This window comes from Colwellia sp. MB3u-45, from assembly GCF_014077005.1.
Classification (GTDB): Bacteria; Pseudomonadota; Gammaproteobacteria; order Enterobacterales; family Alteromonadaceae; genus Cognaticolwellia.
This window is the reverse complement of the sequence record NZ_JACGVC010000040.1, coordinates 1-101,957: the sequence shown is the minus strand read 5'-3', so window position 1 is coordinate 101,957 and position 101,957 is coordinate 1. Positions and strand designations below refer to the sequence as shown.

84 protein-coding genes, 3 tRNA genes and 1 other RNA gene are annotated in these 101,957 nt (G+C 39.1%); 41 read left to right on the top strand and 47 right to left on the bottom strand.

The genetic code is table 11. From position 1 onward, the window contains the following. Nucleotides 1-396: 396 nt before the first annotated feature. The 4 genes from H4J41_RS03850 to mutY all read right to left on the bottom strand — a co-directional run bounded on the left by H4J41_RS03850 (nucleotide 397) and on the right by mutY (nucleotide 2,553). A tRNA-Thr gene (locus H4J41_RS03850) sits at nucleotides 397-472 on the bottom strand. A 113-nt stretch (nucleotides 473-585) separates the two neighbouring features. Continuing rightward, a tRNA-Phe gene (locus tag H4J41_RS03845) sits at nucleotides 586-661 on the bottom strand. Nucleotides 662-1,151: 490 nt separating this feature from the next. Further along, the gene (locus H4J41_RS03840; protein WP_182136562.1) at nucleotides 1,152-1,424 is read right to left on the bottom strand and encodes an oxidative damage protection protein; all 273 of its coding nucleotides are present in this window, start codon (nucleotides 1,422-1,424) and stop codon (nucleotides 1,152-1,154) included. 46 nt (nucleotides 1,425-1,470) lie between these two features. Beyond that, nucleotides 1,471-2,553, bottom strand: coding sequence for an A/G-specific adenine glycosylase (gene mutY, locus H4J41_RS03835; protein ID WP_182136561.1), 1,083 nt, complete (start codon nucleotides 2,551-2,553; stop codon nucleotides 1,471-1,473). A 297-nt stretch (nucleotides 2,554-2,850) separates the two neighbouring features. On the opposite strand from mutY, the gene H4J41_RS03830 reads away from it, so the two are divergent. Both H4J41_RS03830 and trmB read left to right on the top strand, forming a co-directional pair. Then, a complete protein-coding gene (locus H4J41_RS03830; protein WP_182136560.1) occupies nucleotides 2,851-3,189 on the top strand; it encodes a YggL family protein in 339 nt (112 codons plus the stop codon). A 157-nt stretch (nucleotides 3,190-3,346) separates the two neighbouring features. Next, complete coding sequence (trmB, locus tag H4J41_RS03825) at nucleotides 3,347-4,072, top strand: tRNA (guanosine(46)-N7)-methyltransferase TrmB (protein WP_182136559.1); 726 nt, start codon at nucleotides 3,347-3,349, stop codon at nucleotides 4,070-4,072. A gap of 766 nt (nucleotides 4,073-4,838) precedes the next feature. Here trmB and H4J41_RS03820 read toward each other — a convergent pair. Further along, nucleotides 4,839-5,183, bottom strand: coding sequence for a hypothetical protein (locus H4J41_RS03820; protein WP_182136558.1), 345 nt, complete (start codon nucleotides 5,181-5,183; stop codon nucleotides 4,839-4,841). Nucleotides 5,184-5,451: 268 nt separating this feature from the next. After that, nucleotides 5,452-5,607, bottom strand: a complete 156-nt coding sequence (locus tag H4J41_RS03815; protein ID WP_182136557.1) for a hypothetical protein — start codon at nucleotides 5,605-5,607, stop codon at nucleotides 5,452-5,454. 101 nt (nucleotides 5,608-5,708) lie between these two features. On the opposite strand from H4J41_RS03815, the gene H4J41_RS03810 reads away from it, so the two are divergent. Next, nucleotides 5,709-6,365, top strand: a complete 657-nt coding sequence (locus H4J41_RS03810; protein WP_182136556.1) for a GNAT family N-acetyltransferase — start codon at nucleotides 5,709-5,711, stop codon at nucleotides 6,363-6,365. Between the two features lie 14 nt (nucleotides 6,366-6,379). On the opposite strand, the gene H4J41_RS03805 is transcribed toward H4J41_RS03810, so the two are convergent. The 6 genes from H4J41_RS03805 to H4J41_RS03780 form a co-directional block, all read right to left on the bottom strand. Then, nucleotides 6,380-6,856 carry a methylated-DNA--[protein]-cysteine S-methyltransferase gene (locus H4J41_RS03805; RefSeq protein ID WP_182136555.1) on the bottom strand — a complete coding sequence of 159 codons (477 nt, stop codon included), beginning with the start codon at nucleotides 6,854-6,856 and terminating at the stop codon, nucleotides 6,380-6,382. Nucleotides 6,857-7,252: 396 nt separating this feature from the next. Further along, entirely contained in the window at nucleotides 7,253-7,654 is a 402-nt protein-coding gene (locus tag H4J41_RS03800) for a CBS domain-containing protein (RefSeq protein ID WP_182136554.1), read from the bottom strand. Beyond that, nucleotides 7,651-8,001 (bottom strand): P-II family nitrogen regulator, encoded by a 351-nt coding sequence (locus tag H4J41_RS03795; RefSeq protein ID WP_182136553.1) that lies wholly within the window; start codon nucleotides 7,999-8,001, stop codon nucleotides 7,651-7,653. Before H4J41_RS03795 ends, H4J41_RS03800 begins: the two co-directional genes overlap by 4 nt. Then, entirely contained in the window at nucleotides 8,001-8,771 is a 771-nt protein-coding gene (locus tag H4J41_RS03790) for a DUF1538 domain-containing protein (protein WP_182136552.1), read from the bottom strand. The genes H4J41_RS03795 and H4J41_RS03790 overlap by 1 nt, the downstream gene beginning before the upstream one ends. Nucleotides 8,772-8,813: 42 nt before the next feature. After that, nucleotides 8,814-9,551: a DUF1538 domain-containing protein gene (locus H4J41_RS03785; protein WP_182136551.1), complete on the bottom strand. Its 738-nt coding sequence runs from the start codon at nucleotides 9,549-9,551 to the stop codon at nucleotides 8,814-8,816. A gap of 505 nt (nucleotides 9,552-10,056) precedes the next feature. Beyond that, nucleotides 10,057-11,787, bottom strand: coding sequence for a Na+/H+ antiporter NhaC family protein (locus tag H4J41_RS03780; RefSeq protein ID WP_182136550.1), 1,731 nt, complete (start codon nucleotides 11,785-11,787; stop codon nucleotides 10,057-10,059). A 326-nt stretch (nucleotides 11,788-12,113) separates the two neighbouring features. On the opposite strand from H4J41_RS03780, the gene H4J41_RS03775 reads away from it, so the two are divergent. The 6 genes from H4J41_RS03775 to H4J41_RS03750 all read left to right on the top strand — a co-directional run bounded on the left by H4J41_RS03775 (nucleotide 12,114) and on the right by H4J41_RS03750 (nucleotide 19,368). Continuing rightward, the gene (locus H4J41_RS03775; RefSeq protein WP_182136549.1) at nucleotides 12,114-12,785 is read left to right on the top strand and encodes a GntR family transcriptional regulator; all 672 of its coding nucleotides are present in this window, start codon (nucleotides 12,114-12,116) and stop codon (nucleotides 12,783-12,785) included. A gap of 288 nt (nucleotides 12,786-13,073) precedes the next feature. Then, nucleotides 13,074-14,630: a SulP family inorganic anion transporter gene (locus tag H4J41_RS03770; RefSeq protein ID WP_182136548.1), complete on the top strand. Its 1,557-nt coding sequence runs from the start codon at nucleotides 13,074-13,076 to the stop codon at nucleotides 14,628-14,630. Nucleotides 14,631-14,751: 121 nt separating this feature from the next. Continuing rightward, a complete protein-coding gene (locus H4J41_RS03765; RefSeq protein WP_182136547.1) occupies nucleotides 14,752-15,057 on the top strand; it encodes a DUF1289 domain-containing protein in 306 nt (101 codons plus the stop codon). Nucleotides 15,058-15,463: 406 nt separating this feature from the next. Beyond that, nucleotides 15,464-16,855, top strand: coding sequence for an amidohydrolase (locus H4J41_RS03760; RefSeq protein WP_182136546.1), 1,392 nt, complete (start codon nucleotides 15,464-15,466; stop codon nucleotides 16,853-16,855). A gap of 1 nt (nucleotide 16,856) precedes the next feature. Then, nucleotides 16,857-18,116: an amidohydrolase family protein gene (locus H4J41_RS03755; RefSeq protein ID WP_182136545.1), complete on the top strand. Its 1,260-nt coding sequence runs from the start codon at nucleotides 16,857-16,859 to the stop codon at nucleotides 18,114-18,116. Between the two features lie 361 nt (nucleotides 18,117-18,477). Next, the gene (locus H4J41_RS03750) at nucleotides 18,478-19,368 is read left to right on the top strand and encodes a D-hexose-6-phosphate mutarotase (protein WP_182136544.1); all 891 of its coding nucleotides are present in this window, start codon (nucleotides 18,478-18,480) and stop codon (nucleotides 19,366-19,368) included. Between the two features lie 152 nt (nucleotides 19,369-19,520). Here H4J41_RS03750 and H4J41_RS03745 read toward each other — a convergent pair whose 3' ends face one another. Together H4J41_RS03745 and mutH are read right to left on the bottom strand one after the other, a co-directional pair. Next, nucleotides 19,521-20,966, bottom strand: coding sequence for a sensor domain-containing diguanylate cyclase (locus H4J41_RS03745; RefSeq protein ID WP_182136543.1), 1,446 nt, complete (start codon nucleotides 20,964-20,966; stop codon nucleotides 19,521-19,523). Nucleotides 20,967-21,095: 129 nt separating this feature from the next. Continuing rightward, nucleotides 21,096-21,773, bottom strand: coding sequence for a DNA mismatch repair endonuclease MutH (gene mutH, locus H4J41_RS03740; protein ID WP_182136542.1), 678 nt, complete (start codon nucleotides 21,771-21,773; stop codon nucleotides 21,096-21,098). Between the two features lie 217 nt (nucleotides 21,774-21,990). Here mutH and rppH point away from each other — a divergent pair, with 217 nt between their 5' ends. The 4 genes from rppH (at nucleotide 21,991) to H4J41_RS03720 (ending at nucleotide 26,852) form a co-directional block, all read left to right on the top strand. Continuing rightward, nucleotides 21,991-22,497 carry an RNA pyrophosphohydrolase gene (gene rppH / locus H4J41_RS03735; protein ID WP_182136571.1) on the top strand — a complete coding sequence of 169 codons (507 nt, stop codon included), beginning with the start codon at nucleotides 21,991-21,993 and terminating at the stop codon, nucleotides 22,495-22,497. Nucleotides 22,498-22,706: 209 nt separating this feature from the next. After that, complete coding sequence (ptsP, locus tag H4J41_RS03730; protein ID WP_182136541.1) at nucleotides 22,707-24,983, top strand: phosphoenolpyruvate--protein phosphotransferase; 2,277 nt, start codon at nucleotides 22,707-22,709, stop codon at nucleotides 24,981-24,983. Nucleotides 24,984-25,030: 47 nt separating this feature from the next. Continuing rightward, a complete protein-coding gene (locus H4J41_RS03725) occupies nucleotides 25,031-25,825 on the top strand; it encodes a sulfite exporter TauE/SafE family protein (RefSeq protein WP_182136540.1) in 795 nt (264 codons plus the stop codon). A gap of 193 nt (nucleotides 25,826-26,018) precedes the next feature. Then, nucleotides 26,019-26,852 carry a thymidylate synthase gene (locus H4J41_RS03720; protein WP_182136539.1) on the top strand — a complete coding sequence of 278 codons (834 nt, stop codon included), beginning with the start codon at nucleotides 26,019-26,021 and terminating at the stop codon, nucleotides 26,850-26,852. 366 nt (nucleotides 26,853-27,218) lie between these two features. Here the strand turns inward: H4J41_RS03720 and H4J41_RS03715 are convergent, their stop codons facing one another. Together H4J41_RS03715 and H4J41_RS03710 are read right to left on the bottom strand one after the other, a co-directional pair. Then, a complete protein-coding gene (locus H4J41_RS03715; protein ID WP_182136538.1) occupies nucleotides 27,219-27,578 on the bottom strand; it encodes a hypothetical protein in 360 nt (119 codons plus the stop codon). 4 nt (nucleotides 27,579-27,582) lie between these two features. Next, on the bottom strand, nucleotides 27,583-28,215 hold the full coding sequence (locus H4J41_RS03710) for a hypothetical protein (protein ID WP_182136537.1): 633 nt from the start codon (nucleotides 28,213-28,215) through the stop codon (nucleotides 27,583-27,585). A gap of 416 nt (nucleotides 28,216-28,631) precedes the next feature. Between H4J41_RS03710 and H4J41_RS03705 the strand changes: the two genes are divergently transcribed. Beyond that, on the top strand, nucleotides 28,632-29,474 hold the full coding sequence (locus H4J41_RS03705; protein ID WP_182136536.1) for an HDOD domain-containing protein: 843 nt from the start codon (nucleotides 28,632-28,634) through the stop codon (nucleotides 29,472-29,474). 120 nt (nucleotides 29,475-29,594) lie between these two features. On the opposite strand, the gene rdgC is transcribed toward H4J41_RS03705, so the two are convergent. Together rdgC and H4J41_RS03695 are read right to left on the bottom strand one after the other, a co-directional pair. Further along, nucleotides 29,595-30,515, bottom strand: a complete 921-nt coding sequence (gene rdgC / locus H4J41_RS03700; RefSeq protein WP_182136535.1) for a recombination-associated protein RdgC — start codon at nucleotides 30,513-30,515, stop codon at nucleotides 29,595-29,597. Between the two features lie 178 nt (nucleotides 30,516-30,693). After that, complete coding sequence (locus H4J41_RS03695) at nucleotides 30,694-32,445, bottom strand: sensor histidine kinase (RefSeq protein WP_182136534.1); 1,752 nt, start codon at nucleotides 32,443-32,445, stop codon at nucleotides 30,694-30,696. A 344-nt stretch (nucleotides 32,446-32,789) separates the two neighbouring features. On the opposite strand from H4J41_RS03695, the gene H4J41_RS03690 reads away from it, so the two are divergent. The 4 genes from H4J41_RS03690 to H4J41_RS03675 all read left to right on the top strand — a co-directional run bounded on the left by H4J41_RS03690 (nucleotide 32,790) and on the right by H4J41_RS03675 (nucleotide 37,837). Then, nucleotides 32,790-33,716 (top strand): porin, encoded by a 927-nt coding sequence (locus tag H4J41_RS03690; protein WP_182136533.1) that lies wholly within the window; start codon nucleotides 32,790-32,792, stop codon nucleotides 33,714-33,716. Between the two features lie 222 nt (nucleotides 33,717-33,938). Further along, nucleotides 33,939-34,640 carry a phosphate regulon transcriptional regulator PhoB gene (gene phoB / locus H4J41_RS03685; RefSeq protein WP_182136532.1) on the top strand — a complete coding sequence of 234 codons (702 nt, stop codon included), beginning with the start codon at nucleotides 33,939-33,941 and terminating at the stop codon, nucleotides 34,638-34,640. A 10-nt stretch (nucleotides 34,641-34,650) separates the two neighbouring features. Then, complete coding sequence (gene phoR / locus H4J41_RS03680) at nucleotides 34,651-35,949, top strand: phosphate regulon sensor histidine kinase PhoR (protein ID WP_182136531.1); 1,299 nt, start codon at nucleotides 34,651-34,653, stop codon at nucleotides 35,947-35,949. Between the two features lie 928 nt (nucleotides 35,950-36,877). Further along, complete coding sequence (locus H4J41_RS03675) at nucleotides 36,878-37,837, top strand: PstS family phosphate ABC transporter substrate-binding protein (protein WP_182136530.1); 960 nt, start codon at nucleotides 36,878-36,880, stop codon at nucleotides 37,835-37,837. Between the two features lie 694 nt (nucleotides 37,838-38,531). Here H4J41_RS03675 and H4J41_RS03670 read toward each other — a convergent pair. The 5 genes from H4J41_RS03670 to H4J41_RS03650 form a co-directional block, all read right to left on the bottom strand. Beyond that, the gene (locus H4J41_RS03670) at nucleotides 38,532-39,029 is read right to left on the bottom strand and encodes a glycine cleavage system protein R (protein WP_182136529.1); all 498 of its coding nucleotides are present in this window, start codon (nucleotides 39,027-39,029) and stop codon (nucleotides 38,532-38,534) included. A 41-nt stretch (nucleotides 39,030-39,070) separates the two neighbouring features. Continuing rightward, nucleotides 39,071-39,430: a PilZ domain-containing protein gene (locus tag H4J41_RS03665; RefSeq protein ID WP_182136528.1), complete on the bottom strand. Its 360-nt coding sequence runs from the start codon at nucleotides 39,428-39,430 to the stop codon at nucleotides 39,071-39,073. Between the two features lie 124 nt (nucleotides 39,431-39,554). Next, entirely contained in the window at nucleotides 39,555-41,234 is a 1,680-nt protein-coding gene (gene ettA / locus H4J41_RS03660) for an energy-dependent translational throttle protein EttA (RefSeq protein ID WP_182136527.1), read from the bottom strand. 164 nt (nucleotides 41,235-41,398) lie between these two features. Then, on the bottom strand, nucleotides 41,399-42,688 hold the full coding sequence (locus tag H4J41_RS03655) for a diguanylate cyclase (protein WP_182136526.1): 1,290 nt from the start codon (nucleotides 42,686-42,688) through the stop codon (nucleotides 41,399-41,401). 670 nt (nucleotides 42,689-43,358) lie between these two features. Continuing rightward, a complete protein-coding gene (locus H4J41_RS03650; protein ID WP_182136525.1) occupies nucleotides 43,359-43,793 on the bottom strand; it encodes a CBS domain-containing protein in 435 nt (144 codons plus the stop codon). Nucleotides 43,794-44,123: 330 nt separating this feature from the next. On the opposite strand from H4J41_RS03650, the gene H4J41_RS03645 reads away from it, so the two are divergent. From H4J41_RS03645 to H4J41_RS03615, 7 genes are all read left to right on the top strand, one after another. Then, nucleotides 44,124-46,250 (top strand): ABC transporter permease subunit, encoded by a 2,127-nt coding sequence (locus H4J41_RS03645; protein WP_182136570.1) that lies wholly within the window; start codon nucleotides 44,124-44,126, stop codon nucleotides 46,248-46,250. Between the two features lie 15 nt (nucleotides 46,251-46,265). Continuing rightward, nucleotides 46,266-47,903, top strand: coding sequence for a phosphate ABC transporter permease PstA (gene pstA / locus H4J41_RS03640; protein WP_182136524.1), 1,638 nt, complete (start codon nucleotides 46,266-46,268; stop codon nucleotides 47,901-47,903). 89 nt (nucleotides 47,904-47,992) lie between these two features. After that, nucleotides 47,993-48,817 (top strand): phosphate ABC transporter ATP-binding protein PstB, encoded by an 825-nt coding sequence (pstB, locus tag H4J41_RS03635; protein WP_182136523.1) that lies wholly within the window; start codon nucleotides 47,993-47,995, stop codon nucleotides 48,815-48,817. A 31-nt stretch (nucleotides 48,818-48,848) separates the two neighbouring features. Beyond that, on the top strand, nucleotides 48,849-49,553 hold the full coding sequence (phoU, locus tag H4J41_RS03630; protein ID WP_182136522.1) for a phosphate signaling complex protein PhoU: 705 nt from the start codon (nucleotides 48,849-48,851) through the stop codon (nucleotides 49,551-49,553). A 206-nt stretch (nucleotides 49,554-49,759) separates the two neighbouring features. Beyond that, complete coding sequence (locus tag H4J41_RS03625) at nucleotides 49,760-50,440, top strand: TIGR00153 family protein (RefSeq protein ID WP_182136521.1); 681 nt, start codon at nucleotides 49,760-49,762, stop codon at nucleotides 50,438-50,440. A 9-nt stretch (nucleotides 50,441-50,449) separates the two neighbouring features. After that, nucleotides 50,450-51,745 carry an inorganic phosphate transporter gene (locus H4J41_RS03620; RefSeq protein WP_182136520.1) on the top strand — a complete coding sequence of 432 codons (1,296 nt, stop codon included), beginning with the start codon at nucleotides 50,450-50,452 and terminating at the stop codon, nucleotides 51,743-51,745. 472 nt (nucleotides 51,746-52,217) lie between these two features. Next, nucleotides 52,218-52,293 (top strand) — tRNA-Phe (locus tag H4J41_RS03615). Nucleotides 52,294-52,544: 251 nt separating this feature from the next. On the opposite strand, the gene H4J41_RS03610 is transcribed toward H4J41_RS03615, so the two are convergent. Next, nucleotides 52,545-53,519: a rhodanese-related sulfurtransferase gene (locus H4J41_RS03610; protein ID WP_182136519.1), complete on the bottom strand. Its 975-nt coding sequence runs from the start codon at nucleotides 53,517-53,519 to the stop codon at nucleotides 52,545-52,547. A gap of 343 nt (nucleotides 53,520-53,862) precedes the next feature. On the opposite strand from H4J41_RS03610, the gene fahA reads away from it, so the two are divergent. Together fahA and H4J41_RS03600 are read left to right on the top strand one after the other, a co-directional pair. After that, nucleotides 53,863-55,185: a fumarylacetoacetase gene (gene fahA, locus H4J41_RS03605; RefSeq protein WP_182136518.1), complete on the top strand. Its 1,323-nt coding sequence runs from the start codon at nucleotides 53,863-53,865 to the stop codon at nucleotides 55,183-55,185. A gap of 577 nt (nucleotides 55,186-55,762) precedes the next feature. Beyond that, a complete protein-coding gene (locus H4J41_RS03600) occupies nucleotides 55,763-58,348 on the top strand; it encodes a TonB-dependent siderophore receptor (RefSeq protein ID WP_182136517.1) in 2,586 nt (861 codons plus the stop codon). 217 nt (nucleotides 58,349-58,565) lie between these two features. Here H4J41_RS03600 and H4J41_RS03595 read toward each other — a convergent pair whose 3' ends face one another. Continuing rightward, nucleotides 58,566-59,846 carry a multifunctional CCA addition/repair protein gene (locus tag H4J41_RS03595; protein WP_182136516.1) on the bottom strand — a complete coding sequence of 427 codons (1,281 nt, stop codon included), beginning with the start codon at nucleotides 59,844-59,846 and terminating at the stop codon, nucleotides 58,566-58,568. A gap of 138 nt (nucleotides 59,847-59,984) precedes the next feature. Between H4J41_RS03595 and H4J41_RS03590 the strand changes: the two genes are divergently transcribed. Then, nucleotides 59,985-61,673 carry an AAA family ATPase gene (locus H4J41_RS03590; RefSeq protein ID WP_182136515.1) on the top strand — a complete coding sequence of 563 codons (1,689 nt, stop codon included), beginning with the start codon at nucleotides 59,985-59,987 and terminating at the stop codon, nucleotides 61,671-61,673. A gap of 80 nt (nucleotides 61,674-61,753) precedes the next feature. Here H4J41_RS03590 and leuD read toward each other — a convergent pair whose 3' ends face one another. From leuD to leuA, 4 genes are read right to left on the bottom strand one after another with little or no spacing between them, the layout of a single operon-like run. Then, on the bottom strand, nucleotides 61,754-62,350 hold the full coding sequence (gene leuD, locus H4J41_RS03585) for a 3-isopropylmalate dehydratase small subunit (protein WP_182136514.1): 597 nt from the start codon (nucleotides 62,348-62,350) through the stop codon (nucleotides 61,754-61,756). A gap of 1 nt (nucleotide 62,351) precedes the next feature. Further along, complete coding sequence (gene leuC / locus H4J41_RS03580; protein ID WP_182136513.1) at nucleotides 62,352-63,770, bottom strand: 3-isopropylmalate dehydratase large subunit; 1,419 nt, start codon at nucleotides 63,768-63,770, stop codon at nucleotides 62,352-62,354. A 1-nt stretch (nucleotide 63,771) separates the two neighbouring features. After that, the gene (leuB, locus tag H4J41_RS03575) at nucleotides 63,772-64,884 is read right to left on the bottom strand and encodes a 3-isopropylmalate dehydrogenase (protein ID WP_182136512.1); all 1,113 of its coding nucleotides are present in this window, start codon (nucleotides 64,882-64,884) and stop codon (nucleotides 63,772-63,774) included. A 49-nt stretch (nucleotides 64,885-64,933) separates the two neighbouring features. Then, nucleotides 64,934-66,529 (bottom strand): 2-isopropylmalate synthase, encoded by a 1,596-nt coding sequence (gene leuA, locus H4J41_RS03570; RefSeq protein ID WP_182136511.1) that lies wholly within the window; start codon nucleotides 66,527-66,529, stop codon nucleotides 64,934-64,936. 409 nt (nucleotides 66,530-66,938) lie between these two features. On the opposite strand from leuA, the gene H4J41_RS03565 reads away from it, so the two are divergent. Beyond that, nucleotides 66,939-67,982 carry a CDP-glycerol glycerophosphotransferase family protein gene (locus H4J41_RS03565; protein WP_182136510.1) on the top strand — a complete coding sequence of 348 codons (1,044 nt, stop codon included), beginning with the start codon at nucleotides 66,939-66,941 and terminating at the stop codon, nucleotides 67,980-67,982. Between the two features lie 42 nt (nucleotides 67,983-68,024). Here H4J41_RS03565 and H4J41_RS03560 read toward each other — a convergent pair whose 3' ends face one another. From H4J41_RS03560 to H4J41_RS03545, 4 genes are all read right to left on the bottom strand, one after another. Further along, entirely contained in the window at nucleotides 68,025-68,768 is a 744-nt protein-coding gene (locus H4J41_RS03560; protein ID WP_182136509.1) for a glycosyltransferase family 25 protein, read from the bottom strand. A 22-nt stretch (nucleotides 68,769-68,790) separates the two neighbouring features. Further along, nucleotides 68,791-69,813, bottom strand: a complete 1,023-nt coding sequence (locus H4J41_RS03555; protein ID WP_182136508.1) for a glycosyltransferase family 9 protein — start codon at nucleotides 69,811-69,813, stop codon at nucleotides 68,791-68,793. Nucleotides 69,814-69,841: 28 nt separating this feature from the next. After that, nucleotides 69,842-71,278: a capsule assembly Wzi family protein gene (locus tag H4J41_RS03550; protein WP_182136507.1), complete on the bottom strand. Its 1,437-nt coding sequence runs from the start codon at nucleotides 71,276-71,278 to the stop codon at nucleotides 69,842-69,844. A gap of 66 nt (nucleotides 71,279-71,344) precedes the next feature. Further along, nucleotides 71,345-71,944 (bottom strand): TIGR04211 family SH3 domain-containing protein, encoded by a 600-nt coding sequence (locus H4J41_RS03545; RefSeq protein ID WP_182136506.1) that lies wholly within the window; start codon nucleotides 71,942-71,944, stop codon nucleotides 71,345-71,347. Between the two features lie 208 nt (nucleotides 71,945-72,152). Here H4J41_RS03545 and H4J41_RS03540 point away from each other — a divergent pair, with 208 nt between their 5' ends. Next, the gene (locus H4J41_RS03540) at nucleotides 72,153-73,670 is read left to right on the top strand and encodes a CYTH and CHAD domain-containing protein (RefSeq protein ID WP_182136505.1); all 1,518 of its coding nucleotides are present in this window, start codon (nucleotides 72,153-72,155) and stop codon (nucleotides 73,668-73,670) included. 266 nt (nucleotides 73,671-73,936) lie between these two features. On the opposite strand, the gene H4J41_RS03535 is transcribed toward H4J41_RS03540, so the two are convergent. From H4J41_RS03535 to H4J41_RS03525, 3 genes are all read right to left on the bottom strand, one after another. Next, nucleotides 73,937-74,551: a PilZ domain-containing protein gene (locus H4J41_RS03535; protein WP_182136504.1), complete on the bottom strand. Its 615-nt coding sequence runs from the start codon at nucleotides 74,549-74,551 to the stop codon at nucleotides 73,937-73,939. Between the two features lie 200 nt (nucleotides 74,552-74,751). After that, nucleotides 74,752-75,363, bottom strand: coding sequence for a TetR/AcrR family transcriptional regulator (locus tag H4J41_RS03530; protein ID WP_182136503.1), 612 nt, complete (start codon nucleotides 75,361-75,363; stop codon nucleotides 74,752-74,754). Between the two features lie 31 nt (nucleotides 75,364-75,394). Next, complete coding sequence (locus H4J41_RS03525; RefSeq protein WP_182136502.1) at nucleotides 75,395-76,621, bottom strand: threonine/serine exporter ThrE family protein; 1,227 nt, start codon at nucleotides 76,619-76,621, stop codon at nucleotides 75,395-75,397. Between the two features lie 250 nt (nucleotides 76,622-76,871). Here H4J41_RS03525 and H4J41_RS03520 point away from each other — a divergent pair, with 250 nt between their 5' ends. Then, entirely contained in the window at nucleotides 76,872-77,045 is a 174-nt protein-coding gene (locus H4J41_RS03520; protein WP_182136501.1) for a hypothetical protein, read from the top strand. A gap of 109 nt (nucleotides 77,046-77,154) precedes the next feature. Here H4J41_RS03520 and H4J41_RS03515 read toward each other — a convergent pair whose 3' ends face one another. Beyond that, nucleotides 77,155-77,919 (bottom strand): NRDE family protein, encoded by a 765-nt coding sequence (locus tag H4J41_RS03515; protein ID WP_182136500.1) that lies wholly within the window; start codon nucleotides 77,917-77,919, stop codon nucleotides 77,155-77,157. Nucleotides 77,920-78,222: 303 nt separating this feature from the next. Here H4J41_RS03515 and H4J41_RS03510 point away from each other — a divergent pair, with 303 nt between their 5' ends. Continuing rightward, the gene (locus tag H4J41_RS03510; protein ID WP_182136499.1) at nucleotides 78,223-78,993 is read left to right on the top strand and encodes a class II aldolase/adducin family protein; all 771 of its coding nucleotides are present in this window, start codon (nucleotides 78,223-78,225) and stop codon (nucleotides 78,991-78,993) included. A gap of 63 nt (nucleotides 78,994-79,056) precedes the next feature. Continuing rightward, nucleotides 79,057-80,241 carry a mandelate racemase/muconate lactonizing enzyme family protein gene (locus H4J41_RS03505; RefSeq protein WP_182136498.1) on the top strand — a complete coding sequence of 395 codons (1,185 nt, stop codon included), beginning with the start codon at nucleotides 79,057-79,059 and terminating at the stop codon, nucleotides 80,239-80,241. A 124-nt stretch (nucleotides 80,242-80,365) separates the two neighbouring features. On the opposite strand, the gene H4J41_RS03500 is transcribed toward H4J41_RS03505, so the two are convergent. The 4 genes from H4J41_RS03500 to H4J41_RS03485 all read right to left on the bottom strand — a co-directional run bounded on the left by H4J41_RS03500 (nucleotide 80,366) and on the right by H4J41_RS03485 (nucleotide 84,409). Continuing rightward, nucleotides 80,366-80,824, bottom strand: coding sequence for an Lrp/AsnC family transcriptional regulator (locus H4J41_RS03500; RefSeq protein ID WP_182136497.1), 459 nt, complete (start codon nucleotides 80,822-80,824; stop codon nucleotides 80,366-80,368). 117 nt (nucleotides 80,825-80,941) lie between these two features. Continuing rightward, nucleotides 80,942-81,847, bottom strand: a complete 906-nt coding sequence (locus tag H4J41_RS03495; RefSeq protein WP_182136496.1) for an amidohydrolase — start codon at nucleotides 81,845-81,847, stop codon at nucleotides 80,942-80,944. 54 nt (nucleotides 81,848-81,901) lie between these two features. Continuing rightward, nucleotides 81,902-82,627, bottom strand: a complete 726-nt coding sequence (locus H4J41_RS03490) for an SDR family NAD(P)-dependent oxidoreductase (RefSeq protein WP_182136495.1) — start codon at nucleotides 82,625-82,627, stop codon at nucleotides 81,902-81,904. A gap of 252 nt (nucleotides 82,628-82,879) precedes the next feature. Next, on the bottom strand, nucleotides 82,880-84,409 hold the full coding sequence (locus H4J41_RS03485; protein WP_220460945.1) for a dipeptidase: 1,530 nt from the start codon (nucleotides 84,407-84,409) through the stop codon (nucleotides 82,880-82,882). A gap of 461 nt (nucleotides 84,410-84,870) precedes the next feature. Between H4J41_RS03485 and H4J41_RS03480 the strand changes: the two genes are divergently transcribed. The 3 genes from H4J41_RS03480 (at nucleotide 84,871) to H4J41_RS03470 (ending at nucleotide 89,743) form a co-directional block, all read left to right on the top strand. Further along, entirely contained in the window at nucleotides 84,871-85,962 is a 1,092-nt protein-coding gene (locus H4J41_RS03480) for an efflux RND transporter periplasmic adaptor subunit (RefSeq protein ID WP_182136494.1), read from the top strand. An 8-nt stretch (nucleotides 85,963-85,970) separates the two neighbouring features. Next, on the top strand, nucleotides 85,971-89,060 hold the full coding sequence (locus tag H4J41_RS03475; protein WP_220460946.1) for an efflux RND transporter permease subunit: 3,090 nt from the start codon (nucleotides 85,971-85,973) through the stop codon (nucleotides 89,058-89,060). Nucleotides 89,061-89,362: 302 nt separating this feature from the next. Then, entirely contained in the window at nucleotides 89,363-89,743 is a 381-nt protein-coding gene (locus H4J41_RS03470) for a VOC family protein (RefSeq protein ID WP_182136493.1), read from the top strand. A 148-nt stretch (nucleotides 89,744-89,891) separates the two neighbouring features. Here the strand turns inward: H4J41_RS03470 and H4J41_RS03465 are convergent, their stop codons facing one another. The 3 genes from H4J41_RS03465 to smpB all read right to left on the bottom strand — a co-directional run bounded on the left by H4J41_RS03465 (nucleotide 89,892) and on the right by smpB (nucleotide 91,808). Beyond that, nucleotides 89,892-90,590: a metal-dependent hydrolase gene (locus H4J41_RS03465; protein ID WP_182136492.1), complete on the bottom strand. Its 699-nt coding sequence runs from the start codon at nucleotides 90,588-90,590 to the stop codon at nucleotides 89,892-89,894. 273 nt (nucleotides 90,591-90,863) lie between these two features. Further along, nucleotides 90,864-91,213, bottom strand: a transfer-messenger RNA (tmRNA) gene (gene ssrA, locus H4J41_RS03460). Nucleotides 91,214-91,325: 112 nt separating this feature from the next. Then, nucleotides 91,326-91,808 (bottom strand): SsrA-binding protein SmpB, encoded by a 483-nt coding sequence (smpB, locus tag H4J41_RS03455; RefSeq protein WP_182136491.1) that lies wholly within the window; start codon nucleotides 91,806-91,808, stop codon nucleotides 91,326-91,328. A 151-nt stretch (nucleotides 91,809-91,959) separates the two neighbouring features. Here smpB and H4J41_RS03450 point away from each other — a divergent pair, with 151 nt between their 5' ends. Both H4J41_RS03450 and H4J41_RS03445 read left to right on the top strand, forming a co-directional pair. Continuing rightward, nucleotides 91,960-92,391 carry an SRPBCC family protein gene (locus H4J41_RS03450; protein WP_182136490.1) on the top strand — a complete coding sequence of 144 codons (432 nt, stop codon included), beginning with the start codon at nucleotides 91,960-91,962 and terminating at the stop codon, nucleotides 92,389-92,391. A 50-nt stretch (nucleotides 92,392-92,441) separates the two neighbouring features. After that, complete coding sequence (locus H4J41_RS03445) at nucleotides 92,442-92,783, top strand: RnfH family protein (RefSeq protein ID WP_182136489.1); 342 nt, start codon at nucleotides 92,442-92,444, stop codon at nucleotides 92,781-92,783. A gap of 281 nt (nucleotides 92,784-93,064) precedes the next feature. Here H4J41_RS03445 and H4J41_RS03440 read toward each other — a convergent pair whose 3' ends face one another. The 3 genes from H4J41_RS03440 to nadK all read right to left on the bottom strand — a co-directional run bounded on the left by H4J41_RS03440 (nucleotide 93,065) and on the right by nadK (nucleotide 96,238). Continuing rightward, nucleotides 93,065-93,412, bottom strand: a complete 348-nt coding sequence (locus H4J41_RS03440; protein WP_182136488.1) for an outer membrane protein assembly factor BamE — start codon at nucleotides 93,410-93,412, stop codon at nucleotides 93,065-93,067. A gap of 105 nt (nucleotides 93,413-93,517) precedes the next feature. Further along, nucleotides 93,518-95,182: a DNA repair protein RecN gene (gene recN / locus H4J41_RS03435; RefSeq protein WP_182136487.1), complete on the bottom strand. Its 1,665-nt coding sequence runs from the start codon at nucleotides 95,180-95,182 to the stop codon at nucleotides 93,518-93,520. A gap of 174 nt (nucleotides 95,183-95,356) precedes the next feature. Beyond that, the gene (nadK, locus tag H4J41_RS03430) at nucleotides 95,357-96,238 is read right to left on the bottom strand and encodes an NAD(+) kinase (protein WP_182136486.1); all 882 of its coding nucleotides are present in this window, start codon (nucleotides 96,236-96,238) and stop codon (nucleotides 95,357-95,359) included. 186 nt (nucleotides 96,239-96,424) lie between these two features. On the opposite strand from nadK, the gene grpE reads away from it, so the two are divergent. From grpE to dnaJ, 3 genes are all read left to right on the top strand, one after another. Further along, nucleotides 96,425-97,060, top strand: a complete 636-nt coding sequence (grpE, locus tag H4J41_RS03425; RefSeq protein WP_182136485.1) for a nucleotide exchange factor GrpE — start codon at nucleotides 96,425-96,427, stop codon at nucleotides 97,058-97,060. A 1,225-nt stretch (nucleotides 97,061-98,285) separates the two neighbouring features. Continuing rightward, a complete protein-coding gene (gene dnaK / locus H4J41_RS03420; RefSeq protein ID WP_182136484.1) occupies nucleotides 98,286-100,208 on the top strand; it encodes a molecular chaperone DnaK in 1,923 nt (640 codons plus the stop codon). A gap of 314 nt (nucleotides 100,209-100,522) precedes the next feature. Continuing rightward, nucleotides 100,523-101,665: a molecular chaperone DnaJ gene (gene dnaJ, locus H4J41_RS03415; protein ID WP_182136483.1), complete on the top strand. Its 1,143-nt coding sequence runs from the start codon at nucleotides 100,523-100,525 to the stop codon at nucleotides 101,663-101,665. Nucleotides 101,666-101,957 lie beyond the last annotated feature (292 nt).

The following is a 101,957-nucleotide window of genomic DNA, read 5'->3' as shown; positions in this document are numbered from 1 at the left end:
TGAAGATATTGTTAATGAATGTAGTCGAGCCTGGAATATTTTTGTTTCAGATGCATCTAGGGTGATAGATCTTTGCTCTAGAGATTGGATAAAAGTGGGAAGTTAATTAATCAAATTGGTATTAGACACTTTCTAACATCTTGCTACTGTAAGGGTTAATTCATGAATAGGACGAAGAATAGATGGGATAGGGGAGTTTATTGGTATTAATGAAACACCTGTAGCATTTGATTATGCTATAACGAAAAAAAAGCTCTAACCGAGCTTAGGGCCTGATGCTTACCGCGAAGGAATGGTGTCGTCTGCCTTGCTTATTTGAGCTACTGATTCAATCAGTGTCAGTTTATTTTAGGCAATAAAAAAGCCTCAACATTGCTGTTGAGGCTTCGTTATGAATGGTGCCGACTGCCGGAGTCGAACTGGCGACCTACTGATTACAAGTCAGTTGCTCTACCAACTGAGCTAAGTCGGCACACGAAGAACGTGTGCGATAATTATATTCTATGAACTAACTATCTTGGCACCGAATCAACATCGGAACTTGTTGATTCTACATTTAACTTAATAAAAAGCTAAAAGTGTAAATGGTGCCTCGACCCGGAATCGAACCAGGGACACGAGGATTTTCAATCCTCTGCTCTACCGACTGAGCTATCGAGGCACATTAACAATCATAATGATTGCTCTGTACATTGTCTTCTTGGCTGTGCCTTGAAGACGGGGCGTATTAAACTGTTTTTCGTTTACCCCGTCAACCCTTTTTTTTAAATAAATGTTTGTTTGCCGTTTTTTTCAACGTATTGTGCTTTTATGGAGCAGTTTAGGCTGAGTTTTGCTATTTCTAATCGGTAATATCGTCATTAATTTGTTTATGCAGTGTCATGAGTAATCAGGATAAATGCTGTAGAGGTGCGATAAAAAAGTTGTTTATTAATAATAGGCGGGTAAATAGGCTAGGGACTATTAAGCAGTAAAGCAAAAAAATATAAGAAATAAATGAAAAAAATACCTTAACAGTGGCGGTAACCATTAACTTTGTGGCGAAAGCTGACATTAAAAAATTTATCAGTCAGGTGTTAACTAAAAATGGCAGAAAAAAAAAGGGGATATATTTTAACTTATCCCCTTATTAGGTCATTATTTTTAGGTAATTATTTTTTTTCTGGTGTGAAGCCTTCGATTTCAGGCTCTTTACCTTCAAAGAGATAGGCGACCATGGCTGATTCTAAAAATGCGCGGTCATCAGGGTTCATCATATTCATTTTCTTTTCGTTTATCAGCATGGTTTGCTTTTTTTGCCAGTGACCCCATGCTTCTTTACAAATGTTATCAAAAATACGTTTGCCTATTTCGCCCGGATAAAGTTGAAAGCCAAGGCCTTCGGCTTCTTTTTGTAAATTTTGGCAAAAAACGGTACGGCTCATAATAAGGTCTCTTTTTGTCTAAGGGATGAATAAATGCATATAAAAATTAAACAGGAAGTTGTTCAAGCTGTTTAATTAATTTTTGTGTCGATGCGGCTAAACCAACTGATGCGACTGTGGCTAAATTGTACCATTGCAATGTGCTATTTTCGCTAATTTCTTTTGCCGGTAACATTTCACAATCTATCACTATGGCTTCTATGTCGAGATGAAAGTGGCTAAAGGTATGGCGAAACTTATCTAAGGCAAATGTTGCTGTTTGCTTTAGGTTTAACTCGGCTAATAAATGCGGTAGCTGGTCAAGGTCTGATAACTCTAAGAAGCACCATAAGCCGCCCCAAATTCCTGCTGGAGGGCGTTTTTCCATTAACACTTGCTGAGCAACACGTGGTATCACCATAATAGTGTGTTTTTCTGGTATGGTTTTTTTCGGTTTCTTTTGTGGATAATTTGCTTGTTCATCGCTAGCTTGAGCTAAACAACTGCTTTTTAGCGGACAAATGTCACACTTGGGCTTAGAGCGTGTGCAAACCATGGCGCCTAAATCCATCATGGCTTGGTTGAACTGCGCCACGCCGAGCTTTGGTGTTAATGCATCGGTAATCGGCCATAAAGTTTTTTCATAAATGGCTTGGCCAGTATGTCCTTGTACTTTATAGCAGCGGGCTAAAACCCGTTTTACATTGCCGTCTAAAATGGCGTGATGTTTGTTTAAGGCTAAGCTTAATACTGCGCCTGCAGTAGAGCGTCCGATACCAGGAAGCGCGATTACCTCGTCAATATTTTCAGGAAAATTACCTTGATAGTCGTCACGAATTTTTTTTGCTGTTTTGTGTAAGTTTCGTGCTCGTGCATAGTAGCCAAGCCCGGTCCAGTGATGTAGCACGCTATCTTCATCGGCATTGGCTAAATCAATAATGTTAGGAAAGCTTTCCATAAATCTTAAATAGTATGGGATCACGGTTGCTACTTGCGTTTGCTGCAGCATAATTTCTGAAATCCAAACTCGATAAGGGGTTTTGTCTTGCTGCCACGGCAAGTGTTTTCTGCCTTGCAACTGAAACCATGATAATACTTGGTCGCTAAATTGTTGCGCAGATTTGGCTGAGATAGTAGTTTTATTTGTCATATTGGCGACAGTGTAGCGAATAAAGCTGAAATTTTCATTGCAAAAATTTCTATTGCCTCTATCCTCTCGCAGTTAGTTAATATATACCCGCTCCACTTCAAGCTGTAGATTTCAGCAAATCGAGAAAGGGTTAGCTACCTGGTATGGATTTAAGAGAATAGTGGTTATATTGTCGAAACTCATATCGCCGAAGACTACCCTTTATCGGCTTGCGCGTAAGGAGCTTAGCTCTGAAACTGCACCTTAAAGTGAAACGGCTATCGTGTTTGCTTTAAACCTAACTGTAAGGAATGAAAGATGAAAATAGATGCAAAAAATCGTAGTGATCGTTTACGTAAAAAATTACGTGTTGATGAGTACCAAGAACTAGGTTTTGATATTGCTTGGCAACTAGATGAAGGCGCTGACAATGAAACAGTTGATGCATTTTTAACTAAATTTTTCGATGAAACCATAGATCCAAACGGCTTAGGTTTTGGCGGTGAAGGTGATACTTTGTGGCATGGTTTAATTTGTACTCAAAAACTGGGTAAATGTACAGAAGCACATCGCCAATTAGTAGAAAAGTGGTTAACAGATAATGGCGCAAGCTCAGTGACTGTTGGCCCATTATACGACGTTTGGTGGGCAGAGTAGTCCTTAACAAACGATATTAACCCGAACTAAGGTTAAATAACTTTACGGGCGTACAATTAGATCTTGATAGGCATTATGCGGTGATTGAATTTTAGTCATTAAACAAGGATAATGTGCGCCCCAATTTTGATGACGTAAGTAAATAATAGATAGCATTATGATAGACAGAAGCCATAAAACCGTTGAACAAGCAGAACAAGAAGGCAAGTACATTAGAAAAGTACGTAGCTTTGTTAAGCGCGAAGGCCGCCTTACTAATGGCCAAGCAAAAGCGTTAGAGCAGTTTTGGGATACGATGGGATTGAAACATCAAGACGGATTGATCGATCCTAAAGTTTTGTTTGGTAATGACAACCCTATTGTGCTCGAAATTGGTTTTGGCATGGGTAAATCTTTAGTTGAAATGGCTAAAAATTCCCCTGAGCTTAACTTTATTGGTGTTGAAGTTCACCGTCCAGGTGTTGGCGCTTGTATTGGCTTAGCCCAAGAAGAGGGTGTTAATAACCTAAAAGTTTACGAGCACGATGCTATCGAGGTTTTAGCCGATTGTATTCCTATTGAGTCGTTAACGACTGTACAATTATTCTTCCCTGATCCTTGGCATAAGAAAAAGCATCACAAACGCCGTATTGTGCAAGCCAGTTTTGTTGACGCTATTCGTCAAAAACTAAAAGTCGGTGGTGTGTTTCACATGGCAACTGACTGGGAAAATTACGCACAGTGCATGTTAGAAGATATGACATCTTCGCCGGGCTTTAAAAACTTATCAGTGAACAATGATTATGTACCACGTCCAGATTCTCGTCCGTTAACTAAGTTTGAAAACCGCGGTCAAGACCTGGGCCATGGTGTTTGGGATCTACAATTTACCAAACTTGATTAATTTTGATCAGTTGGTTACTACACTGAGTGAGTGATGACTTCGAGTTATTGATAACACTGTCAGTGAAAAAAAAGAGCGAATACGCTCTTTTTTTGTGGGTGATCTATAAAGTTCAGTTTGACTGATGTTTAAGGCTGATGGACTAAAGTCCACCCTACATAGGGCTTATGGGTAATCATATGATTTTGGGCAGTTTTGTAGGTCGGACTTTAGTCCGACAATCGCACAGCATACGCATAACGTGATGTTCACAAGATAAACAGACAGGTATTTCTTTGTATCTGAAAGCTATTTTTACTGATAACTACTGATAGCTGACGTTTAAGGCTGATGGACTAAAGTCCAACCTACATAGGGCTTACGGGTGATAATGTAGATTTAGGCGATTGTTATGTAGGTCGGACTTTAGTCCGACAACCGCACAGCACACACATAACGTGATGTTCACAAGATAAACAGACAGGTATTTCTTTGTATCTGAAAGCTGATAGCTATTTTCACTGACAACTACAGAAAGCTGAATTTTAAAAGTAGATGGACTAAAGTCCAACCTACATAGGGCTTACGGGGGGTAATGTAGATTTAGGCGATTGTTTTGTAGGTCGGACTTTAGTCCGACAACCGCACAGCGCGCACATAAGGTGATGTTCAAAAAGAGAAACAAACAGGTATTTCTTTTAACTGAAAGCTATTTTCACTGACAACTACTGATAGCTGAACTTTAAAAGCTGATGGACTAAAGTCCAACCTACAAGTGATTCAAGTTCTAGCGGTGTAGTTTATCTTGTTCAATATGAAATAAATGCTGACTGTTACGCAAATTACCGGTTTCTATTAACCATTGCTGGTTAATAATTTCTCGCATTAATGCCGCTTGTAATACTCTGCCGGCAGAAGCGCTCCAATAACTAATCGTTGCTGCTTGATGGGCTGTGGTATTGGGATGTAGCTCTGAACGTGTTTCGGCCATTTCCTCAATAATATTGGCAATAACTTTTGGTTTTAGCTCTTGTATTATTTGACGTTTAAATTTGGTGAAGTGCTTAGCCCGCCGAAGCTGCCAAATTAGCCAAGCTAAAAATAAAACCGCGATAAGTGCAATTATTTCCAAAACTATACTCTAGTATCTCTGTTAAATATCAGCGACATCATAACAGTAAATTGGCTCACGGTTAAATTTTTAATAGCGCTATTTCTTCCGCTGTTTATTTAACAAAAAGGCTATAAATTGCCCTGACGTTTTTAGCGTTTTCAATATGAAAAAATAAAAATAGCAAGCGATTAAACTTCCTATTTTTATCTACAGTATGTCGGCTATGTTGCGATCACATGGATGTGAATGAGCCAGAATTTGCTAACCGTTAGAGCTTTCTCTGATGCTATTGGTGCTCTGCTATAGCTTTAATCAAAGCATCAGCTGCCGTGTTTAATTGATTTACAGGGATAGATGTTTTATCTTCGGCTTTTACTATTTTACTCAGCGCTTTATCAGCCATAGTTTCAATTAACTCAACATCTTTTTTATTATCAGCCACTTTGGTTTCTTTGATAGTCTAGTCAAGCAAGTTGATTAGCAAAAATCACTTGAAATTATAATGATGATTGCTGGTTTAATTTTAATTAATAAGGAAGAAAAATGAAGGCCTTAATTAGCGCAAATATTGCGAATCTAGATAGTTTTTTGTTAACCATGCCTTATAGTATTGAGGGTGACTATGTTTGTCATACCCGTTGGCCTAATAAGTATTGGCAAGCTGGCTTTAGTGCTACTGCTGAGCTTACTCCTCATCAGCTAGGTAAAAAAGTATGGCTCAGTATAGATAATATTAAAACCGAGCAGTTTACTCGTTCTCACCTAACATTGATGAATTTAAAGCTAGATACTATGTTAACTGCTAGTTTATCGCCACGGGTAGCGCTTGAAACTGATTTTACTCGCTGGGCTTTTGCTTGTGGATTAGGTTTTAATTATGAGATTGATGCTAATGTGATCAAAACACTGGCTGAAAATGTAAATAATACCCTGCTGTCGCTAAAAATTGGCCAAGACATTGCCGTGACTGCCATTCTACATAAAACCGCTGATACCATGGGTTTGCACCAAATGACGACGCTACCTGCTTTTCGTGCTCAAGGTTTAGCTAAGGAGATGATGCAGCACTTAATTGCCTATGCTAAGCAAAGCGGTGCGCACTTTTTCAGCTTACAAGCTTCTCAGGCGGGTTTACCTTTATATGAAAAGTTAGGATTTGAAGCCGAGATCCCTTTGTATATGTATCGTAAAAAAGATTAAATCGTTAATCAGTATCAAACCCTAAATTGCGCCCCTTCATGCATCAACAGTTTTGCCTTTAATGCCAAACCACCGGCATAACCGGTCAATTTTCCGTTGCTACCAATAACACGATGACAGGGCACGATTAACGCTATGGGATTTGCGCCATTTGCGCTACCGACCGCGCGAACCGCTTTTTCATTATTAATACGCTTGGCAATCCAGCCATAACTTTTGGTTTCGCCACAAGGTATTTGCATTAAGGCTTGCCAAACTTGCTGTTGAAAATTGGTACCAGTAGGCGCTAGCGGTAGATCAAAGTGTTTTCTGTCACCGTCAAAGTATTCAGTTAATTGTTGGATGACTTGCTTGAACTTAGTTTTATCTTCAGTCAAACCGGCCAGTGTAATTGGTGACTTGCCGGTTTGAAAAGCCAGTGCGCTTAAGCCATTGTCGTTTGCTGTTAAGGCAATTTCACCTAAGGGTGATTGATAAGTACAGTAATACATTTGAAGCTTCCTCAGTTTTAGGGCTAATATTTAGTGATGACATTTAGTCATGTTATTGAATGATGAAATGGTGTCATTAGCTTTGAGCTGCCAGCGACTGCCATAAATATATTGCCGCATAAGCGTGCACTTTCACATACCTCAACACTTAACATATTTGTCCTATTACTCTGGTTACACTGGTGAGTGATATTTTTTGATAATACGCTAGCTAAGGTAAATCACTGGCGGTAATCGGACAAGGCCTAAAATATAAAGTAGCGATAAACTTGGGGGCTTATGTTAAAAAAGTTGGCAATAGGACAATTGCTTTAACGTTATTAGTTCACCTTAAAGCAACTCAAGCAACATAAATAGCTCAGGTTTAAGCTGCTTTGAATACCAAAGGCTAGCCCATTAGTCTTCACCTAATAAAGTAAGTACCATGTTGGTATAATTGACTAAGCCGAGTATTTGCTGGTCTTTAATGACAGGGGCGGTATTAATACCAAAATTTTCAAATAGGCGTGCACAATAACGCACGTCCATATCGGGTGAAACTGACAGTAATGGCTTAGCCATAATTTCGTATAAGTTTACCCGCTCAGGTGACCTATCTTTTGCGATAACTTGCTTAGCAATATCTGACAATAACACTAAGCCATATTCGTCATTCTCATGGCGTTTGTTAATAATTAACGCGGAAACATGATGTTTTTTTGCCAGTTTTATGCCTTCAGCTACTGTGACCATGCCATCGGTAAACTGATAACTGTCAGTGGTCATCGCGTCTTTTACTTGCACTAATTTAGAGTTCATAGTTCTTCCTCAATTTTACCTTTTAAACGCTCAACTTGGTGGGCAACCCCTACGGCATCTTCAATATCAATTTGTATGGCAATACCTTTACCGGGTTCTTCATCAAAACCTGCGATCTTAGCGATACGTTCTAAAATTTTTCGAGACAAATGCTCTTCAACAACAAATAATAATACATCGCGTTGTGACTCTAGTTGCAGGCCAAAAAATGTTCGTTGGCGGTTAATACCTTCTCCACGGGCATGATTAATTATTGTCGCACCCGTAGCACCAGCCATACGAGCTTCTTTCATTACCTTTTCGGTAACCTCATCTTCAATGAATGCAATGATCAATTTAAAGTGCATTACTTATTCTCACTTTCAGTTAGTTTTTTGGTTTGTAGTTGGCTAATTTGTGCATAGGCCATGACCGCAATGATTGGAAATAAGCTGGCAAAGGCAATCAAGCCAAAACCATCTATTAACGGGCTTCTGCCGGGTATGGTACTCGCTAAACCTAAGCCTAAAGCCGCGACTAGTGGCACAGTAACGGTTGATGTAGTGACGCCACCCGAGTCATATGCTAAGGGTACAATCATTTTTGGACAGAAGAATGTTTGAATAACCACCACGATATAACCCGATATAATGTAGTAATGTATGGGGTGCCCAACAACAATGCGATAGCTGCCTAAAGCGATACCAATGGCAACACCTATAGCTACCGCAATGCGTAAGCTGTTAGCCCGAATGCCGCCACCAGAGACTTCTTCTGCTTTTAATGCCACGGCAATCAGTGAGGGCTCGGCAATGGTGGTGCTAAAACCTATGGCAGCAGCAAAAATGTATACCCAAGTATAGTCAGTCCAACTGATGACAGCGCCCGCATTAATAAATTCGCTAGCGGTTAATTGCTCAGCCATTATTTTTCCTAGTGGAAACAAGGCTTTTTCTAAGCCTAATAAGAAAAACGCTAAGCCAATTAAGACGTAGAAAAAGCCAAAGCCAACTTGTTTTATGTTGGGAATAGGGCGGCGTATCACCAATAATTGAAAAATCACAATAATCGATAAAATAGGTAATACGTCAATGACGGTTGATTTTAATATGTCGAAGAACTCTATCAGCAAATTCAAGCTAGTGTGCTCCGAGCTTAAGCAATAAATTTATTGCGTTCATTAGCTTAATACCATGCCGTATAACATGACAAAAATCATTGGGGTAAGTGAGGCAAAGGCAATTAAACCAAAACCGTCTATCATAGGGTTTCTGCCTTTAATTGCTGACGCTAAGCCAACACCCAGTGCGGTGACTAAAGGAACGGTAATAGTTGAGGTTGTTACACCGCCTGAGTCATAGGCAATGCCGATGATCCAGGTGGGTGCAAATGACGTCATGATAACCACTAACACATAGCCACCTAAAATAAGGTACTGTATTGGCCAGCCACGAAGAATACGTAACACCCCAATAACAATCGCTAAACCAACAGCAAAGGCTACGGTATAACGCAAACCATTAGCGTACTCGTTTTGTGCAATGTCTGTTGCGCCAATAATACCGCCACTAGCAGCAACAGTGGCTGCTTCACTGGCAACCGCAATCAGGGCCGGCTCGGCAACTGTGGTGCCAAAGCCTAAACAAAAAGCAAATATTAGCAGCCAAGTTGTACTGCCTTTTTGCGCAAACGCTTTTGCCATAGACTCGCCAATAGGAAATAAGCCCATCTCTAAACCATAAATGAAAAAGGTTAAACCCAATATCACTAAAATCAAACCAACAAAAATATCACTGAGGTTTGGCATAGGTTGTTGTAACACGGCAAATTGAAAAAATGCGATAACTAGCACTATGGGCAGTAAGTCTTTACAGCTACCAAAAAGTGCTTTGAGGAAAATAATTAACTGTTGTTTCATATCGCTAGTGAAAAATACCAAGGTAAAACTTTATTATACTGAGCGTGATGAAACAAAGTTTGATCCAAAACAAGCTAGCAGCTCATTGTTAATCAACTGAGGTTTAAATCAGCAGTTTTGCACAACTGGATTGGTATGATATTGATTAAAATGTGATTTTAATAACGAAGAATTTAATGACGAAATTTTTATGGGTATGAAAGTATTGGTATTGGGTATGAAAGTGTTGGTATTAAGACAAGAGTAGCAAGTAATAATAAGTTATTACTTGCTACTAACAAGACTGATATCCACTAAGCAAGCGTTGTTAAATAACATAGCTTATTCGCAGTTCAGCTTAAATCAAAAGTGACCTAGCCGATTCAGCTTTTTTGCTAAGGCAAACTGCGTGACTATCACTTTTAGCAATAGTCAATAAACTGCAGCTATGAGCAATTATCTATGATTCATAACCTATGAATCATGAGCTATGTCATATGACCAATACCTATCTCTTAAAGATTAATCAGGCGAAAAAGTAAGCGGTTAGAGTCCATAGCACTCCTGCTAATGAGGCTGCCAGTGTTGCGGGGACTAATTGAGACTTCACATGGTCCATTAAATCACAGCCCGTGGTCATGGCACTGAGAATAGTGGTATCAGAAATTGGCGAGCATTGATCGCCAAAAACACTGCCATTGAGCACAGAGGCAAAACAGAGCATCATAAATAGCTCAGGATCAGCTACCCCTTGGCTTTGACAAATGGCCCAAGCTAATGGCATGGCTAAAGGAAATGCGATGGCATAAGTGCCCCAACTTGTGCCAGTAGAAAAAGCAATGATCATAGTCATCAGTTGCAAAATAACGGGTAAAATCCAAAAAGGTAGTTGCTCGCCAAGTAAAGACACCAAAAATAAGCCACCACCGGTTTCTTTACTGATACTGCCAATAATCACCGCCAACATTAAAATGACCGACGCGAACACTACGCCCTTTAATCCGTTACCAAAACCATCTACCACATGATTTAACGACATCCCTTTTATTAAGGCAATAACTGCAGAAAGTACTAAAGCGGCACCAAAAGCCCAATTAATTTTAGGTGAGCCCAGCATAACAAAACTGCCAATGGCAATTGTTGTTAAGGTGACTAAAGGTAAAATAAATTCAAGCACGTGAGGTTTATAACCGTCAGGTATATCGGTACTTTGTAATTCTTTGGCACTTAAAGGCTTGGCACCAGGAGCATCTAGTTGATGAGTTTTTTCAGCACGTAGCTTTGCTGCTCGTATACGTTTACCAGAAAAAGTGGTGATATTAAGACTTAAAAGCAAAGTCCCAGCAACCGCAAACATACTGTAGAAGCTAAAGGGAATGCTTTGAAAGAAAAAGCTGATCCGGTCTGCTTCTGTGGCTAAAAAAGAAACACCAGGAATAAATATCAAGGCTTGAACATAGGCAGGCCATGCATTGAAGGCTAATATGGAGGCAATAGGTGATGCGGTTGAATCGACAATGTAACTCATTTCTTCGTGACTAACATTTGCCTGGTCTGCTAAGGGCCTGACGGTAGTGCCAACTAGCACAGTACTCATAGTGCCACCTTGAAAAAATAATATGCCCAATAACCATGAAACCAGTTTTGCCGACTTTTTGCCTTTAACAAAATGTTTGGTCATAAAATTGGCAAAAGCTTGTGCTGCCCCCGTTTTAGACCAGATACCTAATAAACCACCCAACAGCCATAAATATAGTAATAGGAGTGCTGCCGTGCCTTCTTTAGCAAGATTAGGAATAATAACTTTGTCGGTTAAGTCGTAGCGCCCTAACATAATGGCACCAACGACCACACCGCCGAGTAATGCCGTTAGTGGCTCACGGGTTAATAAGCACAATGCAATGGTTATAAAGGCGGGTAGGAGTGACCAAAAACCAAAATGAAAGGCGGGTTTGAGTAGTTTTAATTGCTGTTTTTCATCTCGAACCCATTGTTGTTCAAGCGCGGGTGAATTTGCTGAATTACTCAGGTTGCTTAGGTTACTTTGGTTAAGTGGCGAACTTTGATAGTCAACAACCTGTTCAATAATAACTTTTTGACCCTTATAAATATAACTCGAAACAGCGTTATTGTTGGTACTGACATCATAAACATAACTTTGTTCTACCCATTGTGGCGCGATAAATTGTTTAACATAAATTGCGGATAAAATGGCAAAAATAAAGGCCACTAAGGCGATGCTATTGTGTTTTGGCATACAGGTACTCTTTTATTTTTATTGTTATTTGGTTGAAACTTTTTGTTTTTACTTACCTTAGCCAAAGGCAATAGCAAGTGAGCTCAAGGGTCATAAGTTCAAGTTTACGATAACAGAATTTTTAGGCTATAAAAGAAAATTAAGCGCAAAACTAACCGAGTAATGAATAAAAGCACTCATGCTATTTAGTTTATTGCCAATTTAATGCGCTACAAGCGCGTTTGAAGCAAACAAAAAAAGCATTTAGTAGACTAGATATTGCGCTATTATTTTGTGTTTAACCGGCGGAGCCCTATAATAGCGGTAATATTTTTAGGAAGCCCAATATGAGCATTGTATATAAAACTAGAACTCAATTAGTTGTTGAAACACTAAGAGAAAAAATATTAAGTGGCGAAATTAAAGCGGGTCAGCCTTTAAGACAAGCCGCGCTTGCCGCTGAGTTAAATGTGAGCCGAATTCCTGTCAGAGAAGCATTGCTGCAGCTAGAAGGTGAAGGCTTAGTGGATTTTGAACCTCATAAAGGTGCCACCGCAACTGAGCTCAATGCCGATCAAGTAGATGAGCTTTTTGAATTGCGAGCTATGTTAGAGGCTGATTTATTAGCTTATTCGCTACCACATATTAGCAATGAAAAGCTGGAAGAGGCGACACAGTTATTGCACAAACTCAATAAGGCCCTAGGTAAAGAAGACGCGGTTAATACTTGGAGTAAGCTCAACTCAGATTATCATCATTGCTTATACTCTGGAGCTGAACGCCCACAAACACAAGCTTTGGTCAGTACCCTGAACAAAAATGCTGACCGTTATATTCGTATGCACTTGCTGTGGGCCGGTGGTATTTCTAAAGCAGAATCTGAACATAATGAAATTTTAGCGCTCTGCAAAGCCCGTGATGTTGAAAAAGCGGTGGCATTATTAAAGCAACATATTCTCGGTTCTCGTGATGAGATCAAAGCTTTTTTAAATGAACGTGAAGCGATAATTAACCGTTAACTATCGCTGTTAAATCCTTACTAAAACAACGACTTTAAGTTTGATATCGACTCGTTAGCTTTGATGTATTTTTGAGCGAATATTGACTTTTCACTGATGTATCTATAGTATACCCGCGCCTTCAAACCCCAAAAAATAGCGATTTTCGTTTAGTTTTCGCTTGAATTGCCTACCATTAAGGTTTTTTGGGGAAACCAAAGTATTTAAATACAAGCTAATTTTAAAAACCAAGCTCGATTGTAAAATTACGCTTGTATTTTTGATGTTCTAATCAAAGTAGAGAAAATAATGTTTGAACTACACGCCAGTAAAGTGGCAAATTTAAAAAATGATGTTTTATCAGGCTTAACGGTATCTTTAGCGTTAGTACCTGAAGCCGTAGCATTTGCCTTTGTTGCCGGTGTTGGACCCCTCGTTGGTCTCTATGCCGCCTTTATAGTGGGTTTAATCACGGCTATATTCGGTGGTCGTCCAGGAATGATCTCGGGTGCTACCGGTGCAATGGCCGTTGTGATGGTAAGTTTAGTCGCTGTTCATGGTGTCGAATATTTATTTGCCACGGTAGTGTTAACCGGGGTCCTGCAAATACTCGCGGGCCTATTTAAGCTCGGTAAGTTTATTCGTTTAGTGCCGCATCCGGTTATGCTTGGCTTTGTTAATGGCTTAGCTATTGTGATTTTTCTGGCTCAGTTAGGGCAATTTAAGGTCACTAACGATGCCGGTGTTTTAGCCTGGATGCAAGGCAGCCAATTGCTCGTTATGTTTGGCCTAATCTTGTTAACTATGGCGATTATTCACTTTTTGCCTAAGTTGACTAAAGCCATACCGTCATCATTAGTTGCTATTGTTGTGGTAACACTTTTAGCGCAAAGCCTTGATTTAGATGCTCGTACAGTAGTCGATTTTGTTCGTGATATGACCAATGATCCTGCAGCTTCTATTGCCGGCGGTCTACCACAATTTAGTATTCCAAGCGTGCCATTTAGTTTTGAAACTTTCCAAATAATTTTACCTTTTTCCCTAATTTTAGCAGCTATTGGTTTAATCGAATCATTACTAACGTTAACGCTAATTGATGAATTAACCGGTACGCGTGGCCATGGTAATAAAGAATGTATTGCACAAGGCGCAGCAAATACCGTTACTGGCTTTTTCGGTGGTATGGGTGGTTGTGCGATGATAGGTCAATCGATGATCAACGTTAATTCAGGCGGTCGTGGTCGTATGTCGGGTGTTACAGCGGCACTTGCGCTACTGGGCTTTATCTTATTTGGCTCGAGTTTAATTGAACAAATTCCACTAGCAGCGCTTGTTGGTGTTATGTTTATTGTCGTCATTGGTACTTTTGAATGGTCGAGTATTCGTATTTTAGGCAAAGTGCCAAAAGCCGATGCTTTCATTATTATCTTAGTGTCTGGGGTGACTGTTGCCACTGATTTAGCGATAGCTGTTGTGGTGGGTGTTATTGTTTCTGCCTTGGTATTTGCTTGGGAACACGCTAAGCATGTCGTTGTTAATCGTTCAATAAATGACAATGGCTCAACGGTTTATGACGTTTCTGGGCCGTTATTTTTCGGTTCTGTTTCTGGCTTTTTAGAGCAATTTGACTTACAAGGTGATAGTGACGACGTTATTGTTGATTTTAAAGACTCACGTGTTGCTGACCATTCAGCCATTGAAGCCATTGATACTTTAGCCGATCGTTATATTAGTCACGGTAAGCAAATGCATTTAAGACATTTAAGTAAAGAATGTACGCAACTGTTAACTAAAGCCGGTAGCTTAGTAGAAATCAACGTGATTGAAGATCCTGAGTACTATATCGCGACTGACAAACTGGGTTAAATCAGCATTTAGGTTTACATTAAGTAGATACTTAATACTATCTACTTAATGGTATCTGCCCAATGACCAAATTTAATTTAATTTAATTTAATTTAATTGGTACAACACAAAGTATAATTAGATGCAGTTAGAATTTTTTGATGTTCCTAGCCCTTGTATTGGTGTTTGTCAGTCTGATGACAAAGGCCAATGTTTGGGCTGTTTTCGTAGGCGGGACGAACGCTTAAATTGGCTTTCATTAGATGCCAACCAGCGTCAAAAAGTCATAAAACGTTGCCAGCAGCGTAAAAATCGTAAAACCAAGCCAGTAAAAATTAAAGTAGCTGAAATGATTGTTGAAAATAAGCAACCCTCGCTATTTGAACCCCCCAGCCAGTCTAAGATCGATAACAGTCACGATGGTGACTTTGGCGATTTTGAACTTTAAATAGCCACTAGCGCCCATTTATCGCAGATAGTTGACAGTTCAACGCAATTGCTCAACTCCCCTATATGTCTGACTTGTTGTCGAAGACAATTCATCATATTGTAGTTATTAATATTGTGCTAACGCGCGGTAGTTATACCGATTTTATTAATTAGGTGGTCTACTTTATATGCAGGAAAAATGGCCAAATACAAGGCATTTATTTAATAACTAGTGGTTCTAATTATTAAATAAATAACGCAGTAGTTGGTTATTTTAACCAGTAAAAATGATCAGGTATTTAGTGAGATTGGTATTAACCTCATATTTACGTTAAATAACTTAGACCCAATTATAATAAGCTCATACAAACTCGGCTGAATAACATAATGTTTTTCTACTGTGTGGAGCAAAACAGGATACATTTATGCAAAAATTTCTACCATCGCTAGTGATGGCAGCACTTTCTGTTGCCTTGACCGGCTGTTTGCAAAGCGAACAGCAAGACGAAAAAGTTGTTATTAATAAAAACCCATACCCAAGCACCTATAAAGCATTACCGTTAGAAACTACGCTGATTAAAAACGCGACGGTATTAACGGGTACAGGTAGCCGTATGGAAAATGCCGATGTCTTAATGATAGACGGTAAAATTAATAAAATTGGTAACAACTTATCTGCCGAGGGCGCGGTTGAAATTGACGCTAATGGCAAATGGATAACCCCAGGTATTATCGATGTACATTCACACTTAGGGGTATATCCAAGCCCCTCAGTTGAGTCGCATTCTGACGGAAATGAAATGAGTTCGCCTAATACTTCTGAAGTATGGGCTGAGCACAGCGTTTGGCCACAAGACCCTGGCTTTCAAAAAGCGCGCGCTGGCGGCATTACCACCTTACAAATTTTACCAGGTTCAGCCAATTTATTTGGTGGTCGCGGTGTGACATTACGCAATGTACCTAGTGAGACCATGCAAGGTATGAAATTTCCAGCGGCACCTTATGGCTTAAAAATGGCCTGTGGTGAGAACCCTAAGCGGGTTTACGGTGCGCGTAAAGAATTGCCTTCTACGCGTATGGGCAATATGGCCGGTTACCGCATGGCCTGGGCAGAAGCAACCGAATACAAACGTGCATGGGAGAAATATGACGCTGATTATGCTGCCGGTAAAAACCCTGCCGCCCCTAAGCGTGATATTGAGTTAGATACCTTAAAAGGTGTACTCGATGGTGATATTTTAATTCATAACCATTGTTATAAAGCCGAAGAAATGGCGATGATGATAGATCTAGGTAAAGAGTTTAATTATCAGTCAGGTACTTTTCATCACGCTATTGAAGCTTATAAAATAGCGGATACGCTGGCTGAAAATGGCAACTGTGCAGCAATGTGGCCAGATTGGTGGGGTTTTAAAATGGAAGCCTATGATATGGTGCACGAAAATGCAGCTATTGTTGATGCTGTAAAAAATTCTTGCGCAATAATACATTCTGACTCGGCTAGTACCATTCAACGTTTGAACCAAGAAGCGGGTAAGGTTATGTATCGTGCCAACGAAAACGGTTTTGATATTGCGCCAGAATTGGCGATAACCTGGATCACGGCAAATGCAGCACAATCCTTGGGTTTAGCGGATAAAACCGGCAGCTTAGAAATGGGTAAAAATGCCGATGTAGTCATTTGGAATCAAAACCCATTTAGTGTTTATGCACAAGCCGAACAGGTATTTGTTGACGGTGCAAAAGTATATGACCGTTTTGATGAAAAATACCAAGCGAAAAGTGATTTCATGTTGGGTCAAAGAGAAGGTGAATAAAATGAAACAGTTAACATTATTTAAATCATCGCTAATTGCTTTGGCACTAGCGAGTTCAAGCGCAAGTTTTGCAGAAAGCTTTGCTATTACTCATGCCACAGTACACACAGTAACAGCGCAAGGTGTACTGGAGAACGCCACAGTAGTCGTTGAAAATGGCAAAGTAATTGCTATCAACCCTGAAACAATTAACGCTGATAGCATTATTGACGCGAAAGGAAAAATTTTAACACCAGGTTTAATTGGCTCAATGAACCAATTAGGCTTAGTGGAAGTTAGCGCGGTTTCACGTAGTCGTGATGCTAGCGATAAAAAAGCTAATATTACCTTTGATGCCAGTTTAGCTTTTAACCCACGTTCTACGGTTATTCCTTATAGCCGAAAAGGTGGCATTACCAGTAATGTTGTTGCGCCTCGCGGCGGTGACGATATGTTTAAAGGCCAAACTTTTGTTGCTGACCTGTCTGGAGAGTTTGATAGTGTTCGGATGAATAACAATAGTGTGGTGATTGATTTAGGCGCGAAAAGCAAAGGTTCGCGCGCACTAAGCTTACAAAATTTACAGTTTAAATTTGAAGATGCGGTTAAGGAATTAGCCAAAGCAAATAAGAAAACTAAAAACGCGAAAGATGAAAAAGAAGCAAAAGAGCCCAGTCGTGAAGCGCAAGTTATTAATGCCTTACTCGCAGGTGAAAAAGCTTTGGTCGCTTATGCTGACCGTGCCACAGATCTTTTGGCATTATTAAAAATGAAAGAGCAATTTTCACTAGATTTGGTGCTAGTGGGTGCCGCTGATGCCGTATTAATTGCGGATAAAATTGCTGATGCTAAAGTACCTGTTGTAATGACAGCGTTAGATAACTTACCGGGCAGTTTTGATGCTTTACATGTGTCACTTGAAAATGCGGCTAAGTTAACTCAAGCTGGTGTGAGTGTGGCCTTAACGGTAAATGGTGATACGCACAACCTTTATCAATTGCGCTTTCATGTCGGCAATGCTATTGCCAATGGCTTATCACGTGACACTGCACTAGCGTCGGTAACCGCCAATGTTGCCAAGGCTTTTAATCTTGACAGTGGTACCATTGCTGTTGGCAAAACAGCTGATTTAGTTTTATGGAGTGCTGATCCATTCGAACTAAGCACCAAGGTTAGTCAGATGTGGATTGATGGCAAAGAATATTCAACTCAAAGCCGCCAAGATGCGTTGCGCGCTCGCTACACAACGCCAAGCGATATGCCGAAAGCTTACATAAAGTAATTTGAGTATACAATGTGAACTATCAAAGCCACGTTAATACGTGGCTTTTTTTTGCGTGATTACGCTGAACTGCACTATTGAATTAAGCCATTGAAAGTCGATTGGAATACTTTAATGCTTTCCTCCATCTTCTTGATTGTCTAACATACTCATTATTTACATTGCGATAATAAATTTTGTGCTTATTACTGGTATCAGTCAGTTAGTGTCAAGATCTAATGCTCAGCTGTAGTTGGGTATTTATGCCGTAAGTTTTGGAGCAACTGACACTTCCCCTGTGTAAGTACTGCAGAAATATAGGCCATAGCCAAATAAATGGCGAACATGTAAACCACAGACATATAAATTTTAGAGATAAAAAATGCTAGAAGTATTGTTAGAAAATGAATTTGGTCATATTGAGTTGTATGAGTTGGCAAAAGGCCTACAAGCGCTGCGCTTTGTTCATCAAAAGGGTCAAGGCTCGGTAAGTTTGTATGGTGGCCAAGTGCTAAGTTGGCAACCCCAGGGCCAACAACCGGTGTTTTGGTTGAGTGAGACTAGTCACTATCGTTCAGGCAAAGCCATTCGTGGTGGTGTGCCATTATGCTGGCCATGGTTTGGTGGAGAGGTTAAATTACCTAATGGTGAGTTACATAAAGTCAGTAATCATGGCTTTGCTAGGCAAAGCCAATGGCAAGTCGCTGATATTAAACTGTTAGAGTCTGGCGTTGAAATAACATTATCACTGACCGGCGAGCAACTTTCACCCCATTGGCCGGGCGCTTTTGAATTAACACAAACACTGGTGTTTGATGAGTCGTTTGTGCAAACCTTAACCATGAAAAATTTATCTCAGCAAACGCTAGAATATACTGGTGCATTACATAGTTATTTTTGTGTTGGCAATGCACAGGAGACACAAATTCCAGCGTTAAATGATCTGGTATATGATGACAAACTAAGTGGCAGCAATGGCCAACAATCAGTGTTAAAAAATTGTCTCGGCCCAACTGACCGTATTTATCACAGTAACAATAGCATGGTTATTGTTGATCATAAGTGGCGACGAGAGATTGAAGTATCGAGCCAAGGTTGTCAGCAGTGGGTATTATGGAATCCGGGCGAAGAGGCTAAAACCATAGCTGATTTACATGCTGACGGTGAAAATGAATTTATTTGCCTAGAAGCCGCAAATACTCATTGGCAAGCAATAGCGAGTCAAACTAGTGTCAGCATCAGCCAAACCATTAAATTAAAGGCGATAGGATAACTTTTCCTCCACCTTTTTTTACACATTTTCCTGCACTATAGTATCGCGGTGTGATGCACTCAAGCTGATGTTTGGAACAGTGTTTTTGAAACCACAACACTTGATTTTTTATTAGGTAGCTATTGTTATTAAAGCATTTACCTAGCCTTAGCTTAAGTTGTGTGAGTAAAGATAACACTTTTATTTCTGCCATTACTTTTAGCTTGGTATAACGCTTTATCGGCACTTTCAATATAATCTTTGATGGTTTTATTTTTTACCGGTAATTCACAAATACCAAAGCTAATGGTGCTGGTAAATGAACTGCCAGTGGTTGATATAGGAAAAGAAATATCAGCGATATTTTTTCTAATGCGCTCAACAATAATATGTGCCTGTTTGGCGGTTGTTTCGGGTAACAACATCACAAACTCTTCGCCGCCCCAGCGGCCTACCACGTCAACTTTTCGTATGGTTTGGGATAATTGCTCAGCAATAATTCGCAATACCTCATCACCCACTAAATGTCCGTAGCTGTCATTAATATTTTTGAAGTTGTCAATATCAGCTAACACTAGGCAAAGGTTTTCATTGGTTTTAACAATATTATTAAAGCGCCAATGAATATGGCTGCGGTTTGGCAGTTGGGTTAGATGGTCAGTTTCTGCCTGCTTAATTAATCGTGATTTTAAATAATTTATACTATATAAAAGCATCATATAAAAAAGCATGGCGACTATGAAAAATAGCAGAAAGCGTCCGATAAATATTTCCCAATATTCGCTTTGCTGATCAGCCGGCGGCGAGACAATAAACATGCGCCAATTAAGCTCTTTTATCGGCATTTGAGAAATTAACAAACCTTCATCAGTGGTATAGATGAGTTCTGAGCTTAAGTTTATATCTGTGGCATTATGTTTAAGTAGCGATTGATGCCAAGGTAAATCATTTAATCGCGTCATTAAGTTTTGGCGATGATGGCTTTTTGATTCCAAAATTTTATTGGAAGATAAGGTAATAATATTATTACTATCAACAAAGAATAATTCAAAACCAAAGCGATCACTGTATTCTTGAAATTTACTGGAAAAATAATTTAGGTCAATGGCTACGCCGGTAAAGCCGATAAACTCACCGTCGCTATTGCGAATTTTATTATCAAAGTATAAATGTGGATCTTCAGAATTACCTATGTCAGTAAATTGCTCGCCTGGTAATTCTTTGAGGCGACTATACCATTCAGTTTCGTTACTGTTTAACATGGATTCTCGACCATTAGAGTCGAGCATCAAGTTATGTTTTTCCAAGGCAATAAATGCAACCATATTATAGGACTTGGCAATTTTTTCTAGATAAGAAGTAAGGTAGTCTTTTTCTATTTTTTCTTGATTGGCATAATCAATAATAAAATGATTATTCGCCATAAAGTTTGCCACATTTAAAGGGCGAAGTATTTCACTAGCGACTAATGAAAATAGTGGCGTTATAGCACTTTGCACTTGTTTATTGTGGTTATTAATAACATCTTTTAAGGTGAAATAAGAGGTTGAAATAGCGGTAGCGATTGTAACGAAAAATATTACAGCTATGTAGCGATCAAATTTATTATTGAACTTCATTGGGAGATAATAGAGCCAAGTGTCAATGTTTGACTGTTTATAACGTGGTTAGTTTATTTTAGCTACGAATTTTTACAATTAAATGAGTATTTCAATCGTGTTAGCGATGAGCTTATAGCTAATGAATAGCTAGTTAATACGTAAGTATTTATTTAATAGCGCCTGTGTAAAGCTCGTTTTTAAATAAAAGCCACGAGGTAAGGTCATAAAGGGTTGACCAAGGCGATTAAATGCTTGGGTTTTCGCCTGGCTATTTGCCGCTTTTGGCCGCAATTGCAAAACTTGCCCATGCTTACCATGAATGTTTTCCACATCCCCTAGCACTATCATATCAGTGAGTTCTTGCCAGTCGAGGGCGAGCAGGTGTTCTTCTTCTGGTGAAGGTGACCAAATAAAAGCTGTGCCAACAATACGATCTGCGATGGCGATGCTGCGTTCAGAAATAACAGGTATCCACAACACCCGCGCGATTTTATTACGAATATGACTTGTTTGCCATTGGGCGCCGACTAAACCTGTTAACGGGGCAACGCAGACAAAGGTAGTTTCTAAGGGCTTACCTTGATAATTAATCGGTAATGATTTTAGCTCAATGCCTAAATGTGGAAAGTCGGGCTCTGGTCGAGAACCGGCACTAGCGCCTAATACTTGCTCTAGCAATAAGCCTATCCAGCCTTTATCACGCTTTAGGTCCTTAGGTACAACAACGTTAATAAATTTTGCAATCTCTCCTAATGTCATACCAGCAAGGTTTTGTGCTCTTGTTAGTAACTCTGCTTCGTTTTTAGGACTTTTATTGCTATTCAAGGCTGGCTCTGTAATCAAGGTTGTTTAGCTTATTATCATTCAGTTTTAAGTCTTTGAGCAAGGCAATTATTTTTTGTTACATTTTAAACATTTTAAATGTTATGCACAAACAAGGGTTAATACCGGCATATTGTGCTGCTTTGTGTTAATAAGTGTTTGCCCAAAAGTGCAGAATGTGGAAGAATCAAAGTATTATTTAATGCTGTCAGGAGTTCCTTTGATAGATGCCGAAGGCTATCGAGCCAACGTTGGCATAGTAATAATCAATGACAGAGGACAAGTATTTTGGGCAAGGCGTTTTGGTCAGCATTCTTGGCAATATCCACAAGGTGGCGTTGATGAGGGTGAATCTGCAGAGCAAACTATGTACCGGGAATTAGACGAAGAAGTCGGTTTAAAACCTGAACATGTTAAAATTGTAGCGACCACTAAGAATTGGTTAAGATATAAATTACCAAAAAGATTAATTAGGCACGAAAGTTTACCCGTATGTATTGGTCAAAAGCAGAAGTGGTTTTTACTGCAATTGACCGCACCAGAATCAGCGGTTGATTTATTGCATTCAAATCATCCCGAGTTTGACGATTGGCGTTGGGTTTCATACTGGTATCCAGTTAGGCAAGTTGTGTCATTTAAACGCGAGGTTTATCGCAAGGTGATGAAAGAATTTGCTTTAGCGGCAATGCCTAGTTATCGTCAAGAGCGTCGCCGACGTCGTGCTTGATTATTGTTCAACCTAGATTATTATTATGTCTTGTAAAATAGCTCACTTCGGTGAGCTATTTTGTTTAAAATTATTGAATGAGTTATCAGCATGGATGACATAACAGATTTCATTAATAGCTACTAACTTAGCATAGGTCACTTCAATCATGCGGCTTGGTATCTCTGTAGCATTGAAGATGCCAAAACAACTTATCTAAAGGGATGGTAATGCTTACTATTTTACGTCGAATTGTTCTAGAGTTTAGTCAGGCTTCAGAGCTTGACCAAGCGTTATTACGTTTAGTTAGTCAGGTTAAAAACGCACTCTCTACCCAATGTTGCTCAGTATATTTAGCGGATCATGAAAAGCAGCATTTCATTTTAATGGCCTCTAATGGCCTAGCCGAAAATGCTTTTGGCCGAACTTGTATTGGCTTTACCGAAGGACTGGTGGGTTTAGTTGGGCAACGTGAAGAGCCGATTAATATTGCCAACGCTCATCAACATCCAGATTTTATTCATGCGCCAGAAGTCGAAGAAGAGCATTTTAAAGCTTTTTTAGGTACGCCAATTATTCATCAGCGCAAAGTCTTGGGCATATTAACCGTACAACAAGAACAGGCACGTTTTTTTAACGAAAATGAAGAAGCATTTTTGGTCACGCTATCGGCACAGCTTGCCACCGCATTAGCCAGTGTTGAAGCGCAAGGCATGATTGAATTAAGTTATAGCCAAAATATCGGTAAAAACCTTGCCGGTATAGGCGGTTCACCAGGAGTGGCTATTGGTGAAATGATCGTGATGCACCCTAAAGCTGATTTATCTAAAATAGCGCTTAACAAAGTCAGTGATAGTCAGCAGCAACTGATGATTTTTGATGATGCAGCAAGTCGCACATTCGCTGAATTTTCTCAAATGAGTGAAAAATTAAAAGCGATAATTTCAGATAACAGTCTCGATATTTTTGATGTTTATAAGCAGTTGCTTGAAAGTGATAATTTTAAAGCTGAAGTTATTGCTAAAATTAAACTGGCTTGGAATGCTCAAAGTGCTTTGAAACTGGTTGTTGATAGCTATGTTATGCAGTTTGAAAGCTTGGAAGATGAGTACTTGCGAGAGCGTGCCTACGATATTAAAGATTTAGGTAATCGCTTATTAAATAACATTCAAAACTTGGCAGAGCAAGATCAGCAATTACCTGAGCAATTTATACTTGTTGCAGAAGACGTTAGTGCAGCCATGCTCGCTGAATATCAACATCTTGGGCTGTTGGGTATTGTTTCAATCACAGGCTCAAATAATTCTCATACGGCTATTTTAGCGAAAGCGTTGAATATTCCAGCAATTATGGGCGTTGATTATCTTGCTATTCGTCAGCTGCATAAAAAACAGGCGATTTTAGACGGTTATGCTTGCCAGCTTTACGTTACTCCCGCAGATGCCCTAATTAATGAGTATCGACATATTGTCGCGGCAGAAAATAAATTATACGCGCAAGTAAAAGAGGCAGAACATTTACCGGCATTGACCCAAGATGGTCATCATGTCAGCTTATTGATTAATGCTGGTTTATCGGCAGGGTTTGAATACTCACAAAATGTTGGTGCCGATGGTGTCGGTTTATATCGTACTGAAATTCCCTTTATGAATCGTAGTTGTTTTCCGTCTGAGTCAGAACAAACCGTGTTATATCAGCAAGTTTTAGCGTCATTCCCAGACAAGCCTGTCACCATGCGAACTTTAGATGTTGGTGGTGATAAGTCGCTACCTTATTTCCCCATTATTGAAGCCAACCCTTTTTTAGGTTGGCGTGGTATTCGAATTACCTTAGATCACCCTGAAATATTTTTAGTGCAAGTACGAGCAATGATGAAGGCAAATTATGGCCTGGGTAACTTAGCTATTATGTTACCTATGATTTCTAGTATCACTGAAGTGGATGAAGCCAATAGGCTGATTAATCAAGCATATTATGAGCTTACCTCAGAATTATTTTGTAATGAAAATGACGCTTTAGAACGGCCAAAAGTGGGCGTGATGATTGAAGTGCCTGGCATTATTTTTCAGTTAGAAGATTTAGCGGATAAAGTTGATTTTTTCTCTGTTGGCAGTAATGACTTAACTCAATATTTATTGGCGGTTGATCGCAATAATAGCCGCGTAGCGAGTTTATATGATTTTTATCACCCTGCGGTTTTACGTGCATTGCACCATATAGCACAAAAAAGCCAACATCGAGATGTGCCATTAAGTATCTGTGGAGAATTAGCCAATGAGCCGACCGGTGCGCTTTTATTGATCGCCATGGGTTACCAAAATTTGAGCATGAGCGCTCATAGTCTTGCGAAAGTGAAATGGGTTATTCGCCATGTTGACTATCAGCAGTTAAAACAAATTTTAGTGCGAGTATTGAGCTTTACCAATACCAGTGATGTACATAGTTATATGCATGAGCAATTAGTTAAATTAGGTTTAGGGGACTTTGTGCATGCCAGATTACAATAAGCGTTGCTTAGTGCTGTTATTACGCCATGATAAAGTAAGTGATTGTGATGTTTATTAGTGTATTTTTAGCCTGTGCTTTGCTAGGTGCTGTAGTGGGTTTTTTTGCTGGTTTACTCGGTATTGGCGGTGGACTTATTATTGTGCCTGTGTTGGTGTATTTATTACCGTTATTGGGCATAAGCGCAGAGCTTGCCTTTCCTATGGCACTTGCCACGTCGCTGGCTTCGATCATATTCACCTCTACTTCTGCGGCTTTCGCCCATCATAAAAATGGTAATATTCCTTGGCCAATAGCTCAACGACTGGTCATAACAGTGGCTATTGGTGCTATGCTAGGTGCCCTTATTGCCGGCATGCTGTCGTTAAAAGCCTTAACGCTAATATTTGCCAGTGCAGTACTTATTTTAGCGGCTTATATGTTTTTATCGATTAAAGTTGAGCGCAGTGTAGCGCTACCTAGCAACTGGATATTACAATTTATTGGGCTGTTTACCGGTGTGTTAGCAAGTTTGATGGGGATTGCTGGTGGCGCTATATTGGTCCCCATTTTAATGTATTGCTCATTATCTATGCGCCAAGCAATTGGTGTGGCCACCGCCAGTGGTATTATTGTCGCGTTATTTGGTGCTTTAGGCTATGTTATTATTGGTCTTGGACAAAGCGACTTGCCACCCTGGAGTATCGGTTATATTTATTTACCCGCCTTATTAGGTATTGTCTTAACCTCATCATTATTTGCGCCATTGGGTGTAAAGGCAGGTGCTAAATTGTCTTTACCTTACCTGAAAAAAGGCTTTGCCATTTTCTTGATGTTAGTGGCAATTAAAATGATGTGGTATTAACGGCTGAGCTTCGCTCATTTTTGTAAAAATAATTGTCGATAATTAGGCTCTTCTTTACCAACAATTTCACGCAAAAAAAGCCAAATACTGATAAACTGACCCTGCTGAAATCAGTGGTTAAGTTTACCGCTTTAGCCTTACGGTATTTGGCATAAACTATTTGTTCTAATTAATAACGTTAAAGGAAAACCTAGTGAAAGCATATCTTGATTTAATGCGCCATGTTAGAGACGAAGGGGTTGAAAAATCTGATCGCACTGGTACCGGTACTAAAAGTATATTTGGTCATCAAATGCGTTTTGATCTTGCAAAAGGGTTTCCGTTAGTAACCACAAAAAAATGTCATCTTAAGTCGATAATCCATGAACTATTGTGGTTTATAAAGGGTGAGTCTAATATCGCTTATTTACAGCAAAATGGCGTGAAAATTTGGGATGCTTGGGCCACTGATGAAGGTGAACTTGGCCCAGTATACGGAGTGCAATGGCGTAACTGGCCGGCACAAAACGGCGAAACTATTGATCAATTAGCACAATTAATTGATGATTTAAAAAATAATCCTGATTCACGTCGTCATATCATTACCGCTTGGAACCCTGCGTTATTACCTGATACCTCGATAAGTCCAACCGCTAATGCGGCACTGGGCAAACAAGCTTTACCGCCATGCCATACGTTGTTTCAGTTTTATGTCTTAAATGGTAGGTTGAGCTGTCAGCTATACCAAAGAAGTGCAGATATTTTTCTGGGCGTGCCATTTAATATCGCTAGTTATGCCTTGTTTACTATGATGATCGCGCAAGTTTGTGATTTAGAACTGGGTGACTTTGTCCATACTTTTGGTGACGCGCATTTATACTTAAATCATCTTGAGCAAGTCGATGAGCAATTATCGCGTGAGCCTTTGCCATTACCCAATATGTGGATTAATCCTGAAGTAAAAAGTATCTTTGATTTTACTTTCGCAGACTTTGAGCTACAAAACTATCAAGCTCACCCACACATTAAAGCCGCTATTTCGGTATAATTGAGCCAACTTTATAGCAAAAGTGTTGTGCACTTTTGCTAAGCTTGATTTTCATTTTCTTGATATAATATTACTCTGCAGTTGTCTTCATATCTTATTGTATAAAATAACCGCACGAGTAACTGTACTAGTTACTATACTAGTTATGTTGCCAATATGAGCAAAAAAATGATACCTGATAATTAGATTCTGCTTGAGCATTATGGTTAGTTAGCTTGAATTTTGCTAAAGAAAGTTATCAAGGAAAATGAAGGGTTAATATTGATCAGCTAAACCCCTTGATAGTTGGCAATAAATATCATGTATTCTAAGATGTTACTCAGGTATAAAGTAGAGCCGCTAATTAATGCAGCGGGTATAAGTTAGCTAGAGGTTATTTGACACTATTTTTGTCTTAGCTTTATTGTCAGCCGCCTTTTTAGCTTTTTGTCCTTCTTTAGCTTTCTGCTCGTTATTAGTGGTATTATTTTCTGGTGAGTTAACTTCCGTCTTCGCTTTTTGCTGGTTATTAGCGGCATTGTTTATTGGCGTGTTAACTTCTTCTTTGGCTTTTTTCTCGTCATTAATTGTATTATTTTTCTGAGCGTTAACTTCTTTTTTTGCTTTTTTACCACTAGCATCAGTTTGCGCTATGCTAGAGATAAGCGCATGTTGAGTTTTGGCGAGTAAACTAGGTGAAAAACTCATTTTGAGGGTAATGACTATAACAAAAATTATGTATTTCATGTTATTAACAGTTACATGGTGCAGGTATTGATTTAACTACTTGTCCTGAGTAAGTGTTTATAGTTTCATCAAAACAGCCTCTACCTTGATATTGCACACGTCTTAGTAATAAATTTGGACCAATCCACTTTTGACACAATACCACTACACCATTGTTGGATGTAGATGAAGTTGTATTTATTTTACTCTGGCTAGCCATAGCTTGATTGAATAAATTAAAATGAATAGCGGCTGTTTTAATGCGCGATATTTTTTCTACGGCAACCCATTCAAAAAACTGTGCATTATTGGCAGTCCTTATTTTGATTAAAACATCACCAGATTTGCATATAGTTGCATCAACCTCAGTGTTTGTTGGGGTGACAAAAGGTTCATAGGGTAATGTTGTGCACTCGAAATTTTTTATCCACATTTTATTACTTAGTATCGCTTTATCTGAATCTCCTGCTTTAACTCCCTTGATATAAGCGCTGCCCATTTCATAATAGGTTGGCATGGCACCCATTAACGCTAAAAGTATCGTTGGATAAACGAGAAACCATTGCCACCATTTTTTTGGTTCAGTCTGATGTGAGGTACTGGATTGCGGGGCTAAGTTTTGCTCGTTTGATGAATGTGGATTTACATTATCTTTCATAATATTTACCTATGCTTGCTCAGAAAATAAAAACAGCAACACAACAAAACAAAACAATACATTCAAGTTAGGACGTATTAGAATTTATGATCAGATTATAATTAATAGTACAAATAATGAGCAATATCAAGTTACAGGTTAATCTGCCTATTCTCTACTTTTTCTGCTGAAATTATAATTTTTAGGTCTGTATTTCTGCAATCTTTGAATATAAAGAAAAAATTATAACTGTGCTTTCTATCACTGAAATTGACAGTATATAAATATTAAGCAAAGCAATTTGTTGTTTATGCTGATATTTTTTGCATGATGATTAACGTGATAGATGTAAAAACTTTTAATAAATGCGCTTTTATCTACTTTAATAATATTACTTTGTGTTAAATTTATGAATCTACAAATAGTAAGGAATGGTTATGGGCGCAGAAAGTGCACTTTATACGATACTTGTTGAGAAAATTAAACAGGATGCGTTAGTTTTACCTCTCTTGCCTAAAATCGCATTGAACGTGAGGCAAGCTGCAGACGATGCAGATATTAGTTTAGGCAAGATGAGTGATATTATTAGCCACGATGCTGCATTATCTTTAGGTATGCTTAAAGTGGCAAATAGTGTTGTGTTTGGGCGAGAAATCAAAGTTGAGTCGGTTGCTCAAGCCGTTACTCGTATTGGCCTAAGAAAAATTAAAAGTATTGCTACAGGGATTGCTATAGAGCAAATGTTTGTCTCTAATAACCCCGTAATTTCCAAATATATGCAAAAGTCATGGGGTGAAACTGTTGATGTGGCTTCAGTTGCTATCGCCTTAATGACGTTATATTTAACAAAGCATAAACGTGCACCATTCACCTTAGATACGCTAACGCTGGCAGCCCTTATTCATAATATTGGTACTTTACCCATATTAACAGAAGCTGAAAATCATCCTGAGGTGTTTGCAAAGCCAGTATTTTTACAACAAGCGATTGCAAGGCTTTCTAATGAAATTGGTGCTGAGATAACCAAAGCTTGGGGTTTTTCTGAAGAGCTTACCGAGTTAGTAATGTCATGGAATGATTTATCTATTTTGTTAAAAGAGGTTCACTACCTTGATTTTATTCGAGCTGGTGCGGTTTATCATGAAATATTTACTAGTGAATCAACACGAGATATTTTACTTGAAAGCTTGGTGACTAAAGACATTTTACCGGATGCCAAATTTATGGATTCGGAAGCGTTTAGTGAACTTTTGACACAAGTTCGCGCCATGTTTAATTAAGGCTAATCTGACTTATTATTTGCATCTAAGTCTTTATTTAATTGTTTATCAAGTTGTTAATGTAAAATGACAAAAAAGGCGCTAAGTAGCGCCTTTTTAACCCGCTATGTTAGCGATAAACTATGCTTCTAAATAATCACTGGCTTTAAGTGAAAACTCAGCTAACAAGTGATCTATAAAACGGTTTAACTCACCGGTCATTAAGGCAAAGTCGGCATCGAGTTTCGCGACAACATCATCGCTATCAATATCGTCGTTTTGCTCTTGAATAACGTCATAGAATTTAAGACGTTTAACGGCTAAATCGTCACATAATATAAATGACAAGGACTCGTCCCACTCTAGCGCTACTTTGACAACATATTTATCAGCATCTAAGTGTGCTTTAATTTCTTCACTGGTAAGATCTTGGTTTTTAACCCGAACCACTGCGCCGTCATCACCTAAGGCATTGAATTCAGCTTCCATGCCTAATTGAAAGTTAGCACCTAAGTTACTTTCGACTAACCATTCGGTCATAACTTCATCAGGGGCTTTTTCTGGTGACGGAGTGGTTACGGGCAATGTACCAAGTGATTTACGTAAAAGTGCTAAAAAGTCTTCGGCTTTACCACGACTACTGGTATCGATAACAATAATGTTATGCACAGCATTAATATAAGCACGAGTATCACTAAAGCGAGAAAATGCTCGTGGTAGTAATTCAAAAATAATATCTTCTTTAAACTGCTCTTTCTCTTTTTTAGTGGCGCCGCGTGATTGCTCTACTTCTAATTGCGCTACTTTTTGTTCGATCATGTCTTTAACAACAGGAGCGGGGAGAATTTTTTCTTCTTTGCGTGCACACAATAAATAATTACCGTTTACCGCGTGAACAGTTGAGTCGCCATGCTTGCCTAATGCATTAACCCAACCAAAATGCGATTGTTCAGTTGAAGCACAGGGGGTAAATAAATGCTCAGATAATTGTTTCTCTAAATCTTCTTCAGAACAATCAAAAGGGCGGGTAAAGGCAAAAAAGTATAGGTTTTTAAACCACATTAAGATAATCCTAGGCCCGATAAAAGTGGGCGAATAATTGAAAAACGAGGGCACTATACCCGTTCTACTTCAAGCTAAAATATCTATCTTAAAGTTGATCGGGTATGTTGAGCGGGTATATTACCGTACTTGTTTGCATCACGCACGCCTTAGATTAATCTCATTAGGCAAGGAGCAGTTAGTGCATATTATCAAACTTGATATCATAACTTAGCCCTTGTTCAAGAGCTGAACTTGCACTAACGCTACCATTTAAGGTGTCATTTACTAGGTTATTAACGATATAAGTGCCTAAGCCTGTGCCGCCTCTATTTCCAGCGGTAGTATAAAATGGATCAAAGAGGTGTGTTAATTGTTCGTCAGATAAGCCGTGGCCATTGTCCTTATATGTTATATGTACATGTTCACCGTTGAGTTTTACCAATATGGTAATTACACCGCGTTCCATATCTTTAAAGCCATGCATGATTGAGTTGATGATGAGGTTGGTAAATATTTGAGAAATAGCGCCGGCATGGCAATAAACTTCAGCATCTTGCGGGCAATCTACTTCAATCTTGTGTTGGGTGTTTTTAAATTTAGGGTGCAATGAACGGATGATTTCATCAATATATTTGCCCAGATTGACTTGACGAATTTTTTCGCTTATTTGGTCAACCGCCACTTGTTTATAACTCGTGACCAATTCAGAGGCACGTTCGAGGTTGTTTAACACTAAATTAAGACCTTGCTCTGAATTCTTGGTAAAGTCATTAAGCACACGTTTTGAGAGTTTATTGTCTTTTATGTCAGCTTTAAGCGCAGTGAGTAAATCTGCCAGATAAGATGTGGAGGTTATACTGACGCCTATTGGGGTATTAATTTCATGGGTCACTTCGGCTGACATACTACCCAGTACCGCCATTTTCTCTGCGTCAAGTAAGCGCTCTTGCGCTTTGTTTAATTGAATAATAGAATTTTTCAATTCGTGATTTGTTTCGAGCAAAGTTTTTTCTGTGGTGCTTCTGCGAGCATTTTCAGTTTGTAGATTTTTTTGCTGAGTTAATAATTCACGTTGCTGCATTTCCATTTTTAACATCGAGGTACTTAATGATGAGGTTTTACGTGCTACCTCTTGTTCAAGTATCAGGTTTTGTTCATCAAGCTTGTTGTTAGCGGATATAATGTTGCTTTGGGCTAGGGCGAGTTTGTCTTTATAGGCCACCAGTTCATCAATTAAATTATTATAGGCGTTTTGCAGAATGTTTAATTCGTTATTTTCATAGTTAGTTACGTGTAATTTAGAGGCTTCAGGGTCATCGATATCAAATTGATTAATTTGTTCGGTTAGTGCGTTAAGTGGGTTGGTCAAAAGGCTTGAAAAAGCTAAGGAAAATAACAATACCAGTGCGGCGGTTTTCACCATGGCATTACCAATAAGAAAATAAATACCGACCTGTATTCGGTTAAAAATAACCTCATTGCTGGATAATAAGGTCACTGAGCCAACTTTAGTGGTGCGACCTGAAAATTCAAAAATCAACGGAAAACCATGACCAAATAGTCCTTCGCTTTGGGAACTAACATTAAAATACTCAGGGTTGTTAACGTCATCGCCAACTAACTCAATATAAAGCGTTTCTGCATCAGCTGTTAAGCCTAATTGGGCGATAATGAGATTGTTTTCATCGGTAACCGTGATGCCTTTAATCATTGGAATAGCAACTAAGCCTTCTGCAATAGATATCGCTTGTTGGGTATTTAGTTCCCATACCGCTCGGGTTAAACTGCCACTAAAGGTTTTCTCTAGGGTGAGTAATTCATTGGCAATGTGATTTTTGGTATTGATGTATTCGGCACCAATTTGCACACAAGTAACAATAAATGTCAGAACAAAATATAATGACAATACTCGTGTAAGTAACTTTCGTGACAGGCTAGTTGATTTCATTAAAGTTTTCTTTTGTTAGTGTTGCTTTATTTTGCTGTTTTAAAGTAGCTTAAGGTGATTATAAATTTAGCGACTTTAAGTAATAATTTGAGTTGTAAATAAACACTATGCTTTATTTATTTTTAATTTATTTTCAGCATAATTCATTCCACATAAAGGGAACACCATTAATTTACCGCAAAAGCACTATAAAAGCTTGATGTAGTGGTGATTAAAATTTAATACAAATTGTATTTTTTGGCATAATGGTGAAAAATTATTTCTTGATGTCACAATAATGTCATAAAGATTAGGCAAACTAAGCTCAATTATTTTTAGCCATACTAATTCTTAAAGGTATCAACATGAAACATACTTACAACAAAATCGCTGTCGTTTTATTGTCTTCTTTATCATTGTCGGCATTTGCAGCTGATGTTGAAGTTTACGGCAAAGCAAATCTTTCACTGCAATCTTCTGATGAAGGTGAAGGGTCATTTACAGAAGTAAAAAGTAATGCGTCACGTATTGGACTTAAAGGTACACATGATCTGGGTGAAGGCTTATCTGTTATCTATAAAGCAGAGTTTCAGGTTGACTTAGATGGTGATAGTGCAAAAGGCGATAGCATTACTGATCGTAACCAGTATGTTGGCTTAGCCGGCGGTTTTGGTGAGGTTTTATTGGGTAAAAATGACACTATGCTTAAGCAATCACAAGGCAAAGTTGATTTGTTTAGCGATTTAAATGGTGATATAAAAAGTTTATGGAAAGGTGAAAACCGCATGGCGGATACACTTTCTTATAAATCACCTAAATTTAGTGATTTTCAATTAGGTGTTACTTATATCGCTGAAGATGCGGTTGACGCAGAAGATGGTGTTTCTGTTGCCATATTTTACGGTGATGCAAAATTGAAAAAGTCAGCTATTTTTGCTTCTGTTGCTGTCGATTCTGACGTTAATGGTTACGATATTACTCGTGCGACTGTGCAGGGTAAAGTCTCTGGTGTTGTGTTAGGCGCCATAGTGCAAAGCCAAGAAAAAATAGATGGTAGCGGTGAAATGGATGGTTTCATGGTATCGGCTAAATATAAAATGGATAAAATAACCTTTAAAGGCCAATATCAAGCGGCTGACTTTAAAGACGGTGATGATAAATCTGGTATTACTCTCGGTGCAGATTATTCACTAGCTAAAAGCACTAAGCTATACACTTTTTACACCACTTTTGATATGGACAGTGGCGAAGACCAAGATTACTTAGCCGCGGGTATCGAATATAAGTTTTAACCATTGTAGTTGTTGATACATTAATGATTAAAAGCCGCTTTGTGCGGCTTTTTTCTTGCCTAATGGTTTGGTATCGATGATCATAACAACAATAACAAACAGATTAATGTTGCTTAGGGCTTAATAAATCAACCCAAGGATAATAATTCTATCGTTGTCATGAAACTGTCACAATAATTTATCACAATGTTTGCTATACGATTAGGCGATTAGGAAGGATACATGAGTAGACAGATTTTGGTTGTTGAAGACGAAGCCGCAATAAGAGAAATGATCATCTTTGTTTTGGAGCAAAATGGTTTTAATGCCATCGAGGCTGAAACGATAGAGCAAGCACAAGCTCAAATTAAAGAACCTTATCCTGACTTAATTTTACTGGATTGGATGTTACCAGGTGGCACAGGGGTAAAGTTAGCAAAATCATTAAAACAAAATGAGTATACCCGTACCATTCCAATTATTATGCTAACCGCTAGAGCAGACGAAGACGATAAAGTTAAAGGCTTTGAAGCCGGCATTGATGACTACGTAACTAAACCTTTCTCACCGAAAGAATTAATTGCTCGCATTAAAGCGGTTATTCGCCGCGTTGCGCCGACAGCGTTAGAAGAGACCATTGATTTTCACGGCATTACCTTAGATCCAGTCGCGCATCGAGTGTCAATAAATAATAAAAATTTAGACCTTGGCCCAACAGAATTTCGTTTGTTACATTTTTTTCTAACCCATACTGAACGGGTTTATAGCCGAGAGCAATTACTAGACAATGTATGGGGCACAAATGTTTATGTTGAAGATAGAACGGTTGATGTCCATATTCGACGTTTACGTAAAGCTATTTCTGGTGACGGCCATGAAGATTTTATTCAGACGGTACGAGGTTCAGGTTATCGCTTTTCGGGCAAAATTCAACCCTCAGGTTAATAACTAATTTATGTTTTTTCGCATTTCAGCTAGAACGCTTTTTACCCGTATTTTTGGCGTAATTATTGTCAGTGGTTTTGTTGGCTATTTGTTTGGCCAAACATTTCTTGCTGTCAGTATTGTCTCACTATGCCTGCTTGCTTGGCATTATAATCATTTGTTTAAATTGATTCAGTGGCTGTGGCAAGGAAAATCAATAGCACCACCACAAGCTAATGGCATTTGGGGCAGAATATACGATGGTCTTTATCGCCGTATTCGCAAGCAGCGCTTAAAACAGAAGCAACTTAATGAACGTATTCGAAAGTTTCGTGATGGCGCTGAAGCCTTGCCTGATGCAGCGTTAGTGCTATCAAATGAACTGATCATTTTATGGGGTAATAAAAAAGCTTCAAAGTTTTTAGGGGTGCGTTGGCCCGAGGATATTGGTTTACGTATTGACAACTTGATTCGATTTCCAGAGTTTTCTAAATACCTAGATGATGGCGATTATAATAGCCCTTGTTTAATTATTTCACCGATAAATAATGAGTTACAGCTTGAGCTGCGGATGATGGCTTACGGTAGTGATCAAATTTTATTATTAGCGCGTGATATCAGTAAAATACAACGGTTAGAGGAAATGCGCCGTGATTTTGTTGCTAATGTATCCCATGAGCTAAAAACGCCTCTAACAGTGGTACGTGGTTATGTTGAAATGGTGCAAGCCAGTGAAACTGCGCTGGACCCACATTGGAAAAAAGCCTTTACCACGATAGAATCACAAGTGTCACGAATGGATAGGCTAGTTGAACAACTTTTAGTGCTATCACGAATCGAGCATAATGTTGACGCAGACAATCATCAAGAAGTTAATTTATCGCGCTTAGTCTTAACGATAATTGAAGAGGTGCAGTGGTTAAATCAAGATAAAAATCATATTATTAACAATGACATTGCGCCAAATATAAGTATTAATGGCAATGAACACGAATTAAAAAGCGCCTGCTTGAATTTAATTTCAAATGCTATTGCCTATACTCCGCCTAATGGCATTATTGATATAAGACTTGGTAATGACGGTAATAAAATACGCTTTAGTGTGAAAGATAATGGCCCCGGTATTAAACCTGAGCATGTTAATCGTTTAACTGAACGATTTTTCCGTGTTGATAAGTCTCGCTCACGTAATACGGGCGGCTCTGGCCTCGGTTTGGCGATAGTTAAACATGTATTGAATCACCACCACGGTGAGCTTTCAATTGAAAGTGAGTGGCATCAAGGCAGCGAATTTATTATCTATTTCAGTCCTGAAATAGCGAATAAATAAGCTTGTTAATATGTCAGCCCGTATGACTAAATCTCATTGTTGGTTATTTTTCTATCTTAAGATTCAAATAACTTATCTAAGCTTAATAAAAGTCATTTGTAATTAATTTTACCTTCATTGTTTGTATAGTTTTGGCTAGCAAATCTATCACTTAGCATTTATCACTTAGCAAGGCTAAAACGTTATATATTTTGTGCCGATACACTTGCTCAGCAAGTCAGTTTTAAACATAAAGCTCACTAAGGTTTTGGTATTTTGACGGTAAAATAAAATGTTTAACCTGGTAATCAAAAGCCCAGTCTTCTGCAAATAAACTTAAAACTTACAGCGATTTTTAAAAACTGATGGACTAAAGTCCACCCTACAAAGGGCTTGCAGGTGATAATTTAGCCTGGGTGATTGTTTTGCTGTTAACTGAAAGCTATTCTTTAAAACCTGATGGACTAAAGTCCACCCTACAAAGGGCTTGCAGGTGATAATGTAGCTTGGGTGATTTTTTGACTTTTAATTGAAAGTTATTTTTAAAACCTGATGGACTAAAGTCCACCCTACAAAGGGCTTGCAGGTAATAATCTAGCCTTGGGTGATTGTTTTGCCTTTAACTGAAAGCTATTCTTTAAAACTTGGTGGACTAAAGTCCACCCTACAAAAGATTTGCCGGTGATAATCTAGCCTGGGTGATTGTTTTGCTGTTAACTGACAGCTATTTTAAAATCTGATGGACTAAAGTCCACCCTACAAAGGGCTTGCCGGTGATAATCTATCCTTGGGTTATTGTTTTGCTTTTAACTGAAAGCTGACAGCTATTGCTTTTCAACTGACCGCTTTTTTAGGCTTGTCATACAAGTGTCACAAACTTTACTTATTATTGTCATATTCACTTTCTATAGTGTTGTTAAATTAATTATAGTTCTCATCGGAGAGTAACATGAGTTTAAAAAGTACATTAGGCGTTATTGGTTTATCAAGTCTTATCAGTTTTTCTGCATTTGCAGTTGAGAATGAGTTACCAATCTATAAAAAAGTCAGTGGTGTTTCAGGCAATGTTTCGTCTGTTGGATCAGATACCTTAGCTAATATGATGACATTTTGGGCGGAAGAGTTTAAACGCATATATCCTAATGTTAATGTGCAAATACAAGCGGCAGGTTCATCTACAGCGCCACCGGCATTAACGGAAGCAACATCTAATCTTGGCCCAATGAGCCGTAAGATGAAGTCAAGTGAAATTGAAGCGTTTCAAAAGCGTTATGGTTACAAGCCAACGGCTGTTAGAGTCGCTATTGATGCTTTAGCTGTGTTTGTTCACAAAGACAACCCGATAAAGGGTCTGCGTATAGATCAAGTTGATGCTATTTTTTCAAATAACCGTAAATGTGGTGCTTTCAAAGATGTTGAACGCTGGGGAGACTTAGGGCTAACAGGTGATTGGAGCGCTAAAGATATACAATTGTACGGTCGTAACTCAGTGTCAGGTACTTACGGTTACTTTAAAAAAGAAGCACTATGTAAAGGAGACTTTAAAAATAGTGTTAACGAACAGCCGGGCTCAGCATCGGTTGTACAATCGGTTTCTGCCTCATTAAACGGTATTGGTTATTCAGGTATTGGCTATAAAACCTCAGGCGTTCGCGCATTGCCATTGTCTAGAAAAGGCGAAAACTTTATTGAAGCTAATATGGAAAATGCAATTTCTAAAGAGTATCCATTATCACGCTTTTTATATGTTTACGTTAATAAGCACCCGATCAAACCTTTAGCACCTATGGAAGCTGAATTTTTGAAAATGGTACTGTCAAAATCAGGCCAAGACATTGTAGAAAAAGATGGTTATATTCCATTACCTGCTTCAGTTGCTGCAAAAGAATTTAAAAAGTTAGGCTTATAAAAAACTAGCCTATAGCAGTTTAGCGCCTAGAAACTTAGCGCCTAGAAGCTTAGCAAATAAAAAAGTCCGCAATCAGCAATGATTGCGGACTTTTTATGTTCAGGACGAACAGTATGCTGCGATCACATGGATGTGAAAGAGCAGTGATATTCAGGACGAAGGGTATGCTGCGATCACATGGATGTGAAAGAGCAGCGATATTCAGGACGAACAGTATGCTGCGATCACATGGATGTGAAAGAGCAGCGATATTCAGGACGAAGGGTATGCTGCGATCACATGGATGTGAAAGAGCAGCGATGTTCAGGACGAAGGGTATGCTGTGATTACATGGATGTAAAAGAGCAGCTATGTTTAGGATGCAGGATATATCGCGGGTGCATGGATGCACAGCAGGGTGTATGTTCAGGACGAACGATCATTTTTTCCCAGACAAAAACTAAGCACCAACCTCCATGTTGGCAATACTGTCATCACATTGCCATTCTTTACCATCTTGGTCATTGCGCTATGTAATATGCTACGAACTTACCTTTAGATAAGAACATAGCACCAGGGTATTAATAGAAGCTTTAAGTCGATATGAAAGAGTAATAATATTTTTATAAAATAATATAAAAACATATAAAAACATATAAAACAGTATGAAAAACAAGCTAAGGCATTGCTAGCGTCTTGGGCAATAGTTAGTTTTTTAGCGAGAAATATCTACCATCAAGTCATCGGCGAGGTTTTCAAGCGCATCAATCATAGAGTCGATAGCTTTTGTATTAGTCGAAATAGTAACTTTTGCTTTGAATAATTCATGGCCGGCATGTGGTGCGCTTTCTTGTGTACTCACCAGTTTAAGTAAATTACCACCATGATGATGAATAGTAGAAGATATTTCTTGAATTATGCCCGCTCTATCGTTTGCCGTTAGTTCTAAAACAAGCAAGGTTTCAGGTACTGAGTCATTAGGTTGTACATGTTCTATTTGCATTTTAAAGCCGGTTAAGGCCGCGAGTTCACTCGATAATGCTGCTGAGTTTTCAGGGGCAACGGCAATGTCGATCACGCCAGCAAAAACGCCTGATATCTGATGTAAACTAGACTCTTGCCAATTGGCTTTATGCTGACTGATAAGGTCAGATAATACTTTGACTATGCCAGGGCGATCTGCGGTGATGAAAGATATAATAAGATGATTCATAATAAATCCTTTGAAAATTTAGTTGAAGTTGCGCGTATTAATTAAGGTCGAGTTAGCTGTGACAGTTCTTTATGAAATTGCTTATCGTCTGCAAGGTTCAGTTCAATTAAGCGCCGTAATAAACTCACACTGTCAATATCAATACCATTGCATTGCAGTCCAATTTTATTGCTTTCTTGATGAGCAACGGTGACTTTCATTATGATTTTAGCGCCAAAGTCATCTAATTTAAGTGATAGTAAACCCAATTTTTTTTCAAGGAATAGGCCTTTAGTATCAGCAAAAAGTAAAACGCCTTTTAATGATATATCATGAATATTGACATTAAATACTTGCTGCTCTATTGCTAATTCTGCCGGTATAGAAAAAAGAATTCGTGTAAATTGGCGTCTATTTTGCATTGATTTTCATTATCAAAATGAGTTTAATTATCAAAAAGTGATTTACTCAGCATAGCCCGATTTTAATAAAAAGGCACCTTAATTAATTTATTAAGGTGCCTTTTACTTGTTGTTAACTAGTTAGTTAACCTATTTTTTTATATTTTATTCTATGTGGTTCAGCTGCTGCTGGACCATAAGTTTTCTTCAACCATTCTTCGTATTCTGTATAATTTCCTTCATAGAAGTTGATGTTGCCTTCATCACGGTAATCTAAAATATGGGTGGCGATGCGGTCAAGGAACCAACGGTCATGGGAAATAACCATGGCACAGCCTGGAAATTCTAACAGTGCTTCTTCAAGTGCACGCAAGGTTTCAACGTCTAGATCGTTGGTGGGTTCATCGAGCAGTAATACGTTACCACCTGTTTGCACTAATTTGGCTAAATGAACACGGTTACGCTCACCACCAGATAAGTCACCAATGATCTTTTGTTGATCATTACCTTTAAAGTTAAAGCGGCTAACGTAAGCACGACTTGGAATTTCAAAACTACCAATTTGTAAAATTTCATGGCCTTGAGATATTTCTTGGTATACGGTTTTACTGTTGTCCATGTCATCGCGAAACTGATCAACACTAGCAAGCTTAACTGTATCACCGAGTTCTACATGTCCAGAGTCTGGCTGTTCAGCACCTGACATTATTTTAAATAAGGTTGATTTACCAGCACCGTTTGGTCCGATAATACCGACAATAGCCCCCTTAGGTACGCTAAAGCTTAAGTTATCAATCAGTACTCTATCCCCAAAAGATTTGGTTAAGTTATTAACATCTAATACTTTATCACCTAAACGAGGTCCTGGTGGTATGTACAGCTCGTTTGTTTCATTACGCTTTTGATGATCTTGGCTATTAAGCTCTTCAAAGCGTGCCATACGGGCTTTGCTTTTTGACTGACGCGCTTTTGGATTTGAGCGTACCCATTCAAGTTCTTGTTTAATGGTTCTTTGCAAGGCACTTTCAGTTTTACTTTCTTGTTCTAAACGGGTGTTTTTCTGCTCTAACCATGAAGAATAGTTGCCTTCATAAGGAATACCATATCCTCTATCAAGCTCTAGGATCCAACCAGCGACATTATCTAAGAAATATCTATCATGCGTAATAGCAACGACGGTACCAGGATAGTCATGTAAAAATCGCTCTAACCAGGCAACAGATTCAGCATCTAAATGGTTGGTGGGCTCATCAAGTAGCAACATATCAGGTTTTTGTAATAACAAACGACAAAGTGCAACACGACGACGTTCACCACCACTAAGTACACCAATTTTTTGTTCCCACTCAGGTAAACGTAAAGCATCAGCGGCGCGCTCTAAGACGTTGTCAATATTGTGGCCGTCTTGGCTATTGATAATATCTTCTAATTGCCCTTGCTCCTTCGCTAAAGCGTCAAAGTCGGCATCGGGCTCTGCGTAGTCTGAATAGACTTGGTCTAATCGTGCTATAGCATTTTTTACTTCAGAAACGGCTTCTTCAACAATTTCACGGACGGTTTTTTCTTCGTCTAATATTGGCTCTTGTGGCAAATAACCTATGTTAGTACCTGGAAGTGCTTTTGATTCACCTTCAAATTCGGTATCAAGACCGGCCATAATACGCAGTAAGGTAGATTTACCTGAGCCATTGAGACCTAGCACACCAATTTTTGCACCAGGAAAGAAAGAAAGTGAGATGTCTTTTAAAATTGTGCGTTTAGGTGGAACTACCTTGGAAACGCGGTTCATCGACATGATGAATTTATCGGGTAATGGTTGTGCCATGAAAAACCTTTTTTAGACAGTGTGAGTAATGTCGCTATTCTAGGTTAATAGTGACCTTGTTGGCAATGAGGTTTTATGGGCTTGATGTCGTTAAGCTAAAAGCTATCTGTGTTTGGCATCGCAAATTTATCGCTTGGGTTTGAATGCGCTTAAGGCTTTGATGATTAGTCGATTAAATATACGTGATTCCTCCCCTGAGACTTAGCTTGATATAAAGCACTGTCAGAGCGGGCATAGAGATCTTGAAAGCAATTGTCGCTGGCTTTTAGCACCGAAACCCCCAAACTGATTTTTATTGATAGCATAATGTTTTTGTTAATAAGTATTGGTTTTTTATCTAATAAGTCGCGTAATCTTTCTGCGGCTTGCAAGCTTTGAGACAGGCTAATGTTGGGTAGTAATATTGAAAACTCTTCTCCGCCTATTCGGGCAAAAATATCTTCGGCTCTGATAGTGGGAGTAATGAGTTGCGCAATTTTGATTAACACTTGATCGCCAACAGGGTGGCCATATTGATCGTTAACAGTCTTAAAGTGGTCAACATCTAACGAGATAACAGCCAGTGCTTGTTGGTGTCTTTTCGCCCGGTTGAACTCTCGATTAGCATTATCAAAAAAATAACGACGGTTGTAGATACTGGTCAATACATCGGTATTAGCCAGTTGTTCAAATTTTTCTTTCAGTTGATATAGTTCAGTGACATTGGTGGAAAAGGCTATCATAGTTCTCATATCACCTCTTAATTGGAAAGGTACTTTGGTGCTGAGGTAATGTTGCGTTTTCTTGTCAGGTGACTCTAATGTTTCGTTGATCACTACTTTTTCGTTGCCCTCAAATGCGAGTTTGTCAGTTTGCCAAAAGTGATCGGCATAGCTCGGCGAAACAACATCGGTATCAAGTTTACCAATAATTTCTTCTGCAGGCAGACCAATCAGTTCTGCTACGCGCCTATTAACATATCGGTAGCGGCGTTTAGCGTCTTTCATGTAAATGTAGGCATCAATATTATTTAAAATAACGTCGAATAAATGCTTTTGATCCTGATTATCCTCTTCTAGTAATTTTTGCATGGTAATATCTGTCGATATCCCTGAAAGACCAATAATTTCGCCCATCTCATTGAATATAGGATTTTTAATGGTTTTATAGGTGTGCACTTTGCCGGTAGATTTAATCAGATTACTTTCTTCAAAAGCTAACGAAACTTTACCAAAAATAACCTTACGATCGTTTTTAAGCAATTCATCAAGCACATTTAAATCAAAAAAGTAGCTATCATCTTTACCTATAATATCTTGAACAGAGGTTTGAAATAACGCGGCAACATCGGCATTAACATAGGTGTATTTACCGGCTAAATTTTTGCAATAAACATAGGAGCCAATATTATCGAGCACACTAGTCATTTCATGCACTTGTTGCAATAAAGCAGCTATATTTTTTTTATAGGCCATACGTACATCCCATCTCATCCCTGTTATTTGGCTTAATACCAGAATATCTCTCTGAGACTTAACCTAGCAGTTTTTATAACAATCAGTAACATTTTTATGAAAAGATATTTACAAGTAAGCACTCAACATAGGCATTTAATATCTGCTTTAGGGCGTTAGATTAAACATCTTCAGCTGTATAGTATTGAAATATAGATTGAAATATAGATTAAATTTCACTCGTTCATACACTGTGATGGTTTTTTATGTATTTTTTTAGTCTGTATTTAAGCGACTAAATTAAAACGGCTAACTCATTTTATTAATAACGTCTTATTAAAGGTAATTTATTAAGCGCCATTTATTAAGCATGATTTGCTAAAAACTATTTGCTACACACGATTGAATGCAACTAACGCTAAATAGATATTAGGTAAGTATTTAGCGCAGCAAACCATTGAGTTGGCAGAGCAGAAAAGTGATATTTTCTGCAGCAATGATTTTCTGCACTAATGAGAAGGAGTGTTATCTAAGCGCTATGATGAGCAGCCAGCATTTGAGAGCTTTGCTGAAAAACCTCCGGCATAAGCTAAACACAAAGCGGGCTGTTCGATGTTATCTGTTAGCTGTTAAGTCTCTATCGCGGTTTTACTGTTTATTACACTAGAGCGATTAATAAAGTTGGGTATTATTACTTACCGTTGTCTTGATTTTTGCGACGATATTGCACCGCAATGACCTTGATGATATCGCGCCAAGTAATAACACCAATAGCACATTTATTTTCATCAACAATAGGCAGGCAAGATATTTTATGATCATGAAATAGCAATACTGCTTCAGATAAGCTGACATCTTCTGTTGCGGTGATCAGTTCACGAGCCATGATTAAATGCACTTTTTTATTCAATATAAAACTATCTTGCGGGGTTTGTTTACGCGTACCTATAGTGGGGCTTAAGTTTTTCCATAAATCACGGTCGGTAATAATGCCTGTTAAGGTGGTTTTATCTTTGATCAAAATATGATGAATATTATGTTGATCAAACAAGTTTTTAGCACTCTCTAAGCTGTCATCTAACTCTAACGTTATTAAATTACGTTGCATTATTTTATTAATATTCATGTTGTTATTTTTCCTTCTGCCCAATGCGCGGTTATTTTAATAGGTTTGGTTATTTCATTGATAACATTTAATAAGTCATAACATAACTAAAAACTAGCAAGTTGTCGCTGTTATTTTTAATGGCGGTGTGAGATAAAAAACACCTTGTCACAAAACTGTCATGTTGCTGTCTTACAATAGCCGCAGTTAAAAAATTATCATAGTTGAAGGTGTTTTTAAGTGGCCATTGCTTCTAAATCAGCAAACTATCGCAAAGTGAAAAATTCATTAGCAAAATGGATAATTACCTTAGGCGGTATCAGTGTTTTATTTACGCTAGTATTAATATTCATGTATTTACTCTACGTAATTAAACCTATCTTTGAATCTGCAAAAGTTGATGTAACCGCAAAATTTGTTATCAACGAAGAATATAAAGTGCTAGCAACAGGCGTTGATGAATTAAAAGAAGTTGCCTATAGCATTACTGAACAAGGCAAGATTAACTTTTATCAATTAGTTGATGGTGACGGGCATAAAGCCGGTGACAAAATACTTTCTCAACCATTGGTTGCTGATGGCGAAAGCCTAGCGCAGCTGATTAATGTGGGGCAAAAGCAAAAGCTATTAATTGACAGTGCTGGCAATGTTCAGCTTATTGTCCCCAGTTTTACAGCTAATTTTACCAGTGGTAAAAGGGTCATTATTCCTAGTATTCGTTATCCGTTAGGTAAAGAATATTTACCCATTGATGAAAATAATGCAGCAATTACCAAGCTGTCATTTGCTATGGATGATGAAAAAGCAATTTTCGTTGCTTTTACCCAAGATAATCGCCTGATTAAAACTACTTTGTTAGCTGAAGATGACTTTAATTACGACACGGCGTATGACGTGCAATATCAAGAAATTGATTATGAGGCAAAGCAGGTTAATGATATTTTGGTATCGTCAGGTTTGTCTATGGCGTTTGTTCGCCAAAATGATCAAGTCGCTGTGTTTTCATTAGATTATGAACCCGAGCTAAAAGCGACCATTATTCCGCAACTGGCACAAAATAAATCAACACCTAATCATATTACCAGTATGGCGTTATTGTCAGGTGGTAGCTCAATTTTATTAGGTGATGACAATGGTTCAGTCAGTCAATGGTTCGAAGTTGCCACAGATGAAGGGCGTGAATTTAAAGAAATTCGTCGTTTCAAAGTGAGTGACAATGAACCGATAACCGCCATATATACCGAGCAATATCGTAAAAGTTTTTATACCGAAACACCGTCAGGTGAAATGGGCATGTTTTATACCACCAGCGAAGCAGATTTATGGCGTGGTAATTTACACCAAGGTAATGCTCAAGCGCTTTCTATTGCGCCTCGTGCCGATGGTTTAGTGGTGTTTTCGAACAACGAATTGGCTATTTTCTCTGTCAAAAATGAGCACCCAGAAGTTACTTGGCAAGCACTTTGGCAAGAAGTTTGGTATGAAAGTTATCCTGAACCTGAGTTTATTTGGCAATCTACGTCTGGCTCTGATGATTTTGAAGCAAAATTTTCTTTGGTGCCCATTTCGTTTGGTACCATTAAAGCCGCATCATACGCTATGATGTTTGCCGTACCTATTGCCTTAACTGCCGCCATTTATACGGCTTACTTTATGACGCCTGGTATGCGCAGAAAAGTTAAACCGACCATTGAGATGATGGAAGCCTTGCCAACCGTTATTTTAGGTTTCTTGGCTGGACTTTGGTTAGCCCCTATTATTGAAATTTACTTACCGGCTATCTGCTTATTGCTGGTTTTTATTCCATCCTCAGTGTTTATTACCGCTTTCTCATGGCACAAATTACCTCGAAAATACAAAACACTTATTCCTGAAACATGGGCACCTATTATTTTAATACCGGCTATTTTACTGGCGTCTTATGCGGCATTCGCCTTATCTCCTGTGCTTGAATTACACTTGTTTGGTGGTGATGTTCGACAATATATTACTAATGATTTAGGCATTAGTTTTGACCAACGAAATGCTTTAGTTGTGGGTATTGCCATGGGATTTGCGGTTATTCCTACGATATTCTCTATGGCTGAAGATGCTATTTTTAGTGTCCCTAGGCATTTAACCAGTGGTTCTTTGGCATTAGGCGCCACTCAATGGCAAACCTTAATTAAAGTGGTGTTACTGACCGCCAGCCCAGGCATATTTTCTGCCGTTATGATGGGACTTGGCCGTGCGGTGGGAGAAACCATGATTGTGTTAATGGCAACCGGTAATACCCCGATTCTTGATTGGAGTATTTTCCAAGGCATGAGAACACTTGCAGCAAATATTGCGGTTGAAATGCCAGAATCGGAAGTGGGTAGTTCTCATTATCGTATTCTGTTCTTGGCCGCATTTGTTTTATTTGTATTTACCTTTGTAGTCAATACGCTAGCTGAATTTGTACGTCAGCGTTTGCGTGAAAAATATAGCTCATTGTAAGGAAGGCGACATAGCATGAATAATTGGTTTAAGTCTGGCTCTCCTTGGGTGTGGTTGTCAGCAGGTGGTGTTAGCATCAGCCTGATATCGGTTTTAGGTTTACTGGGGTTAATCGCCTGGCGCGGTTTAAGTTATTTTTGGCCAGCAGATATTTATCAGTTTGAAATGACTGATGAGCAAGGTAAAAATTTAACGGTTATTGGTGAAATTTACGAAAGAGAAAGTATACCTGCATCACAGTTGGTACATCTAAATCTCAATATTGACGAGTCAGCTGAAACTATTGAGCGACTATTAATTAAAACCGGTAATCGTGAATTAGTCAGTTTAGACTTTCGCTGGATTTTAGTACCGCAAATTAATAACACCTCTTTACCTGAAGAGTTAGTGGTTATTGAGCGTCGCACTAATGGTAATTTTTATGGCTTTATCGAGGAAGTTATTCTAGATGGTCAGGTGGTAGAGCAAAATGAAATGTTACAGCTCGTTGAGCGAGTTAGTGACTTTCAAGCTGAAATGGAAGACTTACAAAAGTCTGATATTGGCGCCATTAACTATCAAATAGAACGCACGCGCTTAGAAGAGCGCAAGCATATACTTGATGACACGCTTACTCCGCAATTGCAGCAAGAGTTTAAAGATAAAGTTGCAGGCTTAAAGGCTGATTATAGTGTGCTAGAAGAGCAGTTGATGGCTTTACGTGAGAAAATCTCCCGTGACCAAGTTGTTGTGCGCGCTATGGATGGACAAAAAGTTACCATTAATTTTGAAGATGTATTACAGGTTACCTTTAATAATAAACTCAACGTGTTTGAAAAGCTGAAAATGTTTTTTAGTCAAATTGGGGCCTTTGTTAGCGAAGATCCGCGTGAAGCGAACACAGAAGGTGGTGTATTTCCTGCAATATTCGGTACGGTATTAATGGTGCTGTTAATGACAGTGATTGTTTCGCCATTGGGTGTTGTTGCCGCCATTTATTTGCATGAATACGCCGGTAATAATGCGCTCACAAAACTACTACGCATTGCCGTCATTAACCTAGCAGGTGTACCCTCTATTGTTTATGGGGTATTTGGTTTAGGTTTCTTTGTCTATATGGTGGGGGGTAGCTTAGACGATTTGTTTTATGCTGAAACACTACCTAGCCCGACCTTTGGTACGCCAGGCGTGATGTGGTCAGCGCTTACCTTGGCTATTTTAACCTTACCTGTAGTTATCGTTTCAACTGAGGAAGGCTTATCGCGTATTCCTTCTGCTATGCGACACGGTAGCTTAGCTTTAGGCGCCACTAAAGCTGAAACCTTATGGCGTATTATTTTACCTATTGCGAGTCCGGCGATTATGACCGGCATTATTTTAGCCATAGCACGTGCGGCAGGTGAAGTTGCGCCACTGATGTTAGTTGGTGTGGTGAAAATGGCGCCAAACCTACCCCTGGATGGTAACTTCCCGTTTTTACATTTAGACCGTAAATTTATGCACTTAGGTTTTCACATTTATGATGTTGGCTTTCAAAGCCCCAATGTTGAAGCGGCCAGACCTTTGGTTTATGCCACGGCATTATTATTGGTGAGTATTATTGTTGCTTTGAATATAACCGCGGTCTCGATTCGTAATCGCTTGCGGGAAAAATATCGTATGTTAGATCAATAAGCTCAGACGATAAAACCAAGCAATTTAAAAAATTAAAAGATGCACGGGAAGTAATTCCTATCTATTGAACAAGATTTAAAGAGAATACTATGATTTCTGTTACCCCAAAAAAATTATCAGAACACAGGGTTAAGCTAGATCTTAATAACCTGTCGCCAGAGCAAGTAGCGTTAGAAATTAAGAACCTAGACTTATATTATGGTAACAAGCAGGCATTGCAAAATATTTCAATGTCGATTCCTAAGGGGCAAGTCACTGCTTTTATCGGACCCAGTGGTTGTGGCAAGTCAACCTTGTTGCGTTGCATCAACCGGATGAATGATTTAGTCGATATTTGTAAAATAACAGGTGAAATAAACCTTAATGGTGAGAATATTTACGATCGCCATACCGATGTGGCGGCTTTGCGTCGTAAAGTAGGTATGGTATTTCAACGGCCAAACCCTTTCCCTAAATCTATCTATGAAAATGTTGTTTATGGTTTGCGTATCACCGGGGTCAACAATCGCCGTGTGCTAGACGAAGCGGTAGAAAAAGCCTTGCGTAGTGCGGCGTTGTGGAATGAGGTTAAAGACAGGTTACATGAGAGTGCTTTGGGGCTTTCGGGTGGTCAGCAACAACGTCTAGTGATTGCGCGCGCTATTGCTATTGAACCTGAAGTGTTATTATTAGATGAACCAACATCAGCTTTGGATCCTATTTCAACTTTAACCATTGAAGAATTGATCAATGATTTAAAGAAACAGTTTACTGTGGTAATTGTTACCCATAATATGCAACAAGCGGCGCGTGTGTCAGATCAAACTGCCTTTATGTATATGGGTGATCTTATTGAGTATAGTGACACCAATACCTTGTTTACGACGCCAGCAAAGAAGAAAACAGAAGATTATATTACTGGCCGTTACGGTTAAATAAAATTGACGATAAACAGAGGGTTATACCGTGGATAATTTAAATATTGGTCGTCATATTTCTGGCCAGTTTAACGAAGACTTAGAACGTATTATGAATCATGTTATGCACATGGGTGGCTTGGTTGAAAAACAGCTAGCTGATGCACTAACATCGGTTTGTGATGCGGATGAAGCGCTAGCGAAAAAAGTGCTCAACAACGACTATTTGATTAATAACGCCGAAGTGACTATTGATGATGAGTGTACGCGTATCATTGCCAAGCGTCAGCCAGCAGCAGGTGACTTACGTCTAGTGATGGCGATTGTAAAAACCATTACTGATTTAGAGCGTATTGGCGATGAAGCAGGTAAAATTGCTAATGTCACCTTAGAAAGCTTATCAGGTAAGCATAAAGACCTATTATCGAATTTGGATAATTTGGGTCGTCATGTATTAACCTTTTTACAAGCCACTTTGGATGCGTTTACTCGCATGGATGTTGAAGCAGCGATTAAAGTACATAAAAACGATGATAAAATTGATCGTGAATATGAAGCCTTAATGCGCCAACTTATGACTTATATGATGGAAGACCCACGTTCAATTCCACAAGTGATGAGTGTTATTTGGTCAGCCCGAGCGTTAGAGCGTATTGGTGATCGTTGTCAAAATATTTGTGAATACATTATTTATTTTGTCAAAGGTAAATCGGTGCGTCATACCACACCTGAAGACTTCGAGTCTTTATCTTAAATCATTAACTTAAATTAATGTATTTAGTTATAGACATTATTGGCTATTGTATGGCTAATAATGTCTATACTTTTAATGGCACAGATAATCAACAATCATGCTATAAACAGCCACTGTCTTGTGATAAAACCTTTGAATTCACTTTCAAATGCTTTAATATCCGCGTCGAATAAAAAACAAAGAGCTTAAGCTCCTGGAAATTAATTATGGCCAGAAACTCAATAATTGGCATATTTGCAAAGTCGCCAATTAAACCCTTAGAAAAACATATTCGAATAGTACATAAGTGTTGTAGTCAGCTTGTGCCTTTTTTCGCGGCAGTGACCGAAGAAGATTGGAGCAGTGCAGGAAAAATTCGTAAGAAAATTTCTAAATTGGAATGTGATGCTGACGATTTAAAACGTCAAATTCGCTTAGAACTTCCAGGCGGTTTATTTATGCCCGTCGATCGTGCTGATTTACTAGAGTTATTATCTCAACAAGACAAAATTGCCAATCGCGCAAAGGATATTGCCGGACGTATCTTTGGCCGAAAATTAACCATTCCTACCGAATTACAAGCGCAGTTTATTGCTTATGTAGCGCGTAGTATCGACGCAGCTGAAAAAGCCGCAGATGCAATAAATGAACTGGATGACTTATTAGAAACTGGATTTCGTGGTCGCGAAGTTGATTTGGTCACTAAAATGATCAGTCAACTTGATGAAATTGAAGATGAAACAGATGGTATGCAAATTAAATTACGTAAAGATTTACTAAATATTGAAAAAGATTTAAATTGCATAGATGTGATGTTTTTATATCAAATCATTGATTGGGTTGGCGACTTAGCTGATCTTGCCGAACGTGTTGGCGCACGTTTAGAAATTCTTTTAGCTAGAAAATAAGGCTGACTTATGGAAATTTTACTCACTCATGGCTCTACGTTAGTCATGATCGCCGCTGCTGTCGGCTTTTTTATGGCATGGGGCATAGGTGCAAACGATGTTGCTAATGCTATGGGAACATCAGTTGGTTCAAAAGCATTAACGATTAAGCAAGCTATTATTATTGCAATGATTTTCGAATTTGCTGGTGCATATTTAGCCGGTGGTGAAGTTACATCAACCATACGTAAGGGCATTATTGACCCAGCGTTATTTGTCGATATTCCTGAATTATTAGTCTTTGGTATGATTTCTGCCTTATTAGCCGCCGCAACTTGGTTGTTAGTAGCGTCTGTTTTAGGTTGGCCGGTATCTACTACTCACTCAATTGTTGGCGCTATTATCGGCTTTGCTGCCATCGGCATAAGCCCTGATACAGTCGCTTGGGGTAAAGTAGGCGGTATTGTGGGTAGTTGGGTTGTTACACCGTTAATCTCGGGTGTTATTGCTTTTATTATTTTTAATAGTGCACAAAAACTGATTTTTGATACCGACAAACCATTAGAACAAGCAAAACGTTATGTGCCGTTTTACATGTTCTTAGCGGGTTTTGTTTTATCGTTAGTGACCATTAAAAAAGGTTTAAAGCATATAGGTTTAGAGAATATAAACTTAGGTTTTTATAACTTTGAAATTGCCGGCGCTGGTGGCTATTACCTAGCGATTATTGTCGCTGTCATTGTTGCTATTATTGGTAAGTATTTTATCACTCGTCTTAAATTTGATGAAAAAGCAGATAAAACTACACATTACGCTAATGTTGAAAAAGTATTTGCTGTCTTGATGATAGTAACCGCCTGTTGTATGGCGTTTGCTCATGGTTCAAATGATGTTGCCAATGCCATTGGGCCATTAGCGGCTGTCGTTAGTATTGTCGATAACGGTGGTGAAATTGCCAAGAAAGCTTCACTAGTTTGGTGGATTTTACCACTGGGTGGTTTAGGTATTGTTGCCGGTCTTGCATTGTTTGGTCATCGTGTTATGGCCACTATTGGTACTGGGATTACTCACTTAACACCGAGTCGAGGTTTTGCTGCTGAGTTAGCCGCTGCATGTACGGTCGTTATTGCTTCAGGTGCAGGCCTACCTATTTCAACCACACAAACATTAGTGGGTGCGGTGCTAGGGGTAGGAATGGCGCGTGGTATTGCTGCTATTAATTTAGGTGTAGTGCGTAATATTGTTATCTCTTGGGTGATTACATTACCTATAGGTGCAGGTCTTTCCATTATCTTCTTCTGGATAATGAAAGGTATATTTAGCTAATAGGCTAAGTATGAAAACGTAAATCAAGCCAGCAAATATGCTGGCTTTTTTATCTTCAGCCCTTTCCTAGCCATCCCTAGCTCCACGGCATCAGTGCTTAGATGCACGTCGATGTGAAAGCATGATAATGTTTAGGCCTTTCCGGTATGCACTTTTTCGTGGCATTTTTTGTGGCATTTTTCGTAGGATTTTTCGTAGGATTAGTACGGCTCGGTAATTGCTCAGGTATTACTGCATTGACTTAGCTGCTTGTAATAACCTGTTCGTCAATGTGCAAGAGTGATGAGGTGGGTGAGGTAATAGGATTGCTATGAGTTGAGATAATGGCATGACTGCTGTTTTTTTATGCTATATCAAGTAATTATCAATACAAGTCAATAAAATGGCTTGCGAGCGAGTTTAATTCCCGATACTATGTCGCCTCTTTCAAAGTGAATACTATGTTTATCTGGTTTATTCATTTAAAGACAGTGCCTTGATAGCTCAGTCGGTAGAGCAGAGGATTGAAAATCCTCGTGTCCCTGGTTCGATTCCGGGTCAAGGCACCATATTATATTCTAGTAAAAAGCATTCTAGTAAAAAATATTTTAGTAAAAAATATTTTAGTAAAAATCTAAAACCTTAACATTTATATGTTGAGGTTTTTTTTTGGCTGAAATTTATCTTTGCTCTCTCTTGACGATTTTTTTGATGTTGTTGATGATGTTATTGTGCCGGTAAGTATTTTTTATCTGACATAAAAAATGCCCGCTAATCAGCAGGCACTTTATTTAGTTCGTTTGCTCTGTTGGCAAAAAACCTATTTTTTCTGAGCCTGTTTACTGGCACTTTTAGTGGCTCGACGCTCGGCTATTACTTGTTTTATGTCGCCGCCAATATGTTCTTCACCACGCGCTTTAGCAAGGTTGATTTGTTTTTCACGTTCCTGAAAGCCACTTTTTTGCTCGTCAGTGTATTTATCATAACAACGTGGGCAACTTACGCCTTGAATATAATGCTCGCTGGTTTTTTCTGCTGCTGTAATTGGATAACGACAGGCATAGCATTGGTCATATTGACCACGCTCTAAATTATGGTTAACGGCAACTCGGCTGTCAAATACAAAACATTCGCCTTGCCACATAGTGTCTTGTTCAGGGACTTCTTCAAGGTATTTTAATACGCCCCCTTCTAGATGGTAAACTTCTTCAAAGCCTTGCTCTTTTAGATAGGCGGTGGACTTTTCACAACGTATACCGCCGGTGCAGAACATAGCGACTTTTTTGTGTTTAGTTTTATCTAAATTTTTCGCGACATATTCAGGAAATTCACGGAAGCTTTCGGTATTTGGGTTGATAGCATTCTTAAAACTGCCAATTTCTACTTCGTAATCATTGCGGGTATCTATCAAGAGCATTTCGGGATCAGAAATAAGGGCATTCCAATCTTTGGGTTTAACATAAGTGCCAACGGTAAGTGTTGGATCTATACCTTCGACACCCATGGTGACAATTTCTTTTTTTAATTTAACTTTCGTGCGAGCAAAAGGGTTGTCTTGATGAAACGAGCATTTAGCTGACACACCAGATAAACGACTGTCACTGTTAATAAAGGCGAGTACGGCGTCTATGCCAATTTGTGATCCAGCGATAGTGCCGTTGATACCTTCAAGCGCTAAAAGTAAGGTGCCTTTAACTGCATTGTCTTCCATCACTTGTAGCAAAGGTGGCTTAATAGCGTCGAAGTTCTCTAAGCGAACAAATTTATATAAGGCGCAAACGGTAATGTTATTCATATTTTATTGACCCATTGAGCGAGCCTGATAGTAAGTCAGGAGCTATAGATTGAATGTTAACCTACCGCTAAGGCAGGCGTGCTAATTTTACCATATATTGATAAATCGGCAGCATTCTAGCAAATGTCGATTCTGGCGAATAGTGTTTAGATCATTTTTGTTAAAGGCAAGTCAAGTGTGGCTGTAAACTTGGCCCTGCCACATATTGTTGACAGCTGTTTATTAAGTATATTTTCTTGGCATAGCCTTTATGAGAACGCTTGTTATAATACGGCGCATTGCTATTTAATAACGTGTATTGTAAACACGTATTTTACCTATTTTTTCTGGAGTTGTTTAGCCCATGTCTAACACCAATTTACTTAATGAAACGCACAACCCGGCTTTAACTAGCTGGGTAGAGTCTGCCAATGTAGAAAATTGTGACTTTCCAATACAAAACCTACCTTTTGCTAGTTTTAAGCGAAAAGACAGTAAAGAAGACTGTCGAGCAGGTGTAGCCATTGGTGATCAGGTTATTGATTTAAAAGCGCTATTCGCCTTGGATATTTTTGCTGGCGACACACAATTAGCCCTGGAGCAATGCTGTCACATTCAGTTAAATGCTTTTATGGCGATGGGTAACCGTTTTTGGAGCGCTTTACGCCAAGCGTTATCACAAGCATTAACCCAAGGGTCAGCATTACAAACGAAAGTAGCATCATGTTTAATCGCACAAACCGATGTTGAATTTGCTTTGCCATGTCAAATTGGTGATTACACTGATTTTTACACTTCGATTCATCATGCTACATCGGTTGGCAGCAAGTTCCGTCCTGATAACCCGTTGTTACCCAATTATAAATGGGTTCCTATCGGTTACCATGGTCGTTCTTCTTCGATTGAGATCTCTGGTAGTAACTTTAAGCGCCCTAAAGGACAAACTAAGGCACCAACAGCAACAGAGCCTTCTTTTGGTCCATGTAAGCGTTTAGATTATGAAATGGAAGTGGGTATATTTATTGGTAAGGGTAATGCTTTGGGTGAGCCTATTAGCATCGAAAATGCCGAAGATCATGTTTTTGGTATGTGTTTATTTAATGATTGGTCAGCACGAGATATTCAAGGTTGGGAATATCAACCTTTAGGGCCATTCTTGTCAAAAAGCTTTGCATCAACAGTTTCTCCGTGGATTGTAACGTCAGAAGCCTTAGCACCTTATCGGTCAACATGGACACGTGACGCAGCGGATCCTCAGCCTATGCCTTACTTAGAGTCAGAGCACAATCGAGATTTTGGTTCTTTAGATTTAAGCTTACAGGTATTAATTGAAACTGAGACCATGCGTAATGCCAAGCAAGCACCGGTACAATTGTCGCAATCAAATTTTAAAGATTCATATTGGACCGTAGCGCAGATGGTAGCGCACCATACGGTTAATGGTTGTAACCTGCGCTCAGGTGATATGTTTGGTAGCGGTACACAGTCGGGCCCTAAACCAGAAGAAGCCGGTTCAATGCTTGAATTATCGAATGCTGGCTCAGAGCCTATTCACTTGCCTAATGGTGAAACTCGTACTTTCTTAGAAGATGGCGATTGTGTCATTATGAAAGGTTGGTGTGAAAAAATCGGGGCTGCACGCATAGGTTTTGGTGCAGTAAGCGCTACTGTTTTAGCCGCTGATTAAACTGTCGTATTATTGAATTAATAAAGCTCCTAAATTGGAGCTTTTTTTATGTTTGGTTCACTATATCACTAGCTATTGAGCAAATTACTGACTGCCCCTAAAGACCAAAACAAACAAAAAATTAATATTGATAACTTAACTTTAACTAGGCTTTTTGCCTCAGTAAATGCTGACTTTAGAAAAAGTTCATTTTTTTTATGTTTTTTTTTATTGATTAAATATGCAGATAATATTTAATTTAATACGAAAATCTTCGCACATGTTTCGCTGGTATATTTCATTCTAACGCATAAGCGATGTAGGCTGCAGTGTAATTGACTATGCTGATGTGTTTTGCATAAATTTTGACTATATTTGCATATTAATTCTTTTTATAGATTCAATGTTAAAGGTCAGTGAAAAAGACTACTTGTAAAGTATTTCTAGCTGTTTTATAAAGCAGCAAGCTGTTTTGATTGTTTACAACAATATAAATTTTTGTGATAAGCGAAATGGGTAAAAATAAAATTATAAAATAGATAATTATTAAATAAATAATTATTAAAAACATATTCAAATATATTAGGAAGAAAACAACATGTCTACAACATTTCGTACTGGTACTTTAGCTCTTGCCATTGGCTTAGCGCTAGGAACAGCACCTAGTTTTGCCGCAGGTTTTGCCGAAGAAGCCGCAAAAAAAGAAAGCATTGAACGTATCGCTGTCGTTGGTTCACGTTCAGCTCCGCGTTCAGTAGCTGAGTCTCCAGTACCAATTGATATCATTGGTGGTGATGAGCTAGGTAAAAACGCTTCAAGTGATATGCTTGATATGTTAGTAGGCGCAATTCCTTCTTTAAATGCCCGTGCACAACCTATTAGTGATGCTGCATCATTAATTCGTCCAGTAAATTTACGTGGTTTACCTTCTGATTCAACATTAGTGCTTTTAAATGGTAAACGTCGTCACCGTGCCTCTGTTATTGCTTTCCAAGGTGGTGGCATCAATGATGGCGCACAAGGTCCTGATATTTCAGTTATCCCAAGTGTCGCTATTAAGCAAGTTGAAGTACTTCGCGATGGTGCTGCTGCACAATACGGCTCTGATGCAATTGCTGGTGTAATGAACTTTGTACTTAAAGATGACGCAGATGGCGGTTCAATGTCTGTGAAGCAAGGTTCTTATTACGAAGGTGATGGTGATCAAACGATTATAGACGGTAATGTTGGTTTACCATTTACTAAAGATGGTTTTGTTAACTTAAGCTTTCAATTAAAAAATGCTGATGCAACAAGCCGAAGTGTACAACGTCCTGATGCAGCAAACATTGCAAGTCAAGGCAATACTTCTATTCAAAGCCCAGCTCAAATTTGGGGTAATCCAGAAGTTAAAGACGATATTACGTTTTTTGGTAATGTTGGCTTAGATCTTGGTAATGATAAAGAATTTTACATGTTTGGTAACTATTCTGAGCGTGATGTAACCGGTGGTTTTTATTACCGTAACCCACATAACCGTGGCAATGTTTTCTCGGTTGATGGTGGTGAAACTTTACTTGTAGGTGATGTTGGCGAATCAGAAGGTGCAGCGCGTACTTGTGCTGTCGTTAATATTCCAAAAAATAGTGATGGCTCTGACGGTAATGTTTTAGATAGCCTTGACTATCAAGCAATGGTAGCTGATCCAAATTGTTTCTCAATGAACCAAATTATGCCAGGTGGTTATACTCCACAATTTGGTGGCAACATCACAGATACCTCATTAACTGTTGGTACTAAAGGCGAAATTAACGAAGGTTTCTTAAAAGATTGGTTTTTTGATGTTAGTGGCTCAGTAGGTCGCAGTGAATCTAAATTTAATTTAAAGAATACTTTAAACCCATCACTTGGTTTAGATACACCGTTAGATTTTGATACCGGTAGTTATATCCAAATGGAAAAAACTTTTAACTTTGATTTAGTTAAAGGTTTTGATATGGGTCTTGAAGAGCCAGTTAACGTTGCTATGGGTCTTGAATGGCGTGAAGAAAGCTTTGAAATAGTTTCAGGCGGAAAAGCTTCATGGGAAGCCGGTGCTTATGCAGACCAAGGTTTTAACATTGGCTCACACGGTTTTAAAGGCTTTGGTCCTGAAACTCAAGGTCGTAACGACCGTCGCAATGTTGCCGCTTATATTGATGTTGAAGCCCAAGTAACAGAAGACCTTTTAGTTGGCGCAGCTGTTCGTCACGAAAGCTTTAATACTTTTGGTAGCACAACTAATTACAAGCTAACTGCACAATTAAGACTTAACGATGAGATTTCACTACGTGGCTCTCATAGTACTGGTTTTAGAGCACCAACAGTGGGTCAAGCCAATGTTGTTAATACACAAACTTCATTAGTTGCTGGTGAGTTAATTCAAACTTTCCTTGCGCCGCCAACTAACCCATTGTCAGAATTTTACGGTGGTAAAGAGTTAACGCCAGAAGAGTCAAAAAGTTTTGCTTTTGGTGGTGTTTATCAATATGACGACTTCTTCTTTACCCTTGATTACTACAACATTGAAGTAACTGACCGTTTAGCACAGTCAAGTCAAATCAATGTATTAGCAGCTGACTACACAGCGCTTGAAGCATTAGGTGTTGTTAACCCTGAGCTAATTTCAGCGGTTTCGTATTTTTCTAATGATTTTGACACTACCACACAAGGTGTTGATGTTGTTGCAAACTATACAATGGCATTAATGGGCGGCGATACGTTGTTATCATTAGCGTATAACTGGAATGAAACAACGGTTGATCAGTTTAATCCAGAGACCACTAATGAAGGCAAAGTTCATCGTTTAGAAGAAGGTATGCCTGATCATCGCGCTACCTTTACTGTTTCTCAATCTTGGGAAGATGTATCAACTTTTGTTCGTGTAAACTACTTTGGTGAGTATTTTGCAACGCATGCTGATGATGCTTGTGCTGTAGGTTGTTGGAACGAGATTGCTGATTCAGCGGTTACTGTTGATGCAGAAGTAAGCTACTTCTTAAATGATAGTATTACCTTGTCAGTTGGTGCTAATAACATCTTTGATCAAGAAGCACAAAAGTTACCTGCTGAATCATACGGTCAGTTAGGTGCTGAATACTACGAAAGTGGACCATTTGATTACAACGGTGGTTTCTACTACGTAAAAGCAACTTATAACTTTTAATGTAAAAGTTAATTAAGTCTAAAAAGCCATATCATTTGATATGGCTTTTTTATGTTCAGGCCTCGCTGATACCTTTTGTATTTCTCAACATTAATGCTGCTCTAGAAATTCTCCCGCATGATGCTGTTGACTTACCGCCATGTTCGTCACTAACAATCACTTAGTGGTTAAAACAAGCAGAAATCGAGTGCGGTGGCTTACTCACCCAGTTTAGCGGTTAGTTACTGGCATTAGATAAGATGTTGTGTTGTTTTATATAACTTTGTTGGTATTTATTTAATTCGGCAAGTCTTTGCTCTGCTATTGCCGCTTTAATTTCAAGCCCTTTTAAACCCTGTTCAACAAAAGGCTTGGCTGTTACTCGGTTGAGCATTTTAAAACCAGTGTAGAGAAATTCTTTTTGTCGGTATTCAGCTACTTCCAAGCCATAGCGCACAGTAAAGTCAGCTTGGCAACAAAGTAAAAAATCATCAAACTCTTCTGGTTTACGCCAAACATCTAATTGATTATATAGCTTTAAAATAGTACTAGCTTTTAATTGAAATACTTTATGTGCATGTAGGTGAAACTGACAAACCTTTAGCGCCAAATTTTTGTGTGCTGTTGGCACCCTTAAACGCTTACAAACCGCCTCTATTAAAGTCACTCCTGGTATTTCATGATCAGCATCAGCAGGTAAGCTGTCTTGTTGGGTTAACGACTGACCTAGGTTATAGCAAACACTGGCAAACCTAACGGTCGTTTTTTCAGAGAGTAAAACCGCTTGTTTGAGTACCATCATAGTCTGCGATCTGGAGCAAATTTTTGCCTGCGACTTTTCTAGGTCTGAAGTGTCCCATAAATCATGTAAATCAGGCCAAAGCGATTTTAGGGCTTGGCATTGATATAACACTTGAAAAAACACTTCAGGGTGAGTATCGGCTAAGCTGCGCTCCATTTCTTGCCATATTCGTTCAGCAGAAAGACTGGATAATTCACCACTTTTACTGAGTTTGGTCATTAAGGCTAATGTTTCTGGCGCTATGGTAAAACCATAATCGTGATACCTAGCAGCAAAACGAGCAACACGTAAAACCCGTAGTGGGTCTTCAATAAAAGCTGGGGAAACATGGCGTAATACGCGATTATCTAGGTCTATTTGGCCGTTGTAAGGATCAATTATTTTACCACTTTCATCCATCGCCATAGCATTAATACTGAGATCTCTGCGCAGTAAGTCTTCTTCAAGCGTAACGCTGGCTGATGCATCGCAATTAAAGCCGGTATAGCCTTGGCCCGCTTTTTTTTCGGTGCGAGCTAAGGCGTATTCTTGTCTACTTTGTGGATGGATAAATACTGGAAAGTCTTTGCCTACTTGTAAAAAGCCAAGGCTGAGCATTTCCTGAACGCTAGAGCCGACCACGACATAGTCATTATCAACAACAGGGCGTTTCAGGAGAGCATCGCGTACGGCGCCACCGACTAAAAAAGTGTTTAGTTGCTGTGTTATATTTGCCATTGAGCGCTATAAACCTCTGAAAATGAGTAATGTATAGGAAATTATATTGCTTAACTTTAACATAATAGCGACTGACTTTTGACATATGATTGCGTTCAGGTTAATTTTGCAGGGTCGATTCATCAGTTAAGATTTCCTATGTATACTAGTTATTTTGGTTTAGAAGAAAAGCCATTTTCAATTGCCCCAAACCCTGATTATTTGTTTATGAGTGATCGTCACCGCGAAGCCCTTAATCACTTAACTTATGGCTTAGGTGATACCGGTGGCTTTGTCTTACTTACCGGTGAAGTAGGCACGGGGAAAACCACACTGAGTCGGCATTTAATGGCAAACTTGCCAGAAAATACCCAAGCCGCTTTTATTCTGAATCCCACTTTATCTAGTCAAGAGTTGTTAGCGACCCTTTGTGATGAATTAAACATTCGTTATCGCAAAACCGGCGCAACCTTAAAAACCCTCACCGATAAAATACAACAAAAGTTACTCAAAAATCATAGTGATGATCTTAATACCTTGTTGATTATTGATGAAGCGCAACATTTGCAACCTGAAGTGTTAGAGCAACTCAGACTATTAACCAACTTAGAAACTAATACCAAAAAACTTTTACAAGTGATTTTGATTGGTCAACCTGAATTACAGCAGTTATTGCAGCGTCGAGATTTACGGCAATTAGCGCAAAGAATTACGGCGCGCTATCATTTATTACCCCTGAATAGGCAAGAAGTTGAGCAATATCTTAAACATCGCCTGTCTGTAGCAAAATGTTTTCGTAATATTTTTGATAAAAGTGCCGTTAGCGCCATCCATAAAATTTGTAACGGTATTCCGCGTTTAATGAACTTGTTAGCCGAACGATCTTTGATAAATGCTTATAACAGTAACAATGCTGTGGTTAACCGTAAAATTGTACTTCAAGCGGCTCATGATGCCTTAGGTGATGAATTTCAGGTAAGACCTTGGTGGCAACATTCGTCGGTAAAAGCGGGTGGCCTAGTGACTGCATTAGGCTTAGTTTTAGCGCTAGGCGTTTGGTGGGGAGCATATCAAGCTCAGGGGATTGTTTTAGAGACTAAGGTAACTCGTGCGGTTATAAATAAGGCAAATCCTATTACTGAGCAGGAGCCGTTAGTTGATCGAGAAGCGCCAGCTGTCGTTACTACAGCATTAGCTCAAGCAGATGCTGGTACGAGTAATGATATTAACAGCGGTACTAATAATGGTACTAATCTGCTTGCCTTGGCTGTCGATCAAACGACTCAGGCCAAAGCAAGTAACACGAAGCTTGAAAATGATCTTGCGGTAGCCACGAGTAAAACGGTTAGTCGTCAGGCAGGGTTAACTGATGAACAAGGCGATACTGAACAATATATAGCGAGTGAAAGTAGCTTAGCCGACGCGCAAATTGATCTGCCAACAAGCGCACAAAAATCAGCGCTAAAGCCTAAGAAAGTGACGGGTGAAAACTTTGTCGTTAAAGCTGAAGCTGGGGTGTCTGACGAGTTATTGGCAAGTTTTCAATCGGCTATCGAGCACACCAAACAAAGTGACCCTGCTAGAGAAGATGTAGTAGCAGGCAGTAGCGAACTGATACCGCTGGCACAGATGCCAACTTGGGTGCAAGATGGTGTACCTTCGCTAGCGTTTGAAATGCATCTTTATGCTAGTGACGGGCAAGGCTGGGTAAGGGTGAATGGCCGCGATCGTTATGAAGGCGATTATATTAGTCGCGAATTACTGCTTAATGAAATACTTCCACAACGGGTAGTACTGAGTTTTCGAGGGGAAAAATTCACTATGTCTGCGTTATCTACTTGGAATTAGCGTAAAAAATTAGCCGTAGTTTTCTCAATAATAACTCAGGTTAACCATCAGCCTTCACAGCTGATGGTTGATCTTTTTACCTACTGCCAAGCTGGCATTTGGGCTTCGTAATTTTCTATCTTAGCAATTTTATTTAACGTCCAACCCACACTGTCAACACCGTTTTCCAAACAGTATTTATGGAAAGGCGCAATAGTAAAATCATATTGTGCACTGGCTGTTTTAACCGTACTGGCGACTAAGTCAACGGTAAGGTGTTGTAAACCCTCTTTCGACTGTTGAAATAGCGTCGCTATAGCTGCTTCCGGTAATATCACAGGTAAAATGCCAATATTGATACAGTTAGCATAGAAAATATCAGCAAAACTAGACGCGATAATCACTTGAAAACCATACTCTTGCAGCGCCCAAGGTGCATGCTCGCGACTTGAGCCACAACCAAAGTTTTCACCAGCGAGTAAAATACTTGCTCCTTGATATTGTGGCTTGTTAAGGACAAACTCAGGATTGTTTTCGTTACCCAAGTTGTCTAAATAGCGACGGTCATGAAATAAGTGTTGGCCAAAACCTGTGCGAGTGGTTTTTTGTAAAAATTGTTTTGGAATGATTTGATCTGTATCAACATTCGCCGTGTCCAATGGCACAACTAAGCCATGATGTTGGTTAAATTTTTCCATGTTATGCTCCTTGAACTTGTGAGTTAATTGAGGTTAAGTCGACAAAGTGACCTGCAATGGCAGAAGCTGCCGCTAATTCAGGGCTGACTAAGTGGGTACGACTGCCGCGGCCTTGTCGGCCTTCAAAGTTTCGGTTGCTGGTAGAAGCGCAGCGATCACCGTGCGTTAACACATCATCATTCATGCCTAAACACATTGAGCAACCCGGTAAGCGCCATTCAAAGCCGGCATCAATAAACGTTTGTGCTAAGCCTTCAGCTTCGGCTTGTTCTTTAACTCGATAAGAGCCGGGAACAACGATAGCGTTAACCGTAGCTGAAACTTTTTTACCTTTGGCCACTGCAGCGGCGGCGCGTAAATCTTCAATTCTAGAATTAGTGCATGAGCCAATAAATACTTTATTAATCGCAATGTCGGTAATTTTAGTGCCGGCCGTTAAGCCCATATATTTTAATGCCGCAATGCATGATTCACGCTCAACGGGGTCAGTAAAATCATCAGGGGAAGGTACGACACTATCAACTTGTGTCACTTGCCCTGGTGTTGTTCCCCAAGTGACTTGGGTTTTAATCTCTTTGGCTTCCAGCGTTAAGTAACTATCGAACTTTGCTTTGCTGTCTGATTTTAGCTGCTGCCAATCTTCAACGGCTTGCTGCCATACCTCGCCTTTTGGCGCGTAATCTTTGCCTTTTAAGTAGTCAAAGGTTTTGGTATCGGGTGCGATAAGCCCAGCTTTGGCGCCAAATTCTACACTCATATTACACACTGTCATGCGCTCTTCCATGGTTAAGCGCTCAATGGCTTCACCACAATATTCAACTACATAACCGGTTGCGCCCGCACTACCTGTTTTACCAATAATGGCTAAAATAATGTCTTTAGCACTTATGCCTGGGGCAACTTGACCTTTAACTTCAATTCTCATGGTTTTAGCTTTGGTTTGGCGTAAGGTTTGGGTGGCAAATACGTGCTCAACCTCAGAGGTACCAATGCCAAATGCTAAAGCGCCAAAAGCACCGTGTGTTGAGGTATGCGAATCGCCACAAACAATAACTGTGCCTGGTAAAGTTAAGCCTAATTCTGGCCCAATAACATGCACAACACCTTGGTTTTTATGGCCCATGCCGAACAATTCAATGCCAAATTCTTTACAGTTTTTTTCTAGTGTTCTCAGTTGATTTGCCGCGCCTTCACCGGCAGCGTTAATTTCAATAGAGCGCGTTGAAATATTATGATCCATAGTCGCAATTGTGCGCTCAGGATGGCGCAGTACACGATTATGAAATTTTAAATTAGCAAAAGCTTGTGGCGAGGTAACTTCGTGGATCAAATGGCGGTCAACAAAGATCAAGGGTGTTTCATCCGCTTTTTCTTCAATGATATGACTTTGCCATAATTTTTCGTATAAAGTGGTGGCCATGCTACTTTGCTCCTGAAGTTTTTTGGTTGTTGACGATATATTGACAGATAATATCGCCCATTTCGTTAGTCGATTTAGCGTTATGGCGTTGCTCGGCACTTAATAAATCACCGGTAAAGTTACCGGAATTTAGTGCCTCTGCCACGGCAGTTTCAATCGCGGTAGCGGCTTCTGCCTGATTTAAGCTATGACGCAACATTAATGCCGCTGAAAGAATTTGCGCAATAGGGTTAGCAATGCCTTTGCCAGCGATATCTGGCGCTGTGCCACCAGCGGGCTCATACATACCAAAGCCTTGTTCGTTTAAGCTCGCTGAAGGTAATAGTCCCATCGAGCCGGTGATCATGGCGCAAATGTCAGATAAAATATCGCCAAATAAGTTAGAACATAACATGACGTCAAACTGCGCAGGGTTACGTACCAATTGCATGGCAGCGTTATCAACATACATGTGTTCAACTGCGACACTAGGATAGTCTTTCGCCACTTCAATAACGACTTCTCGCCACAATTGAGATGAGGCTAGTACATTGGCTTTATCGATAGATATAACCTTGTTACGACGCTTCTGAGCCGCTTGAAAAGCAAGGTGTGCGATGCGGCTGATTTCTTTTCGAGAATAAATCATAGTATCAAAGGCGGCTTCATCTTCTTGGCCTTGGTTTTTACGCCCTTTAGGTTCGCCAAAATAGATACCACCGGTTAATTCTCGTATCACTAAAATATCAAAACCCGCTTGTGAAATATCAGCGCGTAAAGGGGAAAGGTGTGACATAGCGCTTTGCAGTTGTGCAGGGCGCATGTTACAAAACAGCCCGAAATGACCTCGTAAACCCAGCAAAGATGCTCTTTCTGGTTGTTCAGTGGGGGGTAAGTCACTCCACTTAGGACCGCCAACTGAGCCAAATAAAATGGCATCAGCTTGTTCACAGCCCTTAACCGTACTCTCTGGTAGTGCTTGGCCATGATTGTCGATAGCGCAGCCACCGACATCATAATGCTCAGTGGTTATTTCAAAATTATACTGTTGGGCAACTGTTGCTAAAACTTTTTCTGCTTGGGCCATCACTTCTGGGCCAATACCGTCACCGGCTAATATTGCAATCTTCGACATAGTGTTTTTAAACCTATAAATATACTTAATAAATGAATATAATTTTCAACTAAACTTGGCGTTGGCCATCAATAGCAGCTTCTTTTTTGAACTCAGATTTTAGCTCAGTTTTCAGCTCGGCAACTGTGATAGCACGATGAATACCATTAAGTGCATTGACCAATGCATAACCAGATGCTTTGATAATATCGGTATCTAAGCCGTAGCCATGGAAGTTTCTCCCTTGCCACGACACCACAATGTCAGCCTTACCTAAACCGTCTTCACCTTCACCTTTATTCGAAATTTTGTAGTCGCTGACTTCAAAGTCAATATCAATAGCTTTTTTAATGGCACGATACAGCGCATCAACAGGTCCATTACCCGTTGCGGAAACAATTTTATCTTCATCACCTAAAGCTAATTTAATGCTTGAGGTAGAAAAATCACTACCGCCACTTTGTACATTTAAGGTCTGTAAACGATAAAAGTCTTGTTGGTCTTGTTGTTGAATATTAAAAAGTAAAGCTTCTAAGTCATCATCAAATACTTGGCCTTTTTTGTCGGCTAAGGCTAGAAAGTCAGCGTAAAGCGTTTCTATGTCATAATCAGACTCTTGATAACCTAAGCTTTCCATACGATGCTTAATCACGTGTCGGCCGCTACGCGAGGTTAAGTTCAACTTGGTTTTGCTGATACCGACACTTTCTGGTGTCATAATTTCATAGGTGTTGCTGGCTTTTAACATGCCGTCTTGGTGGATACCTGATGAATGGCTAAAAGCATTGCCGCCAACAATCGCCTTATTTAGTTGTACCGGCATATTACAAAGCTGGCTGACTAACTTAGAGGTGCGAGCAATTTCTTGATGATTAATACGGGTATGCACGCCTAATAATTCTTGGCGGGTTTTCATGATCATCGCGACTTCTTCAAGTGAGCAATTACCTGCACGTTCACCAATGCCGTTAATGGTACATTCAATTTGTCTTGCACCCGCTTGCACGGCTGACATTGAGTTAGCTACGGCTAAGCCTAAATCATTATGACAATGCACAGAGATAACCGCTTGATCAATATTAGGTACACGATTAAATAATGTTTCTATGATGCCGCCAAATTCGTTAGGTAAAGTGTAACCTACGGTATCAGGAATGTTGACTGTGGTAGCGCCGGCTATAATGGCTTGTTCAACCATACGGCATAAGTTGTCAATCGGGGTTCTACCCGCATCTTCACAAGAGAACTCGACATCATCGGTAAATCTACGTGCATATTTGATGGCGTGTATCGCCATCGCTTGGACATCAGCAAAGCTTTTTTTCAATTTCTGTTGCACATGAACATCAGAAGTAGAAATGAAGGTATGAATACGAAATTGATCAGCCGGCTTTAAGGCTTCGGCACAAGCTTTAATATCTGCTTCTACCGCACGTGCTAGGGCACATACTCGAGAGTTTTTTACGCTGCGCGCTATCTCTTGCACTGACTTAAAATCACCCGGTGACGATACCGGAAAACCCACTTCCATAATGTCGACACCTAAGCGCTCAATCGCATGTGCTATTTGTAATTTTTCATGTACTGATAAACTCGCGTTTAAAGCCTGTTCGCCATCACGTAATGTGGTGTCAAAAATAATAACGTTATCGTTAGAGATGCCCATGTATGTTCCTGATTTTTTTTGTGAAAATTTACGCTAAATAACGAGCATAAAAAAACCCGCGCTTATTAGCGCGGGTTTAGTGTTTTATTATGTTATCTACTTATTATTTTAAGCAATAAAACCTAGCCGCGCATGGATAATGCGAGGAGGAGGCTAATTCGAATCATGTTAGTAAAGTTTTTCATCGATGCTTTTGCTTAGTATTTTTATTTAACAAATAGTTTATAGCTTATTAATAGCGCATTTTATACTGCTATGTCAATTGTGATTTTGTTATATATTAGAAGTTATTAGCTTTTTGTCTTTATGTATAACCCCATTATGTCTATTGAATTATCTGCTGCTGATTTTTAACTGATAACTTGCTAATATCTGCTGGTCTATATTTTCACTACTTTATGAGTCCAAAATGCCAGCAAAAAGGTTTGTTTTAAACATTTCTCAAAACTATAGTTTTGCTATTTTAAGACCGCTACAAAAAGCACTGCTTAATAGCAACAGAGATGTTTGTTGGTTTGTGCAAGGTAATTCGGTCAATTTAGATTATTTCACTGATAATGAAAAGATATTAAAGACGGTAGATGATGTGGTGAAATATGATCCTAATGCGGTTATTTACCCCGCAAATATAGCTCCAACATTTTTTCCAGGGATTAATGTAGCTGTTTTTCATGGCTTCGATGCTGGCAAAGTAGACAAAAAAGGGCTGAATGATCACTATAAAGTACGTAATTGTTTTGATTTATACTGCACACAGGGGCCAGACTCGACGGCTGAATTTGAACGTTTAGCCAAAAAACATCAAACGTTTAGAGTGATTGAAACTGGCTGGTGTGCATTAGACCCATTATTTTCAAAGAATATCCTTGATAAAAAAGTAGAAAAACCAACAATATTGATGTGCTCAACATTTTCTAAAAAATTAACCTGCGCACCTGAGTTATTTGAGACAGTAAAGCGTTTAAGTGCGACAGGGAAATGGCATTGGTTAATTCAGTTTCATCCCAAAATGGATAAGGGCATTGTTGAACAATATAAATCAATTCAAAATGAACACTTAACTTTTGTTGAAACTGATGATGTTATTCCACTGCTTAAGCAGGCTGATGTGATGGTTTGTGATACGTCTTCTGTACTTATTATGTTTTTGTTGCAAGGTAAACCCGTTGTTACTTTTAATAATATATCACCCCAAAACTATTTGATTAATATTGATTCACCAGAAAAGTTAGAGGCGTCAGTAGCGTATGCGCTACAAAGACCTAAGTGCTTAATGGATAACATTCAGCACTACATTAATTGTACACACCCTCATGTGGACGGGAAATCTTCTTATAGATTATTGGCTGCAATTGATAAAGCGATTGCTGAAAAAACCAGCCTTAAAGCTAAACCGCTTGATGTGTTCAGACAATTTAAAATGCGAAAAGAATTGAATTACTGGAAGTTCTAGCAATATTTACGAAAATAACTTAGGGAATTAAGTGTTACGCTATTATAACTCACCTGATACGTACATTTTTCTTAAGTACCATAGGTGTAATCTGTATTTAGCATTCCTAATAAAGCTAGTACTTTTATTACCATGAAATCCACCATTTAATGACGTAATATCACTGGTGAAGCTTTTATTTTCATTGATGGGGTAAGGGCGCAAACCATATACAGACAAGCCAAGCTCTTGGCAAAATTGCATATCAATATCGACAGGGCGATAAAATAGCTCTCTTGACAATAGTTTTTTCGCGCCAGCCAAGCTAATGGTATAGCCAGTTGCGCAGTTGGGTATTTTTGTGAAATTAATTAATTCAAACGGTTGCTCTAATTTACTTGTTTTTTTGGCTTGGTGATTTCTATTATCGGCTAACTTAATTAAGTCGTATTTCTTTAAGGTCTCGGCAAGTGAAAAAAGCTTGATGAAGTTCTTTTCAATAATCATGTCGTCTTCAAGTATGACCGCGAATTCTATATTTTCAGCGACCATTTTTCGCCAAACATTTTTGTGGCTAATGTAGCAGCCAATTTCACCTAAGCTTAAATCTGCTCTAAAATGTTTTTTATTAAGTGCTGCTGAATACTCAATGTTGATTTCAGTCTCAGTTAAGCTGTTACCTTTTATTGCGGGAATTCTTTCGTAGTTAACATCTATCGCTGAAAGCTGCTGATCCATACTCAACATTCGATCCTTTGCACAGTCTAGATTGATGACATATACGGGACATTTTTTTATTATTGACATCTTAGGTACCTTTAATTTATTACTAGGTCGTTGAAAAGCTATTTTTATTTTTTATTAATTCAATGGCAGTTTTAGCAATAAGCTTTGGTGATATATCTAATATTTGGTCATCATCATTAATATAGTTGCCAGCATTATTTATCACGGTAACTTGCTTACCTTTAGGGCACACGTTGCTAAATGGACTTGTGCCTTTACTTTGTAATGCAATGGTTGTGGTTTTTGTTGCTGCCGCGACGTGTAGCGGGCCTGAATCCACAGTAATAAGAAGATCCAAATCAGCAATAGTATCAATAAGTTGAGCTATGGTCGTTTTTCCTGCCAAAGAATGGATGTTCACTGCACCTTTTTCTTGGCACAAGCTTACTACCTGCTCAGCTTCAACTGTTTCATCTGGTGCACCTAACATATAAAACGATGTTGGCTTTTGGAGCTGCTGATTCAATAAATTGATCACTTCAGCAGCGTGTCTTACGGGATAATGTCGGCTTAACTTGGCTTTATTTACTATACAAAAACCAATTTTCGTTTTATTAATATCGGCTAAAACACTTTGCGTTGTATCGTAAAATAAACCCACTTCAGGTAGATTTTTATGACTATTTTCACACAGTGCATTGGCAATATAAGCATAGCGATTAATATAATGGCGACGTATGTCTAGATGCAAAGCCTTTGTTAGTAATGGCTTACGCATCTCCTTATTGTATCCAATTAGGTTATTCACGCCACTTATTCTAGCGAGCACAGCATCAATTAACGTATTAGTCATTAATATGCCAGCATCAAAGCTTTCATTTTTTAAAGACTTAATAAGGTTAATGATCCCTTGAACTTTATTTTTAGGCCTTTCATCAATGATCAGTTGAAATTTTTCATCTCTATTAAAAGCTTGAGCTGGAATTGACCTGATAACGAGTGTTATTTTTGCCTTTGGATAGCTGGTTTCAAGAAGTTTAAGTGCAGGTGTACAGTTGATACAATCACCTAAAAATCTAGGCATAAAAACAACAATATGGCTGAAGGGCTTAATAATATTTTTCATATCACTTTCTTCTGAAATTAATTACAAATTACCAACGAACTTTGAAACTAGTACGTAAAAATTGACCGCCTATTGCATCTTCACCTAAGGTTAATTTAGCTTCTAAAAAATTACTTTTCATGGCTTTTGCTATTGATAGTTCAACTTCGTGAGAGCGTTGATATTGATAAGTAGTTGATGAGTCAAACTCTGCTGAACGATATAACATTGAAAGCTGGTAGCCGCCAACATTCTGCCAATCGAATCTCATACTCATTGCACTACCAGCAGCACCATCGTCCGGTGCTTTCAAACTACCCCACCAATGGCCCATTTTAACGTTGTCGTTTGAGTAACCCTCGCCATATATATGATGCACATACCATAAACTATGAAATTTGGTATATTCAAAATTTATTGAGGTATTAGTGGTTAAATATGGGACAAATACACCAAAATTTTGTGCGATATTACCCAGTTGGTAATTTTTATGGCCTTTGGTATCTTCACCCGCATACTCCCAGGTTAAACTTAAAGGAAAGTTAAACGGCGCTATATCGAACTTGTTGCTAATAGAAGCTTGTTGGTTACCAAATTCTTTAGAGCAATCTTGCAACTCGGTGCCGCTGCCACCGCAATTATCACTATTTACCGGATCAGTTATGCCATTCCAGACGTCTTTTATAGATATGTCGCCATCGTCGCCGGCAAACATCAAGGTTCTATTAAAACCTATGGTCCACCAATCAAGTGGTTGAAAACTAAAGTGTAAAGACATCAGTGCTGGTTTACCTGACACGGGTGCTTTTTTGGCATCAAACTGTATGCCGTTTTGTCTTTCTAATACACCTACAGACATCTCATATTTAATATTCCAATCTGTTAATAGTTCAGGGTTACTAATGGTCACATTAAGCGCTGGCTTAGCTTGAGTCGATAATAGTAAGGCACCTTCCTGCGTCGGCGATAACCAGTGTTCTCGATAGCCAATATCAACTTGCAAAACATCCCAGCCAAAGGAAATGTAGCTATTGTTTGGGATTATTTCATCGTTATATAATGTGCCACCCGCATTTAAAATAAGGTGCTCATTGACTTGCCAAAAGCTGCTTGTTGATATTTTAAAAGAATCGTCAACATCAAGGCCTCGCTGATTGGCCATTAAAAAATCATCTTTAAATGAGTGACTAATCTGTGCTGAAAAATGAGTGACAGCTTTGGTTTTTTTATAACGTTTTATATAAGCATTTAGCCTTTGATATAAAGTAGGATGGCTACTTTTAATTTTGGCTAAGTATTTATAGATTGTTGCCGCATGATATGGGCGTGTTAAAATCGGTAATTTGGTTATGGTTGCGAGTTTTTCAAGCTCTAATTCAAGTAGAGGATCGGTTTTTAAGGGCAAATAGGGGGAAACGCCATTTGCCTGAGTGGACAATGATATCAGGCAAATATTGATGAGAAATATATAAAGCAAAGTTTTCAAAAATGTTATTCCAGTGTTCTTTAATTTTATTGGTTTTTCACGCAAACTATAATGAAATGGGCTTAGTTAGCCCCAGTTTTCCATGCCTGATTTACGCTTTGAAAATAAACGCGGTAAGATCAAACCAAATAATAAACCAATACTTAATACGATTGCGCCATTAAAAAACCATTGTTTTTTAATGCTAGTATCTTGATTTTTTAATTGTGATTTAGTTTCTGTTAAATCCATATTGAGTGCTGAAATACTGTTTTGTAGGTCACTACGCTCAGACTTTAACGCGTCAATTTCACTTATTGCTTCGTTGAGTTGCTCAGTAACATCACTTTTACCTGATTGAAAACTCGCTAATTTTTCATTGAGATCAGCAATAACATAACGCATGCCTGGTTTTGTTGAGACAAGTTTGCTTTCAATCCAACCAGTACGGTCATTATCGCTAATGATCTCGCTGTAATCATTCGCCGACTCACCGGTTAATTGTATTTTTTCACCCGCGTTTACCGTACCTTGTATACGGTAATTTTTACCCGCGCCTGAGTGCATATAAACAATTAGATCTTCAGAAATATAACCGGTAGTGGTTGAATTAGTAGACTCTTCAGCAAAAGAGAATAAGGAAGTAAAAAATAATAGTGCAACGAATTTTTGTTTTATGTTTATCATGAAATAACCAATAGCGCCATTTAAACAGAGAATGGCAAAGATAGTAGGACGTTGTAGGAATGATAGCAAGTGGAGTCGCTTAGATTCCTAAGATTTTTGATATAAATTTTTAATCATGTAAGATTGACAGCTACTATTAGCTGTAATTGTACAAAAAATATCGCTGCTGCAGTTAATAGGCTTGATTTATAACTAATATTGGAAAAGTATGACAACCGAAATAGAGCTTAAATATTTAGTTTTAGGCAATGACACCGTAGAAAAAATCACCCAAACACTTAATCGTGAAAATATTCACTTTAGCTATCAAGAAAAGCAACTCGCTAATTGCTACTTTGATACCCCAGAGCTGAATTTGCGACAACATGATATGGGCTTGAGAGTTCGTCGAAGCAATAGTCATATTGAGCAAACAATTAAAACCGCTGGGCAGGTGGTCGGTGGTTTACATAGCCGCCCTGAATATAATGTTGATATTGAAGGTGAACTGCCGATTTTAAGGCTTTTTCCAGATGAAATTTGGCAACCGAGCCAATCGATTGAAAATATTCAGCATGACTTAGTTGCCTTATTCAATACTGACTTTAAACGTTGTACCTGGTTAATCACCGATGCCAGTGGCAATAGGGTTGAGCTGGCTTATGATCAAGGAGAAGTGGCCAGTGCTGAGAAAAAAGAGCACATTCATGAGCTTGAATTTGAGTTGGTTCAGGGGGATAAATCTGCACTATTTACTTTAGCATCATTGCTTTTTAAAGAGCTAGCACTTCGCCCAGGCTTGAAAAGTAAAGCGGCACGAGGTTATGCGATTTGGCGAACCGAGCCAGTAGCAGCAGTTACCCCACAACAAAGTTTTATTTGCCACAAAGGCAGTGATTCAATTGCTAACGCCTTTACCAATGGACTCAGTCATGGGCTTACCTGCCTGCAAAATAGTATTGAGATTTATTTAGCAACGCCAACTTTACATGAATTAGTGGCAGTAAAAGCAAACTTAGCGCTTATTCGTCATGGCTTTTGGTTGTTCGCAGATTATTTATCGCCGGATGAATTACTGATCAGAGATGAATTAAGTCACTTTGTGCACTTACTTGCTTGGGTTGATAACGCGATACATTTGCAAGAACTGACCAATAAAACCGGTAATTACCGCAAAAAACTTGATTTTAGCAAGCTACTAATCGAACAACTTCAAATAGAAAAACGTCGTTTTCCTGATAGTGATGATATTAGCCAACTGTTACATAGTAGCCGTTTTAATCAACTGCAACTGTCAATATTACAAGGTTATTTAGCGCGTAGTGAGCATACCGCTATGGCGAGTAAAATCGGTGATGATACGCTGATGACATTTGCTCAAGATAAAATTCAATTGAGCCTAAGTGAAATTAGTGCCCAGATGAAGAATATGGCGAGTTCAGACTGTCAGCAATATATTGCACAAAGCAAACTATTGTATCGCAGCTCATTAACCGGTACTTGGCTTGGCGGACTATTTGATAATGATTTACGGGATAAATTTCGCCGGCCATGGCTAGACTTACAACAAGGTATCAGCGAGTTACAGTCACTGTGGATTATTCAGCTACAATTAGAAAAACTCTCTGAACCGCCAAAGAAACTAGTACAGTGGCAGCAGAGTAAAGTACAAGGCTTGTTATTGGCATTAGATAATACTAAAGCTATTGCTATTGCGATGGAGCCGTATTGGCTTGAGAAGGACTAAGCGCCCGCATTTATCATTAAGTGTTTGATGCTGATGAATAGCGCAGCAACAACTGAGATATAAACAATAACTGAGTGATAAACTCAATAATAGCCAAACAATAGCTTAGTCATCCACTAGGCTATTTTTTTAATATTAACATCAGTAGTTTAGGCAGCGTTATTTTTATTAACAGACCTTTTACGCCAGCCTATGGTCATATTTTAAGCCCCCACTGAGCTTAGCCTTGTAAGTTCAATGAGCCGTAAGCTCAAGGGTTAAGACATTTACGCTGAAGTATTTTTAGCTTGGTTACGTTGTTGTGCTAGTGCTTGTAGCTGTTTTGATTGTTGATGCAAACTATGTCGCACTAATGTTTCTTGATCATCTGCACGAATATGATGAAAAATCACCTTGTATTGGCTTTCGCTGTCAACTATTTCACAACTGACAATTTCGCCAACACAATAAAACGCGGTGTTTTCATCAGCAAAAAATAACTTTAAGTCAAGAAAGTCACCCGTGTTAAAGGTGTTAGGTGTCGTGGTTTTAAAAATAATGCCACCGCCACCAAACTTAATGGCTTGAAATCTGGTGCTTGCATCGTTTTGTTGACTAAGAATGTAACCTACCAGTAGGTCCATTTTTTTCGCTTGATGATTAAGGTAATCCATTAAATGACTAGCAACCCCAGTCACTGCTTGTAGCGCACGTAGGGCATTTTTATCGACGGTATTGACTTCTGCCGCTATTTTAAAAGGTGCTGGCATGTTTTCAATAAACTGCTGATAGTTTGGCAATTGCGCTAAGTCGATAACACTAGCGTTGATGTTAAAAGCATAGTTTATGGAAAAAAACTCATCAAATTGAGCAAGTTTTGTCTGATGGTCAGCGGTTGTCATAAATTAATCACCTTATAATTTGCTTAAGTGGTCTTATTCATTATCTCAATGGCTAGCTATATCTATTGAGATAAATAATCGATTATTCTAAAGTGGATCCAATATCTGCGTTAGTTTTAATCCCAATAACCAATTAATACTCAATCAAGCGCCTTGCTCTTGAATATCTAGTCTCACTTCTAATTGCTCACTTACTTAATTCAATGGCTATTGTGCGTACTAGCAAGAAACACGTTAACGGCACATTCACACATTTCATCAATCTGGCTTTCTTGTGCATATATACCGTCAATAACCAAACGCGCGATACCGTGCAAAGTAGCCCAAGTCACTTGCGCCAACCTTAAGCTATTTTCCTCTTTGATAATAATACCTTGTTCTTGCCATAATTTGGTCATTTCAACTTGGTAGTTAAAAGTTGCATAGGCAATTTTCTTTAACGCTTCAGTGCTATTATTTTCTTTCCAAATAACCCGGCCAAACATCAGTTCGTATAACGATGGGTTACTGGTAGCAAAGCCGATATAAGCATGAACAAAATGACGATACTTCTCTTCATTAGACAGATTTTCTTCAGAAAAAATTTCACCGACACGCTGATGCCATTGTGCAAAACCTTGCTCAGCAATCGCACATAACAAATCATTTTTATCGGTAAAGTGATGATAGGCCGCGGTGCGCGAAACACCAATGCGCTCGGCGAGTTTACGTAACGACAAACCTTCAGTGCCGGCCTCTGTCACCATTTCTGTTGCGGTAATGACTAACGACTTACGCAAATCTCCATGGTGATATTTTGTTTTGGTCGCCATTAGTTAAGCCGCTTAGTGTTATTATTTATGATCAAAGGACTTTTCTCGATGGAAATGCCACATTAGCAAATATTAATCCGGCTACTAATGACATGAAAATTAGAAAGGTTTGTGAGCCGATGTCAGTGGCATTTAGCATAGTTTGCCCTGATACTGCGTTGCTTAAACCAATATACACTTTACTTCCTGGTACCAATACCACCAAGCCCATTAATTTAACAATACTTGAGGGAAGATTCATAATGCGTGAAAAAATACTACTGTATATGCCTAAGGCAAAGGCACCAACAAAGGCACCAAGAGCAACGCCTAAATATTCAGCGCCAATGATACTGGCACCAAAAGAAATATAACCTGAAATAATGCCCCAAGGTGCATCTTTTTTACGACACTTAAATAAAATAACTAAGCTAATTGATAAGGTGGTCACTGCCGCCCATGAGGTCCAATTAGGTGTGCTGGGTGGCTGAATAAAAGCAACTTCACCCCACATCATTTTTCCCAGAGCTATACCTAAAACACCACCAAAGTAAATCTTAAATAAGATCATTAAGGCATCCATTAGCCTGGCGGTTCCCGAAATCAAATTTCGCGAGGCAAGCTCAGATAAAGCCAAGGTTAACGACAAGCCTGGAATGAAGGCGATAATACTCGACAACACCACCAAAGGGATATTAATGCTGGGATCTATTAAGGCAATAGCCGTGGCTAAAATAGCGGTTGTCATCGCGGCAATGGGTTCTAACATATCTGTGACACGGCGCGAGTGCTCTGCCCCAAAGGCAAATAAGCAAACCACAAAACCCAACAAGGTGGACCAAAAAACGTCATTCCAACTGGTGTGCATTAGCATGGCAAAAGCGCCACTTGAAGCGCCAAAAGCCAAAAAGGTTAAAAATCGACCATAAGGGTTAGGTTTGTTGGCAATTTCGTCTAAGCGTTCAATGGCTTCTGATAGTGTTCGTTGACCCGAGGTAAGTTCGTCAACCAATTCGTCGGCACGTGCCAATGAACCTAAATCAAGTTCGCCCGGGGCAACACGTAAAATATGATTGTAGTCTTGGTTTTCGTCATCTTCAGATAAAATAAAGGTTAACGATGTTGGGCTAATCACAAAAGAGCCAAAAACATTTAAGCTTTTTGATACATCGGCTAAATGTGCCTCCAATCGATAAGCGGGAGTACCGAATTTATGTAAAGCTTTGCCTAAACGAATTATAAATCGACGCTTATCGATAAAGCTATCAGTGTTTGCCATGGGAATTTCGTTAATATTGAAAATAATTTTCTATGGTAAATGATTAATTTTAAAATGAAAGCACAGATGTCAGATCTTAATAAATTTGTTATCTAAAAGAACATATACATTGTTTAGGAAAGTTTGCAGATAGGTTTAGGAAAGTTTGCAGATAGTGCAAATCTCGGTATGATACTTGAGCTAGCGCGGTAGTTTTTTCTTGAAAATTCAACTGCGCTAGTAAAATTTTGCTATTAGGGTAACAAGTGATATGACTTTATTGATTATTTTATTTTGTGTGTTTTCGGCGGTTGCCTTGATGGTGATTTTAGGACAACGTTTTGGCAAACCAATGGCAGTAGAGCAGCAGCAAAAATACGCTAAAATACTCTGGGTAGTGGTATTTATTGCCATTATTGCTGCTATTATTCGTCAGATGTTGTAAGACTGCACTTTTTGCAGCGTTATTTGCAGCGTTTTTTTGCACAGTACTGACATTTTTATCAATACTATTTATCAACAGGATTAAAAGTACTATCTAGTAAAAGTACCATTTAGCTTTTCTTACTTGACTCGATATCGAACTTGTTTTCATTTACTACCTCGCCAGCGCTATTATAGTTACGTTCGTAAACTTCAATGTCACCTGTTTTTGCTTGTAAAATTATGGCTGTCGAACGCGTGCCATAGTCAGGCGATATGATAAAGATACTGCTCAGTAGCGACTCCAACTCTTCACTTATGCCAGTAACCGGTAAATGTTGTTCTTGCGCAAGTTCTTGGTTCATCATCACAGAGAATAATGCGGCAATATTTACCTTATCAGCGGTAATTAAACCTTCCAAGGTATTTAGGCCTAAGGCCATTTTTGGCCAAATATCATCTAATGCGCCATTACAGACGCTATGAAAGCCAGGTTTAAGGCTGACAAAGTTTTTATTAACACTATCAAATGCCTGCAAATTATTTAACGGACCAAACACGAGATTAAAGTCGTTGTATTTATCTGACACTTGCGATAAATGTTGCTGGGTTTTAAGGTCTCCGTTTTGCAATGCTTGCACCACTAAATCACCGCGAGAGCGTTTTTTCGCATCAAAACTTGCCGGTCGACGAAAGTTAGTTAAGGCTGAGAAGTCGCCTTCAGGGCTTAAGCCAAGCCAAGTGCCTTGTGCTTGTAAATCTTTACCCGCTAATATCTTTTGCTCCGGCCACCAGTGCATATTTTGTGTTGGGCGTTGATGGAACTCATCGCGATTAGCACAGATAATAATCGGGTAGTCAGGGTGTTGGTCAATGGCGATAAATAAAATACACATAAAAAGGTTTTTCCAAAAGAGGGTATATAAATGGTTGTCATACCAATTTCATTAATTAGGTGGTCTACTTTATACGCAAGGAAAATGGCCAAATATAAGGCATTTATTTTAATAACTAGTTGTTCTAATTATTAAATAAATAACGCAGTAGTGGGTTATTTTAACCAGTAAAAATGATCAGATAATGAGTGAAATTGGTATAACTAATAATATCTGGAGCTTTCACTCTATGCCATCATAGGATAAGGTTTATAACAAATATACCATCGATATTATTTTTCAAGCAAAAGGTAGTAAAGGCTGATGTTAGCAGTTCCCGTAATTGATTTAAAAGATAAAGTATCAGCACAAGAATGGCTACTCAGAGTAGATTTAGCCGCATGTTATCGACTGATTGCCTTGCATGGCTGGGATGACTTAATTTACACCCATGTTTCGGTGCGTATTCCGGGTACAGAGCATGTATTGATTAATGCTTTTGGTTTACGGTTTGATGAAATTACCGCGTCGAATTTAGTTAAAGTAGACATGGCGGGCAAAATAGTTGATGCCGACTGCCCGTTTGAATTTAACCCCGCAGGTTTTACCATTCATAGTGCTATTCACGCCGTTCGTCATGACGATATTTGTGCCTTGCATGTGCACAGTAATGAAGCGATAGCGGTGGCGAGTTTAGAAGCAGGTTTATTGCCTATTAGCCAATATTCAATGTTCGCACTTGCCTCACTCAGTTATCACGATTATGAAGGTTTGGCGGTCAACGACGATGAAAAGTTGCGTATACAGCAAGACCTAGGTGATAAAAATTTCATGTTATTGCGTAATCATGGCGCCTTAACCATGGGCAAAACCATAGGTGATGCTTTTATGCATATGTATGATTTAATACGAGCTTGTCAAATTCAAGTACAAGTAATGTCGATGGGTATGAAGCCACTATTGGTTGACCAAAGTATTGTTGATGGTATTAAAGCACAGGCAAACATAGTGCATACCGGACAAACGGGTGGGCAAAAAGCTTGGCCAGCGATGTTACGTAGAGTCTATAAAGAAGATCCAAATTTCGCGCTATAACCCTGAGTATCATGGCTGTAGTGATTTTAGCAGCGCATTTAAAAAACATGTAAAGAGAGCATAATGAAAGTAACTCATGTAGAAATTTTTGATATTGAATGTCCAAAACGTCCAGGTTGGAACCCAGTATTTATTCGTGTACATACCGATGAAGGTATTTCAGGTGTCGGTGAAGCAGGTCTGGCTTACGACTGGGGTCACAGTGCTGCTGCGGCAATGTTAAAAGAGATTAGTGAAGCGATACTGATAGGCTTTAATCCCTTTAATACCGAATTATTGTGGTCTAGAATGCTACGAGAAAGCTTTTGGGGTTTAGGTGGCGGCCCAGTGCTTTACTCGGCCATGAGTGCGATAGATACCGCTTTGTGGGATATAAAAGGTAAAGCACTCGGCTTACCGGTTTATCAATTATTAGGTGGTAAAACTAATGAAAAGTTGCGCACCTATGCAAGCCAATTGCAGTTTGATTGGGATGAGAAAATTACTAAGCTTATTGAACCTGCACAATATGCAGAAGCCGCATTAAAGGCCGTTGCACAAGGCTATGACGCGGTAAAAGTTGATCCGATTGTTTATAACCATGATGGCAGTTCTTCATTTGATCGCACTAAATTATTCACCCCAAAACAAATGCGCTTATTTGGTAATCGCCTGCGCGCCATTCGTGATGCCGTGGGGGAAGACGTTGACATTATTTTTGAATCGCATTCATTAATGGGCGCGGCTTCAGCGATTCAAATGGGACGAATTGTTGAAGAAGTTGGCTGCATGTTCTACGAAGAGCCAGTGAACTATCTGAACTCGGCCGTACATAAAAAAGTGGCTAACAATGTTAACGTGCCCATTGCGGGTGGCGAGCGCTTGTATCACCGTTGGGATGTAAGACCTTATTTTGAAGACCAAAGTATTGACGTGTTACAGCCTGATATTGGCTTATGTGGTGGCTTTACCGAAGCTAAAAAAGTGTGTGATTATGCCGACGTTTACGACATTCGTATTCAGGCCCATGTCTGTGGAGGGCCAGTGGCTACAGCGGCGTCTTTGCATCTTGAAACCGCGATTCCAAACTTTTTAATTCATGAGCATCATACTTATGCGATTAAAGACTGGAACCGTGAGCTATGTTTACAAGACCCACAACCGGTGAATGGTTTTTTTGAAGTCTCTGAAACCCCAGGCATTGGTATTGAGCTTAATGACGAAATAGTTAAACGCTCACCTAATGTGACAGTCAATGCTTTGAAATAATGGGTTAAAAAGATTAGCTGTCAGTTGTAAGCTGTCAGCTTTCAGTTAAAAAGAAAGGGCTGTTTGTTTGATTTTACTGACAGCTCAGTACTTCAAACTGATAGCTAATTTAACCTCTTTGGTCTTAGATATAGTCAATGGGTAGGGCGGTGGTGTATTTAATTTCTTCCATGGCAAAGCTAGAGCTAATGTCAGCAAAACTTGCCCGTGTGATCAAGCGTTGGTAAAAGCTGTCATAAGCTTTCATGTGGGGCACTACCACACGCAGTAAATAATCTACCTCGCCACTCATGCGATAAAACTCTAAAATTTCCGGAAAATCTATCGCTACCTTTCTAAACTCACTAAGCCATTTCGGGTTGTGCTGATTGGTTTTAATGGTAACAAATACCGTTAAGCCGACATTAAGTTGCTCTGGATCAGCAAGTGCTACGCGACCTTTAATAATGCCAGACTTTTCCATCGCTTGAATACGTCGCCAGCATGGGGTTGTTGACAGACCCACTTGGCTGGCAACATCACTCACCGACGCGGTACAGTCATGTTGTAATATGTTCAGTATTTTTTTATCGAATGCATCCATAAGTGTTTAAAACGAAATGTTTTTACCTAGATAGAGATGAATGAGAAATTATTTTGCGGCAAATAAGTCATTATTGCGAGTTATATTTTGTATAAGCGCTTACTGCTTGTTTAGCCGTTATAGAAATTTGTAAAAACGCTGTGCATTACTAAAGCATAATTGCTGTAACTGTTCGGTGTTAAGGGCAAATTCAGACTCTTTTTTTAAAAGCTCTGTTTTTGTAAGCTCAGTACTTATACCTTGAGTATTAGCAAGCCAAGTTTCTTGATAGCTAGCATGCCACAAGCATAGCGGAAAATTACTGGCGAGCATCACGCGTTCAACACCAAAAATGTCGATGCATTGTCGGATGATTTTATATGACCAACTTAGTGAGTAAGCTCGGTCGGTTATTTCAAAACCAGAACATTTGATGAAAATATTGTCAAAGCTAGCCAAGCGTTTAAGGTTGTTTAACCAATGCGCCTGTTGCACCTTATCTTGTGTTGGCCAACCCGCGTGGTTAATACAAAGCTGTAAATCCGGTGTTAGTGATAATATGTTAAGTAAACTATCGACGGCCTGATGGTTTGCTAGTGGCATTTGAAGCTCAAAAATGAGTTTATTTTCGGCTAAGCTTGCTAGGTTATCTTGGCTGTTTTTATCGCTAAGAATGGCTAAAGCGTCATCATCTAAAATATAACGAACGCCGACCACACTTTGATAGCGCATTAGCTTGTCGACTTGCTGTAAAAATTTCAATTTTGGCAGGGTAATATCGAGCATTGCTATGCTGCGAAAGGGCATGTTACAGGTATTTTCTAACCAAGCAATTTCGTGCCAAGGTTGCTGATTATCAAAACCCGCTTCAATGTGCACAAAACCAGCTAATATTAACGGTGAGGTTAATGTTAGGTCATGCTCAGAAAAGTTTTTAGCTATTAGGTGCTTATCTGACCAAAAAGGTGGGTTCTCTGCTCTTAACCATTGATAGTTACCTTCATTAAGAGCAAATAAATGCAGATGTGGATCGATTATTTTCATGGGTATGTATTGTATTTATCGTATTGATTTAGTTGGATTCAGTTGAATTTAGTGCTATTGCGCTGTATAGCCGCCGTCGATCACTTGCAAACTACCTGTGATAAATTTTGCTTTGTCTGAGCCAAGAAAATACACCAATTCGGCTACTTCTTCTGCCTGTCCTAGTCTGCCTAAAGGTTGCAATGCCGCTTCTTCTGCGTGCACGTCAGCTTTGTTCGCCCCTGACCTTGCACAATAATTATTAATGGCTTGATGGTAAAGCGGGGTTTCAATAGTGCCTGGGCAAACAGCATTGGCGCGAATATTATATTGTGCGTAATCAAGTGCAGTGGTTTTTGCCATTGAGGCTAGTGCGGCTTTACTGAGGTTATAAGCAAACGAGTTATGTTTGGCAATCAGTGCTTGATCTGATGACATCAAAATTATTGCGCCGTTTTGTTGTGTTTTCATGACAGGTAAAACCGCTTTAATAGCCGCATAAGCACCTTTTACGTTGATATTAAAAACCCGCTCAAAATCTGCTTCACTGGTGTTTTCAATAGAGCCTGAAAAATGTATGCCGGCGTTAGAAACCAATACGTCGATAGGGCCTTGTTTGGCAATATTAGCAATGATCCGGCTAACGTCGTTAACCTTGGTGATATCACAAGGGCAAAAATCACCAAAATCTGACGCGGTAAGATCAAGATTAAAGACCTGATATTTTTTTGCTAAAAACAGCTTAACAATACTTAAACCAATACCCGAACTACCACCCGTAACTAAACAAACTTTTTTCATAGCACTAATACATAAATTATTTTGTTAAATAATATCGCGACGAGTGCTAAATACCAAGTCTATTAGCTTATTTAAAGACAAAACCATGTTTAAAAGGAGCAGCGATTGTTGTACTGAAACTTCAGTGTGTCAACCGGTAAGCGAACAGATAAAGCAAGGCATGAAAGCCCAACCAACAAGTAAACTGAACGCTGACAGCTATTAACTGACAGCTTCTAACAGGTAGTGTCTAACTGACAGCTATTTCTATATTTACTTAGCTAATTCGACTAACGCCGCGGTATACATTTTTAAATTTAAAACAAACTGTTCCATAGTAATAAACTCATGCTCTGAATGTCCGGTGTATTCGGCATTGGGCATAGACGGGCCAAAACTAACCGCATTGGGAAATAAGCGTGAATTTGTCCCACCACCAATGGCGATAGGTTTCGCGTCTTCAATGCCAGTAAAGTGGGTAAACACCGCTAATAAGGTATTAATATGTGGCACCTCTTTTTGTACAAAAGGGTCACCAATATCATGCGCTAACTCTGTAACATCCGCATCAAATTTGTTATTCCAGTTTTGTACTGCTTGATGTATTTCATCGTTAAGTTGCTGTTTACTCTTGCCTTGTGGACGGCGCAAGTTAATGTTCAGCTGTATGCTTTCATCATGCTGTTTTATTACGGTAGGGGAGACAGTCATTGGGCCCATAAAATCATCTTGATAAGCAATGTTACCAAATTTTTCACCTGTTAAACTTAGGCCAATATTGTCATTAATAAAGTTAACTAAAGTACCTGGACCATTATTGACCCAACGCGTACTAGACAATAAATCGGCAAGGTAGGGAATAGCATTTACGCCTTCATCAGGTTTTGAAGAATGTGCTGACTTACCTAATGCTTTAATAGTTAAGGTGCTGTCTTTTAGTTCAAGATCAAAGCTGACACCTTGGTAACTCAGTGCTTTGCGCATTAACCTTTCTAGTAGCACAATATTGGCATTTTCAATAGTCGCACTGGCATCTTCAGGGATTTGGCTACCAAAGAAGCCACCGCTAAATTCACTCACATAAGGCGAAATTGTGGGTTTTTCTTGCTGGTTAAAAACTAACTTAATAGTGCCGTAACCTTTTTCTGCGGTTACCACCGGGTATTCGGCGTCAATGGTGATATTGGTTTGTGGTAAGTCATGGGTTTTGATATAAGCTTTTAGTGGTTCCCAATCTGACTCTTCCGCCATGTAAATGTATAACTCAATACGTTTGTTCAGTGCTAATTTTTTATCTTTAATCGCCTTCATGGCATATAACGCGGTTGAAATTGGGCCTTTATCATCTTCAGTACCACGGCCAATTAATCGCCCCGGCTCTGTGGTGATATCAAGTTCAAAAGGTGATTTTTGCCATTTTTTTGGATTAGCGGGTTGCACATCGCCATGAGTAATAATACCCAGCCGTTCTTTTTGGGCACCTAAGCCAATAATAACCACATAGCCATCGTCGAGGTAATCGAAGCCGAGTGTTTGCGCTTGTTTTTTCAATTCTGCTTTAAAGGCAATGTGAGCCGGATTGTCATTAACTGACACTCCTTCTTTGGCGACCGTGTTGTGCTTAATCAGCGCACGTAAACTATTCAGCATATCATCTTGGTAGGTCGCTACAGCATAGTCAGCCGTTATTTGTGCGACACTGCTTACGGGCGCAGTTTTCGCTGTAGCCAAGAGACTGATGGTTAATGATAAAAGATAAGTTGTTATGATTGTTGCCGATAAAAGCGTAAGTTTTTTAAGCAAAAGGTGCTCCAGTAATTTGCGATTAAGAAATTTTCAGGGTTACATACCTACTTTACTTCACTATTTAGCCCTGAAACTGCATCTTGAAGTAGAGTGGGTATATTAACGTAAGTTAAATTAATGTGATAGCAGACCACTAAAAAACAGACCCGTTCCATTAAGTTTAATGAGCACAAGTGGGCAATAATGTAATGATGTGGTTAGTTAGCTGTATTTTCTTTTGCTTTTCACTTTTGTATGACAAAATAATGGCCGTTTTTGTCTACACTTAATCTGATTGAAGTTTAGTCACTATTAGCACTCTCTATATCAGCACAAGGTTAGGTTATCCGTGGTGTTGATAGAAATATTATGAATTAATTATCGACCTCAATTGTGATTGAGGTTATACCCTGTGAAACATTTTTACAGGTGTGTCGTCGGCATGGGATTGCTGCGATATTTTACCTTAGGAAAGCGTTATGAAATTAATCCGTTGGTTTATTGTTGTTGTTATTGTGTCTGCTGTTGTTGGTGGCTTGTTTTATTATAAAGCGTCATTGTCAGGTGGCCAGAAAATGCAATCTGGACCTGAGCCTAGTGCAAAAGTACAAGCCTTTCGGGCGCAAGGTGTTACTTACCAAAAACAAATATCTGTCATTGGTGAAGGGCAAGCGGTTAAATATATCACCTTGAAAAACGAACTGGCTGGCAAGGTCAGCAAACTTAATATGGCCTCAGGCGATAGGGTTAAAAAAGGCCAAGTATTAGTTGAATTAGATCATAGTGAAGAGTTAGCGTCATTGGCCTCAGCTAAGGCGACGATGAAATTGAAAAAACGCACACTGCAGCGTTATATCACGCTAGAAAAAGCAAGTCGCATCAGTAAAGAAAGTGTCGACTTAGCACAAGCAGAATATAGCATTGCTATCGCTGATACGACGCGTTTAGAAGCCATTATTGCAAAAAAAATCATTACGGCACCTTTTGATGCCAGTGTCGGTATTCATAATATTAATCTTGGACAGTTTCTTGATAAAAACGCTGACATTACCGACCTGCTCGGTCTTGAAAACTATATTTGGGTAGATTTTAAGGTCCCACAAACCTATGCACAATTACCGGTAAATAGTAGCGTTGAAATTACCGTAAATGCTGATGCTGCTTCAACCGGCATTAGCAGTGAAGCCATGATCAGTTCAGTAGCGTCTTTATATAGCCAAGACTCTCGTCAACTTAAGTATCGAGCCAAGGTGTTTAATTCAGCGCTGGACATTAAAGCCAATCAATTAGTTAAAGTTGCCTTACCCATTATGCCGGCCCAATCTGTGATCACAGTGCCAAACTTGGCGATTGTGCGTGATCAGCTGGGCGATTATGTTTTTAAACTGATTAAAGATGAGCAAGGCGATTATCGCGCGAGCAGAGAAAAAATTGTTTTGGGTGATAGAATCGACGAGCAAGTTATTGTGATTAAAGGACTCAAGGTAGACGATTTGATCGCCGCCAAAGGAGCATTTAAATTGCGCCAAGGTTTAAAAACTTACTTTGATCAAGATAACTTAGGCGGATAGGAATAGTCATGCTAAAAGAATTATCTTCATCGAAACATCTTATGGATGTTTTTGTTCGAAAACCTGTAGTGTCCACCGTATTATCGATATTTATTTGTTTGGTGGGTTTATGGGCGGTTAATGCGATATCGGTATTACAATTTCCTAAAATTGAAGGGGCTTCACTGGAAATAACCACTAACTATACCGGCGCTTCTGCTGATGTGGTTAAAGGTTTTGTTACCGACCCAGTAGAGCGAGTAGCATCAACCGTTCCTGGGGTTGATTTTGTCGAATCAAGCACTAGCTCAGGCCAAAGTAAAGTAACAGCCTGGCTTAAGCTTAATCAAAATAGTACCGACGCGTTATCTGAGCTAAACACTCGCCTTAATCAAATAAAATTTGAGTTGCCGGCCGGTGCAGAAGACCCTTTTGTTACTGTAACAAGAACCGATAGACCTTTCGCTGTGTTTTATCTTAATGTGGCATCAGAAGGTTCAACACTCGCGCAAATTACCGACTACCTTACACGAGAAATCAACCCGATTATTAACAATATTGACGGGGTACAAAAGGTCGGTATTGAAGGCGCCCGAACTCCAGCAATGAGGGTTTGGCTTGATGCTGACAAATTAAATATTTTCAATCTTAGCGCTGATGAAGTCTATCAAGCCTTGGCGGATAATAACCGTATTTCAACGTTAGGTTATAGTGAAAACGCGCGGCAAAAAATCGATATTGTGGCCAATACACAAATGTCGTCGGTCAGTGAGTTTGAACAGTTAATTGTTAAGCAAAGCGATAACGCGGTCGTGTATTTAAAAGACGTTGCGCGGGTAGAGTATAGCGCCGAGCAAGCCACGGCTACCGCGCGTTTTAATGGTAAAGATACCGTTTATATTTCGGTTTGGCCTTTACCTGGTGCGAATGAAATTTCCATCGGCGATGAACTTTATACAGTGCTTGATGAAATCAATGCCGCCTCACCACATATTAAAATAGATATTGCCTACGACGGCACACTTTATATGCGAGACGCGTTACAAGAAATTATCACCACACTCATGGAAACCATAGTGTTAGTCGGTATTGTTGTTGTGGTGTTAATGGGGTCATTTAGAGCGGCCTTAGTGCCTTTAGTGACCATTCCTATTTCTATATTAGGCGCCATTGCCGCTATTTGGTTGATGGGCTTTAGTTTGAACTTACTCACCGTATTAGCCATCGTTTTATCGGTTGGCTTAGTGGTAGACGACGCTATTGTGGTGGTTGAAAACGTTGCCCGACATATGCGCGCTGGTGTGCCACGTATACAAGCCGCTTTGATGAGCTCTCGACAACTGCTGGTGCCAATTATTGCCATGACCTTAACTTTGGCCGTAGTTTATATACCGATTGGCTTTTTATCAGGCTTAACCGGGGTTTTATTTAAAGAGTTTGCTTTTACCTTGGCTATCGCTGTACTCATTTCTGGCGTGGTTGCCGTTACCTTGTCACCGATAATGAGTGCTTATGTATCAAGTGAAGGTGGTAAAGAAGGTAAATTAACCGTTAAGGTTAACCACGCATTTGAGCATTTACAAAATTTTTATGGTCGATTATTAGCAAAAACTTTTCACTGGCAAGGACAGTTGTTCTTTTTTGCCCTGATTGTTTCGTTATTAATTGTGCCTTTTTATTTAATGTCAGCAAAAGAGCTAGCGCCGACTGAAGATCAAAGCAGCGTTTTCATTATTGTACAATCCCCACCCGATGCCTCATTAAAATACAGTGAAGATAATGTCGCCAGTGTCGCTAAAACCTTACTAGAAACAGAAGGTAGCAAAGAGATATGGCAGATAATATTTAGTAGCGGTGGTTTTAGCGGTCTTGAATTTGTCAGTAATGATAAACGAGATAAAAGCATTCAAGAAATGCTGCCTGAAGTTTATGGGCGTCTACAGAGCTCTGAAGGTTTAAACTTGCTACCTATTTTACCTTCGCCATTGCCTACCGCAGGGCAGTTTGATGTTGAGCTGGTGGTTAAGTCTTCATCGCCCTACAGTGAAATGAAATTGTACGCTGACAAACTGGTGGGTGCGGCATTTCAAAGTGGCGAATTTCTTTATGCCGATACGGATTTAAAAATTGATTTACCGCAGGTTGAACTAAAAATAGACCGAGATAAAATTGCTGACTTAGGTATGACGGTGGCTAACGTGAGTAGCCAGTTATCAACCTATCTTTCCAGCAATTATGTCAATCGCTTTGATGCTAATGGCAAGGCATATAGGGTTATTCCAATGGTCGCTGATAATATCAGCTCACAACCTGAAAAAATATTAAACCTAACCGTGAAAACACCCGCGGGTGTGTTAATACCGGTATCGGCATTTACTGAAATTAAATATCGCACAGTGCCCAGAACCTTAGGCTCGTTTGGTCAACAAAATTCGTTTAGGGTTTATGGTGGAATATTACCTGGGGTAACAAAAGAGCAGGCATTACAAACCTTAGAGTCAGCAGCGGCTGATATGTTACCCAATAACTACAACTTAGATTATGCCGGTGAATCGCGTCAAATTCGTGCTGAAGGTAATAGTTTAATCACCGTCATGGCAATATCTTTAGTCATTGTTTTCTTAGTATTAGCGATTCAATTTAATAGTTATCGTGACCCGTTAGTGATATTACTCGGCTGTGTGCCATTAGCCTTGTCTGGGGCATTATTACTACCATTTTTGGAGTTAACCACGATAAATATTTACTCGCAAATTGGCTTAGTCACCTTAGTGGGACTCATCGCGAAAAATGGTATTTTAATTGTCGAATTCGCCAATCATTTACAAGAAGCAGGCAGCAGTAAATTTGACGCCGTTATTGAGTCAGCAACGACACGTTTACGACCCATATTAATGACCACAGCGGCAACCATACTGGGCCACTTTCCGCTAGTATTAGTTACTGGCGCTGGTGCAGAGGCAAGAAATAGCATAGGTATTATTTTAGTTGCCGGTATGGCCATTGGCACATTTTTCACCTTGTTCGTGTTACCGGTATTTTATTTGTGGATAGCAGAAAACCGCAGTGCTAACAGTGAAGATTTATTAACAAATGATGTGTTAATAAATGACGTATAGATAACTGAAAGTAAAGACCAGTTAAACCTTCTGCTGAGTGTTGTATATTGGCGTTTATGCCGTCAAGTACCAAGCTAAGACTTGGCAAGTTGTGACTCAACAGGTCAATTAAAACCCAGGAGTTAAGGCTGTTGGCTAAAACAGGACTTATAAACTTTATAAGTTATGCAAATTTTTTATTGTGTTATTAACTGCTTATCGTGCATGCTAGAGGCAGTTTTAGATACTAAAGCGTTAGCTAAATCATTTAAAAATTTAGCTAACGCCCTTGGTGTTTTTGTTCAATTAAAAAGGAAAATTAAATGTTTAGTCATATCATGATAGGTGCGAACGACGTAAAAGCATCAAAAGTATTTTACGATGCCATTTTAGGTGAACTAGGCCATAAACCGGGTGTAATGGATGAAAAAGGTCGGTGCTTTTATTTTACTGACAATGGAATTCTCGCCCTAACTAAGCCAATAAACGGTGAAGAAGCCGGTCATGGTAATGGCAGCACTATTGGTTTTGCTGCTACGTCTCCTGAGCAAGCTGATGCATGGCAAGCGGCGGGTGTTGCTAATGGTGGTGTTGCTTGTGAAGACGCACCAGGTGTTAGAAGTGCACCGATTGGTAATCTTTACCTTGCTTATTTACGTGATCCATCAGGTAATAAAATTTGTGCCCTGCATCGTATGGGGTAAAAAGTTAGCCTGGTAAAATAGGCTAATTGAAAATTTTAGAGAGCAATAAGAGATAAAAAAAGACACGTTTTAGTGTCTTTTTTTTGTGAAAATATGACGTCCAACAGACAGTATATATTCCCTCAATATCAATCGACTGGTGCTCTTCTTAGTAGAAATTAAAAGCTGACCAATCTGCTAATAAATTCATTGTTGTATCAGTTTCCGGTAGCATATAGCCTAATGCGATGCTGGCAACTAACATCATAAATGTTGCACCTTTACTTTTAAAATAGGCTATTTTCAGGGCTGTACCGAAAGAGCGTTTAATGCGGATATTACTTAAATCAACACTGTATATCTCATCTAAAATTAAATGAATAAGCCCGCCAAAGAAAACAAACCCACCTGAAAGTAAGGCAAGGATAGCCGACTTAGTGGCATATTCGTTATTGAATATCCAAGTTAGCTGCGTTGTTAGTAGGCCGCATAAAATAAGGAATAACAGAGAATGACAGCTGCCCCGGTGAACCGTCACTTTTTCAAATAACGGCCTGATCAGCCATTTCATTATGCTATAAACGGCTAAAGGTATTACCAGCAACTCAATAAAACGGATCTCTCTAAAATGCTCTCCGGTAATATAGCGCAAAACCATCAGCAGAATGACGGCGGTAAATATATTGAAAATAATATCAAGTGATGTCGAGTTGTCGGAATCAATATCAGGTAACAATCCCCCGATAGTACCTAAAAACCAAAACCATAATGCTGTATTGATGTCAGTATGACCTGCTGATAATAGCACTGCAGAGCTAATACCTGTACAAGCAGCCGCTATATTGAAGTGAGTCTTAAAATTTGCCATTAGTTCTTTTAAGTAGAATATTTTGTCACTATTTTACCTTATATTTCATAGTATAAGCGACATATCTAGGTTTATTACTCGCTTTTAGCTTGTCCTTAAATTTATGTAATCAATGGGGGCAGAGTCCTTGATACTATGAGTGCAGGTTGTTTTGTAAATTTTAGACATAAAAAAACCGCAATTAAGCGGTTTTCTATCATAGTCTGTTGCCAGACTATGGCCAAATCTAAAAGTTACTAGGTATAACTAATGGACTAAAAACGGTCTTTATTTTGGTGGAGCGGGGGGGAATCGAACCCCCGTCCGAAAAGCCTACATCCTTGGTACTACATGCTTAGTCGATCATTTATTTAACCACTTGGACGCCAACCGACAGGCTTCGTCATGGTGAGCTTAATACTATTTCGCGGTTCAGCCTTAAGCGTGCTTCCCTCGCTATCCTATTTGGGGTGACCATCGATCCTCTAAACAATAGGAGAATTTTTGAGGCGATGGCTAGCCTAAGCGGCTAGTGCGAACGTTTCGTCGTTTGCAATTATAGTTTTGCGGCTTTTTACCAGGCAAACCGCCCCTGGGCATGCACCTCGGGTTTCATGAATCTCGTCGAATCCTAGATCCGCCCCAAAGCTTACTCTTTACTTCTTTTCTACTCTTTGCTGCCATAAACTATATAAGTCTATGCAGCGCATTATACAACGCTTGGCTTAAATAGACAACGTGATATTTTTTAATCAATTATCTGTCTAAGTTTCTATTTTTCATTAAACGGCCTTTATCAACTGCCCATTCTCGGTCTTTAATGTCAGCACGTTTATCGTGGTCTTTTTTACCTTTGCCCAAATAAAACTCTAATTTAACCCAACAAGCTTTCCAATACATTGCAGTGGCGATTAAGGAATAACCATCGCGCTCTACAGCGGCAATAATTTTCTCTAGCTCTCGACGGTTTAAGAGTAATTTTCGGTCACGATTAGGATCACAAACCACGTGACTAGAAGCGGCGTTAAGCGGCATTATTTCAGCGCCAAGTAAATAGGCTTCACCATTTTTTATGTGTACGTAACAGTCAGATATATTTACCTTTCCGCTGCGTATACTTTTAATTTCCCAGCCCTGTAAGCTCATTCCGCCTTCAAACTTATCAGTGAGGGTATAGTTATGACGTGCTTTTTTATTTAGAGCAATAGTATTGCTGCTTGATTTCTTTTTCTTTGCCATTATATTTCCATTTTGTTTGCTACCAAAAATAGCAATCATCAACATTATACGGAGTATTGCTGTTATTTAAATGGCTTATTTATCATTTTTCACTTTAATGCGTTTTTAAAAGACATTTGCTATGATAGCGCCCTTGAGAATTGGAGGGTGAATGCCAAACATAAGCCGTAGTGCATTAGTGATGCACAGTGTAGAAGACATGTATTTTTTAATTAATGATGTGATCGCCTACCCAAAGTTTTTACCTAATTGTAGTGATAGTAAAATAGTTGCCCAAGACGAACATAGTATGACAGCCGCGATATTAGTGTCTAAAGGTGGTCTGAAAAAATGGTTCACCACGCAGAATATTCTCATTAGTAACCAAGAAGTTAAAATGAGTTTAGTTGACGGGCCTTTTAAGTCTCTTGTGGGTGGTTGGCAATTAAAAGCCTTATCTGACGATGCCTGTAAAATTGAATTGACCTTGGATTATGAATTTTCTAATAAAATGTTTGATTTGGCTTTTGGTCGAGTATTTAATAATTTAGCCAATAATATGGTGCAAGCGTTTACTCAGCGAGCAAAAGAAGTATACGGTTAGTGGTATAAGCTGTGTATTAATAGAGTTTACATTAAATGAGCGAATAGGTTATGAGTGAAGAAATTAATGTGCAAGCCCCACTCGAGATTGAGGTGGTTTACGGCACACCAACACGACAAGAGATTATTAGCTGTACCGTGGAGCCTAACACTACGTTAGAGCAAGCCATTTTAGCTTCTGGCATAGTTGAAGAATTTCCTGAAATAGATTTAGCCGTTAATAATGTTGGTATTTGGAATCGCTTAGCTAAATTAACCGATAAGGTGAAAGACTTAGATCGTATTGAAATTTACCGTCCACTGCTTGCTGACCCGAAAGAAGTACGTAAACGCAGAGCAGAAAAAGCTAAAGAAGAAGGCCGGGCTAATAAAATTACTGGCGGTCGGGTTTAGCCACGCCGAGGTAATACTGGCGAGAGTTAATTTACTATTTTGATATATGATTTAGTGTGACTTAGCCTGACTTAACTAGGTGATTTATTAAAAATTTAGCCATAAAAAAGCATGTCCTAAATAGACATGCTTTATCTTCAGGATGAACCTTATATCAAGCTCACATGGCAGTTCCTAGCCATTAAAGTCATTAATGGCTGCACTGCATCAGTACATTCTTGGACGCCAATGTGAAAGAGTGATGATGTTCAAAAAACAACTAGTCGCTAGTTAACTAAACCCTAGTTAACCATAGGCACGTTATAGCTTTCCGGTAATTCAAAATCACCTTCAGCATTAACAACCTTGTTGTTATCAAAGGTAATGGTAAATTGTTTTTTTGCGTTAAATTCGTCGCTTCGACCTGATTTGAAACTATAAACATAATGCCAAATATCTTTATTAAACGCGCCTTCAACAACAGGGCTACCTAATACAAACTTAACTTGTTCTTTTGTCATACCAATTTGAAGTTTGTCGATATCTTTTTGCTCTAGATAGTTTCCTTGTGGAATATCTATACGATAAACCCAGCTAGAACAGGCAGAAACAGACAAGGCGATTACAATAGCTAATACTCGAAAAAACATGTTAATTATAATTATCCTTTATAGTTTGAATGGGGATAATAGCGAAGCGGGCTAACAGATACAAAATAATTTTTAGTTTATTTTACCCGCTTGCTGATCTTTGCTTTATCCGGCCAGTAATTCTTGCGCGTTAGCTAGGCTATTTTCGGTAATTTTATCACCAGCCAGTAAGCGAGCAATTTCTTGGACGCGGCCATTGCTAGAAAGTTCAGTTACTGTGGTTTCTGTATGTTCACCATCGGTTAATTTAGCGACAAATAATTGTTGATGACCTTTACTGGCCACTTGCGGTAAGTGAGTTACACAAATAACTTGGGTATTTTTTGCTAGTTGTTTCAATTTGCTACCTACCATAGCGGCGGTTGGACCACTGATACCCACATCCACTTCATCAAATATTAAGGTAGGGGTGATAATTTTATCAGCCAGAATAACTTGCATCGCTAAGCTGATACGAGACAGTTCGCCGCCTGAGGCAACTTTATTCATCGCTTCTAACGCTTGCCCTGGGTTTAAACTCGCTAGATAACTCACGCTGTCATTACCGTTAATCGATAAGTTTTCGCTTTTATCTTGGCAAATATCGATGAAAAATTTGCCATAGGGCATGTTAAGTTCAGCCATGCTTTTGGTGATCATTTTACTTAACTTAGTGGCGGCTTTTTTTCTTGAATCAGACAAAATCAGTGCAGCGTGTTGATATTTTTGTTTTGCCGCCTCTATATCATCGTTAATTTGGTTTAAACGTGTTTCATCAGAGCTAAATAATTGTAGCTCTTGTAACAGCTGTTGATGAAAGTTTGCTAATGAGCCTGTCGGTACTTGATGTTTTTTCGCTAGCAGCACAGCGGTTGAATAACGTTCTTCTATTAAAGTATAAGCTTGTGGGTCAAGCTCTAAACTTTCGTAATAATGCTTAATTTCTTGGCTAGCGTCTTCAACTTGAATTAAGGCTTCGTTAAGCTGTTCTGCTATGGCTTTTAATGTCGGATCATAGTTACCTAAAGCGGTAATTTGCTCGGTACTGTGCCGTAGGCCATCAACGACGTTAAATTGTTCATCTTCAGATAATTGTTGTACAGCAATTAAGGTTTCATTGAGGATGTGTTGACCATTACTTTGGCGGTTATAGTCAATTTCCAAGCTTTCAAATTCATCAAGTTGTAATGAAAATTCATCTAATTCGTTTACTTGGTACTGTAATAACTGCTGTTTGGCTTCACGTTGTAGTTTGCTTTCTTGCAACAGTTTGGCTTCTTGGCTAAGTTCACGCCATTGATGGTAATAATATTTAACTTCATCTAACAAATGCTGGTGGCTGGCATAAGCGTCAAGAATATTGCGTTGTTCAGCGGGTTTAACGAGTAGTTGATGGTTATGCTGACTGTGGATATTAATCAGTAGTTGTCCAATTTCTTTTAGTTGCGTTAAAGGCACTTGGCTACCATTAATATAGGCTTTAGAGCGGCCTTCAGCAGAAATAATCCGACGCAGAATACATTCATTTTCGAGCAACATATCATTGTTTTTTAGCCATTTTTTTGCTCGTTTGTTATTACTAGTATCAAAAGTGGCGGCTAACTCGGCTTTCGCGCAATTAGGTCTAACGACGTTGGTTACCGCCCTATCACCTAAGCAAAGCCCTAAGGCGTCAATAGCAATAGACTTACCTGCACCGGTTTCGCCGGTAATGGTAGTCATGCCTTGCTGCCAATCAATGTCGAGTGAACGCACAATGGCAAAATTTTGAATGTTGAGCTGCAATAACATAGTCGCCTCACTGTCTTTATCGCAACGTTATATTGGATAAAGTGTTAATACCAATTGATATGGTAAATAAAAAACCAGATACTGTTAATTTATACAGTATCTGGTTTTTATTCAAGCTATGTTCGCAATTTTATTTATATTTCGACATTCTACTCATCGCAGGTTTAAGAAATATTAGTAGAGTTTATGACCCCAACCTAATTTATTTCTTAGTACATTAAAGTAGTTATGATCAAGTGGGTGTATTAGGCGCAGGGTAAATTCACTTTTTTTGATGATAACTTCATCACCGGGCATAACAGCTAAAATTACATGGCCATCGCAGCTAACCTGCAAGTTTTCATAGTTTTCATTAGCCAGTTTTAGTTTAATTTCGCTGTTACCGTCAACCACAATAGGTCGACTAGTTAACGTATGAGGAAACATAGGCACCAAGGAAAGGGCATTTAAATTGGGGGTTAATATCGGGCCACCCGCTGACATAGAATACGCAGTTGAGCCGGTAGGCGTTGAAACAATTAAACCATCAGAGCGTTGGCTAAACATAAAGCTGCCATCGATATAAACTTCAAATTCGATCATGCTGGCGACTTTACCGGCATGCAATACAGCTTCGTTCACCGCACTGTTTGAGCTTTTAAGTTTGCCGTGGCGATAAACTTCAGCTTCGATGATAAAGCGTTGTTCAGCGCGAGATTCACCTCTTAAAATAGCTTCAAGCGGCGTGATTAAATCATCAGGAGATAAATCGGTCAGAAAACCTAAATTGCCACGGTTAACCCCAATAACACCCACATTGTAACAAGCTAAAACTCTAGCCGCGCCTAACATATAGCCGTCACCACCAATAACAATAGCCAGATCAGCCTGCTCGCCAATACGGGTAAGTGACGCCATGACAACATTTTCAATATTAACGGTTTGGGCCACGGAGTTTTCTACCAGCACTTGATAGCCTTGCTGTGACAAATATTGATGTAAAGCTGCTATGGTTGAACTGGCACCTTCATGGTTAGGTTTACCAATTAAGCCAATAGTGCGGTATAAATTACTCATACGGTGCTTATAAATATGTAATATAATTAAGGACTATCAGCAGTTTCGCGCTATTTTGCTCGCTTGTAAAGTTGACTTTTTTTTAAATGATTTACTTTTGTGCTTGAATCATAAAAACAAACCCCCATAATTAGCGTTATTATGTTTTATCTATTTTGAAATTTAAGATCTACTTTGGAGTTTTTCATGGCCAACGAGTCAACAGAGAATAAAAGTGCTGAAGAAATTTCAGCAGACGCATTAGCCGCTGAAATTGTTGAGGATGCAGAAGAGCAAGTTGAAGTTCAACTTGACGCTGCAGTCGAAAATATCAGTGCTGAGCAAGAAAAAATAAACGAACTTGAATTAGCATTAGCTACAGCTAAATCGACGGTTGCCGATCAAAAAGATTCAGTCATTCGTGCGAAAGCAGAAGTTGACAATGTTCGTCGCCGTGCGGCACAAGATATTGAAAAAGCACGTAAGTTTGCTTTAGAAAAGTTTGCTGCTGAAATGTTATCAACAGTAGACAACCTAGAGCGAGCATTACAAAATATTGATAAAGATGACGAAAGTAATACGGCTATCATCGAAGGTATTGAGTTAACTTATCAAGGTTTATTAGCTTCGTTAGAGAAATTTGCGATTCAAGCGATTGATCCACAAGATCAACCATTTAATCCTGAATTGCATCAAGCGATGTCAATGCAAGAAGTTGAAGGTGTTGCGCCTAATACCGTTATCGCGGTTATGCAAAAAGGTTATGAGTTAAACGGTCGTTTAATTCGCCCTGCGATGGTGATGGTGTCAAAAGCTAAGCCCAGTGTTGATACTACCGCATAATTTTTATTATTCGGTAATTTTGCACGACAAGAAAAGCCAGACAAATGTTTGGCTTTTTTATGTGCAAAATTTGATTTTTTAGGTAAAAAATCACCCAAAGTCACATTATCACCAGGCCAAACTCACACTATCAGCTAGCCAAATTCATATTATCACCTGTAGGATGGACTTCAGTCCGTCAAGTTAAATGAAATTTAACCGTCTGCAGATAAATACCGAAAAAAAATAATACCCGCGATAGCTGTTTGTTAACCCATCAAATTAATTGCCCGCTTAACGGTTGTCAGACTAAAGTCCGACCTACAAAAATCACAAACAAAATAAATGAGTTTTTGAAGTCGGCATAGAGAGATGGTGTCCACAAAAATCCCAAAAAAAATTGCCCAAGGCCAAGTTATCACTTGTAGGGTGGACTTTAGTCCATCAAGTTAAATGAAATTTAACCGTCTTCAGCATAAACACCGAAAAAATAATACCCGCAATAGATGTTTGTTCATCCATCAGATTAATTGCCAGCTTAACGGTTGTCAGACTAAAGTCCGACCTACAAAAATTACAAACAAAATAAATGAGTGTTTGAAGTCGGTATAGAGAGATGGTGTCCACAAAAATCACATGACATCCGCAGGCCCTTTGTAGTGTGGACTTTAGTCCATCAAGTTAAATGAAATTTAACCGTCTTCAAATAAATACCGTGTGAAAAAATAATACCCGCAATAGATGTTTGTTCATCCATCAGATTAATTGCCAGCTTAACGGTTGTCAGACTAAAGTCCGACCTACAAAAAATCATAAACAAAACCAAAAAGCTCAACGCCACATGACACCCGTCGGTCCTTTGTAGGGTGGACTTTAGTCCATCAAGTTAAATGAAATTTAACCGTCTTCAAATAAATTCCCATCAACAAAGCAAAATTATGGTTAATACCATTAACTGACGAGTATTTAATTAATTTCTATTTTATTGTCATGTGCTTGCTATGTTTTACAAACTATAGGCTTTCTAAACTATATTTTTGCATAATCATTGTCTAGCTCTTTACATGTAATGTTATAGACCCCAAATGCTTAATTGTTATTAATAAAAAGCAGAGCAAATAAAAACAGATATTTTTTACTTATTTCAACAAAAATAGTTGAAAAAACTTTTTCCTGTCCCCACTTACTGTTCATCGAAAGATTTAATCTTTATTTTTAACGTAATAAGTATTCGGAGATCCTCAAGATGGGCAAAATAATTGGTATTGACCTAGGGACAACAAACTCTTGTGTTGCTGTTCTAGATGGCGGTAAAGCACGTGTAATTGAAAATGCAGAAGGCGATCGTACAACTCCTTCAATCATAGCTTACACAGAAGAAGGCGAAACGTTAGTGGGTCAACCTGCTAAACGTCAGTCAGTAACAAACCCTAAAAACACATTGTTCGCCATTAAGCGTTTAATTGGTCGTCGTTTTGAAGATGAAGAAGTTCAACGCGATATAAAAATTATGCCATTTGGTATTGTTAAAGCCGACAACGGTGATGCTTGGGTAACGGCGCGTGATAAAAACATCGCTCCACCACAAGTTTCTGCTGAAGTTTTAGCAAAAATGAAAAAAACAGCAGAAGACTATTTAGGCGAAAAAGTAACTGAAGCCGTTATTACAGTTCCTGCTTACTTTAACGATGCACAACGTCAAGCAACTAAAGATGCGGGTCGTATTGCGGGTCTTGAAGTTAAACGTATTATCAACGAGCCAACTGCTGCTGCCCTTGCTTACGGCATGGACAAGCAAGAAGGCGACAAAGTTGTTGCGGTATACGATTTAGGTGGTGGTACATTTGATATCTCTATCATCGAAATTGATGAAGTTGAAGGCGAGCACACGTTTGAAGTACTAGCGACTAACGGCGACACTCACTTAGGTGGTGAAGATTTTGATAACCGTTTAATCAACTATTTAGTAGCTGAATTCAAGAAAGATCAAGGCATGGATTTAACTACTGATCCTCTTGCTATGCAGCGTTTGAAAGAAGCGGCAGAAAAAGCAAAATGTGAGCTTTCTTCAGCACAACAAACAGATGTTAACTTACCGTACATCACTGCTGACGGTTCAGGCCCTAAGCATATGAACATCAAAGTGACTCGTGCTAAATTAGAGTCTTTAGTTGAAGACATGGTTAAAGCCACTTTAGGTCCGCTTAAACAAGCACTTAAAGATGCAGACCTTTCAATTAGTGACATTAACGACGTTATCATGGTAGGTGGTCAAACACGTATGCCTATGGTACAAAAAGTTGTTACTGAATTTTTTGGTAAAGAACCTCGTAAAGATGTTAACCCTGATGAAGCTGTAGCTGCAGGCGCTGCAATTCAAGCGGGTGTACTTTCTGGTGATGTAACTGACGTATTACTATTAGACGTTACACCATTATCATTAGGTATTGAGACTATGGGCGGCGTGATGACGAAAGTTATCGAGAAAAACACCACTATCCCCACTAAGCAATCTCAAACATTCTCTACCGCAGACGACAACCAAGCGGCAGTAACAGTGCATGTTGTGCAAGGCGAGCGTAAGCAAGCATCAGCAAACAAATCTCTTGGTCAATTTAACCTTGAAGGTATTGACGCTGCACCACGTGGCACACCACAAATTGAAGTAACTTTCGATTTAGATGCTGATGGTATCTTGCACGTAACGGCGAAAGATAAGAATACTGGTAAAGAGCAAAAAATCACCATTAAAGCTTCTTCTGGTTTATCAGATGAAGAAGTAGAGCAAATGGTACGTGACGCAGAAGCAAATGCTGACGAAGATGCGAAATTTGAAGAGCTTGTACAAGCTCGTAACCAAGCTGATGGCATGGTTCACGCAACGCGTAAGCAAATTGAAGAAGCAGGCGACGATTTACCAAGCGAAGACAAAGAGAAAATTGAAACAGCATTAGATGAACTTAACGTTGCCATTAAAGGCGATAGTAAAGAAGAAATTGATGCCAAAACTCAAGTCGTTGTCGAAGCTTCAGCTAAGTTAATGGAAATTGCTCAAGCTAAAGCTCAAGCACAAAGTGGCGCACCTGAAGGTGAAGCTCCTGAAGCAGATTCATCAGGCGGCGACGATGTAGTTGACGCTGAATTTGAAGAAGTTAAAGACGACAAGTAGTCAACTGTTAGCTTGCCCTTGTATCGGTCAATAGCAGCGCGGACATGCCCACATACATTGTATGCTTGGCGTGTCCACCTTGTTCTAGCAGGATACAGTGACAACAAAAAACAATTAAACTTTGTGGTTTAGTTAACATAAATTAAAGCGCTGATAGTTATCGGCGCTTTATTATGTAAAGTAACAACGAAAAATTAATTATTACCTGATGTTAATTTGCTTAGATTTTTAAGGTGTTAAGGTGAACGCTACAGCGTCTAAGAAAGAAGTTAAACAAATTAGTATCCATAAATAGAAGTAAAGAAATCAAACCTATGTCAAAACGCGATTATTATGAAGTGCTTGAAGTGTCTAAAGATGCAGCTGAGCGCGATATCAAAAAAGCTTACAAACGTTTAGCAATGAAATATCACCCAGATAGAACACAAGGTGATAAATCAAAAGAAGAACAGTTTAAAGAAGTTAAAGAAGCTTATGAAATATTAAACGATGATCAAAAGCGTGCGGCCTATGATCAATACGGCCACGCGGCGTTTGAACAAGGCGGACATGGCGGCGGTGGCGGTTTTGGCGGCGAACAAGATTTCGGTGATGCCTTCGGTGATATTTTTGGCGACATTTTTGGTGGTGGTGGTCGTGGTCGTGGTGGTCAATCTCGCCAGCGTCGTGGCTCAGATTTACGCTACAACCTTGACCTTAGCCTCGAAGAAGCGGTTAAAGGTAAGACTTTAGAAATTAAAGTGCCTACATTTGTTAGTTGTGATCCTTGTGACGGTAGTGGTGCTAAAAAAGGCACCAGTGCGAAAACGTGTTCAACGTGTCATGGTCATGGTCAAGTACAAATGCGTCAGGGCTTGTTTGCAGTGCAACAAACCTGTCCAACCTGTTCTGGTAAAGGTAAGGTTATTACCGACCCTTGTACTTCATGTCGTGGTCAAGGTCGTGTTGAAAAAGAAAAAACTCTATCTGTTAAAATTCCACCGGGTGTTGATACCGGCGATAGAATACGTTTGTCAGGTGAAGGTGAAGCCGGTGAACATGGCGCACCCGCAGGTGACTTATATGTGCAAGCGAATGTTCGAGACCATAAAATATTTGTTCGTGATGAAAATCACTTATTTTGTGAAGTACCGATCAGCTTCACAACAGCTGCTTTAGGTGGCGACATTGAAGTGCCAACGCTTGAAGGCAAAGTTAAGCTGAAAATACCGAAAGAGACTCAAACAGGCAAAATGTTCCGTTTGCGTGGCAAAGGTGTCAAGTCAGTTCGCAGCCACTCAATTGGCGACTTAATGTGTAAGGTTGTCATTGAAACGCCGGTAAGTTTATCGGGAGATCAAGCCGACTTACTACGCCAGTTAGAAGAAAAAATGGGTAAAAGCACCAGCAAACATAGCCCAAAAGAAACCGGTTTTTTCGACGGCGTGAAAAATTTCTTCGATGATCTTAAAAGCTAAGATACCTAATATATAATTCGAATATAGCTCGAATATAGCTCGAATATAATTCGATAATAACTCAACACTAAAATCCCGCACTATGTTGCGGGATTTTTATGTATAGAATGTAGGGTAACTTCAAGCGCTCGCAAATTTTCTGCTTCACACCGATATTTGATATCTAAATGCTAACAATTTTTTATTAACACTTTACCTAATCAACCAGTCGGTTATAATGCCGACCGCTATAAAACAATGTAATACGTTGTAATACGCTGTAATACGTTGTAATACGCTGTAATACGTTGTA

What these genes read in the sequence shown, in the direction of transcription:
- ettA (WP_182136527.1), bottom strand. Translation starts at nt 41,234, where the DNA reads ATGGCACAACCATTACCCGATAAATTCATCATGTCGATGAACCGCGTT.
- H4J41_RS03530 (WP_182136503.1), bottom strand. Translation starts at nt 75,363, where the DNA reads ATGGCGACCAAAACAAAATATCACCATGGAGATTTGCGTAAGTCGTTA.
- H4J41_RS03755 (WP_182136545.1), top strand. Translation starts at nt 16,857, where the DNA reads ATGAAACAGTTAACATTATTTAAATCATCGCTAATTGCTTTGGCACTA.
- H4J41_RS03655 (WP_182136526.1), bottom strand. Translation starts at nt 42,688, where the DNA reads ATGGCCTATAAAAAAAATATAGCTGCTTTATTGCAACAAGTGCATGAA.
- dnaK (WP_182136484.1), top strand. Translation starts at nt 98,286, where the DNA reads ATGGGCAAAATAATTGGTATTGACCTAGGGACAACAAACTCTTGTGTT.
- H4J41_RS03695 (WP_182136534.1), bottom strand. Translation starts at nt 32,445, where the DNA reads ATGAAATCAACTAGCCTGTCACGAAAGTTACTTACACGAGTATTGTCA.
- H4J41_RS03490 (WP_182136495.1), bottom strand. Translation starts at nt 82,627, where the DNA reads ATGAAAAAAGTTTGTTTAGTTACGGGTGGTAGTTCGGGTATTGGTTTA.
- mutY (WP_182136561.1), bottom strand. Translation starts at nt 2,553, where the DNA reads ATGACAAATAAAACTACTATCTCAGCCAAATCTGCGCAACAATTTAGC.
- H4J41_RS03500 (WP_182136497.1), bottom strand. Translation starts at nt 80,824, where the DNA reads ATGGATGCATTCGATAAAAAAATACTGAACATATTACAACATGACTGT.
- H4J41_RS03760 (WP_182136546.1), top strand. Translation starts at nt 15,464, where the DNA reads ATGCAAAAATTTCTACCATCGCTAGTGATGGCAGCACTTTCTGTTGCC.
- H4J41_RS03475 (WP_220460946.1), top strand. Translation starts at nt 85,971, where the DNA reads ATGCTAAAAGAATTATCTTCATCGAAACATCTTATGGATGTTTTTGTT.
- leuC (WP_182136513.1), bottom strand. Translation starts at nt 63,770, where the DNA reads ATGGCCACCACTTTATACGAAAAATTATGGCAAAGTCATATCATTGAA.
- H4J41_RS03535 (WP_182136504.1), bottom strand. Translation starts at nt 74,551, where the DNA reads ATGACAACCGCTGACCATCAGACAAAACTTGCTCAATTTGATGAGTTT.
- H4J41_RS03650 (WP_182136525.1), bottom strand. Translation starts at nt 43,793, where the DNA reads ATGAATATTAATAAAATAATGCAACGTAATTTAATAACGTTAGAGTTA.
- H4J41_RS03780 (WP_182136550.1), bottom strand. Translation starts at nt 11,787, where the DNA reads ATGCCAAAACACAATAGCATCGCCTTAGTGGCCTTTATTTTTGCCATT.
- H4J41_RS03675 (WP_182136530.1), top strand. Translation starts at nt 36,878, where the DNA reads ATGAGTTTAAAAAGTACATTAGGCGTTATTGGTTTATCAAGTCTTATC.
- H4J41_RS03545 (WP_182136506.1), bottom strand. Translation starts at nt 71,944, where the DNA reads ATGATAAACATAAAACAAAAATTCGTTGCACTATTATTTTTTACTTCC.
- H4J41_RS03555 (WP_182136508.1), bottom strand. Translation starts at nt 69,813, where the DNA reads ATGAAAAATATTATTAAGCCCTTCAGCCATATTGTTGTTTTTATGCCT.
- H4J41_RS03480 (WP_182136494.1), top strand. Translation starts at nt 84,871, where the DNA reads ATGAAATTAATCCGTTGGTTTATTGTTGTTGTTATTGTGTCTGCTGTT.
- phoB (WP_182136532.1), top strand. Translation starts at nt 33,939, where the DNA reads ATGAGTAGACAGATTTTGGTTGTTGAAGACGAAGCCGCAATAAGAGAA.
- H4J41_RS03725 (WP_182136540.1), top strand. Translation starts at nt 25,031, where the DNA reads ATGTTTATTAGTGTATTTTTAGCCTGTGCTTTGCTAGGTGCTGTAGTG.
- H4J41_RS03840 (WP_182136562.1), bottom strand. Translation starts at nt 1,424, where the DNA reads ATGAGCCGTACCGTTTTTTGCCAAAATTTACAAAAAGAAGCCGAAGGC.
- dnaJ (WP_182136483.1), top strand. Translation starts at nt 100,523, where the DNA reads ATGTCAAAACGCGATTATTATGAAGTGCTTGAAGTGTCTAAAGATGCA.
- H4J41_RS03540 (WP_182136505.1), top strand. Translation starts at nt 72,153, where the DNA reads ATGACAACCGAAATAGAGCTTAAATATTTAGTTTTAGGCAATGACACC.
- leuD (WP_182136514.1), bottom strand. Translation starts at nt 62,350, where the DNA reads ATGGAAAAATTTAACCAACATCATGGCTTAGTTGTGCCATTGGACACG.
- H4J41_RS03765 (WP_182136547.1), top strand. Translation starts at nt 14,752, where the DNA reads ATGCAGTTAGAATTTTTTGATGTTCCTAGCCCTTGTATTGGTGTTTGT.
- H4J41_RS03715 (WP_182136538.1), bottom strand. Translation starts at nt 27,578, where the DNA reads ATGAAATACATAATTTTTGTTATAGTCATTACCCTCAAAATGAGTTTT.
- H4J41_RS03705 (WP_182136536.1), top strand. Translation starts at nt 28,632, where the DNA reads ATGGGCGCAGAAAGTGCACTTTATACGATACTTGTTGAGAAAATTAAA.
- recN (WP_182136487.1), bottom strand. Translation starts at nt 95,182, where the DNA reads ATGTTATTGCAGCTCAACATTCAAAATTTTGCCATTGTGCGTTCACTC.
- H4J41_RS03565 (WP_182136510.1), top strand. Translation starts at nt 66,939, where the DNA reads ATGCCAGCAAAAAGGTTTGTTTTAAACATTTCTCAAAACTATAGTTTT.
- H4J41_RS03510 (WP_182136499.1), top strand. Translation starts at nt 78,223, where the DNA reads ATGTTAGCAGTTCCCGTAATTGATTTAAAAGATAAAGTATCAGCACAA.
- H4J41_RS03710 (WP_182136537.1), bottom strand. Translation starts at nt 28,215, where the DNA reads ATGAAAGATAATGTAAATCCACATTCATCAAACGAGCAAAACTTAGCC.
- H4J41_RS03670 (WP_182136529.1), bottom strand. Translation starts at nt 39,029, where the DNA reads ATGAATCATCTTATTATATCTTTCATCACCGCAGATCGCCCTGGCATA.
- ptsP (WP_182136541.1), top strand. Translation starts at nt 22,707, where the DNA reads ATGCTTACTATTTTACGTCGAATTGTTCTAGAGTTTAGTCAGGCTTCA.
- H4J41_RS03805 (WP_182136555.1), bottom strand. Translation starts at nt 6,856, where the DNA reads ATGTATTACTGTACTTATCAATCACCCTTAGGTGAAATTGCCTTAACA.
- H4J41_RS03620 (WP_182136520.1), top strand. Translation starts at nt 50,450, where the DNA reads ATGGAAATTTTACTCACTCATGGCTCTACGTTAGTCATGATCGCCGCT.
- H4J41_RS03625 (WP_182136521.1), top strand. Translation starts at nt 49,760, where the DNA reads ATGGCCAGAAACTCAATAATTGGCATATTTGCAAAGTCGCCAATTAAA.
- H4J41_RS03770 (WP_182136548.1), top strand. Translation starts at nt 13,074, where the DNA reads ATGTTTGAACTACACGCCAGTAAAGTGGCAAATTTAAAAAATGATGTT.
- H4J41_RS03520 (WP_182136501.1), top strand. Translation starts at nt 76,872, where the DNA reads ATGACTTTATTGATTATTTTATTTTGTGTGTTTTCGGCGGTTGCCTTG.
- H4J41_RS03525 (WP_182136502.1), bottom strand. Translation starts at nt 76,621, where the DNA reads ATGGCAAACACTGATAGCTTTATCGATAAGCGTCGATTTATAATTCGT.
- pstB (WP_182136523.1), top strand. Translation starts at nt 47,993, where the DNA reads ATGATTTCTGTTACCCCAAAAAAATTATCAGAACACAGGGTTAAGCTA.
- H4J41_RS03600 (WP_182136517.1), top strand. Translation starts at nt 55,763, where the DNA reads ATGTCTACAACATTTCGTACTGGTACTTTAGCTCTTGCCATTGGCTTA.
- H4J41_RS03800 (WP_182136554.1), bottom strand. Translation starts at nt 7,654, where the DNA reads ATGAACTCTAAATTAGTGCAAGTAAAAGACGCGATGACCACTGACAGT.
- H4J41_RS03595 (WP_182136516.1), bottom strand. Translation starts at nt 59,846, where the DNA reads ATGGCAAATATAACACAGCAACTAAACACTTTTTTAGTCGGTGGCGCC.
- H4J41_RS03795 (WP_182136553.1), bottom strand. Translation starts at nt 8,001, where the DNA reads ATGCACTTTAAATTGATCATTGCATTCATTGAAGATGAGGTTACCGAA.
- H4J41_RS03665 (WP_182136528.1), bottom strand. Translation starts at nt 39,430, where the DNA reads ATGCAAAATAGACGCCAATTTACACGAATTCTTTTTTCTATACCGGCA.
- grpE (WP_182136485.1), top strand. Translation starts at nt 96,425, where the DNA reads ATGGCCAACGAGTCAACAGAGAATAAAAGTGCTGAAGAAATTTCAGCA.
- leuB (WP_182136512.1), bottom strand. Translation starts at nt 64,884, where the DNA reads ATGTCGAAGATTGCAATATTAGCCGGTGACGGTATTGGCCCAGAAGTG.
- H4J41_RS03830 (WP_182136560.1), top strand. Translation starts at nt 2,851, where the DNA reads ATGAAAATAGATGCAAAAAATCGTAGTGATCGTTTACGTAAAAAATTA.
- H4J41_RS03560 (WP_182136509.1), bottom strand. Translation starts at nt 68,768, where the DNA reads ATGTCAATAATAAAAAAATGTCCCGTATATGTCATCAATCTAGACTGT.
- H4J41_RS03810 (WP_182136556.1), top strand. Translation starts at nt 5,709, where the DNA reads ATGAAGGCCTTAATTAGCGCAAATATTGCGAATCTAGATAGTTTTTTG.
- H4J41_RS03785 (WP_182136551.1), bottom strand. Translation starts at nt 9,551, where the DNA reads ATGAAACAACAGTTAATTATTTTCCTCAAAGCACTTTTTGGTAGCTGT.
- H4J41_RS03590 (WP_182136515.1), top strand. Translation starts at nt 59,985, where the DNA reads ATGTATACTAGTTATTTTGGTTTAGAAGAAAAGCCATTTTCAATTGCC.
- nadK (WP_182136486.1), bottom strand. Translation starts at nt 96,238, where the DNA reads ATGAGTAATTTATACCGCACTATTGGCTTAATTGGTAAACCTAACCAT.
- leuA (WP_182136511.1), bottom strand. Translation starts at nt 66,529, where the DNA reads ATGGGCATCTCTAACGATAACGTTATTATTTTTGACACCACATTACGT.
- H4J41_RS03610 (WP_182136519.1), bottom strand. Translation starts at nt 53,519, where the DNA reads ATGAATAACATTACCGTTTGCGCCTTATATAAATTTGTTCGCTTAGAG.
- H4J41_RS03465 (WP_182136492.1), bottom strand. Translation starts at nt 90,590, where the DNA reads ATGGCAAATTTTAAGACTCACTTCAATATAGCGGCTGCTTGTACAGGT.
- H4J41_RS03690 (WP_182136533.1), top strand. Translation starts at nt 32,790, where the DNA reads ATGAAACATACTTACAACAAAATCGCTGTCGTTTTATTGTCTTCTTTA.
- smpB (WP_182136491.1), bottom strand. Translation starts at nt 91,808, where the DNA reads ATGGCAAAGAAAAAGAAATCAAGCAGCAATACTATTGCTCTAAATAAA.
- H4J41_RS03775 (WP_182136549.1), top strand. Translation starts at nt 12,114, where the DNA reads ATGAGCATTGTATATAAAACTAGAACTCAATTAGTTGTTGAAACACTA.
- fahA (WP_182136518.1), top strand. Translation starts at nt 53,863, where the DNA reads ATGTCTAACACCAATTTACTTAATGAAACGCACAACCCGGCTTTAACT.
- H4J41_RS03750 (WP_182136544.1), top strand. Translation starts at nt 18,478, where the DNA reads ATGCTAGAAGTATTGTTAGAAAATGAATTTGGTCATATTGAGTTGTAT.
- trmB (WP_182136559.1), top strand. Translation starts at nt 3,347, where the DNA reads ATGATAGACAGAAGCCATAAAACCGTTGAACAAGCAGAACAAGAAGGC.
- H4J41_RS03450 (WP_182136490.1), top strand. Translation starts at nt 91,960, where the DNA reads ATGCCAAACATAAGCCGTAGTGCATTAGTGATGCACAGTGTAGAAGAC.
- H4J41_RS03445 (WP_182136489.1), top strand. Translation starts at nt 92,442, where the DNA reads ATGAGTGAAGAAATTAATGTGCAAGCCCCACTCGAGATTGAGGTGGTT.
- H4J41_RS03515 (WP_182136500.1), bottom strand. Translation starts at nt 77,919, where the DNA reads ATGTGTATTTTATTTATCGCCATTGACCAACACCCTGACTACCCGATT.
- pstA (WP_182136524.1), top strand. Translation starts at nt 46,266, where the DNA reads ATGAATAATTGGTTTAAGTCTGGCTCTCCTTGGGTGTGGTTGTCAGCA.
- H4J41_RS03440 (WP_182136488.1), bottom strand. Translation starts at nt 93,412, where the DNA reads ATGTTTTTTCGAGTATTAGCTATTGTAATCGCCTTGTCTGTTTCTGCC.
- phoR (WP_182136531.1), top strand. Translation starts at nt 34,651, where the DNA reads ATGTTTTTTCGCATTTCAGCTAGAACGCTTTTTACCCGTATTTTTGGC.
- H4J41_RS03745 (WP_182136543.1), bottom strand. Translation starts at nt 20,966, where the DNA reads ATGAAGTTCAATAATAAATTTGATCGCTACATAGCTGTAATATTTTTC.
- rdgC (WP_182136535.1), bottom strand. Translation starts at nt 30,515, where the DNA reads ATGTGGTTTAAAAACCTATACTTTTTTGCCTTTACCCGCCCTTTTGAT.
- H4J41_RS03645 (WP_182136570.1), top strand. Translation starts at nt 44,124, where the DNA reads ATGTATTTACTCTACGTAATTAAACCTATCTTTGAATCTGCAAAAGTT.
- H4J41_RS03495 (WP_182136496.1), bottom strand. Translation starts at nt 81,847, where the DNA reads ATGAAAATAATCGATCCACATCTGCATTTATTTGCTCTTAATGAAGGT.
- H4J41_RS03470 (WP_182136493.1), top strand. Translation starts at nt 89,363, where the DNA reads ATGTTTAGTCATATCATGATAGGTGCGAACGACGTAAAAGCATCAAAA.
- H4J41_RS03505 (WP_182136498.1), top strand. Translation starts at nt 79,057, where the DNA reads ATGAAAGTAACTCATGTAGAAATTTTTGATATTGAATGTCCAAAACGT.